Source organism: Micromonospora sp. NPDC003197 (assembly GCF_053590565.1).
On record NZ_JBSFTE010000018.1, the window covers coordinates 57672 to 144078 of the forward strand.

The 86407-nt window shown below is 68.5% G+C and carries 58 protein-coding genes; 32 read left to right on the plus strand and 26 right to left on the minus strand.

Translation table 11 applies throughout. From position 1 onward, the window contains the following. Window positions 1-24 precede the first annotated feature (24 nt). From arsB to ACWDV4_RS20370, 5 genes are all read left to right on the plus strand, one after another. The gene (gene arsB, locus ACWDV4_RS20350; RefSeq protein WP_449981092.1) at window positions 25-1230 is read left to right on the plus strand and encodes an ACR3 family arsenite efflux transporter; all 1206 of its coding nucleotides are present in this window, start codon (window positions 25-27) and stop codon (window positions 1228-1230) included. 2 nt (window positions 1231-1232) lie between these two features. Continuing rightward, window positions 1233-1757 carry an N-acetyltransferase family protein gene (locus ACWDV4_RS20355; RefSeq protein WP_449981094.1) on the plus strand — a complete coding sequence of 175 codons (525 nt, stop codon included), beginning with the start codon at window positions 1233-1235 and terminating at the stop codon, window positions 1755-1757. A gap of 139 nt (window positions 1758-1896) precedes the next feature. After that, on the plus strand, window positions 1897-5283 hold the full coding sequence (locus tag ACWDV4_RS20360) for a LamG-like jellyroll fold domain-containing protein (protein ID WP_449981096.1): 3387 nt from the start codon (window positions 1897-1899) through the stop codon (window positions 5281-5283). A 75-nt stretch (window positions 5284-5358) separates the two neighbouring features. After that, on the plus strand, window positions 5359-11676 hold the full coding sequence (locus tag ACWDV4_RS20365; RefSeq protein ID WP_449981098.1) for an RHS repeat-associated core domain-containing protein: 6318 nt from the start codon (window positions 5359-5361) through the stop codon (window positions 11674-11676). Window positions 11677-11822: 146 nt separating this feature from the next. After that, window positions 11823-12737, plus strand: coding sequence for an aminoglycoside phosphotransferase family protein (locus ACWDV4_RS20370; protein ID WP_449981100.1), 915 nt, complete (start codon window positions 11823-11825; stop codon window positions 12735-12737). Window positions 12738-12741: 4 nt separating this feature from the next. Here ACWDV4_RS20370 and ACWDV4_RS20375 read toward each other — a convergent pair whose 3' ends face one another. The 4 genes from ACWDV4_RS20375 to ACWDV4_RS20390 form a co-directional block, all read right to left on the minus strand. After that, a complete protein-coding gene (locus ACWDV4_RS20375) occupies window positions 12742-13968 on the minus strand; it encodes an MFS transporter (protein ID WP_449981102.1) in 1227 nt (408 codons plus the stop codon). Between the two features lie 13 nt (window positions 13969-13981). After that, window positions 13982-15412 (minus strand): hypothetical protein, encoded by a 1431-nt coding sequence (locus tag ACWDV4_RS20380; protein ID WP_449981104.1) that lies wholly within the window; start codon window positions 15410-15412, stop codon window positions 13982-13984. Next, a complete protein-coding gene (locus tag ACWDV4_RS20385; protein ID WP_449981105.1) occupies window positions 15409-16491 on the minus strand; it encodes a substrate-binding periplasmic protein in 1083 nt (360 codons plus the stop codon). The genes ACWDV4_RS20380 and ACWDV4_RS20385 overlap by 4 nt, the downstream gene beginning before the upstream one ends. Before the next feature lie 170 nt (window positions 16492-16661). Then, window positions 16662-19280, minus strand: a complete 2619-nt coding sequence (locus ACWDV4_RS20390) for a glycoside hydrolase family 9 protein (RefSeq protein WP_449981107.1) — start codon at window positions 19278-19280, stop codon at window positions 16662-16664. Window positions 19281-19451: 171 nt separating this feature from the next. Here ACWDV4_RS20390 and ACWDV4_RS20395 point away from each other — a divergent pair, with 171 nt between their 5' ends. The 3 genes from ACWDV4_RS20395 (at window position 19452) to ACWDV4_RS20405 (ending at window position 21870) form a co-directional block, all read left to right on the plus strand. Then, entirely contained in the window at window positions 19452-20195 is a 744-nt protein-coding gene (locus tag ACWDV4_RS20395) for an N-acetyltransferase (protein ID WP_449981109.1), read from the plus strand. Window positions 20196-20276: 81 nt separating this feature from the next. Next, window positions 20277-20912: a TetR/AcrR family transcriptional regulator gene (locus ACWDV4_RS20400; RefSeq protein ID WP_449981111.1), complete on the plus strand. Its 636-nt coding sequence runs from the start codon at window positions 20277-20279 to the stop codon at window positions 20910-20912. An 88-nt stretch (window positions 20913-21000) separates the two neighbouring features. Then, window positions 21001-21870 (plus strand): alpha/beta fold hydrolase, encoded by an 870-nt coding sequence (locus ACWDV4_RS20405; RefSeq protein ID WP_449981197.1) that lies wholly within the window; start codon window positions 21001-21003, stop codon window positions 21868-21870. Here ACWDV4_RS20405 and ACWDV4_RS20410 read toward each other — a convergent pair. The 6 genes from ACWDV4_RS20410 to ACWDV4_RS20435 all read right to left on the minus strand — a co-directional run bounded on the left by ACWDV4_RS20410 (window position 21859) and on the right by ACWDV4_RS20435 (window position 27568). Beyond that, window positions 21859-23079, minus strand: a complete 1221-nt coding sequence (locus ACWDV4_RS20410) for a DUF418 domain-containing protein (protein ID WP_449981113.1) — start codon at window positions 23077-23079, stop codon at window positions 21859-21861. The two genes, ACWDV4_RS20405 and ACWDV4_RS20410, sit on opposite strands and share 12 nt — an antisense overlap. 497 nt (window positions 23080-23576) lie before the next feature. Beyond that, window positions 23577-24368 (minus strand): ABC transporter permease, encoded by a 792-nt coding sequence (locus tag ACWDV4_RS20415; RefSeq protein ID WP_449981115.1) that lies wholly within the window; start codon window positions 24366-24368, stop codon window positions 23577-23579. Continuing rightward, complete coding sequence (locus ACWDV4_RS20420; RefSeq protein ID WP_449981117.1) at window positions 24365-25315, minus strand: ATP-binding cassette domain-containing protein; 951 nt, start codon at window positions 25313-25315, stop codon at window positions 24365-24367. Before ACWDV4_RS20420 ends, ACWDV4_RS20415 begins: the two co-directional genes overlap by 4 nt. A gap of 22 nt (window positions 25316-25337) precedes the next feature. Then, window positions 25338-26183, minus strand: a complete 846-nt coding sequence (locus ACWDV4_RS20425) for a DUF4097 family beta strand repeat-containing protein (protein ID WP_449981119.1) — start codon at window positions 26181-26183, stop codon at window positions 25338-25340. A 116-nt stretch (window positions 26184-26299) separates the two neighbouring features. Beyond that, window positions 26300-26830: a toxin-antitoxin system HicB family antitoxin gene (locus ACWDV4_RS20430; protein ID WP_449981121.1), complete on the minus strand. Its 531-nt coding sequence runs from the start codon at window positions 26828-26830 to the stop codon at window positions 26300-26302. Between the two features lie 57 nt (window positions 26831-26887). Continuing rightward, window positions 26888-27568 (minus strand): maleylpyruvate isomerase family mycothiol-dependent enzyme, encoded by a 681-nt coding sequence (locus tag ACWDV4_RS20435; protein WP_449981123.1) that lies wholly within the window; start codon window positions 27566-27568, stop codon window positions 26888-26890. 76 nt (window positions 27569-27644) lie between these two features. On the opposite strand from ACWDV4_RS20435, the gene ACWDV4_RS20440 reads away from it, so the two are divergent. Both ACWDV4_RS20440 and ACWDV4_RS20445 read left to right on the plus strand, forming a co-directional pair. Beyond that, window positions 27645-28694: a sigma-70 family RNA polymerase sigma factor gene (locus ACWDV4_RS20440; RefSeq protein ID WP_449981125.1), complete on the plus strand. Its 1050-nt coding sequence runs from the start codon at window positions 27645-27647 to the stop codon at window positions 28692-28694. A 56-nt stretch (window positions 28695-28750) separates the two neighbouring features. After that, window positions 28751-29290 (plus strand): RNA 2'-phosphotransferase, encoded by a 540-nt coding sequence (locus ACWDV4_RS20445; RefSeq protein ID WP_449981126.1) that lies wholly within the window; start codon window positions 28751-28753, stop codon window positions 29288-29290. Window positions 29291-29335: 45 nt separating this feature from the next. On the opposite strand, the gene ACWDV4_RS20450 is transcribed toward ACWDV4_RS20445, so the two are convergent. After that, window positions 29336-29854: an NUDIX domain-containing protein gene (locus ACWDV4_RS20450; RefSeq protein ID WP_449981128.1), complete on the minus strand. Its 519-nt coding sequence runs from the start codon at window positions 29852-29854 to the stop codon at window positions 29336-29338. 160 nt (window positions 29855-30014) lie between these two features. Between ACWDV4_RS20450 and ACWDV4_RS20455 the strand changes: the two genes are divergently transcribed. From ACWDV4_RS20455 to ACWDV4_RS20465, 3 genes are all read left to right on the plus strand, one after another. After that, on the plus strand, window positions 30015-31304 hold the full coding sequence (locus ACWDV4_RS20455; RefSeq protein WP_449981130.1) for an acyltransferase family protein: 1290 nt from the start codon (window positions 30015-30017) through the stop codon (window positions 31302-31304). A gap of 107 nt (window positions 31305-31411) precedes the next feature. Further along, window positions 31412-32197, plus strand: a complete 786-nt coding sequence (locus ACWDV4_RS20460; protein ID WP_449981131.1) for a YaaA family protein — start codon at window positions 31412-31414, stop codon at window positions 32195-32197. A gap of 101 nt (window positions 32198-32298) precedes the next feature. Beyond that, a complete protein-coding gene (locus ACWDV4_RS20465; RefSeq protein ID WP_449981133.1) occupies window positions 32299-32568 on the plus strand; it encodes a GlsB/YeaQ/YmgE family stress response membrane protein in 270 nt (89 codons plus the stop codon). Between the two features lie 7 nt (window positions 32569-32575). On the opposite strand, the gene ACWDV4_RS20470 is transcribed toward ACWDV4_RS20465, so the two are convergent. From ACWDV4_RS20470 to ACWDV4_RS20480, 3 genes are read right to left on the minus strand one after another with little or no spacing between them, the layout of a single operon-like run. After that, window positions 32576-33268, minus strand: a complete 693-nt coding sequence (locus tag ACWDV4_RS20470; RefSeq protein ID WP_449981135.1) for a hypothetical protein — start codon at window positions 33266-33268, stop codon at window positions 32576-32578. Then, a complete protein-coding gene (gene eccE, locus ACWDV4_RS20475) occupies window positions 33265-34878 on the minus strand; it encodes a type VII secretion protein EccE (protein WP_449981137.1) in 1614 nt (537 codons plus the stop codon). The genes ACWDV4_RS20470 and eccE overlap by 4 nt, the downstream gene beginning before the upstream one ends. 26 nt (window positions 34879-34904) lie before the next feature. Beyond that, complete coding sequence (locus ACWDV4_RS20480; protein WP_449981139.1) at window positions 34905-36584, minus strand: right-handed parallel beta-helix repeat-containing protein; 1680 nt, start codon at window positions 36582-36584, stop codon at window positions 34905-34907. 178 nt (window positions 36585-36762) lie between these two features. Between ACWDV4_RS20480 and ACWDV4_RS20485 the strand changes: the two genes are divergently transcribed. Genes ACWDV4_RS20485 through ACWDV4_RS20495 form a run of 3 tightly spaced genes read left to right on the plus strand, consistent with a single transcriptional unit; the run spans window position 36763 to window position 38914 of the window. Next, window positions 36763-37146: a YwqJ-related putative deaminase gene (locus ACWDV4_RS20485; RefSeq protein ID WP_449981141.1), complete on the plus strand. Its 384-nt coding sequence runs from the start codon at window positions 36763-36765 to the stop codon at window positions 37144-37146. Further along, window positions 37143-37628, plus strand: a complete 486-nt coding sequence (locus tag ACWDV4_RS20490) for an SUKH-3 domain-containing protein (RefSeq protein ID WP_449981143.1) — start codon at window positions 37143-37145, stop codon at window positions 37626-37628. The genes ACWDV4_RS20485 and ACWDV4_RS20490 overlap by 4 nt, the downstream gene beginning before the upstream one ends. Then, complete coding sequence (locus ACWDV4_RS20495; protein WP_449981145.1) at window positions 37625-38914, plus strand: SseB family protein; 1290 nt, start codon at window positions 37625-37627, stop codon at window positions 38912-38914. The genes ACWDV4_RS20490 and ACWDV4_RS20495 overlap by 4 nt, the downstream gene beginning before the upstream one ends. Here the strand turns inward: ACWDV4_RS20495 and ACWDV4_RS20500 are convergent. The 5 genes from ACWDV4_RS20500 to eccCa all read right to left on the minus strand — a co-directional run bounded on the left by ACWDV4_RS20500 (window position 38911) and on the right by eccCa (window position 47353). Beyond that, window positions 38911-39396, minus strand: a complete 486-nt coding sequence (locus tag ACWDV4_RS20500) for a hypothetical protein (protein ID WP_449981147.1) — start codon at window positions 39394-39396, stop codon at window positions 38911-38913. The two genes, ACWDV4_RS20495 and ACWDV4_RS20500, sit on opposite strands and share 4 nt — an antisense overlap. Window positions 39397-39517: 121 nt before the next feature. Further along, entirely contained in the window at window positions 39518-40771 is a 1254-nt protein-coding gene (gene mycP / locus ACWDV4_RS20505; RefSeq protein WP_449981149.1) for a type VII secretion-associated serine protease mycosin, read from the minus strand. Window positions 40772-40891: 120 nt separating this feature from the next. Continuing rightward, the gene (locus tag ACWDV4_RS20510; protein WP_449981151.1) at window positions 40892-42631 is read right to left on the minus strand and encodes a hypothetical protein; all 1740 of its coding nucleotides are present in this window, start codon (window positions 42629-42631) and stop codon (window positions 40892-40894) included. A 34-nt stretch (window positions 42632-42665) separates the two neighbouring features. Continuing rightward, window positions 42666-43283, minus strand: a complete 618-nt coding sequence (locus ACWDV4_RS20515) for a hypothetical protein (RefSeq protein WP_449981153.1) — start codon at window positions 43281-43283, stop codon at window positions 42666-42668. A 116-nt stretch (window positions 43284-43399) separates the two neighbouring features. Beyond that, on the minus strand, window positions 43400-47353 hold the full coding sequence (eccCa, locus tag ACWDV4_RS20520) for a type VII secretion protein EccCa (protein ID WP_449981155.1): 3954 nt from the start codon (window positions 47351-47353) through the stop codon (window positions 43400-43402). A gap of 137 nt (window positions 47354-47490) precedes the next feature. Here eccCa and eccD point away from each other — a divergent pair, with 137 nt between their 5' ends. Beyond that, window positions 47491-48879, plus strand: a complete 1389-nt coding sequence (gene eccD / locus ACWDV4_RS20525) for a type VII secretion integral membrane protein EccD (protein WP_449981157.1) — start codon at window positions 47491-47493, stop codon at window positions 48877-48879. A gap of 73 nt (window positions 48880-48952) precedes the next feature. On the opposite strand, the gene ACWDV4_RS20530 is transcribed toward eccD, so the two are convergent. Continuing rightward, the gene (locus tag ACWDV4_RS20530) at window positions 48953-49690 is read right to left on the minus strand and encodes an SUKH-3 domain-containing protein (protein ID WP_449981159.1); all 738 of its coding nucleotides are present in this window, start codon (window positions 49688-49690) and stop codon (window positions 48953-48955) included. A gap of 154 nt (window positions 49691-49844) precedes the next feature. On the opposite strand from ACWDV4_RS20530, the gene eccB reads away from it, so the two are divergent. The 3 genes from eccB (at window position 49845) to ACWDV4_RS20545 (ending at window position 52042) form a co-directional block, all read left to right on the plus strand. Further along, a complete protein-coding gene (eccB, locus tag ACWDV4_RS20535; RefSeq protein WP_449981161.1) occupies window positions 49845-51269 on the plus strand; it encodes a type VII secretion protein EccB in 1425 nt (474 codons plus the stop codon). Window positions 51270-51417: 148 nt separating this feature from the next. Continuing rightward, window positions 51418-51741: a WXG100 family type VII secretion target gene (locus tag ACWDV4_RS20540; RefSeq protein ID WP_449981199.1), complete on the plus strand. Its 324-nt coding sequence runs from the start codon at window positions 51418-51420 to the stop codon at window positions 51739-51741. A gap of 16 nt (window positions 51742-51757) precedes the next feature. After that, window positions 51758-52042, plus strand: coding sequence for a WXG100 family type VII secretion target (locus tag ACWDV4_RS20545; RefSeq protein ID WP_449981162.1), 285 nt, complete (start codon window positions 51758-51760; stop codon window positions 52040-52042). Between the two features lie 105 nt (window positions 52043-52147). Here the strand turns inward: ACWDV4_RS20545 and mycP (ACWDV4_RS20550) are convergent, their stop codons facing one another. Then, window positions 52148-53476, minus strand: coding sequence for a type VII secretion-associated serine protease mycosin (mycP, locus tag ACWDV4_RS20550; RefSeq protein WP_449981201.1), 1329 nt, complete (start codon window positions 53474-53476; stop codon window positions 52148-52150). Between the two features lie 269 nt (window positions 53477-53745). After that, on the minus strand, window positions 53746-54216 hold the full coding sequence (locus tag ACWDV4_RS20555) for a helix-turn-helix domain-containing protein (protein WP_449981164.1): 471 nt from the start codon (window positions 54214-54216) through the stop codon (window positions 53746-53748). A gap of 266 nt (window positions 54217-54482) precedes the next feature. Here ACWDV4_RS20555 and ACWDV4_RS20560 point away from each other — a divergent pair, with 266 nt between their 5' ends. Genes ACWDV4_RS20560 through ACWDV4_RS20585 form a run of 6 tightly spaced genes read left to right on the plus strand, consistent with a single transcriptional unit; the run spans window position 54483 to window position 71354 of the window. Beyond that, window positions 54483-54875 carry a YbaB/EbfC family nucleoid-associated protein gene (locus tag ACWDV4_RS20560; RefSeq protein ID WP_449981166.1) on the plus strand — a complete coding sequence of 131 codons (393 nt, stop codon included), beginning with the start codon at window positions 54483-54485 and terminating at the stop codon, window positions 54873-54875. Next, on the plus strand, window positions 54872-55213 hold the full coding sequence (locus ACWDV4_RS20565) for a hypothetical protein (RefSeq protein ID WP_449981168.1): 342 nt from the start codon (window positions 54872-54874) through the stop codon (window positions 55211-55213). The genes ACWDV4_RS20560 and ACWDV4_RS20565 overlap by 4 nt, the downstream gene beginning before the upstream one ends. A 44-nt stretch (window positions 55214-55257) precedes the next feature. Next, complete coding sequence (locus ACWDV4_RS20570) at window positions 55258-69189, plus strand: toxin glutamine deamidase domain-containing protein (RefSeq protein WP_449981170.1); 13932 nt, start codon at window positions 55258-55260, stop codon at window positions 69187-69189. Window positions 69190-69217: 28 nt separating this feature from the next. Beyond that, entirely contained in the window at window positions 69218-70048 is an 831-nt protein-coding gene (locus ACWDV4_RS20575; RefSeq protein ID WP_449981172.1) for a DUF6406 domain-containing protein, read from the plus strand. Then, window positions 70048-70689, plus strand: a complete 642-nt coding sequence (locus tag ACWDV4_RS20580) for a hypothetical protein (RefSeq protein ID WP_449981174.1) — start codon at window positions 70048-70050, stop codon at window positions 70687-70689. The genes ACWDV4_RS20575 and ACWDV4_RS20580 overlap by 1 nt, the downstream gene beginning before the upstream one ends. Continuing rightward, window positions 70686-71354 (plus strand): hypothetical protein, encoded by a 669-nt coding sequence (locus ACWDV4_RS20585; RefSeq protein ID WP_449981176.1) that lies wholly within the window; start codon window positions 70686-70688, stop codon window positions 71352-71354. Before ACWDV4_RS20580 ends, ACWDV4_RS20585 begins: the two co-directional genes overlap by 4 nt. 58 nt (window positions 71355-71412) lie before the next feature. Here the strand turns inward: ACWDV4_RS20585 and ACWDV4_RS20590 are convergent, their stop codons facing one another. Continuing rightward, the gene (locus ACWDV4_RS20590; protein ID WP_449981178.1) at window positions 71413-71967 is read right to left on the minus strand and encodes a hypothetical protein; all 555 of its coding nucleotides are present in this window, start codon (window positions 71965-71967) and stop codon (window positions 71413-71415) included. Window positions 71968-72082: 115 nt separating this feature from the next. Between ACWDV4_RS20590 and pglW the strand changes: the two genes are divergently transcribed. Next, window positions 72083-76498, plus strand: coding sequence for a BREX system serine/threonine kinase PglW (pglW, locus tag ACWDV4_RS20595; protein ID WP_449981180.1), 4416 nt, complete (start codon window positions 72083-72085; stop codon window positions 76496-76498). 40 nt (window positions 76499-76538) lie between these two features. Here pglW and ACWDV4_RS20600 read toward each other — a convergent pair whose 3' ends face one another. From ACWDV4_RS20600 to ACWDV4_RS20610, 3 genes are all read right to left on the minus strand, one after another. Further along, on the minus strand, window positions 76539-76973 hold the full coding sequence (locus ACWDV4_RS20600) for a hypothetical protein (protein ID WP_449981182.1): 435 nt from the start codon (window positions 76971-76973) through the stop codon (window positions 76539-76541). 170 nt (window positions 76974-77143) lie between these two features. Continuing rightward, window positions 77144-77464, minus strand: coding sequence for a hypothetical protein (locus ACWDV4_RS20605; protein WP_449981184.1), 321 nt, complete (start codon window positions 77462-77464; stop codon window positions 77144-77146). A gap of 60 nt (window positions 77465-77524) precedes the next feature. Then, a complete protein-coding gene (locus ACWDV4_RS20610; RefSeq protein WP_449981186.1) occupies window positions 77525-77809 on the minus strand; it encodes a DivIVA domain-containing protein in 285 nt (94 codons plus the stop codon). A gap of 321 nt (window positions 77810-78130) precedes the next feature. Between ACWDV4_RS20610 and ACWDV4_RS20615 the strand changes: the two genes are divergently transcribed. From ACWDV4_RS20615 to ACWDV4_RS20635, 5 genes are all read left to right on the plus strand, one after another. After that, window positions 78131-78370: a winged helix-turn-helix domain-containing protein gene (locus tag ACWDV4_RS20615; protein ID WP_449981188.1), complete on the plus strand. Its 240-nt coding sequence runs from the start codon at window positions 78131-78133 to the stop codon at window positions 78368-78370. A 126-nt stretch (window positions 78371-78496) separates the two neighbouring features. Continuing rightward, window positions 78497-79144 carry a DUF433 domain-containing protein gene (locus tag ACWDV4_RS20620; RefSeq protein ID WP_449981190.1) on the plus strand — a complete coding sequence of 216 codons (648 nt, stop codon included), beginning with the start codon at window positions 78497-78499 and terminating at the stop codon, window positions 79142-79144. Continuing rightward, window positions 79116-79520 carry a PIN-like domain-containing protein gene (locus tag ACWDV4_RS20625; RefSeq protein WP_449981192.1) on the plus strand — a complete coding sequence of 135 codons (405 nt, stop codon included), beginning with the start codon at window positions 79116-79118 and terminating at the stop codon, window positions 79518-79520. Before ACWDV4_RS20620 ends, ACWDV4_RS20625 begins: the two co-directional genes overlap by 29 nt. A 55-nt stretch (window positions 79521-79575) precedes the next feature. Then, a complete protein-coding gene (pglX, locus tag ACWDV4_RS20630; protein WP_449981193.1) occupies window positions 79576-83175 on the plus strand; it encodes a BREX-2 system adenine-specific DNA-methyltransferase PglX in 3600 nt (1199 codons plus the stop codon). Window positions 83176-83559: 384 nt separating this feature from the next. Further along, entirely contained in the window at window positions 83560-86229 is a 2670-nt protein-coding gene (locus ACWDV4_RS20635) for a hypothetical protein (RefSeq protein WP_449981195.1), read from the plus strand. Window positions 86230-86407 lie beyond the last annotated feature (178 nt).

Sequence of the window (86407 nt, forward strand, 5' to 3'; positions counted from 1 at the left end):
TGGTAGTGGGCTGGTGTCGCAGTGATGGCCGCCGTTCGTACCGCAGCACCGTCGCCAGTCGTGGCACGCCTGTCCCGGCTCGACCGGTTTCTGCCGGTCTGGATCGGCGTGGCCATGGTTGCTGGCCTGCTGCTCGGCCGGGTCGTCCCCGGTCTCGACACCGCCCTGGAAGCGGTGCAGATCGGCGGGATCTCCCTACCGATCGCCCTCGGCCTGCTGGTCATGATGTATCCGGTGCTGGCCAAGGTCCGCTACGACCGGCTCGACACCGTCACCGGCGACCGGCGGCTCCTGCTGTCGTCCCTGCTGCTGAACTGGGTGCTCGGCCCGGCTCTGATGTTCGCCCTGGCCTGGATCTTCCTCGCCGATCATGCCGAGTACCGCACCGGTCTGATCATCGTCGGCTTGGCCCGCTGCATCGCCATGGTCATCATCTGGAACGACCTCGCCTGCGGCGACCGGGAGGCCGCCGCCGTACTGGTCGCCCTCAACTCCGTCTTCCAGGTCGTCGCCTTCGGCCTGCTCGGCTGGTTCTACCTCGCGGTACTACCGGACTGGCTGGGCCTCTCCGGCGCGCAACTGAACGTCTCCGGCTGGGAGATCGCCGGCAACGTCCTGGTGTTCCTCGGCATCCCGCTACTAGCCGGCTACCTCACGAGACGCCTCGGCGAACGCGCCCGAGGCCGCACCTGGTACGAGACGACGTTCCTACCGAGGATTGGCCCGATTGCCCTCTACGGACTGCTCTTCACCATCGTGGTGCTGTTCGCGTTGCAGGGTGACGCCATCACCAGCCGCCCCTGGGACGTGGCGCTCATCGCCGTACCGTTGCTGGCCTACTTCGTGATCATGTGGGGTGGTTCCTACCTGCTCGGCCACGCCATCGGCCTGGGCTACGAACGCACCACCACCCTGGCGTTCACCGCCGCCGGCAACAACTTCGAACTCGCCATCGCCGTGGCGATCGGCACCTTCGGCGTCACCAGCGGCCAGGCCCTCGCCGGGGTGGTCGGCCCGCTGATCGAGGTACCCGTACTCGTGGCCCTGGTCTACGTGAGCCTCGCCCTGCGCCGCCGCGTCTTTCCCGGCAGACGCCGCCTTGACGGTTCCGGCGAACGCCACCATGACGATTCCGGTGGATGCCGCCTTGACGGTTCCGGCGGACGTCGGCGCACCGATGTCGACCCGCAGCGAGACGGGCAGCCCGCTCCGACCAGTACCCTCACCTGATCATGCCAATCGACCCGCGCTCCTCCGGCCCGCATGACGTTCGCCTGGCACCGATGACGTCGGCGCACGCCGAACAGGTGCTGGCCATCTACGCCGCCGGCATCGCGACCGGAAACGCCACCTTCGAGACCGAACCGCCGAGCTGGGCCGCGTTCGATGCCGGAAGGTTGGCCGATCATCGGTACGTCGCCCTCACCACGGATGGCACCGTCACCGGCTGGATCGCCTGCACACAGGTCTCCTCCCGACCCGCCTACTCCGGTGTCGTGGAGCATTCCGTCTATGTGCACCCGGACCATGGTGGGCAGGGCATCGGCCGCATACTGCTGCATGCCCTGATCACCTCCACCGAGGCCGCTGGAATCTGGACCATCCAGTCCGGGATCTTCCCCGACAACACCGCCAGCCTCGCCCTGCACCAACGATGCGGCTTCCGGATCATCGGTGTCCGGGAACGAGTCGGCCGCCACCACGGCCGGTGGCGCGACGTGATCCTCCTGGAACGCCGCAGCCCCATCGTTGACTGACAGCTGACGGGCGACTGGCCTCGGGCCGGTAGGCGACGCGTCCCCTGTGCGGCGTGTGCATTTCCTGTGCGCTCGCTGCCGAAAATCTACCTCGAGCGATACCCGGTCCAGCGGTGTCGGCTGCCGGTGGAGGTCGTGGATGCACAGGGTCAGGCGGACGGTCGCAGGCGTGGTGGCAACCTGCCTCGGGCTCGTGACCGCCGGGATCACCCCAGCCTCGGCACACACCAAGGCGTACGTTGTTGCACAGCGGCCATCGACCGCACCGACGATTCGGCCCGGCCCTGGTCAGGGGACCGGGCACGAGGCCACCGCGCGGGACGAGGCGACAGCGCGGGCCTCGGCCCGACGATCGGGCCGAAGCGTCGAAATCACCAACCTGCGTACGGAGACCCGCGCCGTTTTCGCCAACCCCTCCGGCACGTTGACCATGCGGGAGCACGCCCGACCGGTACGGGTACGACAGGGCAGTGACTGGTCGATCGCCGATCCGACGTTGCGAACCCGGGCCGACGGCAGCCTGGCACCCGTCGCGACCCAGGTGGGGTTGGTCTTCTCCGGGGGTGGAGCTGGACCGCTGCTACGCGTCTCGTACGGCGACAGTCGACTGGTGCTCAGCTGGCCCGGCCAGCTTCCCACGCCCGTCCTGACCGGAGCCACCGCCACCTACCGCGAGGTGCTGCCCGGTGTGGATCTGCAGCTGACCGCCGACATAGCGGGCTACCAGCAGGTGCTCGTCGTCCGGGACCGGGCGGCGGCGAGCAACCCGGCGCTCCGCAGCCTCCGGTTCGGCCTGGCGACCGAGAACGCCTCGGTACGGATCGACCCCGCCGGCAACCTGAACGTGCTGGACAGCCGGGGCGACCTGGTGCTGCACGGCCCGACCCCGCAGATGTGGGACTCCAGCCCGGGCGAGGCCCGCCAGGCCCGGATGGCAGTGTCGCTGGCCGACGGCACGCTCACCGTCGTACCGGACCAGTCGGTGCTCACCGATCCGGCGACCAGGTATCCGGTCTACCTCGACCCCTACCTCTACCACCCGGCGAAGAAGTCCGCCTGGACGCACGTCAGCCGACACTTCTCGACGACCTCGTACTACAACTCGTCCTCCGACGCGAAGGTGGGCTACTACAACGACAGTTACGCGTCGCCGAAGTCCGACACGTACCGGGCGTTCTTCCGGATGGACACCGCCCCGCTCAACGGCAAGCAGATCTTTCGAGCCACCCTCGCCACCAACGAGACGTGGTCGTACTCGTGCAACCAGCGGGACGTGGAACTCTGGCTGACCGGCGGCATCAGCAGCGCCACGACCTGGGCGAAGCAGCCCAGTTGGGTTCGCAAGCTGCACACCGTCAAGGCCGCCAAGGGGTGGGGGCCCAACTGTCCCGCCGGTCCGGTGGAGTTCGACGCGACCAGCGCGGTGGTGGAGGCGGCGGCGAACAACTGGTCGTCGACCACTCTGGGCCTGCGTGCCACGGACGAGTCCGACACGCACGGCTGGAAGAAGTTCAAGAACAACCCGATCCTCACCGTCGAGTACAACTCGGTGCCCGAGGTGCCGACCGCGCTGCGGGTGGGACCCGCGTACGCCTGCACCGCCACCCCGGCCGACGCGCCCCCGGTCTCCAGCCTCACGCCCCGGCTGACCGCCACGGTCACCGACCAGGACAGCTCACTACAGAACGTGCGGGCACGGTTCGAGCTCGCCCAGGGCACGACGACGCTCTGGACCCACGTGACCGAGTTCAAGCAGGCGTCCACCTTCTCGGCCTCGGCACCGGCGCTCACCGACGGGCAGCCGTACGCCTTCCGGGTGCAGTCCGACGACGGCATCGCCGCCAGCGCGTGGAGCCCGTGGTGCCACTTCCGGGTGGACAGCACGGCACCGGAGATCGTTCCGGCGGTGACCTCGGCCGACTATCCGGAGGCCGACCCAATCAACCCGGTACGCGCCGGGGGCGTCGGCAAGCCGGGCACGTTCCGGTTCGCCGCCAACGGGATCGCCGACATCGCCGCCTACCAGTACGACATCGACAACCCGGAGCCGGCGTCCTCGGTCGCCGCGTCCGGTGCCGATCGGGTGGCCACGGTCTCCATCACCCCCGGACCGTCGCCCAGCCCGCTGCGGACGCTCTACGTGCGCAGCGTCGATTCGGCCGGCAACCGTAGCGCGGTGCGGGCGTACGACTTCTATCTCGCGCCCACGACCGGTCCCGCCGCGTCCTACTCGCTGGACGAGGGGACCGGGACGACGGTCGGTGATACCAGCGGCAACGGCCGTACCGCCACGTTGACCGGGGGCGGGTGGACCACGGGACGCCTCGGCACCGGCTTCTCGGCCGAGGGCGACGCGCTGGCCGACCAGGCGCTCACCCTCAGCGGCACCGGGCAGTACGCGGCCACCGCCGCCCCGGTGGTGCGTACCGACACCAGTTTCACGGTTGCCGCCTGGGTACGGTTACGCTCCGACACCGCCAACGCCACCGCCCTGACCCAGGCGGGCGCGGTGAACGGTGGCTTCCAGCTCTACTACTCCACCACTCACGGCTGGGTTTTCAACCGGCACGCCACCGACGTGACCGGCACGACTATCGTGCGGGCGGTCTCGCCGAGCCCGCCGCAGCTCGGCAGGTGGACCCATCTGGCCGGTGTGTACGACCTGTCCGCGCAGCAGATCCGGCTCTACGTCAACGGTGCGCTAGCTGCGACGACGGCCTTCGTCGACCCACCGTGGCATGCCTCTGGCGGCTTGCAGATCGGCCGGTTGAAGTACAAGGGCGCGTTCGGCGAGTACTGGCCGGGTGAGATCGACGAGGTGCGGCTGTACGACCGGGTTGCCTACCCGGCCGAGATCGCCGAGCTGACCAACCGGCCGGCGGTCCTGGCCGGGCACTGGGCGATGGACGAGGGCACCGGTTCCACCGTCGCCGACGCCTCCGGCAAAAACCGACCGCTCACCGCCGCCGGCGGTGTCACCTGGGCCACCGACCGGTACGGCGTACCCGGTGCGGCGGTGGCGACCGACGGCGCGAACGGCCGACTCGCGACGGCGACTGCGGTGGCCACGACGGACCGTAGTTACAGCGTCAGCGCCTGGGTGAACCTGTCCGCGCTGCCGAGCGGGTACGCGACGGCTGTCGCCCAGGACGGCACGTACCACTCGGGCCTCTACCTGCAGTACTCGCCGGCTACCCGGAAGTTCGTCCTCTCCGTGTCCAGTAAGGACGCTGCCGGGGAGACTGCGGTCCGGGCGTTCTCCCGGGCCGAGGCGGTCGTCGGGCGCTGGACCCACCTCGTCGGGGTGTACGACTCGGCGGCTCGGCAGATTCGGCTCTACGTCGACGGTCAGCTCGACTCGTCGGCGACGTTCACCACGGCGTGGCAGGCGTCCGGGCCGGTGCAGGTGGGTCGGGCCCAGTACGCCGACGCGTACAGCAGCTACTGGCCCGGCAGCCTCGACGACGTACGCGTCTATCAGGGCGGGTTGAGCCAGACGGAGATTGACAACCTGGCCTTCTCCTGACCGGAACCGGGACCGACGGCCTGACCCCTGACGAACTAGCCCCGATCCAGACCTGCGAGCCCCGGGAGGGCGTCGATGCGCAGACTCGACAGACGTTGGCGAAGGTGGACCGGCTACGGGACCGCCGTGGTGATGGCGGTCTCGATGGTGAGCGCGCCCGCCCGGGCCGCTGCGGACCCGGGGCCGACCTGGGCCGACCTCCCCAAGGACCCGAAGGTGACGGGTGTGGCGGCCAAGTTGACCCCGCTACCGGCCAACCCCGCTGCCGCCGCCGCGATCAAGGCGCTGCCGACTTCGACCTGGCCGGCGGCCGGATCGGCGACGGTGGAGTTGGGCGGGGCGGCGGTCGCGGCAGCCGGCGGGGACGGCGCAGGCACGGGGGTGCGTGCCGGGAACCTGCCGATCTGGGTGAGCCCAGCCGTCATAGCCGCCGATGCCAAGGTATCGGGCGCGACCCGGGTACGGGTGGAGCTGCTGGACCGGGCCGCGACCGAGCGGGCCGGGGTGCCGGGTCTGGTGCTGCGGCTGACCGCTGAGGCAAACCAGGGGCAGGATGACAGCGCAGGAATCGCCGGCCGGCCCGTCACCGGTCGGGCGGCGTTGACTGTCGACTACGGCAAGTTCGCGGGCGCGTACGGCGGCGACTGGGCCACCCGGCTGCGGTTCGTACCGCTGCCGGAGTGCGCGCTGTCGACGCCGGACCGGCCGGAGTGCCGGGCCGGGGACCCGGTGCTGACCCGCAACGACACGGGCACGAAGCGGATCACCGCCGAGCTGGACACCGCTGTCGGGTTGTACGCGCTGGCGGCCGGCCCGTCGGGCAGCTCCGGCGACTATGCGGCGACCCCGCTGGAGCAGTCCGCCACCTGGCAGGTCAGTCCGCAGACCGGTGACTTCACCTGGCGGTACGAGCTGGACGAGCCCGCAGGGCTGGGGGGACCGCAACCGCAGCTGGACTTCGGCTACTCGTCGGGCACCGTGGATGGCCGGATCGCCTCCACCAACAACCAGGCGTCCTGGGTGGGGGAGGGCTTCGACTTCAGCCCGGGTGGCTTCATCGAACGCCGCTACAAGCCCTGCGCCGACGACGGGTCGGCCGGCTCGCCCAAGCGCGGCGACATGTGCTTCGCCTACGACAACGCGACGATGTCGCTGAACGGGTCAGCCACCGAGCTGCTGTACGACGACGCGACGAAGACCTGGCAGCCGAAGAACGACGACGGGACCCGGATCGAGCGGCTGACCGGCGCGGTGAACGACGACAACGACGGTGAGTACTGGCGGGTGACCACTACCGACGGCACCCAGTACTACTTCGGGCGTAACCGCCTGCCGGGCTGGGCCAGCGGCAACCCGGTGACGAACTCGGCGTGGGCGATGCCGGTCTTCGGCAACAATGCCGGCGAGCCGTGCTACAACGCCACCTTCGCCAACGCCTGGTGTCAGCAGGCGTGGCGGTGGAACCTCGACTACGTCGTGGACCCGCGCGGCAACGCGATGGCCTACTTCTACGCCAAGGAGACCAACTACTACGCCCGTAACCGCAGCACCGCCACGGCGTACACCCGGGGCGGCTACCTCACCGAGATCCGCTACGGACTGCGTAACGAGTCGCCGTACGCCAGCGCACCGGCGAAGGTGCTCTTCACCGTGCAGGAGCGGTGCCTGCCCAGCGGCACCATCACCTGCTCGGACGCGCAGTTCACCACCGCCAACGCCCGCTACTGGCCGGACACGCCGGTAGATCAGAACTGCAAGGCGGGCGCGAGTTGCAGTACCAACATCGCGCCGTCGTTCTGGACCCGGAAGCGGCTGACCGAGATCACCACCCAGGTGTTGCGCGGCACCGCCTACTCCGATGTGGATGCCTGGGCGCTGCGGCAGGAGTTCCCCGCCTCCGACTCCGGAACTCCGGCGCTCTGGCTGGCCGGCATCACGCACACCGGCAAGGTGGCCGGCACCCTGGCCCAGCCCGAGATCACCTTCGGTGGGGAGCAGATGCCCAACCGGGTGGACGGCCAGGACAACATCCCGCCGATGGTGAAGTACCGGGTGCGGACGGTCGTCACCGAATCCGGCGGTGTGCTCTCGGTCAACTACTCGAACGTCGACTGTGCGGTCGGGGCGCTGCCGGTGCCGGACAGCAACATCAAGCGCTGCTATCCGACGTACTGGACGCCGGAGGGGGCCACCGCGCCGACCCAGGACTGGTTCCAGAAGTACGTCACCACCCAGGTCGTTGAGGACGACCGGATCGCCGGCTCCGTGGACGAGGTCACCTCGTACGAGTATGTGGGCGGCGCGGCCTGGCACTTCGCCGACGACGACGGCTTGGTCAAGGAGAAGGAGAAGACCTGGTCGCAGTGGCGCGGCTACGAGCGGGTACGAGTACGTCAGGGCACCTCGAACGAACTGCCCACCGAGACTGAGTACCTGTATCTGCGGGGCATGGACGGGGACAAGCAGTCCTCGGGAACCCCGCGACGGGTGAGCGTCACCGACTCCGAGGGGGTGTCGGTGGTGGACGCGCCACACCTGCAGGGCTTCGTCCGGGAGGAGATCGAGCGCAGCGGCCCCGACGGCGTGGAGATCTCCGCCAAAATCAAGGACCCGTGGGTGAACGGTCCGACCGCCGTCCGGGACCGCCCCTGGGGCGTGACCAAGGCGTACACGGTCAACGTGCACAAGGTGCGGACCCGGGTGCCGCTGGCCGCAGGCGGTCACCGGCGTACCGAGTCGGCCACCAGCTACACCACCGAGGGCCTGCCGGCCGAGGTCGACGACGCCGGGGACACCGCCGTGACCGGCGACGAGAAGTGCACCCGGCACAGCTACGCGCGTACCGAGTCGGCCTGGATGTTGACGTACCCGAGTCGGGTGACGACGGTCGCCGCCGCCTGCACGGTCTCGGTCCGGACACTCGCGGCGGAGGCGGTGATCTCCGACGAGCGGACCAGTTACGACGGGCAGGCCGCTGGGGCGCCACCGACGAAGGGGCTGCCGACCCTCACCGAGGAGCTGACCACGGCGAGCAGCTTCCGGACGGCGAGCCGCAACGTCTACGACGTGTACGGCCGGGTCCTGGAGACGTACGACGGGGTGGGCAACAAGACGACCACCGCGTATACGCCGGCCACCGGCGGACTGATGACGCGCAAGACGGTGACCAATCCACTCGGCCACGTGGAGACCACCGAGTACGACCCGGGATTGGGCGAGGAGACCCTGACCATCGACGAGGGGGGTAAGCGGACCGAGTTCGCCTACGACCCGCTGGGCCGGCTGACCAAGGTCTGGCTGCCCGGTCGGTCGACCAGCCAGTCACCCAGCGAGGAGTACACGTACCAGGTCACCAAGGACCGGCCGGCGGTGATCGCCACCCGGCAGCTCCAGAACGACGGCAGCAGCTACCACACCAGCTACGAGATCTTCGACCAGCTGTTGCGGCCCCGGCAGACCCAGACCCCGGCCCCGGGTGGTGGGCGGGTACTGACCGACGTCTACCACGACTCACGCGGTCTGGTGGTACGCCGGAACGCCCCCTACTACTACGACGCCCAACCGCCCAGCGGGGAACTCGTCGTGGTGCCGGACTCGCAGGTCCCGGGGCAGATCGCCTACCTCTACGACGGCGCGGATCGGGAGACCGCCGAGATCTTCAAGGTGCGGGGCGTGGAGAAGTGGCGCACCACCACCACCTACGGCGGTGACCGGGTCACCGTGGACCCGCCGCACGGGGAGACCGCCACCACGACGGTCGTGGACGCGGCCGGGGCCACCACTGAGCTGCATCAGTACCACGGTGACAGCCCCTCCGGCCCATACGACGTGACCCGGTACACGTACACCTCCGACGGCGAGCTGTCGACGGTGATCGACCCGATGGGCAACGTCCGGCGCTACCACTACGACCTGCGGGGCCGGATGACGGCGGTGGACGACCCGGACAGCGGCCGGGTCGGCTTCGTCCACGACGAGGAGGACCGGGTCGTCGCCAGCACCGACGCCCGGGGGCGCACCCTGACCTACCAGTACGACGCGTTGGACCGGGTCGTCGCCACCTACGAGGGCAGCACCAAGCTGACCGAGTTCACCTACGACACCCTGATCAAGGGTGAGCTGACCAGCAAGACCCGGTATGTGGACGGCAAGGCGTACACGGTCACGGTCACCGGCTACGACGAGGCGGATCGGCCGACTGGCGTCCGGTACACGATTCCGGACGTGGAGGGGATGCTCGCCGGTAGCTACCAGTTCCGGGTGTCCTACAACCTCGACGGCTCGATAGCGACCTCCACTGAGCCGGCCGCTGGCGGGCTGCCCCTGGAGACGGTCCGCTTCGGCTACGACGTGCTCGGGCTGCCGACGACGACCTCCGGGGCCGACACGTACGTGACGGAGAGCGTCCACTCCAAGCTGGGGGAGGGGATCCGGACGGTGTACTCCACGGGCGCGAAGTCTGCGGTGCGCACCTACCAGTACGAGGAGGGCACCCAGCGGCTCAAGCGGGTGATCACCGAACGTGACGGGTCGCCGCTGCGCGTCGGCGACGTCAGCTACGACTACGACGAGGCGGGCAACATCCGGCGGACCAGCGACGCCCCGCCGGAGCAGACCGCTGACACCCAGTGCTTCCAGTACGACTACCTGCGTCGGCTTACCGAGGCGTGGACCCCGGGCAGCGGTGACTGTGCGGCCACGCGAGAGACCGGGAAGCTGGGCGGCCCCGCGCCGTACTGGTACTCCTACGACTACGACAAGGTGGGCAACCGCACCAAGGAGGTACGGCACGCCCTGGGCGGCGACACCACCCGGACCTACACCACCCCGGCCGCCGGTGCCGCCCAGCCGCACACGCTCAGTTCGGTGACTACCAGCGGTCCCACCGGGTCCCGTACCGACACCTTCGCCTACGACCCCTCGGGTAACACCACGAGGCGGGTGGTGGACGGGGTGACCCAGGACCTGGAGTGGACCGCCGATGGCGACCTGGCGAAGGTGACCGAGGGCAACAAGGTCACCAGCTACGTCTACGACGCCGACGGCAACCGGCTGATCCGACGCAGTCCCGAGGGCACCACGCTCTACCTCGGCGGGATGGAACTGACGGTCAAGGACTCCCAGGTCAACGGCTTGCGTTACTACTCGCACGGCGGCGAGGTAGTGGCGGTACGCAACGTCGCCGGGGTGAAGTTCCTCTTCGGCGACCACCACAGCACCGACGAGCTGAGCATCGACGCCACCACGATGGAGGTGACTCAGCGCCGCTTCGACCCGTTCGGCGCAGCGCGCGGGCCGCAGCCGACCAGTTGGACCGGTGACCGGTCGTTCGTCGGCGGAAACGCCGACCCGTCCACTGGGCTGATCCACCTCGGCGCGCGGGAGTACGACCCGCTTGTTGGCCGGTTCATCAGCGTGGACCCGGTGATCGACGTCGAGGACCCGCAGCAGATGCACGGGTACGCGTACGCGAACAACAGCCCGGAGACCTTCTCCGATCCGGACGGCCAGTGGTCGTTCTGCGGCTGGTGCAAACGGGCCTGGGCCGCCGCCCAGCGCAAGGCAGCCGCTGCCCGGGCGGCGGCGCTGCGGGCCTGGAAGGCGTGGAAGGCGCGGGTGGAGGCGGCCCGGCGCTGGGCCAAGCAGAAGGCTGAGGCGGCGAAGCGGGCCATCAAGAAGGCCAAGCAGATTGCCCGCAAGGTGGTCCGCAAGGCCAAGCAGGCCGCGCGCAAGGTCTATCACGCGGCGAAGAAGGCGGTGAAGAAACACGTCAGAGCCTTCAAGAGCACCGTCAAACGGGTCGGTAAGGCGGTAAGTAGAGGCGTCAAACGGGCCGGGAAGGCGGTGGCGAAGGCCGGCAAGTGGGTCGACAAGAACGTCGACTGGGGCAAGGTGTGGACCGTCACGAAGGTGGCGTTGGCCGTCGTCGCGATGTTCACCTGCACCATCTGTGCGGTGGCTGCCTACGCCACGATGGCGATCAGCGCGGTCGAGGCGGCCAACAGTGTGCGCAACGGCGACTATGCCGGAGCGGCGATGGGGTTGATTCCGGGTGGCGCGCTGGGCAAGGCCGGGAGACGGCTCCTGGCCAGGGCACCCACCCGGAACTCGATAGATGCCTCGCAGCCGGTACGGGACGGGGTGACGAACGTGTCGTCCGGCCGGCACGTGCGCGGCGACCTGATCCAGGTTGGCGGCGGGGGCAATGCGGTCATTGGCGGCCGGGTGGACGGCAACATCATCCAGATCGGTGACGGCCCCAACCTCGTCAGCGGTGTCAGCGTGGGTGGCAACATCGTCCAGGTCGGTACCGGGCACAACACGATAATGAACTCCAACATTGCCGGCAGCGTGGTGCAGGCCGGGCGCGTCTACGGCGGCATCCACTGGTAGGCCCTCGACGGTGGACGTACCGCCAGCCTTGGTTCCGGGCTGGCGGTACGTCGCTTTCGGCCGGTGCTGCCTTTGCCATCGTGGGCAGTGCCGCATCGGGCGGTAATCCGGTGTCCAGGTGGCATCGGCCGTGCCATGCTCGGCTCGTGTCGATCAGCATCCCGCCCGTCCTGACCCGTAACGTCGTCGAGAACTGGGGTGCGGACGGCACCCGGTGGCTGAGCGCGCTTCCGGCGCTGCTCGACGAGGTCGCCCGCGACTGGCAGCTCACCGTCGGCACGCCCTACCTGCTCAGCTACCACTGGGTCACCCCGGTCACCCGGGCCGATGGCACGGCTGCGGTGCTCAAGCTCGGCGTACCGGCCGGGCATCTGGAACTCGAGGCGCAGGCGCTGCGGGCGTACGACGGACAGGGCGCGGTGCGGCTGCTCGCCGAAGACCCGAAGCGGGGTGCCCTACTGCTGGAGCGTGCCGATCCCGGCACCCCGGCGGCGGCGCTGGTGCCGCGCGACGACACCGAGGCGACCGCCGCGATCATCGAGGTGGGACGTCGGTTGCACCGAACGCCGCCGGTCGGGTGCACCCTGCCCGAAGTCCGGGAGGAGAGCGAGTCGTTCCGGGCCCACCTGCGTCGCTTTCCCGGCGACGACCCGCTGCCGCGCCACCTCGTCGAGTGCGCGGGCACGCTCTTCGACGAACTCTGTGCGAGCGCGTCGGACCGGTTCGTGCTGCATGGCGACCTGCACCACGACAACGTGCTGCGGGCCGAGCGTGAACCGTGGCTCGCCATCGACCCGCACGGGGTGGTCGGCGACCCGGGGTACGAATGTGGTGCCGTGCTCTACAACCCCGACCCGTGGCGGCGCGAGGACGACCTGCTCGCCCTCGTACCGGCCCGGATCGAGCAGCTCGCCGACGGCTTCGGGATCCCGGTCGACCGTGTCGTCGCCTGGGGATTCGTCACCGCTGTGCTCTCCGAGGTGTGGACGGCGCAGGGCGACGGCACACCTGGCGAACGTGCCCTGGACGTCGCGACGATGCTCTATCCCCGGGTGCCGTAGCCGGTTACTCCACTGCCGAGGGTTGCTTCTGGCGGGCTGACGGACCGGTCGGCTCGTGGCGCGTCCAGGCGGGCTGGACGCGCCGGATCACCAGCAGGGCCAGCCCCACCAGCGGTACGCCGACGATGCTCCACAGCCCGGCGGCGTACGAGACCGAGTGGTTGTCGGCAAGTATGCCGAGCAGGGGGCGGCCCACGGCGATGCCGATCCCGGCGGTACAGGTGATCACCCCGAAGATCGCGGCGCGGACCGCAGACGGGGCGCCCTCGTTGGTGAAGACGTCCAGCACCGTCATGCCCAGCGCGTACCCGAAGCCCATCACCGGCAGGAAGACGAACGGGCCGAGGGAGACCGCCTGGCTGGTGGCGGCCAAGGCGACCAGGACGAGTAGGAACGCCGTTGCCAACGCCGTCCGCCGTCGGGTCACGGCCAGGTGCCCGGCCGCCAGTCCACCCAGCACCGAGGTGGCGGCGAACGCCGCGTACATCCAGCCGGTGACCCGGGCCGACAAACCCAGTTCCAGGGCCAGCGGCTGGAACAGGATCCGGGCACTCCAGCCGAAGAACAGCAGCAGGATGCCCAGCAGGACGGCCTGGCGTACCTGGGCCAGGGTGAGCGCCCGCCGGATGTCGGCCAGCGTCGCGGAGAGCGAGGTGGCTACCCGCGATCCTCGGATCTCCGGTAGCCGTAGGGCCAGCAGGAACGCCACCGCCGCCAGGGCGGAGGTGACGGCGAACGGAAGTCGGGGGTCCGACTCGTACAGGTAGCCGGCGGCCAGGAGCGAGACCAGTACGGAACCGTGGCCGATCGCGCGTACCAGCCCGAACGCCCGGGCCGGGTTGATCGGGAGTTCGTCCTGGGCACACAGCTCGTAGAGATAGGCGCTGGCCGCGCCGGAGGTGAGTGCCCAGAGCACCCCCCAGAGCACCCAGGTCGCGAAGAGTAGTGGGCTGGACTGGATCTGGGTGATCAGGGCGAACGTCAGCACCGACAGGCCGGCCAGGGTCAGATAGGCGCGGCGGCGACCGATCCGGTCCGCGATCACCCCCACCGGAAATTCACAGACCACCGAGACGATCCGAAACACCGCGTCGGCGAGCATCGCCGTGGCCAGCGGAAAGCCCAGGTCCAGTAGGTAGATCAGCCAGACCGGGAACCAGAACTGCACCTCCAGCAGGAATTGGGTGGTCGCGAAGATTCGTATCGACCGGCTGCGGAGGGCGGTCTTCATGGACGGGGCCTCCTCAGGAACGGCCGTCTCGACGGAAGAAGAGGTAGATGATGACCAGCAGGATCGAGACCATGCCGGAGGCGATGAGGATGGTGTCGGCGGATTGGGAGGCGAACCATTCCACGGCGGAGGAGCGGCCGAGGTCGTAGACGGCCATGTCCGGGTCGCTGGCGATCGATCGGCCGAAGTCGGTGACCGCCAACGCCGTACCGAGGATCGAGGTCATGGCGATGCCCAGCAGGATGAGGTCGGTGAACATCGCCGATCGGGCGGTACGTCGCGCGGCCAGTTCGGCGAGTCGCCGATCGCAGGTTTCGATCTTGAAGCGTACGGGTTGTTCCAGGAGCGTCTCGTAGTCCCAGAAGTCGAGGATGGCGTCCATCTCCACCCGGACGGAACGCTTGAGGTACTTCGACAGGTCCTGGCGTTCCATGATGATCAGCTCGGCTCGCTGGCTCAGCCCGAGCAGTTTGTCCTTGAGCTGGTCAAGCTCCCACCGGGAGTTGGCCGCCGCCGAATCGGCGAGGATCTTCGACAGCCGGGTGTCGATCCGGTCCAACATGCCGTAGAACACCTGGGCGTAGCGCAGCGCGTCCCACTGGTCCTCAAACGGGTCACCGGGCAGCATTCGGCCGCCCGCGCCATGGCGGTCCAGGAAGAGGTAGTTCAACCAGCGGACGAGATGGTGGATCTCCCCGTCCAGCAGTCGGTCGGCCGGCGGCCGGTCGTCCGCGGCGGAGACCACGTCCTTGACCCAGTGCCGCACCGTCGTTTCGGCGTCCGGGCGCGCCGGGTCGAGGATGAGACTCCGAGTCACCCACAGCGCCTCGCCGAACTCCGTCGTCACCGGATCGTCCGCCGGGGTGGCGGCCGCGAGGATCTGGTCGTCCCGGTCAGCCCGGCGGAACATGGTCAGCATCGGGTCCAGGTATCGGCTGACGACCTCCCGGGCCACCCGCTCGCCCATCGCCACGGCCTGGTCCCGCAGCTCGTCGAGTCGGGCGGGAAGTTCGTCGGCCGGGGCGGTCAGCGCGGGGTCGACGTTCGCCAGCAGCTCCACCAGCATCAGCCCGTGGTCGTAGAGGCGGAAGCTGATCTCGCTGACCCCGGTGTGCAGGACGTCGGTCGCGCCGGTGAACTCGCCCGGCAGGTGGGCCGGACGCAACGCCCCGGTGAGCACGTGCGGCATCCGCTCCGCGCCGTAATCGCTGATGGTGCGATAGAGGTTGAGCGAACTCGCCGGCCGGGTGTGCTCCAGTACGACGATCGGAGCCGGGATGGTTCCGTCCTCCGGGGCCTTCGGGGCCAGCTCCACCAGCAGTTCGTCCAGGTCCGATTGTTGTTTGGCCCAGAACCCGGCGTACGCGGTGGGGTCGCGCAACGACGCGCCGGGTACGGCGTAGTAGTCCACCACCACCGGGGCGAGGATCCGCAGCTCGGTCATGCGCCCTCCGTCCCGATCAGCAGGGCGCGCGCGTCGACGTGCAGCACCCGCCCCTGCGCCGGCCCGTTGAGGATCTTTACCTTGACCAGGATCGGTGCGCGGGATGTGCCGGGCGATTCCACGAACTCCCGGGGCCAGGCGAGCACCTGCGCCCGGGTGCCCTGCGGGGCCAGCAGGGCCAACCTGCCTTTGTCGTCCAGGAGTTCCACCAGCCCGGAACCGCCCACCGGGGTCAGCGTGACCTGCCGGCCGTCGGCTGGCTCGAACCCCGGGATGATCTCCTTGTACTCGCCGCTCTGGCGCAACCTTCCCAGCACCTCGTTGAACCGCTTCATCACGATGGCGGCTTCGGGAGTGTCGGCCATCATGAAGTAGAGGCCCTCCACCGAATGGACCAGCGGATTGTCGGCCTGGAGATAGCCGAAGTCACTGGCGTCCCCGGTGAACGCCGAGCCGCTCAGCACCGCCTGACCAGGGAGCAGCCCCTCGGCGAGTACGTCGACGCGCCCATCGGCCAGTGCCTGGAAGCCCTCCAGTGGCGAGTCGAAGGTTACGAAGGTGCTGACCGCGGACTCCAGTTCCTTCCAGTAGTCGTACCCGGCGATGCCACCCACCCGCAGGCCGGCCAGGTCGGCCGGTGTGGAGATCTTCGGCTCGCCCCGATGGCGGTTGTAGAACAACACGTACTCGATGTCGAGGAGTGAATCGGAGAGCAGGAAGCCGGCCCGCCGTGACTCGCTACCCACCAGCGGAAACACCGCGTGGGACGCGCCGGAGGTGACCTGCTTCTCGGCCAGTGACCACGAGGTGTGCCGGATCTCGGGGGAGTAGCCGGATTGTTTGAGGGTCTCGACAACCAGCTTGGCGACCGGTCCGCCGTCGGGCAGTTCGGGGCCGACGAACGGTGCCCATGATCCACTGGAGACCAGCAGCGGTCGGGACGGGGCCGTGGGAGAGGCCCGTAATCCGACGGCGATGACCGCCGCCGACAGGAGCACCACCACGATCAGGGCCAGCATCGGGCCTCTGGTCCGCAGTGATCTCCACAGGAAGGACGGTCGGCGTGAGGTCGGGCTCACGTTCTTCGGTCTCCTATCCGGATGGTGCTCTCGCCGGGGCCTGCATCGATGCGCTGTCCCTGACCACTGTCGGGAAACCGTAGGGTACAAGGTCACGACCAAGCGCTATCCGCGCCGACAAACCGTCGGCGCGGATAGCGAGACTGGCGCGGATGAAGCGGCTGGCGTTGCTAGGAGCAGGCCGCCCCGTTGACGGTGACGAGGCCGGGTGGCGGATTGGCCCCACCGGTGGTGGTGGCGTTGAACCCGAAGGTCACCGTCCGACCCGGGTCGATCCGGGCGTTGTACGACTCGTTGCGGGCCGTCACGGTGGCACCGGCCTGGGTCACCTTCGCCAGCCACGCCTCGCGTACCTTCTGGTCGCCGACGAAGGCGAAGCTGGCTGTCCAACCCTGGACCGGGCGTGAGCCGGTGTTCCGGATGGTGACCTGCGCGGTGAATCCGCCACCGCCGGCCCAGGTGCCGTAGTTGACGTAGTCGACGCGGCAGGTGGCCGGCGGCGGGGCGGTACCGTCGCCCTGGTCGGCGAGGAACGAGGCGATCCAGGCCAGCGCCGAGTTCCAGTTGATCGCCACCTCGTTCGTCGAGTACGAGTTGATGTCGTCCACGTAGCAGAACATCGGCGCGCAGCCGGACAGGAGTTGGCTGGCGAACGGGTCCTGGAGCGCGGTGTTGGGTCCACCGGCCAGGGAACCGGCGGGCGGGTTCGGCGACGACGGGTCGAGCTGGTTGCCGAAGATCCGGCTGTGCTGGTTGCGGGCGGCCTGCTCACCCCAGCCGGTCACGTACGACATGTTGAGCGCGTTACGGCCGAAGAGGTAGTCCATCGCCTGCACCGCGCCGTCCCGGTAACCCGCCTGCCCGGTCAGGTCGTAGGCGGTGGCGAGTACGACGGCATTGTTGATGACGTTGCTGTTGCCGCCCCAGAAGTAGCTGTCCGGGTCGCCGGACATCGGCAGCCCGTACGCCTGTTGGCCCAGCTCGGCCAGGTAGCCGTCGGCGGCGGCGGTCACCGAGGCGCGGATCCGGGTCCGCTCGGCGGCCGGCAGTCCACTCGGGACGGTGGCCAGGTCCAGCCGGCCCAGCGCGGCCACGCCCTGCCAGCCGAACCCGCGCGGGGCGAACACGTCACCGGCGTGGTGCGGCGAGGCGGTCAGGTCGGCCAGGTACGCCTGCTCGCCGGTGGTCAGGTACAGCTCGGCGGCGGCCCAGTAGAACTCGTCGGTGACGTTGGTGTCGTCGTACGCCCCACCGCCGGTGGCGTCGTTGGGGCTGGCGTAGATCGCCGGGTTCGCCTTGGCTGCCGCGTACGCCGTCCGCGCCACGGATCCACAGCGCGTTGCGAAGGCGGTGTCGTACGGGGCGTACAGCCGGGCGCACTGGGCCGTGGTGGCGGCCAGGTTGAGCGTGGCGGCGGTGGACGGCGGGTGCAGTTCCCGAGGTTGCGTGTCGGCCTCGGGAGCCAGCGGCAGCCCGGTCCAGTTCCGGTCGTGGATCTTGTGGTGGGCCATGCCGGCCAGTGGCCGGCCGGCCGGGACCTGCATCCGGATCAGGAACTCCAACTCCCAGCGCGCCTCGTCGAGGATGTCCGGTACGCCGTTGCCCCGCTCGGGCACCCGCAGCGTGGCGTCACCGAGCGCCGTGCCGCCGCCCGCGCTGGCCGCTGTCTTGGTCCGCTCGAAGGTGCTGAGTAGCTGGTAGGTGGCGATGCCGCCGTTCACGACGTACTTGCCGTGGTCGCCGGCGTCATACCAGCCGCCGCGTACGTCCAGCCGGTAGTCGCAGACCCCGGCCTGGCATGGCACGTCGGTGTCGCCCTGGTTCGGGGCCACCCCGAGGTGCCCGGCGGGTCGGGCATACTCGGCCCCGACCAGGTTGCCGTCGATGGCGATGCCGCTGCGCTGGACGTAGAAGAACTGGAGCGCGTCGGAGCGCAGTTGGGCGTAGAGGTCGCCGGAGATGTCGAACGGGTGGCTGGTCTCGCCGTCGGCGACCAGGGTGTAGCCGGTGCCGGCGGTGCGGTGGGCGGAGAAGTCGATGCTCTGCACGTTCTGCCCGGAGGCCGGGTCCACCCCGCGTGGGGTGCTCTGGCCGCTGGCCACCACGGCACCGGCCGCCGATCGCAGCTGCCAGGGCAGCGGGTCGGTGGCGCTGGTGACGACGGTGGCGTTCTTCGGCCCGTTGGGCAGGTAGCCGACCTGGTTGACCCGGGCCCGGGGGCCGGTGTCCGGTACGTACGGCGGCTCCTCGATTCCGCCGCGCAGCGAGACGTCGTCCAGGCAGAGGGTCTGCTCCACCGGGCTGCCACCGACCTGGAAGATCAGTTGGGCGGTGGGGTCGTCGGTCGGGGCGGTGAAGGTGTGCTCGACCCGGATGGCGCCGTCGCTGGCGGTCGCGTCGACGGAGGCATAGGCGGTGTACGGCGCGGTGCCGAGTTGGAGTACCGCTCGTAGGGCAGAATTGCCGGGGCTGGCGGAGACCGCGAACGACAGCGTGTACGACGAACCAGCGACCAGCGGAATGGCACCCTGTCCGATGCCGGCGTCCCACAGGTTGCCGAGTCCACCGGGGACGGTGGCGCAGCCCCGGCCGTCCACGACCCCGATCGGGCCGGTGCCGTAGGAGAACCAGGGCGGGACACCGGCGCTGAAGTCGCCGTTTTCGATCTGTTCTGGAGCATCGCGTGGTGGGGGATCGGCGTGCGCCGGCGCGGTCGTGCTGGTCAGGGCAAGGACGGTTGCCGTGGCGATCAGCGCCAGGCGGGACCGGCGGGCTTGGTGTGGGGTCACGTGGGGGTCCCTTCGGGGGTGGAATTGTGGGAGCGCTCCCAGATTGCCTTGATGTTTCCAGGGTGCGATCGAGCTGTCAATCGATGCGACTGGATGGAATTGGTGCTGCGGCAGCGTTGGTGAGCGGGATATCCAGTTGGGCTGGTCGGGGCAGTCGCTTACCGTGCGTGGGTGAACTTGGAGATCGTGACCCTGGCGGACCGGCCCGAGCTTGCCTCCCTGCTCGACGGCCTCGACGGTGCCTGGCCGGAGTTCATGGGCTGGGATCCCATGGCCAGCCTCTACTACGGCGTGGCCAGCGAGCTGTATCCCGAGTTCGTAATGCTCGCCTTCGACCCAGCCGAGCCGGAGCGGGCCGTGGCGCGGGCCTACTCGGTGCCGCTGTCCTGGAACGAAACAGACCCGCTGCCCGTCGGTGGCTGGGACCGGGTGGTGCAGCGTGCCACCCTCAACCGTCTCGCCGACACCCCCACCAACATTGTGTCGGCCCTGGAGATCTGCATCCGGCCCGACCGGCAGGGTGCCGGCATCTCCGGTCTGATGTTGGCCGCGATGCGCGACAACGCCCGCCGACTCGGCTACGACACCCTGATCGCGCCGGTCCGCCCCAACGGCAAGCACCGCCAGCCCGACCTGCCGATGGGCGAGTACGTGGCGCAGACCCGCGACGACGGCCTCCCTGTCGACCCGTGGCTGCGGGTGCACGTACGAGCCGGCGGTCGCATCGAGGGTGTCGCCACCCGGTCCATGGTGGTCCCCGGCAGCCTCGCCGAGTGGCGGCGCTGGACCGGTCTGCCCTTTGACACGACCGGACCGGTCCACGTCCCGCAGGCGCTCGTCCCAGTGCACTGCGACGTCGCCCAGGACCATGCCGTCTACGTCGAGCCCAACGTCTGGGTCCGGCACCGGTTGTAGCCCCGCCAACGCCGGTCGGCGGCATACGTCAGGCGGCAGGTGGCATGCGTCAGGTGGCATGCGGCACACAGCATGCGTCAGGTGGCAGGTGGCGAGCTTGACGGCCGCACGATCGTGCGCAAGTATGCCGGGGTGGGTAAGGGGGAGACGACCAAGCAGGCCGTGCTGGAGGCGGCCGCCGAGATCGCCGGCCGAATCGGTCTGGCCGGCCTCACCATCGGTTCCCTGGCCAGCCACGTGGAGATGTCCAAGAGCGGGTTGTTCGGGCACTTCCGCTCGAAGGAGTCCCTCCAGTTGCAGGTCCTGGCCTACGCCCGGGAGAGCTTCGTCGAGGCGGTCGTCCATCCCGCGCTGGCCACCCCCCGGGGCGAGCGTCGGGTCCGCGCGCTCGTCGACCGCTGGCTGACGCTCATCCTGAAGCGGCACGCGGGCTGCCTCTTCGTGTCGGCGGATACCGAGTTCGACGACCAGCCCGGACCGATCCGGGATCAACTGGTCCGGGATCACCGCGACATGATGGAGTCGATCGCGCAGATGTTCCGGACCGGGATTTCCGAGGGAGAGTTTCGGCCGGACGCCGACCCCGAACAGTTCGCCCACGACCTGTACGGCGTCATGCTCGGGCTCTTCCACGCCCACCGCCTGATGGGTGACCCCGCCGCCGTGACCAGGACTCGGCGGGCCGTGGACACGCTGCTGGACAACGCCCGAATCTGACCTTTCTTGATCCTGATCTGACCCCTTCGATTGGAGCGACATGGCCGACTGGCGCACTCGAAAAAGCACGATCGTTCGTACTGTAATGATGGGCGGGTTGCGGCTGACCTTTGGCGTGCTGGAGCGGGCAGCACCCGGTCCGGGAGCCGTACTCGCCGAGCGGATGTGGTGCACCATCCCGAGTGGACAGGTGCGCCCGGCAGACCCACCCGGCGAGCGGTTCACCGTCCCGGTACACGGTCGTCCCGTCGTCGCCGAAGCCTGGGGCGAGGGACCGGTGATCTACCTGATGCACGGTTGGGGCGGTTGGCGCAGCCAACTCAATGCCTTCGTGGCCCCGCTGGTCGCTGCCGGGTACCGGGTCGTGGCCATCGACGCGCCGAGCCACGGCGACTCCGCACCCGGTGGCTTCGGACCGGGGAGAGGACTGCTGACCGACTTCGTCGCCGCGTTGGCCGCCGTGATCCAGGTGAGCGGGCCGGGGTACGCGGTGATCGGCCATTCCGTCGGCGGCGCCGTCACCGCGATCGCGGCCCTGGACGGCGTACCCGCCGAGCGACTGGTCCTCATCGCCCCAGCGAGCGACCCGCTCGCGAACACCGCCGTCTTCGCCCGTGCCCTCAACTTCGGGGAGCGGATCCGGACTCGCTTCCTCGGCCGCCTCGAACGGCGGGTCGGGCGGCGGATGGCCGACTTCGACATCCCGGCCCGCGCGGCCGAACGGCAGGATCTCCCGCCGCTGCTCGTCGTACACGACCGGCTGGACAAGGAGGTGCGGCACACCGACGGCGAGGCGCTCGCGGCGGTCTGGCCCCGGGCCGAACTGATGCTGACCGAGGGCCTCGGGCACCGGCGCATCCTGCGCGACCCCGGCGTCGTCGATGCTGTCGTTCAGTACCTGGCTGGCGCTCGGACAGCGGCGACCGGGCCGGAGGAGGCAGCAGCATCAGTCGGCTGATGCCCGTCGTCCGCTCCGGCGGAGGCCCGCACCCACCGTCGCCCGGTACGACATCCGGCGCAACAGTGTCTCCGCCGGGCCGCGATACCCCATGCGGCGCATCCAGTCGGCCAGCAGAATCGAGACCGCCCAGCTTCCGACACCGATCGCGATGGTGGCAGCGGCACCCATCTCGTCACGTAGGTCCAGGGTGAACGGGTAGAACAGCACCACCCACACCACCGACTGGAACAGGTAGAACGTCATCGACCGCTGACCCAGCGCGGCGAGCGCGGTGGTGAACGGGCCATGGTCGTGGCCGATCCGGATCGCGACGAGACCGACGGCGGCGGCCAGGCCGATTCCGCCCGCGTATCCGGCGAGGGTGTGCGCGGCGTGGATCGCCCAGGCCACCGAAGTGGACGACGTGCTCCACACACCGGCCATCAGGAGGGCCACGGGGATCCGACCGACGATCGACCCGACGAGCAGGACACCGACGGCCGGGCGCAGTGGTGCCGCGTGGCGTGCCGGCTCGTCCAGGATCCGTCGCCGCGCCGCCCAGATGCCCAGCACCATGCCGGGCACGACAATGACGGTGGAGAGCAGGGTCTCGACCGGCCAGGCCGGGAGGGCGGCGAGGACGTGGGCACCGAAGTCGGGTGCCATGTACTCGGCCATGGTGAAGGCCCGGCCGTTGTGAGCGTTGTGCTGTGCCGTCACGCCCTGCCAGGTGAGCAGCAGCGTTGCGGGGACGAGCGTTGCCGCCCCCGTCCAGCACAGCACCGAGTCGCGGGCTCGTACGAGTGGGGTGAGTAGGAGCAGCGTCGCACCGTAGACCGCGATGATGTCGAGCGGGACGAGGAGCACGGCGTGTAGGAAGCCGATGATGAGCAGCCAGAGGCTTCTGCGCCGGAGCAGCTTCCGGATCGTCGGCCAGTCGTCACCGCGGGCGTACTGGCGTTGGGTGAGCTGACCGAGCCCGTATCCGAAGAGGAACACGAACATGGCGCGGGCCTGGTTGTCGGCGATGAGGGACTTGACGAAGGTGGCGGCGGTGTTGAGGGCCGCGGGCCCAAGGTCCCAGTCGTTGACGAAGGCTGGGGCGTGCGCCACGGCGATGAGCAGCAGCATGAGGCCGCGCGCCAGATCGGGTGCCAGTGATCGGACTGTCACGCTGGTGGGTCCGGCGGCGCGGGTGTGGGTGCCGACGGTGGGGGATGGGGGCATCTCGACTCCTCTCCGGGTACGGCGCGGTGTGGGTGTCTCTCCCGGTCGGTAGGGAAGGCGACCGTTGGCCGTGCCGAGTGGGGTAATCGCTGGGTGCCGGCACCGTGATGCCGGCACCCAGCGGGCGGCAGACCCGTTTTTGGGCACGGTGGGATAGCCGCAGGTGCGGTCGGAATTTTCGGTACGGTCTGCCGCTGAGCTGGTCCGGGCTGTTGGCTCGCCCCGCATTGCGGGGCTGCTGGCTCGGCCCGCATGGTGCGAGGCGGTCGCTCGGCCCGCATGGTGCGAGGCGGTCGTTCGGCCTACATGGTGCGGCGGGAGAGAGCGGGACGAGGTCGGATCGGTCGTCCGCTGAAGAGGTGGTGCTACCCGGATGGTGCTACCTGGGTGGTCTTACTCGGGTGGTGCGGAGGGTTGCTGCGGAGTAGTTGCTGCGGGGTGGTGCTGTGCTGGGTGGAGAATGGCCCGGCCCGGTTGTCGGCGGGACGCCTCGATGGTCAGCGGGCGGAGTCGCGGCTGTAGAGCTTCCGCGCCCACAGGTAACTGACCAGGGCGATGACGGCGCTCCAGCCGAGGGCCAGCCAGGCACTGTTGCCGATACCGCTGCCCAACAGCAGCCCCCGGAGGGTCTCCATGACGGGGGTGAAGGGCTGGTAGTCGGCGAACCAGCGCACCGCGGCGGGCATCGAGTCGGTGGGAACGAATCCACTGCCGAGGAACGGCAGCAGGATGAGCGGCATGGGCAGGTTGCTGGCCGTCTCGACGCTCTTGCTCACCAGGCCACAGGCGACCGCGAACCAGACGACCGCGAAGGAGATCGCGGCGACCACACCGATGGCGGCGAGCCACTCGACCGGGGTGGCGGTGGGGCGGAAGCCTACGAGCAGGGCGGCCCCGGTGACGACGGCCACCGCGAGCATGGCCTGGATCATGCTGCCAAGCACGTGGCCGGTCAGCACCGAGGGTCGGAAGATCGCCATCGTACGGAACCGGGCGATGATGCCCTCGGTCATGTCCATGGCGACGGATATCGCCGTTCCCTGCGCGACACTGGCGATGGTGATCAGGAGGACGCCAGGGGTGATGTAGTTCGCGTACTCTGCCCTGCCACCCGAACTGCCACCGAGGCCGGCACCGATCGTGCCGCCGAAGACGTAGACGAAGAGCAGCAGGAGGACGACCGGCATACCGATGAGCAGCAGCGTCATCGACGGATAGCGCTGCATGCGTCGGAGGTTGCGGCGCAGCATCGTGCTCGAATCACGTACGGCGTAGGCAAGCGTGCTCATCGTACGGAAACCCTTTCCTTGTCGGGTTGGCCGGTGAGGGCGAGGAAGACGTCGTCGAGGTCCGGGGTGTGCACCGACAGTTCGTCGACCTCGATGGCGGCGTCGTCGAGGCGGCCCAGTAGGGCGCGCAGCGACCGGACACTGCCGTCGTGCGGGACGTGCAGGCTGAGCGCGTCGTCGTCGCGCGTGACATGGGTGAGGATCCGCGTGGCCTGGTCGAGCCCGGCGGCACCGCTGAACCGGAGCCGTACGTGACCGCCGGGAATGCGTCGCTTGAGCTCGTCGGCGGTTCCTTCCGCGACCAGGTGCCCGTGGTCGAGGACGGCGATCCGGTCGGCGAGTTGGTCCGCCTCCTCCAGGTATTGCGTGGTGAGGAAGATGGTCACCCCGCCGCGGACGAGGTCACGGATGATCTGCCACATGGTGCGACGGCTGCGCGGGTCCAGGCCGGTGGTCGGTTCGTCGAGGAAGATGACGCTCGGGTCCCCGACCAGGGTCATCGCCAGGTCGAGCCGCCGACGCATGCCGCCGGAGTAGGTGACCACCGGTTTGCCGGCCGCCTCGACCAGGTCGAACTGTTCCAGTAGCGCGGCGATGCGCCGCCGCCCGGTGGATCGGTCCAGGTGGCGCAGGTTCGCCATCAGGGCCATGTTCTCCGCCCCGGTGAGCAGATTGTCCACGGCGGAGAACTGGCCGGTGACCCCGATGGCGTTGCGTACGCCGTCGGGGTCGCTGTGCAGGTCGTGCCCGGCGATCCGCACCTGACCAGCGTCGGCGCGGATCAGGGTGGAGAGGATCTGGACGGTGGTGGTCTTTCCGGCCCCGTTGGGGCCGAGCAGGGCGAAGATCGTTCCCGGCGGCACGGTCAGGTCGATGCCGTCGAGCACGAGCTTGTCGCCGTACGCCTTGCGTAGCCCGGTGGCCACGATCGCGGGTTGGCGGGACATTGCTTTCCTCCAGGAATTCGGGTCAGGAACGGCGGACGGTGATGCTGCCGACGGAGGTGCGAGCGCGGATCTCCACGGTGTCTCCGGCGTCGCCCGGGCCGGTGGAGGACTCCAGTTCGTTGCGGACCCGCCCAGCGATGGTCTTCAGGTCGAGCCAGGCGGCGGTGCCGTTGCGGACGCCCACCTCGAGGCTGCCGGCAGCGCTCTCCAGGGTGACCGTGCCGCGGACCACCTCGCCGAGTCGTACGCTGCCGTTGGCGGTCGTCGCGGTGACGTTGGCGTGTGCCCGGTCGACGGTGATCCCGCCGTTCGCCGACCTGAGCCGTAGCTCGCCGGCGACCTCGCCGATCCAACTGTCACCGTTGGAGTTCTTGACCGTTGCCGGCCCGTCGATCCGGCCCAGGCGGATGGCCCCGTTGCTGTTGGTCACCTCGGCGTTGCCGGCGATGTGCTCCACGATCACGTCTCCGCTGCCGCTGTGCAGCTTCACCGCCCCGGCCTGGTCGATGCGGATCTTTCCGTAGCCGTTCTTGAGCTGGCACTCGGCGAGTCGGCCGGCGCAGCGGAGATCGCCCATGCCGGTCTCGCCCTCGATCTGGGAGCCGGACGGGAGTTCGAGCGTGACGTCGATCCCCCCGGTACGGGTGAACAGCGAGCCGAGCTTCGGGGCTTTGATCGTCAGCCGGCCGTTGGCGTACTCGACGCGGGTTTGTTCGGCGACCTTGAGGTCGGCCTTGCTGGTCGGGTCGATGGGTTGTACATCCACATTGGTGTCGACGCGGTCACTGGCAATGACCTGCACGTTGGCGACGACCATGCTGAGGCTGAGGGTGACGGAGATCGGTTGGGGGGTGTCGAAGGTCGGCATGATGGTCCCTTTCTTGAAAGCTGTTGAGCGGTGGCGTTGCGTTCAGTGGGCTTAGCGGGCCAGTGGGCCAGTGGGCCAGTGGGGCAGTCGGCCAGTGGGGCAGTCGGCCAGTGCGGTCAGCGGGCCCAGCCGGTGAAGCGTTGGCCATGGCTGGAGGCCCGGTGCTCGGTGGCGGGATGCGCGGGGCGGGTCGGCGACAGCGCGTCAGCGACGGCGCGGACGAGCCAGGCGTTGACCGAGAGCCGTTCCCGGGCGGCGGCCTCCTCGACCCGGGTCTTGAGGTCGTCGGGCAGACGAAGGTTGATCCGGGCGGTCGCGCCCTTGTCGCCGCCGGTGGCCGGGATCTCCTCCATGGGCGGCGGGGGGATGCTCGGCTCGGGTTCTGTCGGCACCGGCTGGTCGACCGGGGCCGGGGTTACCACGAAGTCCGGATCGCGTCCCTGTAGGCGTAGGTGGACCGAGCCCGGGGCCAGGTCGCGGGTGATCTCCGCGGTGGCGGTGGAGAGCGCCTCCAGCAGGGTGAGCCGGATCGCGGATTCGAGGGGAGCGGTGAGGCGCTCGGCGAGGGCTCGCGCCTCGTCGCCGCCGGCTTCGGCGGCGACCGCGAGTTCCCGTCGGAGCAGTTCGACGTACGGCAGCAAATCCATGACATCATGGTGGTGTCAAAGTGGCACCATGTCAAGCCGCTTTGGCTCAAAGATGGCTCAGTTGGTTCCGGGGTCGTGCGCTAAGGAGCGGTTACGCAAGGTCGCGACGCCGTCGCCCTCGATCTCGTCGCAGTACCGGGTGCGCCCGGTCATCGCCATTACAAGCGCCAGGGTGGTGCCGGACACCAGTGGCCCGGTGCCGCTGGTGAAGGGCCCATCGGTCGCGACGAGTCGCAGGCCATCGATCCGCCCCTTGGCCAGTACGACGAGGTCGGAGCCCTGGTAGTACTCGGCCACCATCGTGATGGTCTCGATCGGGTAGTCGCGACGAATACCCAGCGGCTGCCGGATGTCCTCCCCGTGCACGATCGACTCACCGAGCATCGCCACGGTCGGAAGCGGCGGTTTGGTGGTGCTCGTGACACTGCGGCGGAACCTCGCGAGCGTCTCGGCCGGGGTCGCGCCCAACTGTTCGGCCAGCCGCATCGCCACCTGCTTGTCGAAGTCGAACCGGCAGCGGATCACGCCCGCGAGCCACCGAACGGTGTTGAGGCTGGCCCCCGCCGTGAGGTGGGCAAGCACCTCCCGCACCGACAAGCCGGTGCACAGCGACGGCGTCACCCACTGTTCGTCGGTCAGACTCGCCAGATCGGTCGCAAGGGCGGCCCGCTCGTCGTGGATCAGGGGCCAGATGCGGGCATCGCTGCGCCGGGCTGTCTGCTGCTTCGAGTTGGTCATGTCGGAGGTCTCCTGCGTCGGGTCGGCGTTGGACTGCCAGTGGTAAGACCGCCATGATGGGGCAGACTCGTCGCTTGTGAGCGAAGTTTTCTCGGCAAGGTCTGCTGAACCCGCGTCCGAGAACGCCGACCTGGCGTGCGCACGTGCTGGGGACGAATCCGCGTTCGCCCGCCTGGTGGCGCCACTGCAACGCGAACTACACGCCCACTGTTACCAGATGCTTGGCTCGACCCACGATGCCGACGATGCGCTGCAGGATGCCTTGCTGCGGGCATGGCGCGGGCTGGCGCGCTTCGAGGGGCGTGGCTCGCTGAGGTCGTGGCTCTACACCACGACCACCCGTACCTGCCTGGACATCATCAAGGCCCGGGGGCGACGGGTGCTGCCCGTCGACTTCGGCCCGTCCAGCGACCACGCCGTACTCGACGGGAACGTTCCGTCGACCGAGGTCGGCTGGCTGGGCCCGTACGCGGACACCGACCTCATGGACGGCCCGGCCAGCCCGCATGCGCGTTACGAGCGGCGGGAGGCTGTCGAACTCGCCTTCGTCGCCGTACTGCAACACCTGCCCGGCAACCAACGGGCAGTGCTGTTGTTGTTCGATGTCCTCGGTTTCTCCGCCGTCGAGATCGCCGCGATGATGGACACCTCGACCACTTCGGTGAACTCCGCGTTGGCGCGGGCTCGCAAGACGGTCAAGGAGAAGGTGCCGTCCCGTACGCAGCAGCAGACGTTGCGGAAGATCGACGACGCCCGGGTACGGGAGATCGTCGGTGGGTACGCCGACGCGTTGACGGGCGGCGACATCGACGCCCTGGTCGCCCTGTTGACCGAGGACGTCACCTGGTCGATGCCGCCGCTGCCACACTGGTACCACGGCATCACGGCGGTCGCCGACTTCGCCTGGCAGGTCCCGATGACCCGTTGCCCAAGCTGGCGTCACCTCCTGACCAGCGCAAACGGTCAGCCGGCCGTGGCGTTCTACCTCGGGGACGACGCCGCCGGTCCGCATGTCGCCTGGTCGATCACAGTGCTGACCCTGCGCGGAGAGCGCATCGCCGAACTCACCTCATTCCTCGGTGCCGACCACTTTGTGCCCTTCGGCCTGCCGGCCCGGCTCTCCTGACCTGAGCGAGGAGATATCCGCTGGATCGCATCTGTGACCCGGGTGACAATGCCCGAGTGGATCGCCGAAGCCTGGTCAAACTGAGCAAGCGAATGTCGCGGGCCTTGCGGCACAACCCGGGACGGTTCGGCCTCGCCCTCGACGCCGCAGGTTGGGTGCCGCTTGACGAGTTCCTGGTCGCGCTACGGATAGGCCGGGCCGACCTCGACCTGGTCGTGGCCGAAAACGACAAACAGCGGTTCGCCGTCCAGCATGGACCCGATGGCGTGGAACGGATCCGGGCCAATCAGGGGCACTCGATCCCGGTCGAACTCGGGCTGGTGCCGCAGATCCCGCCGCACCACCTCTACCACGGCACCAGCGCCGCCGTGCTCGAATCCATTCGCGCCACCGGCCTCAACCGGGGCAACCGTCACCACGTCCACCTCTCTGCCGATGTCGAGACGGCCCGACGGGTGGGGGCCCGGCGCAGCGGTCCCGTGGTGATACTGACCGTGGACGCGGCGGCAATGGACCGCGACGGCCACGCCTTCTACCGCAGCGACAACGGGGTCTGGCTCACCGACGCCGTACCGGTGAACTATCTGCTTGCCTGATCCCGTCCACGATCCGGGCCAGCTGTTCGATCAGACCCGCGGAGATCAGGCGGTGCCGGACTGCTCGGTGAGGAACCGGGTCAGCACCTCGGTGTGGGTGGAGAAGGCGAGTTCGGTCGGCTCGGTGACCACCAACCACTCGGTTGCCTCGTCGGTGGGGGCCGAGGCGGGCATCTGATCGGCAGGTTGGGCCGGCAAGGTGCCGAAGATCAGGACAGTCCCGCCGCTGGGCGCACTCCGTACGTCGAACAACCGCACCGTGTCGACATCGCCGACCAGACCGGTCTCCTCACGGAGTTCCCGGACCAGCGCGTCCCGCCAGTCCTCACCGTGTTCGATGAAGCCACCGGGTAACGCCAGTAGTCCTCGGGCCGGCTCGATGTCGCGGCGCTGCACCACCACGCCCAGGCCGTTGGCCGTGACGACCGGCAGGATCGCTACCGCCACCGGTATCGGATTACGCCAGACGGTGTGCTCACAGGTAGCACATATCCGGGGCCAGCCGGCCGAAGTCGGGTAGGCAGTGCCGCAGGACGAACAGTGGGCGTACGGAGTGCCGGTCACGTGGCAGCACGATACCCGTGCCAGCAGATCGTCCGTCGTCGACCTGTGACCGCAACGCTTCGGTACCGATGGCCCGCGGGTAGCTACCCGGGGTACGGCGTCGACCGTGCCGGGCCGCCCGATCTCGGCATCGGCCGAACGGGCTAGAGTGCCCGGCGTTATGACTTCCGTTCCGATGCCCCCAGGACCGCTGTCCACCGCCGAGAGCCCTGCTGTCGCCCTGGGCAGCCCGGACACCTCGGCTAGCAGGAAGGAGTCCAGCCCCGCCGCCGTCCGGGCGCCGTTGAACCGGCTGCCGTCCCTCACCGGCCTGCGGTGGATCGCCGCGATGCTGGTATTCGGCTTCCACGTCGGGACGATGCACGTCATCGCCGATCCCGACTACCAGGCGGTGGTCAGCCGACTGTTCACGCTCGGCCTCTCCGGGGTGCAGTTCTTCTTTATTCTCAGCGGGTTCGTACTGGTGTGGTCGGCCCGGCTCGGTGAACCCCGCCACGTTTTCTGGCGTCGGCGAATCGCCAAGATCTTCCCAAGTCATGCGGTGATGTGGGCCGTCGTGCTGGCGTTTGGCGTCTTCTACTGGGCCGAGCCGCAGAACATCAAGGTACTGCTGTCGAACCTCTTCCTGGTGCAGGCGTGGAACCCGACACCTGGCTGGTTCTACAGCGTCAACACGGTCAGTTGGTCGCTCTCCTGCGAGCTGTTCTTCTACCTATGCCTGCCGTTGGCCCTGCCGGCGATCCGTCGGGCCAAACCGTGGATGCTGTACGCCGTCGTCGTCGCCATGCCGCTGCTGATCCTGGCCATGTGGCCGGCCCAGGCGTTGGTGCCGGAGGCGGACCGCTGGTGGTTCACGCAGGTGTTCCCGCTGGTCCGGTCCCTGGAGTTCTGGCTCGGCGTGGCCGCCGGCGAGCTGCTGCGGCGGGGCTGCTGGCGCGGCCCGAACCTGCCGGTCGCCAGCGCCATCTTCGTCGCGACCTGGATCGTCGCCAGCTTCTGGATTCCCGCCCAGTGGTGGACGACGTTGTTGGCCGTCGCCTACGTGTTGGTGATCGCCGCCGCGGCCGACGCGGACGTGCGCGGTACCTGGTCGCCGTGGCGATCGCGACCGATGATCTGGCTCGGCGAGGTGTCATTCGCCTTCTACCTGGTGCACGTTTTCGTGGTCACCACCGTGCTGCGGATGACCGACACCATCGGCGGTCTTCCCGGCTGGCGCGGTCCGGCTGCCGCAGTCGGCTTCCTGCTGCTCAACCTGGTCCTCGCCTGGCTGCTCTTCCGGTTCGTGGAAAAGCCGATGATGCGCCTGCTCGCCCCTCGGCGACGGGCCGTCCCGGCCACCGGGACACCAGCGACAGCGGCATCAGGGAGCACGTCATCAGCGACGACGACATCAGGGAGCACGTCACCGACGGTGATGGTGCCGAGACAGACCCGGAAGGGAAGCTGACGAAGATTGGCGGGCGGGTGGTGTGTCTCGGGTGGCGGCGACCAGGCGGCCGGATGGAAGGCGCTAGGGCGGGTCGTGACCGGGTTGATTGGTAGGATCGACAAGAAATGATCATTCTGCTCCATTCCTCGAAGACGATGCGGCCCTCGGCGCGCGGTGACCTGTCACTCGGCACGCCGGCCCTGCTCGATCGGGCCCGGACCCTCGCCGACTACCTGAAGACCCTCTCCCCGGAGCAGGTGACGAAGGTAATGGCGGTCTCACCCGACCTGGCGGAGCGTACGCACGCGCTCCTCGCCGACTGGGGAGTCGATCCGCAGGCCCAGATGCCGGCCGTGGACGCCTTCGTCGGTGACATCTACAGCGGCCTACACGCCGGGGACCTCGCCCCGGCGGATCGGGACTACGCCGATCGGCATCTGCGCATCCTCTCCGGCCTGTACGGCATCCTGCGCCCCAACGACGGGATCCAGCCGTACCGGCTCGAGATGGGCTACCGGTTGCCCGACCCGACGTACGCCAACCTCTACCGCTTCTGGGGGGACGCGATCGCCCGTTGTCTGCCCGACAGCGGACTCATCGTGAACCTGGCCGCCGTCGAATACAGCAAGACGGTGACACCGTTCATCGACCAGAGCCGGTTGGTCACCCCCAAGTTCCTGACCGTCGACCCCAAGACCGGCGCACCCAAGTTCGTGGTCGTGCACGCCAAGATCGCCCGAGGTGCGTTCGCTCGCTGGCTGCTCACGAGCCGGGTCGACACGGTGCAGCGCATTCCGGAGTTTGCCGAGATCGGCTATCGCTTCGATGCCGAGGCGAGCACACCACAGCAGCCGGTCTTCGTGTGCCAGGATTTCGGTGGCAAGGGCCTCAGCGTCCGACTGTCCGACTGATCACCGACCGCACTGCCCGAAGGCAGGTCCGGCCGAGTTTCGGTACCGGTGGCGGTGGGCAATGACCGGCCCAGACGACAAACGTTGAGGGGACGGCTCTCATGGAAGTTACCGGCATCTTCACCGCCATCATCATCGGCCTGATCATCGGTGCCCTGGGCCGGCTCGTCGTACCCGGCAAGCAGAGCATCCCGATCTGGCTCACCCTGGTCATCGGTGTGGTCGCCGCGCTGCTGGGCACGATCGTCGCGGCTGCCCTCGGCGTCGACGACACCGGTGGGGTCGACTGGATCGAGCTGTTCATCCAGGTCGCCTTCGCCGCTGTGGGTGTCGCGATCGCGGCCGGTGCCTACGGTCGCCGCAGCTACTGACCCTCGGTCAGCCGGCCCGCTCCACCGTACCGAGGAGGCTGCGTTCCGAGTTGGTCATGCTCAGCATCACCCACTGCAACCGGCCCTTGCTGACCAGACCCACCATCTCGGGATGGATCCGAGGCAACCAGTTCTGTGCCTCCGCCAACCCGAGGGTCGATACGGCCAGGGCCGCCTCCGGCTCGGTCAACCGCTGCAGCAGCACCACGTCGCTGCGTACCAGCGCGTCCACGTCCCAACTGGCCAGGTCGTCCCGGACCACCAGAGTCGCCCGCCAGGGCGTGCCGGTGGTCGGGTCGGGCCCGGTGGCCGGGCCGGTATCGACGATCATCAGCTGCGGCGCGGACGGGGACGCCGGCTGGGGTGGCTGCGCCCCGACCGGGAGGAAGGAGACGATGTCCCGGCCGATGACGGCGCTGCGCAGGAACGCGTCCCACACCTGCTCCCGCCCGGTCTGAATGAACAGCTGGGCACCGAGCGCGACTGCCCGCGACGCCAGCAGTTGGGCGCAGCGGACCCCGCCGACGAGCATCAGCCGTACCGGCTCCGGCCGGAACAGGCGCAGTACGACCGGCTCCTTCTGCCGGTTGTGCCCGATGACCAGACCACCGGCACCAGCCAGTAGGTCGAGACTGCCGAAGGCTGCCGGTTCGGACAAGTAGAGACCCATCCGGCTGGCCGGAAACGCGGAGCCGTTCACCGCAGGAAACCTCCGAACGGCAACGTGGCGGCGAGGCCACGCACCTGTTCACCGTCGAGCCGCTCGGTGCGGCCACCGTCTCGCCGTACCGCCTCGGCCAGTGCCTGGTTGCCTGCGGCCAGCGTCTTCGCGTCCCGGGCGATGATCCGGAGCCCGACCTCGACGGCCACGTCGTCGCCGGGCGAGGTGCGGTTCGGATCACGGGTAACCGCAACGGAAACCACGCTGGCGAGGGTTGGTAGCTGACGCAGCAGGCTGTCGATCTGCCAGGGCATCCGGGGCCACTGGACGAGCCGATGGCTACTTTGCGGTACCTGCTCTGTCCACCAGGTCTGCCAGCCCTCGCGGGCCAGTATCCGGTTGCTGGCGGCGCCGTACACGTTGCCCTTGTCAGCTTGCGGAGGCAGCTCGGCCAGGTAGCCGACGGCGGCCAGCAACTCGTCGCGGTTGAGTAACCGGGCGGTGATCCGGTCCCGTTGTAGCCGTCGACGGGTACGACGGATGGCCGAGGCCAGTGCGGGCCGCAGGTCGGCGTCGGAGTAGAAGTCCGGGGTGCGGGCCGCCTGGAGCACCACCCACACGCGACGGTGCGCGGGCACGTCACCGTTGGTCAACTCCCGGTAGGACCGGTCGACCACACCGGGTCCGAGAGTCACCCTCGGTGCCGGCGCGACGTGGATCAGCAGCTGTACGGTGATCGACGGCGACTCGTCGTCGACGGCGGGCAGCAGCTCCGCCGGTGAGGGGATGGGCTGCGGCCGGCCGACGACCAGCGACCCGTCGGCCGGCTCCAGTTCGAACACGGCGCTGAGTCCGCCGCGGTGTCCGATGAGTGCCACCGACTGGTCGTCGATGTCGAGGGTGTCGAGCGCGGCACTGCTTTCCACGAAGGAGAGCAGGTTGAGGGCCTGGTTACCGCCGCTGGTCGGCAGCCGGTGCGAACGGAACCGGTAGCGCAGCCACAACGGTAGCCACTGGTAGGCCCATCGCCCGTGCAGTCGGATCAGGGTCGGGGCGAGGGTCAGCGCCGCGCCGGCCGATACGGCGGCGGTGGCCATGACGCTGTGCTGGTAGGCGGCGAGCCCAGCGGCACCGGCCGCCTGCCAGCCCAGTAGTTGCGCGACGTGGAAGGTGCCCATGCCCGACCGCAGCGGACGGGGCCGGGCTACCGCCGCTGCGGATTCCGCCGCCGCTGTGGTCTGGGCGGCGACGCTGGCTCGGGCCGAGACCGCAGCGCCAGCCTGGGCCGGGGGTCCGCTTGTCGCCGCGACGCTGGCGGCGGCGGCCTGAGCGGCGTACGGGGCAGCGGCCGCCGCACCCCTCGCCTGCGCCTGTGTCTGCGTGTACGGCTGTGCCTGGGCGGCCTGCGGATAGGCGGCCTGCGGATAGGCAGCCTGCGGATAGGCAGCCTGAGCCGACCCGGGCGCGCCGGTCGCATGCCCATGAACCCCAGGTGCCGCAGGACCGGCCCAGGTGACGGTCGGTGTCGAAGCCTGGCCTGGTCCTGTCGCCGGGCGGGCCGCAGCCGCTGAGGGCGGCTGTGCCGCTCCGGCTGCCTGGTGCTGCCACCCCGGCTCACCGGGACGCGCCGCGCCGGGAGCTGTCACCACAGGTCCCTTCTTGTCTCGGCGGCCATTCAGCGGCCGGTTGCCACGCGAACGTCAGCAGCGGTCACCGTGCGGAGGTCGTCCAGGCTCGGTCGCTGTCCGGACTGCCGCAGCCGTTGCGCCTGCGCCTTCCGTACCCCCTCGAAGAGCTTGCGCGCCTCGCGGGCGTTGCCGAAGTTCTGGTCGCGTTCGATGTTGGCGAAGTGGTCCTGCAGTACGTCGACGACGCCATCCCCCAGCAGGTACTCGTCGCCTCCGGCTATTCGCTGGACGATGATGACCAATTGCTCCGGGGAGTAGTTGCCGAACTCGATGGTCTTGGCGAACCGCGACGCCAGACCAGGGTTGGCGTCGAGGAACTGCAACATCTCGGCGGTGTATCCCGCGGCGATGACGGCCACCTCGTCACGGTGGTCTTCCATCAGTTTGACCAGGGTGTCGATGGCCTCCTGGCCGAAGTCACCGCCGCTGCCGAAGGAGCGCGACAGGGTGTACGCCTCGTCGATGAAGAGCACCCCACCGCGGGCCTGCTCGAAGGCGGCGGCCGTCTTCTCGGCCGTGTGCCCGAGGTACTGGCCGACCAGGTCTCGCCGGGACACCTCGCGGAAGTCTCCGCCCGGCAGCGCACCGAGCGCGGCGAGCAACTCGCCGTAGATGCGCGCCACGGTGGTCTTACCGGTACCCGGTGCGCCCGCGAAGATCAGGTGATGGCTGACGGCACCGACCGGTAGCCCGGCTCCCCGCCGCCACTCGTTGACCTGGATCTCGTCGATCAGGGCCCGGACCTCGTCCTTGACCGTCTCCAACCCCACCATCGCGTCGAGGTCGGCCAGGAGCTTCTCCACCCGGGCGGCGTCTTGCTGGGTGACGGCTTGGGCGGCCTCCGCGCCGAACACGGCCCGCTTGCTGGCCGCACCCTCCACGATGGTGGGGGTGGCGCCCTCGGCCACCTCGATCGCTGGCACGCCGGTGTTCTCCGTCGTGCACTCCTCGACCGTGCCCTGGCAGCCCCGGGCGAACGAGACCGCCGGCCCCCGGGTGTCGCGGATCCGGCACCGACGCAGTACGGGAGCGCTCTGGTGTGCGACGGCGATGCCCGCGCCGTTGGTCTGCGAGATGTCGCAGGCTTCGATCGTGGGTCGGCCGTACTGGTAGACGTAGATGCCCCGGCCGCCGCATCGGGTGACGGTGCTGGTCCGGACCGTCGGGCTGGCACCGATTCGGATGATGATGCCGTCCTCGACCAGGTCGGCGAACTCGCAGCCCTCGACGGTGCCGTTGGCATCCTCGACGACGAGGCCGTAGCGCCCACCGGCCACCCGGCAGCGGGCCAGCTCGAACTCGGACCGGCTGCCCACGTTGACGGCCGCGCCGAAGCCGGCGCTCAGTTCACAGCCGGTCATGGTCAGTTTCGCCCGGTCGACCGTGACCGTCGGGGCGTCACCGGACCGCAGGACGAGGTCGCGTAGTTCGAGGCGACCGTTGTTGCAGGACACGGTCGGATAGGCACCGGACGAGGCGTCGATGGTGACCGTTCCCGGCCCCTGCGCGGCGACGATGGTGACGCCACGATCGTTGATGAACAGCGCCTCGTAGTAGGTGCCGGGGCTGACCGATACCACGGTGTCGTCCGTCACCGCCGCCAGCGCTTCGCCGATCGACGGGTAGGCGCCGGGCTGATCCGGGGAGACGAGAAGGGTGCGCGTCATGGCTCCGGGCTTCGTACGACGATGGAGGGGTTGGCGCCGACCCTATCGCAGCCCTGCCAAGCGGTAGAAGCCCCGCCGCCTTGGACGCTTGCCGAGCGGCTGCGGACGCTAGGCTGCGGGTCGAGGCCCGGTCGACACGGCCGGGGCTGATTGCGTCGCAGTCTTGGGGGAGGACGGGTTGACCGAGGTCCGCATGTTGCCCCTGGCGGTAGGTGCCCTACTGGTGGAGGGGGTCGTCCACACGCACACGTCGGTGCGCGGCGACCTGGCCCCCGAACTGCATCCCATGGTGCGCCGTTTCCTCAACGAATTGCCGGTCGAACAGCAGGAACGGTTTCTCGGTTGGTGCGCCGAGCCGGTGCTGATCTCCGACCGGCTCTACGAGGCGGAGCGCGTCGGCGGTCCGATCAGTCCGGCCCGCGCCCGGGCGCTGTTGTGGGGGGCCCGGATCCGCCTGACCCGGGTACGCGAGCCGGCCGACCCACGGCACGGCGAATCGCAACTACCCTGCCGTTCCTGCGCGGCGCTGCTGGACTGGTTCGGCGTGGAGGTGTCGGCATGAGTGATCGCTTTCCACCCGAGGTGGCCGAACTGCTCACCGCCACCGGCTGGTCGGCGCAACAGCGCGACGACGACCGGGCGCGTGACTGGGCGTTGCGGCTGGCCGGTTACGCCGACCTGGACGGTCGACACCATGTCGTCGTTGCGGCGGCGATCGAGGCGTACGCGGAGTTCGGGGGGCTGCGGCTGGAGCAGACCGGGGACGGGGAACAGATCGCCCCCAGCGTCGTCCACCTGGATCCGTTCCGGGTGCTGCACTCCGTGACCACTCTCACCGCGTTCGCTGACGCCCTCGGCAGTCCGGTCACCCCGCTCGGCGAGGAGGGTGACGGCACCGGAATCCTGACGATCGACGAAGCGGGAAGGGTGTTCGTGCTCGACCACGGTGGTGACTGGTTCCTCGGCGACACGCTCGACGCGGCGCTCTACACACTGCTGCTCGGCCGGCAGCCCGCCCGGGTACGACTGGACGGCACCTGGTGACCGACTGGCAGCCGGCGACCGAGGTGGAGACAGCAATGGCCGCTGCGGTCGAGGCCAGCGACCGGGACGCGTTCCTCGCTGCCTTCGTCGGTGGCCCCTTGCTGTTGCCGGTCTCGCCGGAGGCCGCCGCCGGCCGGGCGCAACTGGCCTGGCCCACCGGGGTGTTCGACGGGCTGACCCACGTCATCGCGTTCACCTCGCCGGAGGCGATCGCCACCTGCATGCCCGGGGAGTCGGTCAGCTACCGCCTGGTCAGCCTGACCGACGTGGTGGACAGTTGGCCCGACGACACCTGGTGGCTGGCGGTCGACCCGGGGCTCCCGATCGGACTCCGGCTCTCCGTCGGCGAGCTGCGGGAACTACCCGATCCGGCGGCGGTCGAGGCTGAGGCGGCGCTACGGGATGCGATCATCCGGCAGGACCCGGATCTACTGGCGGCCGCGCTGCTCAAGAGCGAGATCATCGTACCGTTGCGACCCGACGGCTCCGAGTCACGGGACCTGACCGACCCGGAGTTTCCGTGGTGGTGCCTGCCCGATGCGGCCGGCGATCCGGCCCTGTCGGTCTTCACCTCCGAGGCCCGGCTACACCAGGCCCTCGGTGACCACGACTTTGTAGTGGTCAGCAGCTATCAGCTCGCGGAGAGCTGGCCCGACCCGGCGTGGCAACTGTCGATCAACCCCGGTACCGTGCTGGCCACCACCGTGCCGGGTGAGTCCGTACTCGCGCTGGGAAACTGGTTGGGGCAGCTACGCACCGTGGTGACCGACGCTGCCGAGGACGAACGATCCCGGTTGGTGGCTGCGGAGCAGGACGAGCCGGTGGTGCCCAGCCAGCGGAGTGCGTCCTCGATGGCCGAGGACGATGACGAAGACGTCGAGCCGGACCCGGACGTACCGCTCACGCTCCAGATGGTGATTCCCCCGCAGTACCTACCGTCCTATCTGGACCAGGGCTACGACCGGGCCGCCGGCCTGGTGCATGCCTGGCGTGGTCCCGGCCGGGACACCCCGGTCCGGCTCTACCGGCGGTTGGGTCTGTTGGGGGAGGGCTCGCCGTTTACCCAGGCCGACGAGTGGGCGGCGGTGGTGCGCTGGGCTCCCGACGAGGAGACGCCGGCCGAATGGGGGCAGGGCAAACCGCGGATGGAGGCGCTGGTCGTTCCCGATGGTGCCGGGCTGTATCGCATCCACCGTGACGGTAACGAGGAGCCGCTGGCCCGGTTCGACGCGAATGCGCGACGTTGGCTACCCGTGACGACGGAGAGCGCCGCCCAGGAGAGCTAACGGCCGCCCTGGGCGAACCAGGCGCGGGCCGGGCGGCTCTTCAGCAGGACGAGGGCGACACCGGCCAGCCCACCGACGATCAGCGGGGTGAGCATCGTCGGCGTGTAGTTGAGCCGTCCCTGGACCAGCAGGTTGACCAACGCGAGCACGAACAGGGCCAGGGTGAATCCGGCGGGCACCGTCAGCAGGCTGGAGCGTCCCCGCCACGCCGCCCAAATTCCGTGCAGGGTCATCAGGACCAGCAGCAGGCTGACGCCGAGGATGCCGAAGGCGATGATCCACAGGAGGAACTTGGCGTCCCCCTCGGTCCGGGCGATGGCCACCAGGAAGCCGATTCCGGCGGCCAGCCAGGTGGCGGCGCCCGGCAACATGAGCAACGCCGCCGCCACCACCGCTGGTGGCCGACGCATCAGCGTCGGGTACGCCGACGGCGGCGGCGGAGGAGGCGGTGGAGGTACGGCCCCCATGGGCGAAGCGGACATCGTCATCTCCCTTGTCGCGTGGATTGGCGGCCCCTTCGTGCCACTGGCCGGTCACCGGACTTTCGCCAGTGACCGGCCAGTGGCAGCTGACAGGCCGGCCGACCTAGCGGGTCGGTGGAGTTCAGCGGGCCGGTGGACGCCAGACGCTGTCGTCGGCCGGGGTACGGGGTTTGCCAGCCGATGGCCCAGCAGCCGGCGGTCCGGCGGAGAGAGGCCCGGCAACGTCCGGTACAGCGGCCTGGACCGCATGCCGCCGCCGGCGACGACGGACGACCAGAACCACGACGACGACCAGCACCGCGACGAGCAGTAGCAACACGCCCAGGATCAGCCAGGAATACCAGTCCTCATCAGGGTCCTGGTGTTGCCAGACGGAGAGCGGGTCCGGTGTGGCGGTGGGCGACGCGTTGGTGCTGTTGGCCCGGCCGTCCGGCTCACCGGTCAACGCCTGGCGCAGGTCGAGTACGCCCCACCCGAAATCCGGGTCCCGGCCCGACGCACCCGCGTCCTTGGTCGTCTCCAGCAGCCGCTTGAACGTGTCGAAGGCCGACAGGTTCGGGTATTTGGCCCGGATCAGGGCGACCGCACCGGAGACGATAGCAGTGGCGCCACTGACGCTGGTGGCCTGCGAGTATCCCCCGCCGGGTACGGCCCGCTGCAGGTCGACCGAAGGGGCGGCGATGTCGGTCTCCTCGGCGGGGATCGACTCCGGTCCTAGCTCGCCATTGAGGTTGCTACCGGTGACCGCAATCGCGCCCGGGTGCCGGGCCGGGTTGCCGATGACCAGGTCCTGCCGGTTACCAACCGAGGCGACCACGATGACGTTCTTCTTGTACGCCCGGTCGACGGCCCGGTCGAGGTCACTGTCAGAGGAACTGGAGAGCGACACGTTGATGACGTCGGCACCGTGGTCGACGGCCCAGTCGATGCCGGCCGCGACCGCGTCCGGGGCGATGATGCCCTGCTTGGCGGACTGCACCGTGACCGGAAGGATCTTGGCCTTCGGAGCGATGCCGAGCACCCCGTCGCCGTTGCCGGGGCCGTGCCCGTGTCCGGCGATCAGCGAGGCCATGGCGGTGCCGTGCCCCTGCCGGTCGACCCGACCCTTGGTCTTCTCGTCGTGCAGGTCCACCCCGGACAACACGTTGTTCTTGAGATCGGGGTGGGTGGCATCGACACCCGTGTCGATGACTGCCACCGTCACGCCTTCACCCTGAGTGATTTTGTGCAGCTCGGCGAGACCGAGCGCGTCGAGGTGCCAGGACCGGTCCCGGACCTCGTCGGCCGCTGCGGGCGCGGCCGGAAGGGCCAGGGCACCGAGCAGGCTCAGGGCGAATGCGGACAGCGCGGCTGCCGGGCGGGGGACCACGCGCATGATCGGTTCAACCTCCCATTGTGGGCCGCCGGCAGGCGGCTGTACGGTCCGTCACCGTATGGTACGGGCCGGCCACCGTACGCCTGGCGTCGGTGACCGGCCCGTCGGTCCTAGTCGGGATCAGGATTGCCCCAGCGCCTTGCCCTGCTGCTGTGGCCGGTGTTCCGTTGGTGCCTCGATGGTGCCGACCGCAGTGGAGTCCGTGATCCACAGTTCGTCGTCACCGTCGCCGTACTCCCAGTCCTCGGCGTCGTCCTCCGGCTTGCGGCCAGCCGTCCGCTGAGGCGGTACGGCGGGACCACGCCGACCGCCGAGTGACGGGCTCGGGCCGGTGGTCGGAGCTGGGCGACCAGCGCCGGGTGCGCCCCGCCCGGTGAGGTTGGGCTTGGCCGCCGAGGTGCCGGGCTTGCCCGCACCCGAGGAGGCGCCGCCCTTCGGGTTGGTCGGCTGCTTGCCGCCCGGTTCGGTGGGGCTGCCCGGGGCTTGGCCACGCTTGCCCCCGAGGCTTGGGGGCGGTGTGGTCGGACGACCGTTGGGGCCAAGACCGGTGGATCGGCCGGTGGGCTTGGTGCTGCCGGGCAGGTTCGGCGTCGACGGTGAAGCCGGGCGGCCGGTCGACCGAGTGCCCAGGCTGCGTGTCCCCGATCCGCTGCCCGTACCGGTGTTGCCAGGCAGGGTGGGCCGGCTGGGCGCTCCACGTCCGCCGGCTCCACGTCCGCCGGGCGAGCCGGGGCCAGTGTTGCCCGGCAGGGTGGGGCGCGACGGCCGGTTTCCGGCAGAACGCGTTCCCGGGCCGCTGCCCGGGCCACTGCCGGTACCGGTGCCGGGCAGCGTCGGCTTCACCGGGCCAGGAGCATTCCGCGCCCCCGGCATTCCGGGGACCATCGGGCCGTTCGGTGGTGTACCGCCGGTCGGTGCCGGCCCCGTGGACGGTACCGACGGGACAGTTGGTGCCGTGGGTGGCGGGGCTGTCGCCGTACCGGCCAGGCTCAACCCGTTCGGTAGGTTGCCTGGCAGGTCGGGTTTCTCCGGCGCGTCGGAGAGGGTTTTCATGGTCGGCCGGTCACCCAGGTTGGGCCGACTGGGCCCGCCGGGCCGTCCAGGTCCGCCGGGCCGTCCAGGTCCGCCAGGCCGTCCAGGTCCGCCAGGCCGTCCGGGGCCCCCCGGGCGGGGAATCTGCGACGGGTCGGTGATGGCCGCGTTCGTCGGGCCCTTGAACTTGCCGCCCCGGGAGACGTTGCTGATGTAGACGTCGATGTAGAGCTCACCGAGCGGCTTCACCAGGTTGACCGCCCGGTCGTGGAACTTCTTCTGCACCTCTTCCGGGGTTTCCCCGTTGTTGATGCCGAAGAGGTCGCCCAACTGGACACCCTCGTCGTCCTTGCGCTTGCCTTCCTGCTTCTCCTGCTCGGCGAGGTAGTCCTCCCAGAGCGGTTTGAAGTCCCGCTGCACTGTCTGAATCTTGGTGGCCAACTGTTCGAGCCCGCTGGCGTTGTCGGTGGCGACCTGCTTCCACTCGTCGAGGGAGTAGAGAGTGGCACCGACCTTGCCCATGAAGATCTCACCGGCCGGTGAGGTCCACTTCGCGGCCAGCGCGTCGGCGTGCTTCTTCAGGTTTTCCCGGGTGCTCTCCAACAGGACGGTGGTACGCCGCCACATCTCCGCTAGCGCGCGGGTCCGCTCGTCGCTCTCCTTCTGCATCCACGTCCACATCTTTTCGATGTTGGTGTTGGGATGTTCCCAGTTGGTGGGCGTGTAGACGCGGTTCGGGTCGGAGTAGTTGGCGGTTACGTAGTCGTCGGTGTACCCCGAGTACATCGGCGGCGAATGGTATACGTATCCGTAGTATTCGTCGGACATGCTGCTCCTCGATTACTCCTGATTCCGCCGCCGACTAGTGCTCGTATTCGGGCATGCCGTAGTTGGGGTCGTGCATGTTCTCGTCGTCACCCTCGATGGTGTACTCGCCCGGCTTGCCCTCGGCGATGGTCGTCTCCTGGTACATGGCCGGGGTATCACCGGGGGTGGAGCCACCATTGCCGTTTTCCCCGAAGTAGGCGTCCGGATCGTCAGCGCCTTCCGGCACCAGGTTCTGCGGATCCTGCTCTTCGCCCTCGTTGTCGCCCCAGTAGTCGTTGAGGGTCTGCTGGCCGTCCACACCGGAGAAGGCGTTGAACACGTCGTCGTTCGTGGCCTGTGACAGTGCGTCACCGGTGAGATACTCGGCGGCGATGGAGGTGGCGGCGACGCTCAAGGCGGTCAGTCCGCGCATGGCCTCACCGAGCATCTGCGACACGGCGGCACGGCTCTCGTCGTGCCGGCCCCGGAAGAACCGGCCCTCCTCCAAGCCACCCGCCCCGAACGGTGCCTGTGTGGTGAGCATCGGCCGGATGCCGTTCTCGAAGCTTGGCTGGAAGTTGAGCTCCAGCTCCTTCTTGATGTGCTCGGCGAAGTCCTGAAGCTGCTGGATGTCGACTTCGATGTCCTTGTCGACGAGCCACTCGTCGCCCATGTGCCTCCCCCGTCACCTAACTGCCAGTAGCACGGTCGTCTTTCTCGACCGCAAGGTCTTTCGTGTCCACTCTGGTAGACGCTATCGCCGTCAAGCAAGCCCGGGCGAGTCGAATGTCACGCCCGAGGCGGCAGATTGACCAGCTGGACCAGGCGATTGCCCTCCCGACGAGTCACCAGCCAACCCCGGCCCGGCGGCAGCGGCCCGGGCCGGACGGTACCCAGCAACACCCCTTCGTCCCGGTTGCCGGACATCACGATGCCGGGAGTGCTCAGTTCACGCAGCCGCATGAGGACCGGCTCGTAGAGCGCCCGGCTGGCCCCACCGGTACGGCGAGCGATGATCAGGTGCAGGCCGATGTCCCGGGCCTGGGCCAGGAACTCCAACAGCGGTGCCAGCGGATTGCTTCCCGACCCCGCCACCAGGTCGTAGTCGTCGACCAGGACGTACAGGTCGGGGCCCTTCCACCAGTTACGGGCACGCAGCTGCTCGGCGGTGACGTCGGCCGGGGGCAGCCGGTCTCGCATGACGTTGGCTACCTCGGTGATGATGCCGTCGGTGATCTGGGCCGAGGAACCGTAGCCGATCAGGTGTGGCGAGGTGATGTCGCCGAGCATGCTGCGCCGGTAGTCGACGATGACCAGTCGGGCCTCGGTCAGCTCGTGCCGGTCGGCGATGCTCGTCGCCAACGCGCGCAGGAACGTGCTCTTGCCCGACTCACCGTCCCCGAAGAGCAGGAAGTGCGGGTCGGCGGCGAAGTCGAGGTGCACCGGCTGGAGGTCGACCTCGGCGATACCGATCGGGATGCCGGGCCGGCCGGTCGAGGGCAGGCTGCCGAACGGCAGCACCGCCGGCAGCAGCCGGATCGGCGGTGCCCCCGGCCCCTGCCAGGCGCCGGCCAGGTCCGTGATGAGCTTGCGGCCCCCCTCCGGCAGGCTCTCCGAATCCTGCATGCCGTCGGCCCGGGGCAGTGCGGCCAGGAACTGCATCCCGTCGGCGGTGATGCCCCGACCGGGTGCCTTCTCCGGCACGTTCATCGCCGCCCGCCGGTCCAGGTTGGAGTCGCTGGCGTCGGCGAGCCACAGCTCCAGTCGGGTACCGAAGACATCCCGGATCGCCGGCCGCAAATCCATCCAGCGCGACGCGGTCACGATCAGGTGGACCCCGAAGGAGAGGCCCCGGTTGGCGATGTCGTTGATGACCGGTTCCAGGTCCTCGAACTCCGCGCGGATGGTGGCCCAGCCGTCGACGACCAGGAAGACGTCCCCGAACGGGTCCTCGGTGTGCTGGCCGTGCCGGCGCGCCCGCCGGTACGCCGCCATCGAGTCCACCCCGCGCTCGGCGAACCGGCGCTCCCGCTGCGCCATCAGCAGCTGTAGCTCGGCGATGGTGCGCCGGACCAGCCCGGAGTCCAGCCGGGTCGCGACCGCGCCGACGTGTGGCAGATCCCGCAGCGAGGAGAGCGCGCCGCTGCCCAGGTCGAGGCAGTAGACCTGGGCCTCGCGCGGGGTGTGGGTCAGCGCCAGCGAGGTGACGAGGGTACGCAGCAGCGTGCTCTTGCCGCTCTGCGGGCCACCCACGATCACGGCATGGCCAGCCGCGCCGGCCAGGTCCAGCCAGAGAACGTCGCGGCGCTGCTCGAACGGCTTGTCGACGATGCCGACCGCCACCTGCAACTCGCCGTGCAGGCCGGTGTGCGAGACCGTGATGCCCCGGTTCGGGTCGGCCGCCAGCGGGGGCAGCATCTGGTCCAGCGTCGGCGGGTCGCTCAGCGGCGGCAGCCAGACCTGGTGCGCCGGCTTGCCCCGACCGGTGAGCCGGCCAACCAGGATGTCCAGCAGGCTCTCGCCGATCGCGTCGGTAGCCTCCTCCACCACCGGCTTCGGGGTACGACTCAGCTGCGGGGCCACGTACTGGGTGGTGTATTCCTGCACCCGCTCGTCGCCGTCCCCGGCCGCGACCGCCTCGGCGGTCTTGCTCCGGTACGTACCGGAGACGTACGCGGCCTTGAACCGGACCAGCGGCTCGGTGCCGTAGCGCAGGTAACCGTGACCGGGGGAGCGGGGCAACTCGTAGGCGTCGGTGGCGCCGAGGACCACCCGGGACTCCATCGCCGAGAAGGTCCGCAGACCGATCCGGTACGACAGGTGGGTGTCCAGGCCGCGCAGCCGGCCCTCTTCCAGCCGCTGCGAGGCGAGCAGCAGGTGTACGCCGAGCGACCGGCCAACTCGTCCGATCTGGACGAACATGTCGATGAAGTCGGGTTTGGCGGTCAGCAGCTCGGAGAACTCGTCACAGATGATGAGCAGGCTGGGCAGCGGTGCCAGCGGAGCACCCGCCGCCCGAGCCTTCTCGTAGTCGCGCTGTGACGCGTAGTTTCCGGCCGAGCGGAGCAGCTCCTGCCGGCGGACCAACTCACCGTTGATCGAGTCGGTCATCCGGTCGACCAGCGGCAACTCGTCGGCCAGGTTGGTGATTACCGCGCTGGTATGCGGCAGCTTGTCCAGCTTGGTGAAGGTCGCGCCACCCTTGAAGTCGACCAGGACGAAGTTCAGGCTCTCCGACGAATGGCTGGTGGCCAGGGCCAGGACGAGGGTACGCAGCAGCTCCGACTTACCCGAACCGGTGGCCCCGATCAGCAGGCCGTGCGGCCCCATACCGTCCTGCGCGGACTCCTTCAGGTCCAGGTCGACCGGACTGCCGTCCGGGGTGACACCGAGCGGCACCCGTAGCCGGTCCCGGTTGGGTCGGGGCGTCCACGCCCGATCGACGTCGAACTCGTACGGGTCGCCCAACCCGAGAAGTTCCGCGAGGCCGAGTTCGGTGGTCAGCGACGTCTCGCCCCGAGAAGCGGCGGAGAGCCGCAACGGAGCCAGCTGCATCACCAGCGCCTCGATCTCCTCGATCCGACACCCGTCGGCCCGACCGATCTCCGCCGGTCCGTCGACGGTCATGCTGCTCAGCTTGCTGTCCGCGTCGATCTCCAGGGCCAGCTTGGCCCGGTCGAGCACCCGGGGTGGCGGCTGGGACAGGTCGATGATGGTGACCCCCTCGACACCACCTTCGGTCATCAGATGATCCGAGCCGGCGATGTCGCCGCCGTCAACGACCACCAGCACGTGCGGGCCGTTGACCTGGGGTTCACCACCGGAGAGGTTGAACCGGGGACGGCTGGCAAGCACGTCGTCGAGCATCGCCTCCAGACCGGCGACGGTCGGCGAGACCAGTCGCAGGGCACCCAACGCGTCCGTCTTGGTGGGGTGCAGGGCGTGCGGCAACCACTTGGCCCACTCCCAGTGGGACCGGCGATCGGCGCTCACCGCGATCGCCACGAGCATGTCGTCCGGGGCGTGGAAGGCGACCGCCTGGGCGAGGATCGCCCGGACCAGACTGCGCTTGGTCTCCTCATCCCCGCGCAGGTGGATTCGGGCGAAGCCGTTCAGGGCCATCGTCACCGGCAGGTCCGGGACCTCCGCGTAGGTGGTGAGGAACCGGCGCAGCGCCAACGCGCACATCGGTTCCAGCTTTTCCAGCGAGGTGGCCGATGGTGGCACCAACGGCGTCGCCAACTCCTGCACCCCGAGGCCGATGCGTACGGTGGCGAAGTCGGCATCCCCACGCCGGCGCTCCCACAGGCGCGGGCCGACCGGGATGGACCACAGGGACTCCGGGTCCGGATGCCGATAGAAGGCCGACTCCCGCTGCTTGCGTACCGTCTTCAGGACCCGCCGCCGCTGCCGGGCCAGGTGGTCCATGTACTCCCGGCGGCGTTGCAGCATCTCCTGCTTGCTTGGCCCACCCGACTGGTTGGACAGCTGCGAGGCCAGCATGCCGATCGCCGACAGGCCGAAGAGACCGCCGGTGACGTAGCCCATGGTGCTGCCGCGCTGACCGGCGAACATCAGCGCCATCGCCACCGAGCCAGCCAGCATCGGCAGCATCATCAGCATTTGGCCCCAGGCCTTGCCCCCGGGTGGAGGCACCTCCGGTGGTGAGTCGAGCAGCACCTCGCCGGACGGGTACTCCGGTTCAGCCTGTCGAGCCGGACGTTTGACCACCACGGTGCTCACGAATCAGACCCCTCCGCCGATGCTCGGTCGCCACCGTAGCGAACCGGCCCCGGCGACACCGGCACATGGTAGGTAGCCTCTTCCCGTCATGACAGCCGCGGGCGGTCAGCCCGCTCCTCGCCGCGAGGGGTCAAGCAGTGGTCACCCAGGCCGGAACCGGACTAGCGCGTATCGCCATCGTCGCACCCACCCGGCGGCTCGATCTTGCCCTACCCGAGCACTTGCCGCTCGTCGGGCTCCTTCCAGCCGTTTTGCGCCAGACAGACGAAGACCCGTCGGACGGCGCCGTCCACGGTGGTTGGACCCTGCGCCGGGCCGACGGCAGTGTCCTGGACCTGTCCCGGACACTGGCCGCACAGGACGTACGCGACGGCGAGACGCTGCACCTGGTGCCGCGTCGTACCGACTGGCCGGAACTGGCGTACGACGACCTGATGGAGGCGATTGCCGACGGCGCCCGTCGGCGCGGCATCGCGTGGACTCCGGCCGTGACTCGGATCACGGGTCTCGTCGTCGCCGGCCTGCTGCTCATCCTCGGGCTGGCCGTCATCCTCTTCTCCGACAAACCCGGTTGGGCCGGCGGTGCGATCGCACTCGGTGCCGCGACCGTGCTGTTGGTCGCCGGGATCGCGCTGTCCCGGGCGCTGTCGGACTCGCTCGCCGGAGCCGTCCTCGCGGCACTCAGCATGCCGTACGCCTTCATGGGCGCTGCCCTGGTCATCGGATCGGGTGAGTCGGTCTGGGCGCTGGGTGCCCCACACGTGCTGCTCGGCTCGGCAGGCCTGTTGCTGGCCGCACTACTTGGCCTCCTGGGCGTGGGCGACGCCAGTCGGGTCTTCGTGGCGGGCGTCTTCACCGGTGTCTGCGGACTGACCGGTGGGCTGCTGGCCCTCAGCTCGCTCGACGCCGCGCAGGGGGCGGCCATCGTCATCAGCGTGGTGACCCTGCTCCTGCCGGCGATGCCGCTGATCTCCGTCCGACTCGGCAAGATGCCGATGCCGATGCTGCCCCGCACCGTGGACGACCTGCTACGCGACGACGAGCAGCCGAGCCGGGAGAAGGTCTACCAGGCCACCGCGCGGGCCGACGAGATGCTGACCGGCATGATGTTCGGCGCGGTCACGGTCACCGTCAGCTGCCTGGTGGTGCTGACCAAGGCCGGTACGGTCTCCGCGCTGCTCCTGGCCGGCATCGTCTCGCTCGGCTGCCTGCTGCGGGCCCGGTTGGTGGCGACGGTCCGGCACCGGGTGCCGCTGCTGGTCGCCGGGCTGACCGGGGTCGCCCTGGTTCCCCTGGTCGGTGCGGCCGGCACCTCGACGCTGGTCCGGGTGGTGGCCGTGCTGCCGCTGGCGCTGGTGGCCGCGGCTGTCGTGGCCAGCGCCGGACTGGTCTACAGTCGGCGCCCGCCGTCGCCGAGGTTGGCCCGGTTCGGGGACGTGCTGGACGTCGTCCTGCAACTGGCGGTGGTCCCGGTGGCCTGTAGCGTGCTCGGGCTCTACGCCTTCATGCGCGCCATCAACGGCTGAGTAGGTGCGGAATCGACCGCTGACCCGGCAGCGGGTCAGCGGTCGCTATCCGGCCCGGTACCGGGTCAGGCGGTCACCAGGTGCGGTCACTGGCCGGGGCGAGTTCGGTGCCCCGGATCAGCGCGACCACCGCCGCGTCGATGTTGGCACCGACGAAGAACTCCTCCGCCCAGTGCAGCATGAAGACCCGGCCCTGCGCGTCGATGACCAACTCGGACGGCCCGTCCTCGTTGTTGCCCAGCGGAAAGACCGGGTTGTCGTACTCCTCGGCGAAGCCGTGGGCGCCGTCGGTGGCCACCCCGCCCCGAGTGGGGTGCAGGTAGCTGGTGAACCCGGCCTCCGGCTCGCCGTTACGGCCGAACTGGGGCAGGCGCAGGCCACCGAACTCGGTCAGCGCGGCGCTCGCGGCCGGAAAGAACGTGAGTCCGGTGAGTTTTTCAGCGAAGCGGTTCCGCCAGTGGTCGACTGCGGCGGTGACCTCCCGGCCCGGGAACCAGCCCGCCTCCTCCAACACGTACCGCACATCCGGAGGGAAGCGGTTGTCGGCGGCGCGCTGTTGGGCGTACCGCTCAGCGATGACCGGGGCGGGCAGCGACGGCCACTGGGTCAGCTCGCCGGTCTCTCGGTCGATGACGACTCGTGGGGAGCCGGTCGCCATTGGTGGGCGGCTGGGGTCCGTCGGTGCCGGTGGCACCGCCCAGGCGACATAGCCGAGGTCGAACTCGTGTAGCCCCACCTCCGGTGACGGGCCGGGTCGATCGCCGGTCGCCCAGGCAAGGGCGAGGGCCAATGCCTCCTCGCGACTGATCATGGAATGCTCCCTGAAGTCGATTCCGGGCCCACCGGCCATCGTCGGGTGCCCATCGGGTTGGGTGCCGGCATCGGCGTACGCCTGCGATGCCTATCGTAGGCACGGCAGGTCCGGTGCCCCATCCGCGCCGGACCCACGCCAGGGGGAGGATGCGATGCCGTCGCGACGGGACCAGGTCCAGTCGTACCAGTTCTTCGTTCAGCGGATGACCTCCGCGTTGGTTGCCCGAGACCCGGACCCGGCCTCGGCGCCGTTCCGTCGTCTCGGCGGCGCGGGCCTCGGCGGCATCATGGTCGGGGTGATTTTCCTGGCCGCAGTGGGTGTGTACGGGCTCATCTTCCCCGGGGGTGCCTACCGCTGGAAGGAGGGCGGAACGGTCATCCTGGAGAAGGAGACCGGTACCCGCTACCTGTACCGGGAGGGCCGGCTGCACCCGGTGCTGAACTACGCCTCGGCACTGCTGGCGATGGAGTCGCCGGCCGAGACGCTGAGCGTGTCCCGCAACTCGTTGGTGGGTACCCCGCGCGGGCCGCGGATCGGCATTCCGGACGCGCCGGATGCGCTTCCCGATCCCAAGCGGATGCTCGGCGGGCCGTGGACCCTCTGCTCCCAGCCGGCCCGGGACGAGGCCGGTGCGCTCGTACCGACCACGGTCCTGACGGTGGGCCAGCGCCCGTCCGGTGGGCGGGACCTGGGCGACGCCGGACTGCTCGCCCGGGACAGCAAGACCAACCGGCTCTATCTGGTGTGGAACGACCACCGGTACGAGATCACCGACGAGAGCACCGTCCTGGAAGGGCTGACGATGCGCTCGGAGCCGGTCGTCTCGGTCGGTGGGGCCTGGCTCAACGCCCTCCCGGCGGGGGAGCCGATCAGCGTGCGAAAGGTCACCAACCGGGGCAACACCTCCCAGGCGCTCCCGGACGCACAGATCGGTCAGATCTTCGTGGTGGAGAGCCAGAACGGCAGCCGTCAGTACTACCTCGCCGAACGTAACAGTCTGGCCCCGTTGACCCAGCTGGAGGTCGACGTGCTGATGGCTGACAAGGCCACCAGCCAGGCGTACGACGGCGAGCAGCCGAAGGCCATCCCACTCAACGCCAACACGGCCGCGAGCGCGCCGAAGTCCGCGCCGCCTGCCGAGGGCAGCCATCGGGCACCCCAGCAGCGTCCGGAGATCGCCCGGTTGACCGGCGATCGCCCGGTGGTCTGCGCCGGGTACGAACCGGGCCAGACCGATCCACAGGTGCTACTGGACGCGCAGGTGCAGCCGGTGAAGGAGCCGGTGCGTACCGCGCAGCAGACCGGCGACGGCATTCCGCTGGCCGACCGGGTCGTGGTTCCGCCCGGATACGGGGTGCTGGTGTCCTCCATGCCCTCGCCGGACGCGCCGACCGGCACGCTCAACCTGGTGACCGACCTGGGCTACCGTTACCCGCTGGCATCGGAGGGGGTGCCCGGCATATTCGGTTACCAGGACGTCGAACCGGTTCGCCTGCCGGCCAGCCTGGTCGTCCGGGTACCCAGTGGTCCCGCATTGGACCCAGCGACGGCGAAACGCGCCATCGACCCTGAGTGACGCCGGCAACCAGCCGCCCTAGCGCGGGCTGGACTGCAACCGTTACCGTTCTGGACGACAGGTGGTGCGTAAGCGCCGTTGATTGACGCTTTCCGGGTGACCGGTGGGCAATCGAGCGAGGACGGGGGTGACTTCCGCCATGACGCAGATGAATACCGACACCGCCTTAATGGTGCAGACCGAGAAGGACGTCGACGGTGTCGCGGACCGGCTGACCGGCAACCTCAACCGGTTGATGGACGAGTTGGCGCCGTTGTACGACCAGTGGAAGGGCGCGGGTGCGGGTTCCTTCCACCAGGTGCGTGAGCGGTTCGACCAGGACATGGCGAAGCTGAACGTGGCACTGCGGGCAATCGCCGAGGCAGTCGGGTCTGCGGGTAAGGACTACGACGTCGCCGATGACGAGATCAAGTCCGAGATGGACTCGGCCGGTGCCACGGCTGGTCAGATCACCGCAGCACTGAAGCTCTGACCGGGGGAGGAATCTCGTGGAGATCCGCTACAACTTTCCGGCGCTGCAGATGGCGGCGGACAACTGCGCTGGTGCCAGCAAGAACCTGAACGGCGAACTGGAAGGCCTCAAGCAGGGCATCCAGCCGCTGCTCGCGAGCTGGGAAGGTGAAGCCCAGGCGGAGTACTACCGTCGGCAGAACGACTGGGAAGCGGCGGCCAACGACCTGCGCAGCCTGCTCGACCGGATCGAGAAGGCGCTGCGGGAGTCGGCAATCAAGATGCAGCAGCGGGAGAGCGCGAACAAGGCGAAGTTCCAGTAATCGCCGACATCGCGTGCTGGCCCGGTCCTTCGACCGGGCCAGCACCGTTTCCACGGGCTACTACCCATCTATACGGTGTGGCCCCACAGTCGACGTCAGTACGTCTCAGCCGGGCGGCAGCGAGCTGGGCACCCGGAAGAAGATCTCCTCCGGCTCGTCGATCTCCGGCCTCGGCGCGGGTGGGTTCGCCGGTCGGGCCGCCCGCCACCGCCGTCGCCGCCCGTACGGCAGCAGCAGGGTGGAGACCGCCAGTGCGAGAACGATGACTCCCACGCCCACCGCACCCCAGGCCGCCACCTGTCCGAAGGCCCGCCACCGGTCGGCTCGGGCGATCGCCGCCGGATCGTGGGGCGGATCCGGCAGGGGCGGCTGGCCGACCGGCGGGGCCGAGGTCAAGCGCTCGGTCACCGCCCGGTACGGATTCACGACGCCGTTTCCGTAGCCCTCCACCGGCCCACCCCGGGCCGGATCGGCAGTTGCCACGATCCGACGGGTCACCTCGTCCGCCGACAGTTTGGGTTCGGCAGCCCGGATCAGCGCGGCCGTGGCGCTCACCATCGGGGTGGCGAAGCTGGTGCCGGTCCAGTTCGCGTGTCCGAACAGCCGGGTCGCCGCAGTGATGTTTCCACCGGGTGCCATGACATCGACGTACGACCCGATCTGGGACTGGGTCACCCGCGCGCCGCGCTCGTCGATGGCACCGACGCCGATGACCCCGTCGTACGCGGCCGGGAACGGGACCGGATCGGGGCGTACGCCGTTCTGGTGCTGGTTGCCGGCGGCGGCGACCAGCACCACGTCCTTGGACCGGGCGTACTCGATCGCCGACTCGATGGAGTCGTCCGGTATGTAGAGCGTGACGGACATGTTGATGACCTGGGCGCCGCTGTCCACCGCCCGGCGGATGGCCCGGGCGAACAGTTCCGGGGTGATGGTCTCGCCCTTGGATTTGCCGCTCTGGTCCACTTCGCGTTCGCTGACCCGGATGGGCACGATCGTCACCCCGGGCGCGAGCCCTTGGAACCCGATGCCCTCCATCCGTTTCGCCGCGATGATGCTGGCGACCGCCGTGCCGTGGGAGACACAGTCGACGTCGCCACCGGGGCTACCCCGCAGCGCGTCGTATCCGGTCGACACCTGACCGGCCAGCTGAGGATGGTCGGGATCGGTGCCAGAGTCGATGACCGCCACCTTGACTCCGCTACCGGTGGTGAGAGTCCAGATGCGTTCCGGCGCGAACCACTTGTGGTGCCAGGGAGTTTGTCGAATGAACTCGCCCGGTTCCGCAGGGTTCTTGCAGGTGTCCGCTGCGGCGGCGGCCCGTACCTGCGGCACCGCGGCCTGCGCCGGTCGGGCCTGGACCGGTACGGCGGTACCGGCGGCCAGCAGAGCCGCTGTTGCCACCACCACGGACGTACGACGGCTGACGCCCATCGGCATGTTCACCTTTCCGTCCGAACAGCGTTGCTGCATCTTGACATCCTCTCCGCCCTGAAGGGCGGAGGTTCCCTCCACGCTGCGTGTGGAGCACGCGGCGTCCGGGTGGGTTACCGCTTCGCCGCGCGGTGCCGGGACGAGTCCCGGTCTTACCCGTGCTCCACGGTTGTTTGAGTTGTCCGCCTGTCCGGCGGCCAACACGTTGATGGCGGCGTTGACGTCCCGGTCGTGGGCTGCCCCGCAGTGGCAGTCCCACGTCCGGACGTTCAGGGGTCATCTTCTCGTTGATCCGGCCACACTGCGAGCACATACGGGTGGACGGGAAGAACCGGTCCACCCGGGCGAAGGTGCGCCCGTCGGGAGTTCCTCGTGAACCGGATCGCCTGCCGGTTGTCCTTCCGCGACCGAAACCTCGGCGGGGCAACCTTGCGACCCTTACGCTTGTCCGACAGCGAAGCGAAGAAATTGCGATACGCGGTGTTCAGGTCCGCCAAGGCCTGCTGCAACACCACCGCCGACACTCCGGAAAGCCACGCCCGCTCGGGTGTCAACTTCGCCTCGGTGATCACACGACGCGACAGCTCAGCGTCCGGAACGTACTTCTCGCCCGCAGCCTGGGCCTGTTGGCGCAGGCACAGCCCGTCGTTGAAAACCACCCGTGCGCACCCGAACGCCCGAGCCAGCGCGACCTGCTGGCCCGCCGTCGGGTACACACGGTAGTTGTAACGCAGCCGCACACGAGCACCCTATCGTTGGTTTATCGCTGGACTCGAAGGCATCCGTACTGGCAGAACCGTCCGGATTGAGGCACTGCTCGGGCCTTGGCGGCCTCCCAGCGCGGTCCTTTACCCAGCCCTGAAGGGCGGAGCACTGGCCCGCATTCCGGTAGCGGTCTCGGGACGGCCGCCCGACGAGCCGACGTTGCCAGCGTTCAGTATCGTCTGACTGTCGTGTCGTCAGTCTGCGGTGCGGCGAGAGGTGCGGACGTACGGGGGAGGACGTCATGGACACGCAGGGGCTGCGTGCCCGGGCTGACGAGCTCATGAGTCAGTTCGAGCGGATGCGATCCGGCGTCGGCGACCTACAGCAGAAGCTGAAGGCGGTGGCGGCCACCGTCACCTCTGACGACGGTCTGGTGAAGGCCACCGTCGGCCCGCGGGGCCACGTCATCCGGGTGGAGTTCGACCCACGCATCTATCGACGGCCGAACTCCAAGGAGCTTTCCACCACGGTCACCGAGACCATCCGGCGCGCCACCGAGAAGGCTATGGCCGAAGTGGAGGAACTGTGTCGGCCGTTCGTGCCCGACTCGCAGTTCCAGGCGTACATGGACCATGATCTAGAGGGCATCTTCCGCCAGCTCGACCGCGATCTCACGGGAGACGAGGACAAATGAGCGACAGCCACGAGACCATCGTCAATCCGACCGCGACGCGAAGCGGGGCCGGCGCGTTGGCAGCGGCCGGCGACACCCTGGCCGGACGATGGACCACCCTTTCCGCGACCATCACCAGCCTGAACAACGCCAAGCCCTGGGGCACCGACCAGTCGGGCGAGGAGTTCAACAAGAACTACCTGGCCGGCGACGAACCTCCGGCCACCCTGACGCTCGATGCCGGCAAGACGCTGGTCGAGCGGATGCAGCAGTTGGGACCGGACATCGCCGGAGCGGTAGACGGTACCGTCGATGTCGACGACATGGTCGACGGCTGGTTCGGCAAGGGCGACAAGTAGCGTCACGACTCAACTGACAGGCATCGGGCAAAGGGGCGGGCGGCTTGGCGATTCCCAATCCCAAGAGCACGCTGGGCGAGTACGCCTGGGTCTGGGACGCGATCTGCTGGGTCAGCGCTGGTGAGGCGTGGCCCACCGGCGACGAAGACAAGATGCGCGAGCTCTCCGAAGCCTGGACCCAGCTCTCCGAGGCGATCGGTGAAGCGCTCGGTGAGGGCGACGGCGCCGCCCTGCAGATCCTGGAAAACTGGGGTGGCAGTGCCGGTGGGGCGTTCGGCCAACTCTGGAGCCAGATCGGCGTCGGTCCGAACACCGGTCTGCCGGTGGTCCAGGAGGCCGCCGCCGCCCTTGGTGCCGGCTGCGACGCCGCCGCCTTGGAGATCGAGTACGCCAAGCTCACCGTCCTGATCGCCGTCATCATCACCGTCATCGCGGTCTTCGTCGCCCTGCTCATGGCGTGGCTGGGTGGCGTCTCGGCCGGAGCGATCCCCGGCATCCTGGCGGCGGGTCGCCAGGCCGTGACGGTGGCCTTCAAGCGCCTGCTCACCCAGCTCGGTCGGCAGTTGCTGACCAAGGCCGGCATGAAACTCGCCCTGCAGACGGCCATGCGTCAGATCGGGCAGCGCATCGCCCAGACCGGGCTGCGCAACGTCGGCCGGCACCTGGCGATCGAGCTCGCGCAGGAGATCGGCGAAGAGCTGATTATCGACATCGGCGCGCAGGCCTACCAGATGAACAGCGGTGAGCGCTCGGAGTGGGACACCAAGCGCACCCTCACCGCCGGCGTCGGTGGCGCCATCGGTGCTGTTCTCGGCGTCGGGCTGAACGCCGGCACCAAGTGGGCCCGTAACAACGTGGCACCGCGAATTCCGGTCAACTTCAGCCCGCCCAGCCTGAACTTCCCCGGCTCCGGGGTGATGCGCAACTCCCTCGCCTCCGGCATGCAGAACGCGGTGATCTCACCGGTAGCCAGCACCCTGGCCAACGGCATGGTCAACGGGCAGTGGCAGTTGCCGACCGGCGAGTCAATCCTCGGCGGCTTCACCAGCGGTGCCGGCCGGACCGGGTTGACCAACATCGGTACCAACATCGGTAACAGCCTCGCCGGGGTGACCAACAACCTCAGCGGGGCGGCCAACGTCACTCCCGGCAACACCGGGGTGGGCGAAAATGGCCCGAGCAACGCCGGAAACTTCAACGTCGGCGGGGCCAACACCGGCAACCTGGGTGGCAGTACCGGTACGGGCACGGGTGGCAGCACCGGCACGGGCGGCGGGACTGGTGCCGGTACGGGCGGTTCCAGCTCTGGAGGGTCATCCTCGGGCAGCGGCACGGGATCCGGCGGCACCAACTCGGGTGGTTCCTCGTCCAGCAGCGGTACGAACTCGGGTAGCGGCAGCGGCAGTGGCTCGAATTCGGGTGGATCCTCGTCGAACAGCGGCGGTTCGAGTTCAAGCAGTAGTTCAAGCTCAAGCAGTGGTTCGAGCACCGGTGGCAGCAACAGCGATGCCGGGAATACGGACAGCGGGCCGTCGACTGCCCCCAACACGGGCTCCGGGTCGATCACGCTCAGCCCGCCCGAGGTGGATGCCGCCGCTCCGGGCGCCACCGATACCGGCACGACCGATACCGGGCAGAGCACCAGCACCGACACCACACAGAGTGGCTCGCCAAGCGGCGACTCGTCATCGAAGACCCCGATCGGGGTTCCGGTGGGCGGCGAGCCCGTGACGGGCGGCAACTCCGACCAGGCGTCCTCCGGCACCCTACCGACGGGCGAGACGACGACGCCTCCGTCTGACGTCGGTCCGATCGGGAACACCACCGATACTCCGACCGTGGTGCCGGGGACGGGCACCGGCCCGACGACCTCCGGACCGGTCAACGCTGGCCCCACGACGGGCACCCCGGGGGGCACCACCACTCCGTCCACATCGACCCCTGCCACCGGGACCCCCGCCACCGGCACGCCGACCACGACACCGGCTACCACCAGCCCGACGACGGGCACGAACACCACACCGGGCACGGGCACGAACACGTCGCCGGGGAATTCCGGGAACACGGCGAACAGCCAATCGACCACCGGTGCGACGCGTACCAACGTATCGGTCACGCCCACGACTCCGGCCGGTACGACGGCACCCAACACCACAGCGCCGAACTCCGCTGGTTCCGTGTCCCTCACTCCGCCAGCCGGTCCGACCATGACCGGACAGTCGGTCGGCACGACACAGCATGGTGTGCCCAACCAGCAGAGCCCGACCAACCAGCCCGGGACCACCACCAACCAGCCGGCGACCGGTCAGCCGGCCACCAACCAGCCAGCAACCGGGCAGCCAGCCACGGGCCAGCCGGCGACGGGGCAACCGGTCAGCAGCCAGCCGACCACCCCTGGACCACAGGACCCGCGGAACACCGCGCCGAGCACCACCGAAGGACCGCGGGTTCCGGTTGCGGGCGGGCCGGTCCAGCAGGATGGTTCGCTGCCGGTGCCCCAGCAGAGTGGGGCCCCGGACACCACCCCACCGGGTACGACCAACGAGTCGTCGACCACCCCGGCGACACCCGACACCGACCCGACGAACCAAGAGTCGGATGTGGACAGCGATCCGGACGCGGTCGTCGTACCCGTGGTGGTGCCCGGCCTGTCGACGGGGCCGGACACCACCGCCGCGAACCCGGCTCCTCCGGCATCGACCGGGTCGGTGAACCCGGATAGTTTGCGCCGATCGACTGGTCCAACGGGCAAGGGCACGCACAGTTGGCAGCTTGATCCGACCACTGTGGAGGGCGATCCGACCGGCCCGGAGGCCGAGCAGGCGCTGATCGAGGCGTCGCGGACGATGGCCAAGGCCGTCCAGGAGGCGGTCAACGCCGGCAGCATCTCCAAGAAGAAGCAGCCGGGCATGGCCGGGGCGCTGATGATGCCGAACGGCGAAATCACCGTCCACACCAGCATGACGGCGGACAAGAGCACGACTCCGGCGACCCAGCCGTCGGTGCATCCGCTCCTGCAGACGTTGCTCAACCAGACCGCGCAGCAGCTGCCAAAGACCGGTGCCGGGCACGGCAAGTGCTCCGAGGTCGCCCTCATCTCCGACCAGCTGTACCAGCTCGAGCAGCAGTGGACCAACGAGGGCAAGTCGGGTACGTTCGAGGCGTACGCCCGGAGCAAGTTCGAGGGTGCGAAGATCGTCACCCATCAGCTCGGTCAGGCGTTCAGCGACGGCACCGAGTACAACCATGGTGACTACCGTCCGCCGTGCCGCTCCTGCGAGGTGTACGTACCCGCCCTGGGCATCCAGCCGATTGTCGACACGGAACGGTTCGTCACCCCGAATCCGCCGCCGGAGACCGGCGTCCCCGGCAACGGTCAACCGCTGGTCGACTCCCGCCCGTACGGGGATCCGCAGGGCCTGATCCCGCCGGCCGAAACCGACCAGCAGGCGCTGCAGAACGAGGTCCCGACCGGGCCGGACAACCAGCCGGAGGTCCACCCCGATCCCCGGGTGGGCCAGTGGGCGAACCTGGTCAACGACGGCGGCCCGACGAACCCTGGACGGGACAACAACTGCGCCGACGTCGGCCTGTCGTTCCTCTCCACCTGGTACGGCGATCCGCAGGTCGCGGCCAGCGCCGCCGACCCGACGACCATGGAGGCGGGCAGCACCGCCCGCCAGCAGCAGGTGCTGGGTGCCAACTTCGACTCCCACGGCACCGGCACTGCCGCGTTGGACGCCATCGCCGACCGACTTCGTCAGGCCGGGCCGGGCTCGTCCGCGCTCATCATCACCAGCTGGACCGCCGAGGTCGGTGGCGGCGCCCACACCTGGAACGCGGTCAACCACAACGGCACCATCATCTGGGTCGACGCCCAGATCAGGGTCGTTTCCGACACCGGCCCGATCCACACCACCGGAGTCGACGGGGTCTGGTCCATCACCCTCGACGCCAACGGCGACCCGTACGCGCCGCCGGCGGCCGCCGCGCCCACGGTCGGTGGCACCAGCGGAGACAGTCGTACCCAGACCGGGCGGCCCGGTGCCACCACCGACCGGGCCGGTACGACGGACACGGCCGGTACGACGGACACAGCCGGGCCATCCTCGACCGGCGAGGCCGATATCGATGGCTCCCTGCCCTCCGCGCCGGAGCAGAGCGGCAACACGGATCAGTCCGACCCGGACGCCGATCCAGACGCGGACGTCGATTCGGACACAGATGCTGATCCAGACGCCGACGCCGACGGCGACTACTCGGGCTTCCCCTCGTTGGCGGACACCCGGCAGTTCGGCCCGGATCTACTCGCCCCCATCGAGGATCCACAGTTCCAGGCGGATCTGGAACAGAGTCTCCAGACCCCGGACGGCTTCGAGACCTGGGCCGACCCGTCGAGCCACCCGTACGGCCAGTTGATCAATGATGGTGGGACGACGCAGCCCGGCCGCAGCAACAACTGCATCGACGTCGCGCTGGCAGCGCTTTCCAGCTTCTTCGGTGATCCTCAGGTCGCGGCACCCCGCTGGGCGGATGTCAACCCCGACGGCAGCATCGAAACGGTGCTCGGCGAACTCGACGGCGACGCCCGAGCAGCGGACTGGATCGGCGGCGAGTGGACGCCACTGCCCGACGACATGCCAGGCACGCCGGCCGAACGGGCGGCAGCCGTTGCGCAACAGTATGCCGATCTGCACCAGCAGATCGCCGATGCCGGCCCGGGCTCCGCCGCGCTGGTGATCGCCAACTGGGTGGGGTACGACGAGAACGGCGATCCTCTGGTCGACGAGGATGGCAACGTCCTCGGCGAGGGATCGCATGCCTTTGTCGTGGTCTACCCGATGGATGCCGACGGCCCGGTGTGGTGGGATCCACAGGACGGGAGCACCTGGACACAGCCGCCGGCAGACTATGTGGCGGACACGCACACGCTCGACTCGATGATCGTGCCGGACGGAGGGGTGAACCATGACGGAGGACGAAGCCCGGGCACTGATCAGCCGGCTGCTCGGCACGCCAAACCAGATAGCGTTGCACCCGTTCGAGGCGGGCTGGCTGGCCCGGGAGATCCTGCCGCCGGACCAACGAGCCCGGGGGATTCACGTGGGTCAGGGGAGCTTCGTCATCGACCGGAGCGGAGTCGTGACAGCGCACCCGAGTCTGCCCCCACGACTGATCATGAAGCGGTACAACCAGGCGCGCCAGGAGGGCCGGATAACCGGCCGGCAGGTGTGGCCGGAGGCCGATCCGACGGGCTGACCGGCGACCCCGTCGGGCCGGTCGTCGACGCACAGCCGCGAAGCGATGTCGCCGAGAGCGGCCAGGACAGCGATGTAGCTGCCGTCGATCGTGGTCAGGACGGTAGCGTATCGACGCAGGAACGGATCACCGCCAGCGCGATTCCCAATACCGCCTTCCACGGCGAAGGCCGACCCCAGGCCGAGCCGCAGGCCGTGCTGGACCAGGCCCGGCTGGCCATCCGGAACGTGGCGGCGCACGCCGGGGTCCGCAGTGTGGCGGCGCTGCCCGATGGCACCTACCTGGTGACCCGTTCCAACAACAGCCAGTTCATCCTGGAGCTGACCACCGGCCCGGTCGCCGACCGCGCCGTGGTGACGAGCGAGTTCCGCCCGGACGGTACGGCGCTCGTCACCGTCTCCGACCGGGCCGCTGATTCGGTGATCGAGCGTGGTCTGGCTCACGAGGTCGCCGAGCTGGCCAGCCTCAACCAGCCGACCGCCCCCGACGCGCCGGTCGTCGAGCCGCTGAGTTCTGCCGATGTCGCCGAGTTGGTGACCATGGGGCACCAGGTGGCGACCGCTGACCGGTGGTCGGCAGCGGCGGCGCGGCGGGAGTTGGCCGTGTTGATCGACCGACTGGGGCTCCGCGAGGGAATGCTCGGTGCCGATCAGCGCATCGCCGCCCTGCCACCACAGGCGCAGGCGATCATCACCGAGCAGTACGGTGGCCGCGCGGCGAACGCCGCCGACCGTTCCCAGCTTCGTGCCGATCGGCGGAACGCCACCCCGGCGTCTACCTCCACGGATTCCCGGCCGACCGGGCTGCCTCGGCTTCGTACGTACACTGCGGCGCATCTGGTGGCGACGGGCCTCACCGGCGCAGCAGCCGCGGCGGCCGCCTTGTACGCCACGGGCAATGCGATGGCCGCGCTCATCAGTGGGGCGGGTGCGGCGGCGGCTGCTCTGGCAACCGGGCCGATCAAGTGGGCGGCCAAGCGTGCCGGGCTCGCGGCCGAGGACCGTCGAGCCAGGTACGACGCCCGACAGAGTGCTCGGGCCGCCGCCGAGACCGACATCACCACGGGTACGACACTCGCCGACGGCACCGCCGGGGCGACCAACGTGGCGGAACAGCTCGACCAGACGGTCTCCGGGCTCGACCAGCAGGTGTCGGCGCTGCAACAGCGATTGAGCGACAACGAGCGGCGGCAGCGCCTGATGGGAACGCCCCGTCGGTTCCCATCCGCCAACACCAATACCAATACCAACACCGGCCAGAACCCGACCGGTCCCAATTCGGTGTCGACCGGTGGTACCACCCAGGGACCGGATGGAGCAGGTAACCCGAGCAGCCCACCCGCCACCGGGCTGACCCCGCACGAGCAGGGCCGGATCGCCGAGCTGCGGAACCTCGCCGTCCAGTACGACACAGCGTCCCGCTGGTCTCGTCCGGCTGTGGGGCGCGAGATCAAGGCATTGCTGGACAGCCTCGGGTTGCGTCAGAGTAATCCTGGTGCGGAGCAGCGGCGCGCGTTGCTGCCCGATGATGTTGCTCCGATCATCCAGCGGTTTGGCGAGTCGGTTAGACACACGATCCGCGAGCGGTTGCGCGTGGTCTCCGACCGGCTTCCGGCCGAGGGGCAGCGCCCGGCGAAGGTCGCGCCCTGGTGGATGTCGATAGTGGAGAACCTGCCCGGCATGGCGACCGCCGGCACGATCGCCACCGTTGCTGGTGTGATCGTCGGCGACCTCACCCTCGGCTTCGCCGGTATCGCGGGTGCACTCGCCGCCGCTGCCGCCTCCACGGTCAACGATCCGATCATCGCCCGTCAGGAGGCGGCTGCCAAGGACGCCCGCGAGGCGTGGGACGACGCCCATCCATCTATGTCGGCCGACGCCCTTCTCGATCAGGCGGCGGATGCCATCGCGGCGCCGATCGCCGAGGTGACGGCGCGGGCCGAGAACGCGGTCAACCGCGTGTCCGACCTGGAGCAGCGGGTCGGCGAGTTGGAGCAGCGGCTGGCAGAGTCGCACCGCCGGCAGGGTCTGCTGGAGGGAGTACGGCGGCTGTTGCTCGGCGATCCCGCCACCCCTACCGCAACGACCAGCAACACCGGCCCGACGACCAACACCGGGGGCGGGCAGCCGAGTTCGAACGTCGTACCGGCCGTACCGGGCGGCAACGTGGCCCCGGCCCAGCCCGGTACCGCTCCATCGGTCAACCCGACGGAGACGGCAGCCCTGGACCAAATCGCGGCACTTGCCGCGCAGCATGCCGCGGCGCGACCGCTGGCCCGCCCGGCGATCGCCCGGCAGATCCGGGCACTCGTGGACCAGTTGGGCATGCGTACCGACACGCCGGGCTACGAGCAGCGTCGTGCCCTGCTGCCGTCGGAACTCTCGCCGGTTGTGGAGCGGTTCGGCAAGCCGGGCCTGTTCGATCTTCGTACCCGCTTCGGCCCTCGGCCGCCAGTCGGTGCCGCCGACGGCACGACCCGGCCGGGCAACGTGCCCCACTGGGGGGTGTTCGCGGTCGAGCAGACCGCCGGTCCGGTCGCGCAGGCTGGTGTGACCGTCGGTATGGCTGCCTCCCTCCAGGCACTGGCCTCGGCGATCGCCGGTCCGGTCAACATGCTTGCTGGAGGGCTTGTCTCGCCGCTGCGCGACATGTTGCTCAAGCGGGTCGAGGCGAGAGTCAAGGACGCCCGCCGGGAGTGGGACCTCGCCCGGCCATCGCCGGAGACCGGGGCCCGGGTGGACCGGTTGTCCGGACCGGCGGTCACCGCCGTCACCGAAGCCACGAACCGGGTCGACCAGGTGGCCGCGCAACTGGCGGACATTACGGCAACCGTGGATGCCATGACCGACCAGACCGGCACTCCGAATGGTCAGACGACCCCGGCTGGTCAGACCACGCCGACGAGCCCAACGAGCCCGAGTCCCACCACGCCGACGAGCCCAACGACACCGAGTCCCACCACCGGTACGAATGCCGACCCCAACGCGCCCGCGCCACTGACCCGGGCCGACTCCTGGGAGTTGCAGACCGCCGCGCACCATGTGCGTACGGCCAACAAGTGGGCGGCGAAGCCGGCCCTGCGTGAGCTATGGACGATCATCGACCGAATGGGCCTGCGCGACGGCATGCTCGGTGCGGCCGATCGGGTGGCCCAGCTTTCGCCTGAGGCGCAGCAGGTGGTTGCCGAGTTCGGCGGAGACCGCTCCGGCCGTCCGCAGCAGCTCAAGACGGTGCAGGCGGACCGGCGGGCGGCCGCCGACCCACGTCCGAGCGGCCTTCCGCCACTACGGACGTACCTGGTCTCCAGCTTCGCGACGACGATGTCGGCGGCGGCGGCCACGACCGCGGTGGCTTCGCTCCTGTCCAGCCCACTGGCCCCGGTGATTCCGATTGCCGCCTTGGCGGCGGCACCGGTCATTGGCATCGCGAAGTGGCACGCGAAGCGTATGGGTCTTGCCGTGGACGACCGGCGGTCGCGGTTCGACGCTCGGAGTGACGCCCGAGATGTTGCCAACCGGGTCGACCAGGTCGTCGACCGGTTGACCCAGCCGGTGGCGGAACTCGAACAGGCGGTGGACCGGCTCGACACCGAACTCACCTCGGCGGAGCAGGCCACCACGGCGTTGGGCGATCGGCTTGCGGAAAGCCACCGTCGCACCGGCCTGCTGTCCCGGTTGTTCGGTACGCAGAACAACCAACAGCAGTCCAACACCCCGCCCTCGACGGGGGACCCCGGCAATCCGGCGAACCCGGACCCGAGCAACCCAGATCCGAATAATCAGGATCCGGGCAGTGGGGGTGGTCGGATCACGGCTGCTGCGGTGCCGGGTTCGTCGTTCCATGGGTTGGGTCGTGCTGGTGCGGATCCGGCTGCGGTGTGGGCTGCGGCTCAGGCGGCGGTGACGTCGGTGGCAGGTGCGGCCGGCGTGGCGCAGATCGTGCAGGTCGCTGACGGTCTTTATGAGGTGCGGCCGGTGTCCGGGCCGTCGTTGCGGGTGCAGCTGACGGTTGGTCCGTTGGACGGTGGTGTGGTCGCGCAGACGGTGCGGAACGGGGATGGCAGTTTTACTGTCACGGTTTCGGACCGTGCTGTTGATGGTGTGGTGGCTCGTGCGTTGGCGCATGAGGTTGCCGAGTTGGCCGCGTTGCAGACGATGGGGACTTTGGATTCCGTTCCCCTTGATCCGGGTAACGTTGCTGGTTTGATTGATCCGGCTGGGTTGAGTGCGCATGACCATGGTCGGATGGCGGAGATCCGGATTCTTGCTGACCAGTACAGCACTGCGGATCCGGCACAGCGGTTGGCGATCCGTTCGGAGATCGCCGCGTTGGTGGATCATCTTGGGTTGCGGCCAGAGGTGCCGAATGCCGCGTCTCGCTGGTCGTTGTTGCCAGCGGATGTGTTTGTCAATCTCATGCAGTTGACGGTGTCTGCGGTGTCCCCGGCGCAGGTCGCTGTGGTGTTGCGTGGTGCGCCGGATCTGACTGAGTCGCAGCGTTGCCAGTTCTATGACTATTGGCATCGGGCGTCGGATTCGGGAACGCCGTTGTCCGAGTCGGATTTGGCGGCTCGGTTGCATGAGCTGGCGGTGTCTGCCGAGACGACCCAGAGCAGTCTGCCGAGGTTGCCTTCATCGGCTGGGCAGATTGTTGGGTTGCCGGCGCACCTGCTGGATCAGGTGCGGGCGGTGGATCCGCAGTTGGCGGATCGGCTTGCTCGGGAGGGTGTGTACGTCGATCTGAAGGGTCGGTTCGATCTGCGGCCGTACGCGCCGGTTGGTTCGCCGGAGATCAAGGTCGACGGCGGGGAGGTGGCGTTCGACCTGTCGACGGAGGCGGGTCGGCAGGCACTGCTTTGGGAGGATCGGGCGCGGGCTCGTTCGGCGGTGCGGGTCGAGGCGGCGAATGATCCGGCGAAGTTGGCGTTGTTGTCCACCCACGATTTCCACTATGTGGGTGATTCCCGGGTGATGATGATGGTCCCGGACGTGTTGACGGCGGCGCTGCGCAATATGTCCCCGTACGCCGATGTCGCGGTGTCGCAGGAGGGCGGCCCGACCGGGGTGTATCCAGGAGAGACCACTGCGGTCGCCGACCGGGTGATGCTGCCCGCGCAGCAGGCCGGCAGGCCGGCAATCCAGTACGGCCGCCCGGTCGACTCACAGACTGGTCAGCCGCTTCCGCTGTGGAACGGCCAACCGGTTCGGGAGCAGGTGCAGCAGGGCGCGCTCAGCGACTGTGGCATTCTCGCCAGCTTCGGCGCGGTCGCCGGACACAACCCGTCCCTGATGAGCCAGATGTTCCAGCCGAACGCCGACGGCACCGTCGACGTGTTCCTGCACGAAAGCACCGGTCCGAGTGATCACACCACGCCGACCGGCCGTCAGTTGCGGATCACGGTGACCCCGGATGTTCCGGTGCCTTCAAATGCGCCGGGCAACTCTGCCTATGCCAACCAGGCCGCTGTCGGTACCGCCTGGGCGTCGCTGCTGGAGAAGGCGCTGGCCGCTGTCGACCGGACCTGGTCCGACACACAGCGCGACGCCTGGCAGGCCAGGTGGCGTAACTGGAACCCGAACGCCACAGACCAGGCCGCGCCGCTCGGCTACGCCCGGCTCAACGTCGGCAGCAGCCCGACGATGCAGGCCGAGCTGCTCACCCAGTTGACCGGGGAACCCGCTCGGGCTGGAGACTTCGATCCGACCCCGGGCCAGGAGCACGTCACCGAGGCACTGTTGACCCAACTACTCGCCGTCGACAGCCCGGTGGTGGTGAGCACCAACGGGAAGAATGCGTACCCGGAGAATGTGCGGAACAACCTGCCACACGGCCTGGTCGCGGGCCATGCCTACGAACTGGTGAGTATCACCAACGGGCAGGTGCAGCTGCGTAATCCGTGGAACTCGCGGCACCCGACGCTCATGTCAGTACGCGAATTTCTCGACATCATGTCGCCGTACTACGTCCACCTCGACCGGCAACCCACTTCGCCAACCACGCAGGTCTCCGCGCCGCCGACCAACGCAGAAGCGGTGAAGGATGCGGCGGATAGCCACCGGTCGACGGCGAACTCTGAACTGCCTGGTGAGGCTGGTCGGATTACGGCTGCTGCGGTGCCGGGTTCGTCGTTCCATGGGTTGGGTCGTGCTGGTGCGGATCCGGCTGCGGTGTGGGCTGTGGCTCAGGCGGCGGTGACGTCGGTGGCTGGTGCGGCTGGCGTCGCGGGGATTGTTCAGGTCGGTCACGGCCAGTATGAGGTGCGGCCAATGTCCGGGCCGCCGTTGCGGGTGTGGTTGACCGTTGGTCCGTTGGACGGTGGCGTGGTGGCGCAGACCGTTCGAAATGTGGACGGTAGTTTTACTATCACGGTTTCGGATCGTGCTGTTGATGGTGTGGTGGATCGTGCGTTGGCGCATGAGGTTGCCGAGTTGGCCGCGCTGCAATCCATGGGAACTCTCCACAATGCTCCGCTTGATCCGGGTAATGTCGCTGGTTTGATTGATCCGGCTGGGTTGAGTGCGCATGACCATGGTCGGATGGCGGAGATCCGGATTCTTGCTGACCAGTACAGCACTGCGGATTCAGCACAGCGGTTGGCGATCCGTTCGGAGATCGCCGCGTTGGTCGATCATCTGGGACTTGCACCCGGCACGATGCACGCACCCTCGCGTTGGGCGTTGTTGCCGGCGGATGTATTCGCACAGGTGATGCGGCTGACGGTGTCGAAGGCGTCGTTGCTTCCCGTTGCCGAGGTGTTGCGTGGCGGGGCGAATCTGACTGAGTCGCAGCGTTGCCAGTTCTATGACTATTGGCATCGGGCGTCGGATTCGGGAACGCCGTTGTCCGAGTCGGATTTGGCGGCTCGGTTGCATGAGCTGGCGGTGTCTGCGGAGACTTCGCAGGGTAGTTTGCCGAGGTTGCCTTCATCGGCTGGGCAGATTGTTGGGTTGCCGGCGCACCTGCTGGATCAGGTGCGGGCGGTGGATCCGCAGTTGGCGGATCGGCTTGCTCGGGAGGGTGTGTACGTCGATCTGAAGGGTCGGTTCGACCTGCGGCCGTACGCGCCGGTTGGTTCGCCGGAGATCAAGGTCGACGGCGGGGAGGTGGCGTTCGACCTGTCGACGGAGGCGGGTCGGCAGGCACTGCTTTGGGAGGATCGGGCGCGGGCTCGTTCGGCGGTGCGGGTCGAGGCGGCGAATGATCCGGCGAAGTTGGCGTTGTTGTCTACCCACGATTTCCACTATGTGGGTGATTCCCGGGTGATGATGATGGTCCCGGACGTGTTGACGGCGGCGCTGCGCAATATGTCCCCGTACGCCGATGTCGCGGTGTCGCAGGAGGGCGGCCCGACCGGGGTGTATCCAGGAGAGACCACTGCGGTCGCCGACCGGGTGACCCTGCCCGAGGTGAAGTCGAACCGGCCGCGGATCACCTATGGTCGTCCGGTCGACTCACAGACCGGTCAGCCGTTCCCGCTCTGGAACGGCCAACCGACCCGCGAACAGGTGCAGCAGGGCGGGCTGGGGAACTGCGGCATCCTCGCCACCTTCGCGTCGCTCGCTGGTCACAACCCGTCGGTGATCGGCCGACTCTTCCACCCGAATGCCGACGGCACCGTCGACGTGTTCCTGCACGAGAGCACCGCACCCGGCAGTAACACGACTCCGACCGGCCGCCGTCTACGCATCACCGTGACGCCAGACGTACCGGTCCCGGCAAACGCACCTGGGAACTCGGCCTACGCCAACCAGGCCGCTGTCAGTGCGGCCTGGGCGTCGCTGCTGGAGAAGGCGCTGGCCGCTGTCGACCGGACCTGGTCCGACACACAACGCGACGCCTGGCAGGCCAGGTGGCGTGGCTGGAACCCCAACGACACGGATCGGGCCGCCCCGCTCGGCTACGCCCGGCTCGACGTCGGCAGCACCCCGACGATGCGGGCCGAACTGCTTACCCAGTTGACCGGAGAACCTGCTCGGATTGGAGACTTCGACCCGACCCCGGGCCAGGAGCACGTCACCGAGGCGCTGCTGACCCAGCTGCTCGGCGTCGGCAGCCCGGTGCTCGTTGGTAGCCGAGGAACCGATGCGTACCCGGCCCATCTGCGTAACAACCTGCCGCACGACTTGGTCGCGGGTCACGCGTACGAGGTGGTCGGCGTCAGTAACGGGCAGGTGCAGCTGCGCAACCCGTGGAACTCGCGGCACCCGACACCAATGTCGGTACGCGAATTCCTCGACCTGATGTCATCGGGCTACACCCACCTCGACCGGCAGCCCGCCCCGCCGGCACCGCCAACGACGGTGACCACCCCGCCGGTGGCACCGGTGGTTCCGCCGATGCCGCCCGCGCCGCCGGTCGTGCCGCCGATGCCGCCCGCGTCGCCGGTCGTGCCGCCGCAGGGTGCCCCGTCGGTACGACCGGCACCGCACGGACTGGGTCGGACCAACATCGAAGAGTACGCGTACAACTTTGTCTACTACGCCCGGCTATCGGCGGAAGGTACGGTTGATGGCCTGATCGTGGTCGAGTGGGGGCCGCAGGGACAACGGTCGGCCCAGTGGACGACCGACCAGCAGGCGGGCGGCCCGGGGGCGGCAGCCGGCGGCATCGGTGGCTCACGGCCGGTCGGTCGGGCGGAAGCGGAACGGATCGCCCGAGAGGTACTCGGCTTCGAACTGCCAGACGAGCCGACACTGCACGACATGTTGGGTGGGTGATGATCCCGTGAGAGGTGGAGAAAGTACCGTGCGGTCGTTCACGAATCTCGTGGTGATCCCCAACAACGTCCCGATGGACCTCGGTCCGGCTCGGTTGGGCGTGGGTTGGGTGACCTCGGAACAGCCGGTGAGCGCCGAGATCATCGTCATGCCGACCGGCAGTCAGGACAGCCACAGCTTCCGGGTCGCACTCGGCGAGACCTTTCCGGTCGGCGACGAGACCTGGCGGTTCGCCGACGTCGACTTCGAAAGTGCCGACCGGTGGGAGGTCACCGTCCGCCGAGTGGACGAGGACGAACCCCAGGACCAGCCGCGCGGCCACCTCTGGGTGTCGGCCCGGCTGAGCCCGTACGGCAAGCTTGACGAGCAGCGGTTGCGCATGGTCGAGGCCGAACTGGGACAGCCACTTCCGCCGAGCTACCGGAGGTGGCTGGCAGAGAACAACGGGGCTGCCCCGGCCAGTGACCACTACGTCGCCGGCCTGCCGTTCACGCTGATGCCGGAGCGCCCGCTGCTCGGCGTACACCCGCAGTATCCGACCTTCGACCTGGTGTCGGCGCAGCGCATGCACCGGGACACCTGGCTGTCCCGGACCTACCTGGTGATCGCCGTACCGTCCGGTGGGTTGCTGGTCGTCAAGACCGACCACCCGGACGGGGATTCGGTGTGGATCCTGCCGGAAGATGCGATGCGCGGACCGCTCGGTGCGGCGGGCGCTGCGGATCGGGAGCGACGGCTGGTCTACCTGGCCGAGGACATCACCTACTTCATCGGTCGTCTGCAGCCCGTGCCGGAACTGCCGCCGGCGCAGATCAACTACCCTGACCCGGACGACCCCCACCGATGGGACCAGCCCTGATGACGACGACCCAGTCCGCGCCGCCGACGCTGTTGCTGCCGGTCGGGCAGTTCTTCGGTACGTTCCACCCGACCGCCGGGTCGACCGACCGTTATCACCGGGTGCGGTTGGGCACCGAGGTGTGGGAACTCGACGACGCTCGGTTCACCGTGTGGGCGTTGGCGCACGGCCAAGCCGACCAGCTTGCCGAGCAGCCCTGGACGATGGCGGCGCTGCGTGAGGCAGCGGTCGCACATCTGCCCGGCGACGACGTGGACCTGTTGCTGCGGGAACTGTTCGCCGAGGGCCTGGCCGCCGAGGTCACCCCGGGGACGGCGGGCGCGGTGGAGTTCGCCCGTCGGCACCGGATGGGGGCCCGGATGCTCGGCCTGGGTAACAGCAGCGAGCAACCGTGGCTGTACTCCATCGGCTTCTACGATCGTCCGCTGGTCAGCGTGACCCGCAGCGTCTACGACCTGTGGGAGCGGTGCCCGTCGGGGGAGAGCCTGTGGACGATGTGCGAGTCGCTCGCCGAGGAGGAGCGTCGGGCCGGCGGCGATGACCCCGACCTGATCGATCCGGAGCGGATGCTCGCCGGGCTTCTCAGCACCCTGCACCACCTGCTGACCACCAGCGTGGTCTACCTGGAGCCCCTGCCGTGACCGAGACGACGAGGATGACCGCGATGGACACGATCTCCACCGAGCCGCTGGTGTACCCGGTGGGTCGCTACACCGGGGTCTTCCATCCGTCGGTGGGTGCTCCGGCGAAGTACCACTCGCTGAGCATCGGTCGACTCTCGGTGACCCTGGAGGAGGAGCAGGCGTTCGCCGTCTGGGCGGCGGCGCACCAGCCGCCGGACGAAGCGAACCGGCCATGGACCCGTACGGCGGTGGTGGACGCGGCACGCAACCTGGCCGTGGCCGACCCGACTCCCGTCATGGCAGAGTCCTTCGAGGACGGCCTGTTGGCCGAGGTCACCCCGGGTACGCCGGACTCCGTCGACTTCGCCCGGGTGCATCGGGTGCTGCCGCTGATGCTCTCCCTCGGCAACACCCCCGAGGATCCGCTGCACTACGGCATCGGGCTGTTCGGAGTGCAGCCGGTGCTCCGGGTGCCCACCCTTGTACACGAGGTGTGGCAGTGGAGCAGCGCCGGAAGCAGCCTGTGGGACGTCTGCGTAGCGCTCGCAGACGCGGGTGCGCAGGCGGGGGTCGAGGACCAGCGCGAGCATGACCCGGAGTACGTCCTCGGGATCTTCCTGACCGCGTTGCCGCTGCTGATCGGCATCAACGCCGCCTGCCTGGACGAGGCGCCACGCGCCTGACCGAGCTTTCGGCCGGGCGCGCGGCTACTGGGTGCGGGCCGTCGGTACGGTGCGCCGGTCAGGCGAGCTGGCTGGCCATCCCCGCGTAGGCGTCGCGGACCGCGACCAGTCGGTTCCGCCGGAACCGGCCGGGTTCCTTCGCGTACGTCTGACGACCCCGCTCGCTGGTGAAGGCAGCGGCCGGCACCTCGTCGGCGTCATCGGGGATGAACTTGAGCACCTCGTCGACTGCGGCGGTGGCCCGAGTCAGGATCGCCCTCGCCCGCCTGCGCTGCTCACTGTCGAGCCGGGCGAAGTCTCCGGGCACCTGCGAGGTGTAGGAGTCGGCGACCCCGATCCACTGGCCAGGGTCGATGAGCTGTGACGGCTCGTTCCCTCCGTAGCTGACCGCGTTACCGCCCGGCGGCATGCTGATCTCGGCCGGCAGTCGGAAGACGAACTCCCGCGGCTGGCCACATCGGGCGCACTCACCGGTGTAGCGGCTGGCCAGGTCACCATCCTCCAACGCCGTTACCGCACTTTTCCGGGTGAATCGGAACTCCCCGCAGGCGCAGGGGTGCAGGTCCATGTAGAGGTGGGCTTCCATGTTCGTACGGCTGACAGGCAAGACCATGGCCATACCGTACCGATGATCGAATAGCGCTGGTTGCCCACGCGGCAGGAACCGGCCATGGTCGCGGGACGTCGGTACCCGATTACTTCGAGGCATGTCCTCTAGGATCGGTGCCGTGCACGAGGGTAGGTGGACAACGGTCACGCCGTCGCAGTTCACGCGCGAGCGGGAGGCGTTGGCTCACATTCAGGGGCTGCTGCCGGATAGTGGGGTCTACCGTGCCTGGTCGAACTTCACCTTCACCGCACAGACTGGTCACCCCTACGAGGTGGACCTGTTGGTTGCCACCCCTGGTGGGCTCTATCTGATCGAGGTCAAGAGTCTGACCGGGCGCCTGTTCTCCAGCGGCTCCAACTGGATTCTCGCCGGCCCTGGCAGCACGCGTACCTTCGACAACCCGCTACACCTGGCGGATGCGAAGGCCAAGAAACTCAAGTCGTTGCTGCAGACCGCAGCCAATCGGCGGCATGACCGGCCGAGGATTCCGTTCGTGCAGGCCGCCGTCTTCCTTTCTCGGCCCGGTCTGAACGTGCAGCTGTCCGACCATCATTTGCACAACATTTTCGGACCCGAATCCGGCTCCGGTCAGCCGCCGGGCCCACTACCGCCGATCGGCTCCGGCCTGCTTCTCCGACCCCCACAGGATGAGCGGTACCGGGTCACCACTGAGGTTTCGCGGGCGCTACCAGAGCTGCTGGCCTCGGTCGGTATCGCCCGAAGCCGGCGGCACTACCAGCTCGGTGCGTGGGACCTGGAATCGGCTCCGTTCGATGTGGGGCCGACCTGGCAGGATCATCATGCCCGGCATCGGGAAGTCGACCGGCTTCATCGTCGGGTACGGATCTACCTGGTGGAGCGTAACGCCGCCGACGCGGAGCGAGAGAGCATTGAACGGGCCGCGAAACGGGAGATGCGGGTCCTAGAAGGTATCAACCATCCCGGTATCGTCCAGGTCGACTCGATGGAGTCGCATGAGGCCGGTCCGGCGCTGGTATTCCGGCACGATCCGCGTTCCATTCGGCTCGACCACTACATGGGCCAGTACGGCGACCGGCTCGACCCGGGGAGCCGACTTACCATGATCCGCCAACTGGCGGAAACCGTCGCCTATGCCCATGGCCGGCACCTCTACCACCGTGCGCTCTCCGCGCGAAGTGTTCTGGTGACGCCTGCCCACCGACGCAAGGAGAGCGGCGAGGACGAGGCGTGGCTGACCCCGCAGTTGCAGATCAGCGACTGGCAGGTGGCTACCCGGTCGGCGGACTCGATAGGTGGGTCAAGCAGCGGGGCGGACCAGGTCTCGGTCTCGACACACGCCGTCGCACACGTGGAGCGTTCGGCTGAGGCGTACCTCGCACCCGAGTTGACCACATCGGCGCCTGATCCAGTGGCGATGGACATCTTCGGGCTCGGTGCGCTGGCCTACCTGATCCTGACTGGCCAGCCACCGGCAACCAAGCGCACCGAGCTGCTGGGCCGACTGGCCAAGGAGAACGGCCTGCGTGCTGCTGCTGTGGCCGATTCCGTATCCGAGTTCGCCGACGAGCTGATCCACGAAGCGACCGCCCCGATCCCGGGTCAGCGGCTCACCACTGTCGCCCACTTCCTCGAACTCCTCACGGAGTTGGAGGACGAGCTGACCGCGCCGCCTCCAGTGTCCGTACATCCAGAGGAGCGCGAGCCGGAGCCGGTCGACCCGTTGGAGGCCCGCGCCGGCGACCAGGTCGGGGAATGGACCATCCGCAAGCGACTCGGCACCGGATCGACCTGCCGAGCCTTCCTCGCCCACAACGAACGCACCAAACGGGACGAGGTGCTGAAGGTCGGCCTCTCCGACGAGAAGGCCGACCGGTTGGCCCGGGAAGCCCGGGTGCTCGGCCCACTGGCCGACTCGCGGGTGATCCGGCTGGCCCGACCAGAGCCGCTAGAAATTGCCAACCGGACCGTGGTGGTCCTGGAGCACGCCGGTGACCACACCCTGGCCCGTAAGTTGCGCGAGGAGGGCCGACTCACCGTCGACGAGCTGGAGACCTACAGCGACTACCTCTTCGGGGCGATTGACTACCTGGAGGGGGAGGGGGTCTACCACCGGGACATCAAGCCGGACAACATCGCGATCCGGATCCGGCCGAACCGTACGCGCCAGCTTGTGCTCTTCGACTTTTCGCTGGCTGGTGTCTCGGTCAAGGAGATCACCGCCGGCACTCCACGTTATCTGGACCCGTTTCTCGGTGCCGCCAACCGGCCCAGCTATGACAAGCACGCCGAGTGGTATGCCCTCGCGGTCACCCTGCACGAAATGGCCTCCGGGGAGCTGCCGGTCTGGGGCGACGGTGGCACCGAGCCACAGTTGACCGAGGGGTCGCCGGTGCTGGCCACCGAGGCGTTCGACCCGGCGATCCGTGACGGCCTGGTGGAGTTCTTCCACCAGGCGTTACATCGCGATGCGCGATCCCGGTTCGGGTCATTGAGGAGCATGCGCGACGCCTGGCAGCAGGTCTTCCGCCGATCCGACGCGAGCCCGCCCGCAGGCACCGACCACCCGGAAGCCTCCGCCGAGGAGCTCGACGAGGAGAGCGCGGAAGCTGTCCGCGACGAGGCGGCCGCGAAGGCGCACCGGGCGACAGCGTTGGAGGCGGCAGGTCTCACTCTGCGCGCGGTGTCGGCGGCGCACCGGCTGGACGCCAACACCGTTGGCGACCTGCTCGTGGTAGCCAGCAAGCTGGCGCATCTGCCCGGGCTCGGCGCGCGAACCCGGCAGGAGTTGCAGCGGCGGGTCCGGGAGTGGCGGCACCGGCTGGGGGAGCAGGAGACGGTTCCGAACTCGGCAGCCGATCGGAAAGCCGCCGAGGCCGAGGTCGCCACCGAGACCAGCAGCGCCGAGCACGGCGACATCGAACCGGTACGGGTGGGACTGGACGCTATCGCCACCCTGCTGGTGCCGGTCCGGGCGGGCCGCAACGGCACCAACGTCGAGGCCATCCGGCTACTGCTCGGGCTGCCTGACTCCACCGGGGCACTGCCTGCGCTCCCGCCCTGGCCCCAGCACTCCCAGGTGGCCAAACTGCTCGATGTCACCCCGGCTCGGATCACCCAGATTCTCGGCGAGCAGCGCAAGCGCTGGGACAAGACACCAGTCGTGGCCAGCCTCCGTACCCAGATCGTGGAGCTGTTGCGCGACGGCGGTCGGGTCATGGCCGTCGGTGAGTTGGCAGCGGCGCTGCTGGGCAGCCGTGGCTCAGTGAAGAGCGGAGCGTTGCGCGATGCGGTTGCGCTTGCAGCCGTCCGCGCCGCAGTGGAGGTGGACGCGCTGGCCAAGGAGCCCCGCCTGCTACTGCGCCGACACGGCGAACGGCTGCTGGTGGCCCTGGAAGTCGGCGAGGACGACGCCCCGGACACCCCGGCGGCTCCGGCGCTACTCGACTACGCCGACACGCTCGGTGCTGCCGCTGACCGGCTCGCCGACAGCGAAGTGCTGCCCAGCCCGGCGACGGTGCTGCGTACCCTCGCGGCAGTAACCGCGCCCGGCGGCGCGGCTGAGGCGATCGACGACCGTCGGCGGGTGGTGCTCGCCGCGGTGGCCTCCGAGCGGGCCAGGGCGAACGCCCGGCTGGAGATCTATCCGCAAGACCTGGACCCGGTGCGTGCGTTGCGCCTGGCGCAGGCCGGTGTCGTACCGCCGGTCAGCGGCACCCAACAGCGACGGGGGTTGACCCCGGCGCAGGTGACCGAGCGGGTCTATGCACGGTTTCCGGAGATCGACAGGCTGCCAGGTCATCCCAAGCTGGCCCGGCTGTTGCACGAGGCCGGGTTCGAGCTGCGCTGGGACAGCGAGGACGAGGTCTACGTTCCGCCGCCACCCCGGGCCGGCTCATCCTCGATGTCGATCATCCAGCGGCGGCCATCGACGCCATCGCCGACGAGTCGATGGATGGCGGAGTCACCCGAGCTGGCGGCGGCGATGCGCGCCGAGGAGCGATTGACGGGCACGACCAGTGCTGGCGGATTCCGGGTGTTGACCGTCCGGTTGTCGCGATACGCCCTGGCGCGGGAGGAGTTGGTCCGCCGGTTCGGTGCTCGACCAGTCGACGTGACGGGCCGGTTTCTGCGCCACCTGCGGGCCCTGGTTGATGCCCGTCCGAAGCCGACCTGGGAGACGGTGCTCAAGGCCGACCTGGCCGAGCCAGGCACCCGACCGGCCATCAAACTCGGCGAGTACGTCGAGGAGGCGTGGCGGCTCACCGCCCCCGAACTGCGGCAGGAGCTCCGCCGTGACGACGGTCCGGTGTTGCTGCACGACGCGGCGCTGCTCGCTCGCTACCGCGCGATGAGTCGGCTCGCCGAACTGGCGGACGCCGCCCGCAGTGGAGCCGGAGACCTGTGGCTGCTGTGCCCGATGGAGGATCCGGCGCTGCTCCCCAAACTGGACGAAGTCGTGGTGCCGGTCGGCGACAACGAGTGGATCGCCCTGCCCGACGCCTGGGTGGTCAACGCCCACCGCAGCGCTCTCACCGGCTCGCCCACCGCCTGATCCGGCTTGGATCGGTCTGCCCGGTCGACCAACCGATTGGCTACCAGCCCGGGTAACGGGACCACCAGTGCGGATCGGTTCCCGGGTTGCAGTCCGCCCCGGATGGGCTTTCGGCTTCCTGACGGAGAAGGTCGCGGGCCAGCGTGTCGGCCACCCAGACCAGTTCCACTCGGGACAGCCAGTCGACGGGCAGCGAGTCCGGCCCGAGCGCCGTGCCGAGCATTGCACCAGCCACCGTCGCGACGTGGCCCCCGGCGGCAGCCGAGGCAGCGAACCGCAGCGCGTCCCGGATGGTTTCCCGGCTCGGGAAGGACGCGGCGACGTACACCCCGCCGGCCAGGGCCGAGATCGCCTTCGCGTCGGGTGCCAGCCGGGCCAACTCTGCGGGTTGCCCCGGCGTGGAGCGGGCCGCGGCCAGCGCGGGAGCTAACGACCGTTCCGCCACCGTCGACCAGGGGCCGGCATCGCGGACCACTTGCTCAACGGTGACGTCGATTCGCTCGCCGGTAGCCAGTGAGTGGACGAGGGAGGCGCCGAGAGCAGCAGCCGCCGTAGCTTCGCCACGGTGGGTCAGGGCGGCGATTTCGGCAGCCAGTTTTCCTGGCGACTGCCACCAGCCGCAGAGCCCGGCCGGCAAACTCCGGGTCAGGCCGTGGGCTCCGATGCTCGTGCCGGTTGGCTGCTCAAGTGACCCCGCCTGCTGACGGCGTATTGCGGCGGCCGTGGCTGGGGCAGATCCGCGTGCCACACGACCGAAGGCGGATGACAGATTCCCTTGTGCATGCCACGCACATGTGCGCGGATCAGCCCTTCGACCGTGAAACAGGCGAGCTGACCGGCGCTGGTAGCGGGCAGTGGCCCGTCGGGCGGCACGTTGCCGCCGGTCCCGCCGATCGCGTCACCGAGCATGAGGCCAAGCAGACAACCCCGCGCCGCCGTCAACTGCTCCGTCGTCACCCTGGTCACTTCGATGAGCATAAGGACGAGTACGACAACGCGCAGGCCCGGAGGCAGCGCGACGGGCGGCTACCAGTGGCCGTCGTTGGGGCGACCGTCCGGGGCTGGCTGACACTGCCGCTCGTGCATGGCCTGCCAGTCGTGCAGGGCTCGCTTGAGCCGGTTGTTGTCCCGCAGGGCTAACGCCAGCTCCCGATGCAGGCAATCCAACTCGTCGGCGAGGCGGCGCTGGAAGGCGCGTACCTGCTCCGCGTCGACGCCACGTCGTCGGGGCGCGAACTCGTGAGAGCGCACCTCGTGCGGGGTCAGCCGGTCCGGCTGGCCAGACCCGTAGGGCTGACCACTGCGATACACCTGAGCCACCTCGGTCCTTTCCGGAACTCTTCGGGGCAGGGCTTATCGACTGCCTCTGGAAGGGCGGGCCGCCCACCTTGCCGAGGGGAGAGCGACCCGCCCGCCCCGCCGCCGCAGCCCGGATCAGCCGTACGACAGCGGGGTGGTCCGAGGGTCGGGACGGGCAGCCCATACCCGCCCCGACCAGGGGATGAGCCAATCTCGTTGCCACGCGAGGAGCGACTCGCGATCAACCATATATGCCTAAGTTGCAGAAGGCAACGCTCAGTTGTCTCCCATGCGCTTCTCGTGATCAAATTGGCTTGCCACGCGAGGAGTGCCATGCCACAGACACCTGACTACATCCGGATCGCCGAAGAGATCACCGCTGACGCACGCAGTGGGAAGATCGCGTCGGGCGAGAAGTTGCCGTCGATTGCCGAGTTGGCCGACCGGTTCGCGGTCAGCTCATCGACCATTCAGATGGTCTACGTGCGGCTGGAGGCGTTGCGGGTGATCCGGCGGCACCAGGGCAAGGGCATCTTCATCACCGACCAGCGGACGTGGATGCGCGAGCCTTGAGTCTGATCTGACGCGGTTCGTCGGGAAGGCGACAAAAAGGCGCACGGGGTAGCTGTCTTCGCGCAGAGCGTGTAAACCAGAGGCTTCAGTGCGATGCTAATGGCGACCGCAGGAGGGAGGCACGAGGTGATCGACAAGGTGCACGATGCCCTGCTCACTCCTGCCGACGCTGCCCGTTACCTGCGCATCCCCGATCGGACGATGCATAAGTGGCTGGCGGAGAAGGCTGCTGGTGCCCCACTGGTGCACAGCATGCCGTCGGTCAAGCGAGGCTGGCCGTCCATGCCGTTCGTTGCTGTCATCGAGGCGTATGTTTTGCGTTCGCTTCGCGACCTGGGGCTCAGTAAGAGGAAGATCCGCGCCGCAGCTGGGGAGATCCGTAAGAGATTCGGCAACCCGTACGGGCTGGCTGACCGACGGATCGCCACTGACGGTATAGACATCTTCGTCTACTACGTGGAGAGCGACGAGCTGGCCCGTGTGGGCGACCAGCAGATGCCGATCCGAGAAGTGATCGCCGACTACCTCAACTACATCGCCTGGGATACGTCCGACGAGTACCCCGTGAGCCTGCGGCTTCGTTACTATCCCGATGAGGCTGAGGTGATCATCGATCCAAGGTTCGGATGGGGGGCTCCCGTCATCGCACGCACCAAGGTCCCGGTCGACGCGGTAGTGGGGATGTGGCGTGCTGGTGAGTCCTCTGATGTCGTTGCAGACGAGTACGGGCTGACCGTTGACGAGGTTGAAACGGTCGTCCGAGTCGCAGCCTGAGTTCTTCGTAGATCGGTGCCTTGGTAAAAGCGCGCCACGTCGGCTGATCGAGGCTGGCTGGAAGATCCATCTGGTTGCTGATCTCTTCCCTGATGATGGCCAGTTCGTCAGCGATCCAGAGTGGGTAGAGCACGGGCTGAGTCAGGGCTGGACCTTGCTTACCCAGGACAAGCGGATTCGCACTCAGCCATTGCTCCTCTCCGCGGTGAGAGCAGCCGACCTGACGATCCATTGCCTGAGCAGCGCCGAGCTGCTGACGACTGATCGGGTGAAGCGGTTCGAGCAGCATCGCGAGGAAATTTGGCGCTACGCGGTGTCGGGCGCTGCTGGTTTCTACGTCGTCTATGAGGACCGGGTTGTCCGACGCTGGCCCTGACATGCCGAGCCAACTGGTCGATGATGATCCATTGGAGGCGGGCTAGGCTCTCTTAGTGATCGACAGGAAGCAACTTCTGACCGACCTGCAACGCCAAGTTAAGCTCCTGGAAAAAGACCTGCGTGAGCAGGTTGAGTCGGTCGAGGAGGTGCGCCTCCGACTACGTGGCGAGTACGACCACGCCTTCGAGGTGAAACGTACCGCCGCCACCTGGGCATCATGGCGGGACGAGCGAGTAACCCAGGCCGCCGTGGCATGGGTGCTCGGCACAGTGTTCGTACGCTTTTGCGAGGACAACGAACTGCTGGGCGACCCCTACCTAGCCGGCCCGGGGGATCGGCTGGTGCTCGCCGAGGAGGCCGGGGCACAGTTCTTCCGTGAGCAGCCAGGCGAGACGCTTCGAGGCTGGCTGTTGCAGGGCTTCGAGGCGATCGCCGCCACTCAGGCCTGCAAATCGCTGTTCGACAAGCGGCACAACCCGCTCTTCCAGATTCCCGTCTCACACGACGCGGCCAAGGAGCTGATTGGCTTCTGGCGGCGGCGTGGCGAGGGCGGCGACCTGGTGCACGACTTCACCGACCCAGAGTGGGACACCCGCTTTCTCGGTGACCTCTATCAGGACCTCTCCGAGGCAGCCCGGAAGACGTACGCCCTGCTTCAGACGCCAGAGTTCGTGGAGGAGTTCATTCTCGATCTCACGCTGACACCGGCGATCGACGAGTTCGGTCATGATGTGGTGAAAATGATCGACCCGACCTGCGGGTCGGGCCACTTCGTGCTCGGCGCGTTCCACCGGCTGTTGAAGGAGTGGGAGAAGAACGCCCCCAACCGCGACACGCACGAGCGCGTACGCCTCGCGCTGGACGCTGTGCACGGCGTCGACATCAACCCGTTTGCAGTTGCCATCGCCCGCTTTCGTCTTCTGATCGCCGCACTGCGAGCCTGCCAGTTCAAGAGCCTCGCCGACACGGCCGGGCGTATCTTCCCCCTGCACCTTGCCATCGGTGACGCGCTGATCAAATCTCGGCAAGACACAATCCCAGGGACTGATTCAAGCGGCAACCCGCTGGTGGAGTTTGCCTATGCCACCGAGGATCTGAAGGACCATCCCGGCATCCTCAGCGTTGGCCAGTATCACGTTGTCGTTGGTAACCCGCCCTACATCACGGTGAAGGATAAGGGCCTCAACGACGCCTACCGTGACATGTACGACACCTGCTCCGGTAAGTATGCCCTGTCCGTGCCGTTTGCTCAGCGACTTTTCGATCTTGGTAAGACTGCGGGCCCCGACGGTAAGGGATCTGGTTACGTCGGTCAGATTACCGCCAACTCGTTTATGAAGCGCGAGTTTGGTAAGAAGATGATCGAGACGCTGTTTGCCTTTCGGGTCAACCTGACTTATGTCATCGACACGTCAGGTGCATACATCCCCGGCCACGGCACTCCGACAGTGATCATGATCGGGCGCAATACGAACTTAAAGCGAGCGGGGACGATCCGCACCGTTATGGGGATCCGCGGCGAGCCGAACGCGCCAGTGGACCCAAGCCAGGGCCACGTCTGGAAGGCTGTCGTAGAGCAGGTTCACCGTCCTGGCCTGGAAAGCCAGTGGGTCAGCTCTGCGGATACCCCACGCGCGGAACTCTCGATGCATCCCTGGAGCCTCAGCGGGGGTGGGGCGAGGCAACTCATGGTGGCCCTAGAGCGGCGGGAGCGCTCGCCGCTACGGCATCGCATTGGCGGCGCGATCGGCTTTGCGAGCTTCCCGGGGCAGGATGATGCCTTTATAGCGCCACCGGCCTGGTTCCGCCGTATCAGAATAGCGGACCCACTATTTAGGCCGTTGGTTATTGGCGAGGTGGTTCGTGATTGGGATGGTTTTACGGCAGATCACGCCTTGGTGCCCTATGGTAACGACCGGAAGCTTGTACCCTTCGATATTGATACATCATGGGGGAGGCATCTATGGTCTCTGCGTCGAGTTCTCAGTTCCACTACAGGATTTGACGGTGAGACCCGTGCTGACCTAGATGGGCCGTGGTGGGCGTGGTATCGCTGGGTGGCTGGGCGGTATCAGATGTTGTTGTCGATTGTTTTTGGGGAGGTGGCTACTCATAACCACTTCGTGCTGGATCGGGGTGGGAACGTCTTTAAGCAGACGGCACCCGTGATCAAACTTCCCGAGGGTGCCTTGGAGGACGATCATCTAAAGTTGCTTGGTGTTCTTAACAGTTCCACCGCCTGTTTCTGGCTCAAGCAGGTATGTCAGGATAAACCAAGCAATGGCGTCAAGCGAGGGCTTGAGTCGGAAAAATTTACGGTTCGGCATCAATATAACGGGACCAACGTCGAGAAGTTTCCGCTGCCGAAGGCGTACCCGCTTGAATTGAGCCGGGAGATCGACGGGCTGACGCAGCGGCTTGGGACGGTGACCCCGGCGGCGGTCGCAGGGTCTGGGGTGCCGACGCGCGAGCGGCTGGATGCCGCCTCCTACGAGTGGCACTGCGTGCGTGGGGCGATGATCTCGTTGCAGGAGGAGTTGGACTGGCAGGTCTACTCCCTTTACGGGCTACTGGATGAGGATTTGATCGCGTCGGAGAGCATCCGGCCGCCGATGCTGTCGCTCGGGCAGCGGGCGTTTGAGATCGTGCTCGCCCGGAAGATGGCGGCCGGTGAGGTGGAGACCCAGTGGTTCGCCCGGCACGGGTCGACACCGATCACCGAGCTGCCGGCGCACTGGTCCGACGAATACCGGGCCATCGTGGAGCGGCGGATCGCGGTCATCGAAGACAACCGCAACATCGGGCTGATCGAGCGGCCCGAGTGCAAGCGGCGGTGGGCCACCGAGGGCTGGGACGCGATGCAGGCCAAGGCGCTGCGTGACTGGCTGTTGGACCGCTGCGAGGCGCGCGAGCTGTGGTATCACCACGTCGACGGGCTGGAGCAGCCGCGTCCGCTGACCACCGGCCAGCTTGCCGACGAGCTACGCCGTGACCCCGATGTCCTCACCGTCGCAAACCTCTACGCCCCCGGCCAGGACCTGGGCAAGGTGATCGCTGATCTGGTCGCTGACGAGCATGTGCCGCATTTGGCCGCTCTGCGCTACAAGGATTCCGGGCTGGCCAAGCGGGCCGACTGGGAGCACGTGTGGGACCTGCAGCGCCAGGAGGACGCGCTGCCCGACGAGGCCGCGAAGCGGGAGTTCCGCAAGAACATTCCGGTACCGCCGAAGTACGCCTCGGCGGACTTTCTGAAGGCTAGCTACTGGCGGCATCGGGGCAAGTTGGACGTACCCAAGGAGCGGTTCCTCTCCTATCCCGGTGCCAGCCGGGACGGCGATCCGTCGCTGTTGATCGGTTGGGCCGGCTGGGACCACCGCGACCAGGCGCAGGCGCTGGCCACCCTGATCGTGGCCCGCGAGCAGGAGGACGGCTGGGACGCCGCCCGGCTGTTGCCGCTGGTCGCGGGGTTGCGCGAGATCCTGCCCTGGGTACGCCAATGGCACGGCGACTTCGACCCGGCCTGGGGGGAGTCACCAGCCGACATCTATGCCGGCTTCCTGGCCGAGACTACGAACCGGCTACAGCTCACGGACGAGGCGCTGTTGTCATGGCGGTCCGCCAAGGCGACGCGCGGCCGAAAAGCCAAGGCGTAGCGATGGTCACGCCCTAGATCATCCGCGCGCTGAGTTCCTTGCTTCAGAGACGCGAACTGGAGGCGAGCACCGATGACCGCAAGCATGCCCGCCAGCTGGCAGATCAGCGAGACGCTTTCGGCGTGTGGGCCGTGGCAGCGGTACCGCCTTCAGTCGATGGAGGCGTTCCGCTGTGGCCGTTGCGAGAGGAATAAGAAGTCCCGGCTGGTCAACATCCGCGATGGTGACTGGTCGGCGCCGATCTGCAACGGGTGTTACGGCAACCTCGTCGCCCGTGGGGAAGCGGAGCGCCCTGCCTCCACGAGTAGCGAGCCGCAGGTCGCCGAGCAAGATCGAAGGGAATCGCAGCCCCGCCCATCGGGAACAGGGGCAGTCCCTGCGCCAATGGCAGACACCAAGCCCGCCGGGATGGAGCAGTCGTCATCCGAGGCTGTGCCCCGGCCATCCCTGGCCGACGTGCGGGTCACTCCTGAGCGACTCCGCAGTGACATCGGCAGGCTGGCTGGTGTCCTAAGGGCTCGGGCTGAGGGGGTGACGCTGAGTCACGACGAGCGGGGGGCCATCAAGGCGCTTTCCGGTGAGAAGGTTATGGCCGCCGCGCTCCGATATGCGGAGCTTCTAGTGGACGGGGAGATACTGGCGGCCCGGCTCATCAGGGGCAACCGTCAGAAGCAGCACAGGTTGACGGGGCTCAAAAACAAGCTTGCTGCGCAGCGCAACATTGTCATGCGCAAGCTGCACACTCAGCATGAGCAGGAACTGGCCGAGGCCCGGCGCCCGGGTCGAGCGCCCGACTATTTGGATGCGCTGGTGATGCGGCATGTGGGCGGGAAGCCGTTCCGAGATGCTTTGGCTGCGGTGCTGAAACGGCGTGGCCTAAGGCCGGACGGGATCGACGTGCCTGCTAGCCAACTCTGGGCTTGGCTTGCCAGCAGCGGAGTAGACCCGACGTGCGCCGAAGTGATCCTGTCAACCGAGGTACGCCGTCTCCGGCAGATGTCTGACGACCAGTTTTCCCAGGTGTTGCTTGACGATGCTCAGGGCACCGAGCCGAATGATTTCCTGGCGCATCACGCTGTCGTCGAGCGGTGGGCAGCGCATGCTGACAAGCTCGAGGAGCAGCTGCGGGAGGTTCGCGAGGAACGGGCCACCGAGCGGGCACATCAAGATCGCAACCGGCGGTTGGCAGCAGACGCAGAGGCGTACGCCCGTGCCGGTGCCAGGAACGTGATGGCATCCTTGATCGTGAAGGATCTGCTGACGCGGGTCGTGCGGACCCATCGGCAGATACCGGCGCAGGAGCTTCGGGCAACCTGTCTCGCGGAGGCGGCCAGCGAAGTCAGCCGGTCTGATCCGGCGCTCGGCCAGCTTGTTGCCGATGCGTGTCACAAACACCGTACGCGCTGTCCCAAGGTCAACAATCCACATCCGTGCCGCGACTGCGCGGGCCAAGTCGCGTCCCTCGTCAAAGCACAGCGGCCCGAGCAGACAGGCGGACAGCCGGCACCCCCGGCAAGTGTCGGCAGCTGCCAGGGGGATGGGTTTGTGTGCTCGGATGTGATTCGGCACCCCAGCCACAAGGCGGACGTAGTTGCGGTGGTAGCGGTGCACTCGGAGTCGGACTCGGGCCTGTTCGGGTTCGGGTGGATCACCGAGGATGGTGAGCTTGGTACGGGGAGTGATCGGTCCGCGGGCCCGCACGACAGTTCCGTGCAGGCCTTGTGTCGGACGGCCCTGGAGTTTGCTGTCGGCGGAACAAGGGTTCACATCATTTGCCGGGATGCGAAGGCGACAGCGGTCGTCCAACATGCCCTCCGTTCGGGCATGGTGCCGGCAGACCTTGGCTTTACCGTGTCGGAACAGAGCCGGGCGCTACTGGTTGATCTGGCCGGACGCTGGTGGTCGATTTCGGTATCTGCGGATCCCTGCGCACAGCCACACTCTGGAGCGTTCGCTGCTGAACAACTCGCAGCGCTGGCGTGGCGAGCTAGACACGGCGTCGTGTCCAGCTCAGAGGCGAAAGCAGAGGTCGACCGGATTCTGCTCGACTGCAGTCGCGAGATGGGACATCGACTCACCGGGCCGACTGAGGAGGACGACCATGCCTGGTGGCTTAGCAACGTTGGTGGTAGCGGTGACCTGGTATGGCAGGTGGCTCTATACCGGATGCACCTAGACGGCGGATGGTGCGGTCTGCCTGACGGCCTGTCGACGGGGGTCAAGGACGGGCTCCGGCTCCAACTCCGCATAGAGCACAAGGACCGCCAGCCAGGCCCGGCTGCCTCCACTCACGATGTGACGCTCCGAGGCCGTGGTGGTCAGTGGGAACTCGACGGCATCCGCTGGCCGAAGACGTTACTACCTGGCACCCTGGTCACCTTCAAATGGCGGGCCGGCACCTCACTGGTTACGGCTCGCACGGCCCTGCTGCCCGAACCTGAACTGGTGGACGGCTTTGAGTTCCTGCACCGGTACGACGCCCAGGTCGTCACCCGGGAGGTCGCTCCCGGCTCTGACCAGGATCGGGATGTCCCGGACCTCTCCGACACGAGCTGGGTTATGCGTACGCTCCGCAAACTTGGCTACTTGAGCGTCGATGGCACCGCCACGCTCGCCGAGGATGCCCTGAAACGGAACTGTCTGGAGTTGGGCCTTCCGAGTCGTCGCCTGGGCCGTATCGGTGCCGCCGTCGATCAGCTTCTCCGTTCGGGGCGTATCCAGCGGGTGGAGGGAAGCCTGGACCAGGACGGACGTCCCTGGTACCCGCCTCGTCCGGGCCAGGTGCGAAGCGATCTGCTCCGCTGGGTGCCTCAGGTCGAGGCCCTTGACCCTTCCGTACGCCGGGAGATTCACGAAGCGCTGAGTGCCCGCCGTCGTGGGCACTGGGTGACGGGGTTTGTCCGTCGGCTGCCTCCCGGAGCCCAAGCCTCGGCTGAACAGGTCGATCTGCATCGAGAAGCGGTATACACGGCAGAGGTCGTTGACCGGGCGCTGCCGGAAGGGTTCACCTACGTCCGACGGCACCAGCGGAGCCGTAACCGGCGCGGCCACTGACATAGGCTCTGACGACGGTCGTCTGACAGCGCGAGGCGTCAACGTTGGTAAGTTCAGCACTTGAAGCGTCTACCTGCTCCGGACTAAGGCGTGTTTCATAAGCTGGTCAGAGCCACTCGGTGATGATGGTGATGGTCAGGACGGCTTGGAAGCGGACCGCCAGCTTGTCGTATCGAGT

Excerpts from the sequence above, each read along its gene's own strand:
- arsB (WP_449981092.1), top strand. The coding sequence starts at position 25 with ATGGCCGCCGTTCGTACCGCAGCACCGTCGCCAGTCGTGGCACGCCTG.
- ACWDV4_RS20355 (WP_449981094.1), top strand. The coding sequence starts at position 1,233 with ATGCCAATCGACCCGCGCTCCTCCGGCCCGCATGACGTTCGCCTGGCA.
- ACWDV4_RS20360 (WP_449981096.1), top strand. The coding sequence starts at position 1,897 with ATGCACAGGGTCAGGCGGACGGTCGCAGGCGTGGTGGCAACCTGCCTC.
- ACWDV4_RS20365 (WP_449981098.1), top strand. The coding sequence starts at position 5,359 with ATGCGCAGACTCGACAGACGTTGGCGAAGGTGGACCGGCTACGGGACC.
- ACWDV4_RS20375 (WP_449981102.1), bottom strand. The coding sequence starts at position 13,968 with ATGAAGACCGCCCTCCGCAGCCGGTCGATACGAATCTTCGCGACCACC.
- ACWDV4_RS20380 (WP_449981104.1), bottom strand. The coding sequence starts at position 15,412 with ATGACCGAGCTGCGGATCCTCGCCCCGGTGGTGGTGGACTACTACGCC.
- ACWDV4_RS20405 (WP_449981197.1), top strand. The coding sequence starts at position 21,001 with ATGGGCGGGTTGCGGCTGACCTTTGGCGTGCTGGAGCGGGCAGCACCC.
- ACWDV4_RS20410 (WP_449981113.1), bottom strand. The coding sequence starts at position 23,079 with ATGCCCCCATCCCCCACCGTCGGCACCCACACCCGCGCCGCCGGACCC.
- ACWDV4_RS20415 (WP_449981115.1), bottom strand. The coding sequence starts at position 24,368 with ATGAGCACGCTTGCCTACGCCGTACGTGATTCGAGCACGATGCTGCGC.
- ACWDV4_RS20420 (WP_449981117.1), bottom strand. The coding sequence starts at position 25,315 with ATGTCCCGCCAACCCGCGATCGTGGCCACCGGGCTACGCAAGGCGTAC.
- ACWDV4_RS20425 (WP_449981119.1), bottom strand. The coding sequence starts at position 26,183 with ATGCCGACCTTCGACACCCCCCAACCGATCTCCGTCACCCTCAGCCTC.
- ACWDV4_RS20430 (WP_449981121.1), bottom strand. The coding sequence starts at position 26,830 with ATGGATTTGCTGCCGTACGTCGAACTGCTCCGACGGGAACTCGCGGTC.
- ACWDV4_RS20435 (WP_449981123.1), bottom strand. The coding sequence starts at position 27,568 with ATGACCAACTCGAAGCAGCAGACAGCCCGGCGCAGCGATGCCCGCATC.
- ACWDV4_RS20455 (WP_449981130.1), top strand. The coding sequence starts at position 30,015 with ATGACTTCCGTTCCGATGCCCCCAGGACCGCTGTCCACCGCCGAGAGC.
- ACWDV4_RS20460 (WP_449981131.1), top strand. The coding sequence starts at position 31,412 with ATGATCATTCTGCTCCATTCCTCGAAGACGATGCGGCCCTCGGCGCGC.
- ACWDV4_RS20465 (WP_449981133.1), top strand. The coding sequence starts at position 32,299 with ATGGAAGTTACCGGCATCTTCACCGCCATCATCATCGGCCTGATCATC.
- ACWDV4_RS20480 (WP_449981139.1), bottom strand. The coding sequence starts at position 36,584 with ATGACGCGCACCCTTCTCGTCTCCCCGGATCAGCCCGGCGCCTACCCG.
- ACWDV4_RS20490 (WP_449981143.1), top strand. The coding sequence starts at position 37,143 with ATGAGTGATCGCTTTCCACCCGAGGTGGCCGAACTGCTCACCGCCACC.
- ACWDV4_RS20500 (WP_449981147.1), bottom strand. The coding sequence starts at position 39,396 with ATGTCCGCTTCGCCCATGGGGGCCGTACCTCCACCGCCTCCTCCGCCG.
- mycP (WP_449981149.1), bottom strand. The coding sequence starts at position 40,771 with ATGCGCGTGGTCCCCCGCCCGGCAGCCGCGCTGTCCGCATTCGCCCTG.
- ACWDV4_RS20510 (WP_449981151.1), bottom strand. The coding sequence starts at position 42,631 with ATGTCCGACGAATACTACGGATACGTATACCATTCGCCGCCGATGTAC.
- ACWDV4_RS20515 (WP_449981153.1), bottom strand. The coding sequence starts at position 43,283 with ATGGGCGACGAGTGGCTCGTCGACAAGGACATCGAAGTCGACATCCAG.
- ACWDV4_RS20530 (WP_449981159.1), bottom strand. The coding sequence starts at position 49,690 with ATGATCAGTCGCGAGGAGGCATTGGCCCTCGCCCTTGCCTGGGCGACC.
- eccB (WP_449981161.1), top strand. The coding sequence starts at position 49,845 with ATGCCGTCGCGACGGGACCAGGTCCAGTCGTACCAGTTCTTCGTTCAG.
- ACWDV4_RS20540 (WP_449981199.1), top strand. The coding sequence starts at position 51,418 with ATGAATACCGACACCGCCTTAATGGTGCAGACCGAGAAGGACGTCGAC.
- mycP (WP_449981201.1), bottom strand. The coding sequence starts at position 53,476 with ATGGGCGTCAGCCGTCGTACGTCCGTGGTGGTGGCAACAGCGGCTCTG.
- ACWDV4_RS20560 (WP_449981166.1), top strand. The coding sequence starts at position 54,483 with ATGGACACGCAGGGGCTGCGTGCCCGGGCTGACGAGCTCATGAGTCAG.
- ACWDV4_RS20565 (WP_449981168.1), top strand. The coding sequence starts at position 54,872 with ATGAGCGACAGCCACGAGACCATCGTCAATCCGACCGCGACGCGAAGC.
- ACWDV4_RS20580 (WP_449981174.1), top strand. The coding sequence starts at position 70,048 with ATGACGACGACCCAGTCCGCGCCGCCGACGCTGTTGCTGCCGGTCGGG.
- ACWDV4_RS20590 (WP_449981178.1), bottom strand. The coding sequence starts at position 71,967 with ATGGTCTTGCCTGTCAGCCGTACGAACATGGAAGCCCACCTCTACATG.
- ACWDV4_RS20615 (WP_449981188.1), top strand. The coding sequence starts at position 78,131 with ATGCCACAGACACCTGACTACATCCGGATCGCCGAAGAGATCACCGCT.
- ACWDV4_RS20635 (WP_449981195.1), top strand. The coding sequence starts at position 83,560 with ATGGCAGACACCAAGCCCGCCGGGATGGAGCAGTCGTCATCCGAGGCT.